Source organism: Pedobacter caeni (assembly GCF_900129215.1).
Taxonomy (GTDB): domain Bacteria; phylum Bacteroidota; class Bacteroidia; order Sphingobacteriales; family Sphingobacteriaceae; genus Pedobacter; species Pedobacter caeni.
The window spans coordinates 204,101-319,443 of record NZ_FQUQ01000003.1 but is presented as its reverse complement, the minus strand read 5'-3'; the positions used below and the strand labels follow the sequence as shown (position 1 = coordinate 319,443).

93 protein-coding genes and 1 pseudogene (1 of these 94 cut by a window edge) are annotated in these 115,343 nt (G+C 41.7%); 23 read left to right on the top strand and 71 right to left on the bottom strand.

Going from position 1 to position 115,343, the window contains the following annotated elements:
* The 3 genes from BUC20_RS15960 to BUC20_RS15950 all read right to left on the bottom strand — a co-directional run.
* On the bottom strand, positions 1-1,234 hold the 5' end (the start) of the coding sequence (locus BUC20_RS15960) for a SusC/RagA family TonB-linked outer membrane protein (RefSeq protein ID WP_159441115.1). It extends 2,069 nt beyond the left edge of the window; 1,234 of the gene's 3,303 nt are visible here — the first part of the coding sequence; its start codon is at positions 1,232-1,234; its stop codon lies beyond the left edge, outside the window.
* A gap of 223 nt (positions 1,235-1,457) precedes the next feature.
* The gene (locus BUC20_RS15955) at positions 1,458-2,582 is read right to left on the bottom strand and encodes a FecR family protein (protein WP_073232091.1); all 1,125 of its coding nucleotides are present in this window, start codon (positions 2,580-2,582) and stop codon (positions 1,458-1,460) included.
* Between the two features lie 90 nt (positions 2,583-2,672).
* Positions 2,673-3,212, bottom strand: a complete 540-nt coding sequence (locus BUC20_RS15950; protein ID WP_317042792.1) for an RNA polymerase sigma-70 factor — start codon at positions 3,210-3,212, stop codon at positions 2,673-2,675.
* Positions 3,213-3,436: 224 nt separating this feature from the next.
* On the opposite strand from BUC20_RS15950, the gene BUC20_RS15945 reads away from it, so the two are divergent.
* From BUC20_RS15945 to BUC20_RS15930, 4 genes are read left to right on the top strand one after another with little or no spacing between them, the layout of a single operon-like run.
* The gene (locus BUC20_RS15945; RefSeq protein WP_073232089.1) at positions 3,437-4,555 is read left to right on the top strand and encodes an aminotransferase class V-fold PLP-dependent enzyme; all 1,119 of its coding nucleotides are present in this window, start codon (positions 3,437-3,439) and stop codon (positions 4,553-4,555) included.
* A complete protein-coding gene (locus tag BUC20_RS15940; protein ID WP_073232088.1) occupies positions 4,542-5,165 on the top strand; it encodes a class I SAM-dependent methyltransferase in 624 nt (207 codons plus the stop codon). The genes BUC20_RS15945 and BUC20_RS15940 overlap by 14 nt, the downstream gene beginning before the upstream one ends.
* 19 nt (positions 5,166-5,184) lie before the next feature.
* Positions 5,185-6,327, top strand: coding sequence for a radical SAM family heme chaperone HemW (gene hemW, locus BUC20_RS15935; protein ID WP_073232087.1), 1,143 nt, complete (start codon positions 5,185-5,187; stop codon positions 6,325-6,327).
* A 10-nt stretch (positions 6,328-6,337) separates the two neighbouring features.
* Positions 6,338-7,123 (top strand): SDR family oxidoreductase, encoded by a 786-nt coding sequence (locus BUC20_RS15930; RefSeq protein WP_073232086.1) that lies wholly within the window; start codon positions 6,338-6,340, stop codon positions 7,121-7,123.
* On the opposite strand, the gene BUC20_RS15925 is transcribed toward BUC20_RS15930, so the two are convergent.
* Entirely contained in the window at positions 7,116-7,655 is a 540-nt protein-coding gene (locus tag BUC20_RS15925) for a hypothetical protein (RefSeq protein WP_143166825.1), read from the bottom strand. The genes BUC20_RS15930 and BUC20_RS15925 overlap by 8 nt on opposite strands.
* Before the next feature lie 149 nt (positions 7,656-7,804).
* Between BUC20_RS15925 and BUC20_RS15920 the strand changes: the two genes are divergently transcribed.
* Positions 7,805-8,128, top strand: a complete 324-nt coding sequence (locus BUC20_RS15920; protein WP_073232084.1) for a phage holin family protein — start codon at positions 7,805-7,807, stop codon at positions 8,126-8,128.
* A 162-nt stretch (positions 8,129-8,290) separates the two neighbouring features.
* On the opposite strand, the gene BUC20_RS15915 is transcribed toward BUC20_RS15920, so the two are convergent.
* Positions 8,291-11,449 (bottom strand): beta-galactosidase, LacZ type, encoded by a 3,159-nt coding sequence (locus BUC20_RS15915; protein ID WP_073232083.1) that lies wholly within the window; start codon positions 11,447-11,449, stop codon positions 8,291-8,293.
* Positions 11,450-11,598: 149 nt separating this feature from the next.
* On the opposite strand from BUC20_RS15915, the gene BUC20_RS15910 reads away from it, so the two are divergent.
* Complete coding sequence (locus BUC20_RS15910; RefSeq protein WP_084528952.1) at positions 11,599-12,915, top strand: DUF3472 domain-containing protein; 1,317 nt, start codon at positions 11,599-11,601, stop codon at positions 12,913-12,915.
* A 31-nt stretch (positions 12,916-12,946) separates the two neighbouring features.
* On the opposite strand, the gene BUC20_RS15905 is transcribed toward BUC20_RS15910, so the two are convergent.
* From BUC20_RS15905 to BUC20_RS15895, 3 genes are all read right to left on the bottom strand, one after another.
* The gene (locus tag BUC20_RS15905; protein ID WP_073232082.1) at positions 12,947-14,098 is read right to left on the bottom strand and encodes a formylglycine-generating enzyme family protein; all 1,152 of its coding nucleotides are present in this window, start codon (positions 14,096-14,098) and stop codon (positions 12,947-12,949) included.
* Positions 14,099-14,196: 98 nt separating this feature from the next.
* On the bottom strand, positions 14,197-15,462 hold the full coding sequence (locus BUC20_RS15900; RefSeq protein WP_073232081.1) for a DUF1501 domain-containing protein: 1,266 nt from the start codon (positions 15,460-15,462) through the stop codon (positions 14,197-14,199).
* Between the two features lie 10 nt (positions 15,463-15,472).
* Complete coding sequence (locus tag BUC20_RS15895) at positions 15,473-17,377, bottom strand: DUF1800 domain-containing protein (protein WP_073232080.1); 1,905 nt, start codon at positions 17,375-17,377, stop codon at positions 15,473-15,475.
* 133 nt (positions 17,378-17,510) lie between these two features.
* Here BUC20_RS15895 and BUC20_RS15890 point away from each other — a divergent pair, with 133 nt between their 5' ends.
* The 3 genes from BUC20_RS15890 to BUC20_RS15880 all read left to right on the top strand — a co-directional run bounded on the left by BUC20_RS15890 (position 17,511) and on the right by BUC20_RS15880 (position 20,401).
* Positions 17,511-18,056 (top strand): fasciclin domain-containing protein, encoded by a 546-nt coding sequence (locus BUC20_RS15890; RefSeq protein WP_200800967.1) that lies wholly within the window; start codon positions 17,511-17,513, stop codon positions 18,054-18,056.
* 482 nt (positions 18,057-18,538) lie between these two features.
* A complete protein-coding gene (locus BUC20_RS15885; RefSeq protein WP_073232078.1) occupies positions 18,539-19,420 on the top strand; it encodes a cupin-like domain-containing protein in 882 nt (293 codons plus the stop codon).
* Between the two features lie 99 nt (positions 19,421-19,519).
* Complete coding sequence (locus BUC20_RS15880) at positions 19,520-20,401, top strand: cupin-like domain-containing protein (RefSeq protein ID WP_073232077.1); 882 nt, start codon at positions 19,520-19,522, stop codon at positions 20,399-20,401.
* A gap of 1 nt (position 20,402) precedes the next feature.
* Here BUC20_RS15880 and BUC20_RS15875 read toward each other — a convergent pair whose 3' ends face one another.
* A complete protein-coding gene (locus BUC20_RS15875) occupies positions 20,403-20,828 on the bottom strand; it encodes a YybH family protein (RefSeq protein WP_073232076.1) in 426 nt (141 codons plus the stop codon).
* A gap of 144 nt (positions 20,829-20,972) precedes the next feature.
* Between BUC20_RS15875 and BUC20_RS15870 the strand changes: the two genes are divergently transcribed.
* Genes BUC20_RS15870 through BUC20_RS15855 form a run of 4 tightly spaced genes read left to right on the top strand, consistent with a single transcriptional unit; the run spans position 20,973 to position 25,817 of the window.
* Positions 20,973-22,070: a vWA domain-containing protein gene (locus tag BUC20_RS15870; RefSeq protein ID WP_073232075.1), complete on the top strand. Its 1,098-nt coding sequence runs from the start codon at positions 20,973-20,975 to the stop codon at positions 22,068-22,070.
* Positions 22,071-22,094: 24 nt separating this feature from the next.
* On the top strand, positions 22,095-23,591 hold the full coding sequence (locus BUC20_RS15865) for a sigma 54-interacting transcriptional regulator (RefSeq protein WP_073232074.1): 1,497 nt from the start codon (positions 22,095-22,097) through the stop codon (positions 23,589-23,591).
* 46 nt (positions 23,592-23,637) lie between these two features.
* Positions 23,638-24,918 (top strand): metallophosphoesterase, encoded by a 1,281-nt coding sequence (locus BUC20_RS15860; RefSeq protein WP_073232073.1) that lies wholly within the window; start codon positions 23,638-23,640, stop codon positions 24,916-24,918.
* A gap of 17 nt (positions 24,919-24,935) precedes the next feature.
* Positions 24,936-25,817, top strand: coding sequence for a UbiA prenyltransferase family protein (locus tag BUC20_RS15855; protein WP_073232072.1), 882 nt, complete (start codon positions 24,936-24,938; stop codon positions 25,815-25,817).
* Here BUC20_RS15855 and BUC20_RS15850 read toward each other — a convergent pair.
* From BUC20_RS15850 to BUC20_RS15840, 3 genes are read right to left on the bottom strand one after another with little or no spacing between them, the layout of a single operon-like run.
* Positions 25,814-26,503, bottom strand: a complete 690-nt coding sequence (locus BUC20_RS15850) for a response regulator transcription factor (protein WP_073232071.1) — start codon at positions 26,501-26,503, stop codon at positions 25,814-25,816. The genes BUC20_RS15855 and BUC20_RS15850 overlap by 4 nt on opposite strands.
* A 5-nt stretch (positions 26,504-26,508) precedes the next feature.
* Positions 26,509-28,176 (bottom strand): sensor histidine kinase, encoded by a 1,668-nt coding sequence (locus BUC20_RS15845; protein ID WP_073232070.1) that lies wholly within the window; start codon positions 28,174-28,176, stop codon positions 26,509-26,511.
* Positions 28,177-28,187: 11 nt separating this feature from the next.
* On the bottom strand, positions 28,188-30,083 hold the full coding sequence (locus BUC20_RS15840; RefSeq protein WP_073232069.1) for a S9 family peptidase: 1,896 nt from the start codon (positions 30,081-30,083) through the stop codon (positions 28,188-28,190).
* Between the two features lie 237 nt (positions 30,084-30,320).
* Here BUC20_RS15840 and BUC20_RS15835 point away from each other — a divergent pair, with 237 nt between their 5' ends.
* From BUC20_RS15835 to rfbC, 3 genes are read left to right on the top strand one after another with little or no spacing between them, the layout of a single operon-like run.
* On the top strand, positions 30,321-32,129 hold the full coding sequence (locus BUC20_RS15835) for a tetratricopeptide repeat protein (protein ID WP_073232068.1): 1,809 nt from the start codon (positions 30,321-30,323) through the stop codon (positions 32,127-32,129).
* Between the two features lie 16 nt (positions 32,130-32,145).
* Positions 32,146-32,448, top strand: coding sequence for a DUF4286 family protein (locus BUC20_RS15830; protein ID WP_073232067.1), 303 nt, complete (start codon positions 32,146-32,148; stop codon positions 32,446-32,448).
* Positions 32,449-32,456: 8 nt separating this feature from the next.
* The gene (gene rfbC / locus BUC20_RS15825) at positions 32,457-33,011 is read left to right on the top strand and encodes a dTDP-4-dehydrorhamnose 3,5-epimerase (protein ID WP_073232066.1); all 555 of its coding nucleotides are present in this window, start codon (positions 32,457-32,459) and stop codon (positions 33,009-33,011) included.
* An 86-nt stretch (positions 33,012-33,097) separates the two neighbouring features.
* Here the strand turns inward: rfbC and BUC20_RS15820 are convergent, their stop codons facing one another.
* The 27 genes from BUC20_RS15820 to BUC20_RS15690 form a co-directional block, all read right to left on the bottom strand.
* Positions 33,098-33,943, bottom strand: coding sequence for a hypothetical protein (locus BUC20_RS15820; protein ID WP_073232065.1), 846 nt, complete (start codon positions 33,941-33,943; stop codon positions 33,098-33,100).
* Between the two features lie 366 nt (positions 33,944-34,309).
* Complete coding sequence (locus tag BUC20_RS15815; RefSeq protein WP_073232064.1) at positions 34,310-35,152, bottom strand: OmpA/MotB family protein; 843 nt, start codon at positions 35,150-35,152, stop codon at positions 34,310-34,312.
* A gap of 5 nt (positions 35,153-35,157) precedes the next feature.
* Positions 35,158-35,820, bottom strand: a complete 663-nt coding sequence (locus BUC20_RS15810) for a DUF2461 domain-containing protein (RefSeq protein WP_073232063.1) — start codon at positions 35,818-35,820, stop codon at positions 35,158-35,160.
* Positions 35,817-36,215: a DUF983 domain-containing protein gene (locus BUC20_RS15805; RefSeq protein ID WP_073232062.1), complete on the bottom strand. Its 399-nt coding sequence runs from the start codon at positions 36,213-36,215 to the stop codon at positions 35,817-35,819. Before BUC20_RS15805 ends, BUC20_RS15810 begins: the two co-directional genes overlap by 4 nt.
* A 43-nt stretch (positions 36,216-36,258) precedes the next feature.
* Positions 36,259-36,519 (bottom strand): hypothetical protein, encoded by a 261-nt coding sequence (locus BUC20_RS15800; RefSeq protein ID WP_073232061.1) that lies wholly within the window; start codon positions 36,517-36,519, stop codon positions 36,259-36,261.
* Between the two features lie 135 nt (positions 36,520-36,654).
* The gene (locus BUC20_RS15795; RefSeq protein ID WP_073232060.1) at positions 36,655-37,944 is read right to left on the bottom strand and encodes a DUF4302 domain-containing protein; all 1,290 of its coding nucleotides are present in this window, start codon (positions 37,942-37,944) and stop codon (positions 36,655-36,657) included.
* 21 nt (positions 37,945-37,965) lie between these two features.
* Positions 37,966-39,312, bottom strand: a complete 1,347-nt coding sequence (locus tag BUC20_RS15790; RefSeq protein ID WP_084528950.1) for a zinc-binding metallopeptidase — start codon at positions 39,310-39,312, stop codon at positions 37,966-37,968.
* A gap of 26 nt (positions 39,313-39,338) precedes the next feature.
* Positions 39,339-40,805, bottom strand: coding sequence for a RagB/SusD family nutrient uptake outer membrane protein (locus BUC20_RS15785; protein WP_073232058.1), 1,467 nt, complete (start codon positions 40,803-40,805; stop codon positions 39,339-39,341).
* A 17-nt stretch (positions 40,806-40,822) separates the two neighbouring features.
* Positions 40,823-44,440, bottom strand: coding sequence for a SusC/RagA family TonB-linked outer membrane protein (locus BUC20_RS15780; protein ID WP_073232057.1), 3,618 nt, complete (start codon positions 44,438-44,440; stop codon positions 40,823-40,825).
* 30 nt (positions 44,441-44,470) lie between these two features.
* Positions 44,471-45,409, bottom strand: a complete 939-nt coding sequence (locus BUC20_RS15775) for a FecR family protein (protein WP_073232056.1) — start codon at positions 45,407-45,409, stop codon at positions 44,471-44,473.
* A gap of 129 nt (positions 45,410-45,538) precedes the next feature.
* The gene (locus BUC20_RS15770; RefSeq protein ID WP_073232055.1) at positions 45,539-46,156 is read right to left on the bottom strand and encodes an RNA polymerase sigma-70 factor; all 618 of its coding nucleotides are present in this window, start codon (positions 46,154-46,156) and stop codon (positions 45,539-45,541) included.
* Between the two features lie 185 nt (positions 46,157-46,341).
* Positions 46,342-46,908 carry a DUF420 domain-containing protein gene (locus BUC20_RS15765; RefSeq protein WP_073232054.1) on the bottom strand — a complete coding sequence of 189 codons (567 nt, stop codon included), beginning with the start codon at positions 46,906-46,908 and terminating at the stop codon, positions 46,342-46,344.
* A 23-nt stretch (positions 46,909-46,931) separates the two neighbouring features.
* Positions 46,932-47,639 carry an SCO family protein gene (locus BUC20_RS15760; RefSeq protein ID WP_073232053.1) on the bottom strand — a complete coding sequence of 236 codons (708 nt, stop codon included), beginning with the start codon at positions 47,637-47,639 and terminating at the stop codon, positions 46,932-46,934.
* On the bottom strand, positions 47,639-47,989 hold the full coding sequence (locus tag BUC20_RS15755; protein ID WP_083252017.1) for a cytochrome C oxidase subunit IV family protein: 351 nt from the start codon (positions 47,987-47,989) through the stop codon (positions 47,639-47,641). Before BUC20_RS15755 ends, BUC20_RS15760 begins: the two co-directional genes overlap by 1 nt.
* A gap of 19 nt (positions 47,990-48,008) precedes the next feature.
* A complete protein-coding gene (locus BUC20_RS15750) occupies positions 48,009-48,716 on the bottom strand; it encodes a cytochrome c oxidase subunit 3 (protein ID WP_073232052.1) in 708 nt (235 codons plus the stop codon).
* A 30-nt stretch (positions 48,717-48,746) separates the two neighbouring features.
* Positions 48,747-49,337 carry a cytochrome c oxidase subunit 3 gene (locus BUC20_RS15745; protein WP_073232051.1) on the bottom strand — a complete coding sequence of 197 codons (591 nt, stop codon included), beginning with the start codon at positions 49,335-49,337 and terminating at the stop codon, positions 48,747-48,749.
* Positions 49,338-49,347: 10 nt separating this feature from the next.
* Positions 49,348-50,223 (bottom strand): heme o synthase, encoded by an 876-nt coding sequence (cyoE, locus tag BUC20_RS15740; protein WP_073232050.1) that lies wholly within the window; start codon positions 50,221-50,223, stop codon positions 49,348-49,350.
* Positions 50,224-50,240: 17 nt separating this feature from the next.
* Positions 50,241-51,299 carry a COX15/CtaA family protein gene (locus BUC20_RS15735; RefSeq protein WP_073232049.1) on the bottom strand — a complete coding sequence of 353 codons (1,059 nt, stop codon included), beginning with the start codon at positions 51,297-51,299 and terminating at the stop codon, positions 50,241-50,243.
* Between the two features lie 85 nt (positions 51,300-51,384).
* The gene (locus BUC20_RS15730) at positions 51,385-53,271 is read right to left on the bottom strand and encodes a cytochrome c oxidase subunit I (RefSeq protein WP_200800966.1); all 1,887 of its coding nucleotides are present in this window, start codon (positions 53,269-53,271) and stop codon (positions 51,385-51,387) included.
* 20 nt (positions 53,272-53,291) lie between these two features.
* Entirely contained in the window at positions 53,292-54,536 is a 1,245-nt protein-coding gene (locus BUC20_RS15725) for a cytochrome c oxidase subunit II (RefSeq protein WP_073232047.1), read from the bottom strand.
* Positions 54,537-54,604: 68 nt separating this feature from the next.
* Complete coding sequence (locus BUC20_RS15720; RefSeq protein WP_073232046.1) at positions 54,605-55,819, bottom strand: quinol:cytochrome C oxidoreductase; 1,215 nt, start codon at positions 55,817-55,819, stop codon at positions 54,605-54,607.
* A gap of 14 nt (positions 55,820-55,833) precedes the next feature.
* A complete protein-coding gene (locus BUC20_RS15715) occupies positions 55,834-56,418 on the bottom strand; it encodes a c-type cytochrome (RefSeq protein WP_234994529.1) in 585 nt (194 codons plus the stop codon).
* Positions 56,411-56,947, bottom strand: coding sequence for a DUF3341 domain-containing protein (locus BUC20_RS15710; RefSeq protein ID WP_073232044.1), 537 nt, complete (start codon positions 56,945-56,947; stop codon positions 56,411-56,413). The genes BUC20_RS15715 and BUC20_RS15710 overlap by 8 nt, the downstream gene beginning before the upstream one ends.
* Before the next feature lie 2 nt (positions 56,948-56,949).
* A complete protein-coding gene (nrfD, locus tag BUC20_RS15705) occupies positions 56,950-58,422 on the bottom strand; it encodes an NrfD/PsrC family molybdoenzyme membrane anchor subunit (RefSeq protein ID WP_073232043.1) in 1,473 nt (490 codons plus the stop codon).
* 23 nt (positions 58,423-58,445) lie between these two features.
* The gene (locus BUC20_RS15700) at positions 58,446-61,523 is read right to left on the bottom strand and encodes a TAT-variant-translocated molybdopterin oxidoreductase (protein WP_073232042.1); all 3,078 of its coding nucleotides are present in this window, start codon (positions 61,521-61,523) and stop codon (positions 58,446-58,448) included.
* Between the two features lie 49 nt (positions 61,524-61,572).
* Positions 61,573-62,871: a c-type cytochrome gene (locus tag BUC20_RS15695; protein ID WP_073232041.1), complete on the bottom strand. Its 1,299-nt coding sequence runs from the start codon at positions 62,869-62,871 to the stop codon at positions 61,573-61,575.
* Between the two features lie 252 nt (positions 62,872-63,123).
* Complete coding sequence (locus tag BUC20_RS15690) at positions 63,124-64,104, bottom strand: deoxyhypusine synthase family protein (protein WP_069379415.1); 981 nt, start codon at positions 64,102-64,104, stop codon at positions 63,124-63,126.
* Positions 64,105-64,305: 201 nt separating this feature from the next.
* Between BUC20_RS15690 and BUC20_RS15685 the strand changes: the two genes are divergently transcribed.
* Positions 64,306-65,439: a BamA/TamA family outer membrane protein gene (locus BUC20_RS15685; RefSeq protein WP_073232040.1), complete on the top strand. Its 1,134-nt coding sequence runs from the start codon at positions 64,306-64,308 to the stop codon at positions 65,437-65,439.
* On the opposite strand, the gene BUC20_RS15680 is transcribed toward BUC20_RS15685, so the two are convergent.
* From BUC20_RS15680 to BUC20_RS15670, 3 genes are all read right to left on the bottom strand, one after another.
* Complete coding sequence (locus BUC20_RS15680; protein WP_073232039.1) at positions 65,436-67,406, bottom strand: M56 family metallopeptidase; 1,971 nt, start codon at positions 67,404-67,406, stop codon at positions 65,436-65,438. The genes BUC20_RS15685 and BUC20_RS15680 overlap by 4 nt on opposite strands.
* A complete protein-coding gene (locus BUC20_RS15675) occupies positions 67,406-67,771 on the bottom strand; it encodes a BlaI/MecI/CopY family transcriptional regulator (protein WP_073232038.1) in 366 nt (121 codons plus the stop codon). The genes BUC20_RS15680 and BUC20_RS15675 overlap by 1 nt, the downstream gene beginning before the upstream one ends.
* Before the next feature lie 96 nt (positions 67,772-67,867).
* Positions 67,868-68,650 carry an O-methyltransferase gene (locus BUC20_RS15670; RefSeq protein WP_073232037.1) on the bottom strand — a complete coding sequence of 261 codons (783 nt, stop codon included), beginning with the start codon at positions 68,648-68,650 and terminating at the stop codon, positions 67,868-67,870.
* Positions 68,651-68,694: 44 nt separating this feature from the next.
* Between BUC20_RS15670 and BUC20_RS15665 the strand changes: the two genes are divergently transcribed.
* Positions 68,695-69,564, top strand: coding sequence for a transglutaminase-like domain-containing protein (locus BUC20_RS15665; protein WP_073232036.1), 870 nt, complete (start codon positions 68,695-68,697; stop codon positions 69,562-69,564).
* On the opposite strand, the gene BUC20_RS15660 is transcribed toward BUC20_RS15665, so the two are convergent.
* The 4 genes from BUC20_RS15660 to BUC20_RS15645 form a co-directional block, all read right to left on the bottom strand.
* Positions 69,561-70,478 carry an alpha/beta hydrolase gene (locus BUC20_RS15660; protein ID WP_073232035.1) on the bottom strand — a complete coding sequence of 306 codons (918 nt, stop codon included), beginning with the start codon at positions 70,476-70,478 and terminating at the stop codon, positions 69,561-69,563. The two genes, BUC20_RS15665 and BUC20_RS15660, sit on opposite strands and share 4 nt — an antisense overlap.
* A gap of 2 nt (positions 70,479-70,480) precedes the next feature.
* Positions 70,481-71,558 (bottom strand): peptide chain release factor 2 gene (gene prfB, locus BUC20_RS15655; RefSeq protein WP_143166824.1). Its coding sequence is split into 2 segments (ribosomal slippage): positions 70,481-71,497 and positions 71,499-71,558, totalling 1,077 coding nucleotides; the frame shifts between segments, so codons are not numbered across the junction.
* A gap of 73 nt (positions 71,559-71,631) precedes the next feature.
* Positions 71,632-72,135, bottom strand: coding sequence for a hypothetical protein (locus BUC20_RS15650; protein ID WP_073232034.1), 504 nt, complete (start codon positions 72,133-72,135; stop codon positions 71,632-71,634).
* An 83-nt stretch (positions 72,136-72,218) separates the two neighbouring features.
* Positions 72,219-73,523: an amidohydrolase gene (locus tag BUC20_RS15645; protein WP_073232033.1), complete on the bottom strand. Its 1,305-nt coding sequence runs from the start codon at positions 73,521-73,523 to the stop codon at positions 72,219-72,221.
* Positions 73,524-73,643: 120 nt separating this feature from the next.
* On the opposite strand from BUC20_RS15645, the gene pgi reads away from it, so the two are divergent.
* Positions 73,644-75,290 carry a glucose-6-phosphate isomerase gene (gene pgi / locus BUC20_RS15640; protein WP_073232692.1) on the top strand — a complete coding sequence of 549 codons (1,647 nt, stop codon included), beginning with the start codon at positions 73,644-73,646 and terminating at the stop codon, positions 75,288-75,290.
* A gap of 75 nt (positions 75,291-75,365) precedes the next feature.
* A complete protein-coding gene (locus BUC20_RS15635; protein WP_073232032.1) occupies positions 75,366-75,896 on the top strand; it encodes a DUF4251 domain-containing protein in 531 nt (176 codons plus the stop codon).
* A 60-nt stretch (positions 75,897-75,956) separates the two neighbouring features.
* Here BUC20_RS15635 and BUC20_RS15630 read toward each other — a convergent pair whose 3' ends face one another.
* The 23 genes from BUC20_RS15630 to BUC20_RS15515 form a co-directional block, all read right to left on the bottom strand.
* Positions 75,957-77,060, bottom strand: a complete 1,104-nt coding sequence (locus tag BUC20_RS15630; protein ID WP_073232031.1) for a glutaminyl-peptide cyclotransferase — start codon at positions 77,058-77,060, stop codon at positions 75,957-75,959.
* Positions 77,041-77,403, bottom strand: coding sequence for a YraN family protein (locus BUC20_RS15625; protein ID WP_073232030.1), 363 nt, complete (start codon positions 77,401-77,403; stop codon positions 77,041-77,043). The genes BUC20_RS15630 and BUC20_RS15625 overlap by 20 nt, the downstream gene beginning before the upstream one ends.
* Positions 77,404-79,401 carry a DNA primase gene (gene dnaG / locus BUC20_RS15620; protein ID WP_073232029.1) on the bottom strand — a complete coding sequence of 666 codons (1,998 nt, stop codon included), beginning with the start codon at positions 79,399-79,401 and terminating at the stop codon, positions 77,404-77,406. It abuts the gene before it with no gap.
* 143 nt (positions 79,402-79,544) lie between these two features.
* The gene (locus BUC20_RS15615; protein ID WP_073232028.1) at positions 79,545-80,210 is read right to left on the bottom strand and encodes an SGNH/GDSL hydrolase family protein; all 666 of its coding nucleotides are present in this window, start codon (positions 80,208-80,210) and stop codon (positions 79,545-79,547) included.
* 5 nt (positions 80,211-80,215) lie between these two features.
* On the bottom strand, positions 80,216-81,769 hold the full coding sequence (locus BUC20_RS15610) for a serine hydrolase (RefSeq protein ID WP_073232027.1): 1,554 nt from the start codon (positions 81,767-81,769) through the stop codon (positions 80,216-80,218).
* A gap of 10 nt (positions 81,770-81,779) precedes the next feature.
* Positions 81,780-82,724, bottom strand: coding sequence for a hypothetical protein (locus BUC20_RS15605; RefSeq protein WP_073232026.1), 945 nt, complete (start codon positions 82,722-82,724; stop codon positions 81,780-81,782).
* A gap of 10 nt (positions 82,725-82,734) precedes the next feature.
* On the bottom strand, positions 82,735-83,922 hold the full coding sequence (locus BUC20_RS15600) for a M20 metallopeptidase family protein (RefSeq protein WP_073232025.1): 1,188 nt from the start codon (positions 83,920-83,922) through the stop codon (positions 82,735-82,737).
* Positions 83,912-84,361: an SPOR domain-containing protein gene (locus BUC20_RS15595; protein WP_073232024.1), complete on the bottom strand. Its 450-nt coding sequence runs from the start codon at positions 84,359-84,361 to the stop codon at positions 83,912-83,914. Before BUC20_RS15595 ends, BUC20_RS15600 begins: the two co-directional genes overlap by 11 nt.
* A 68-nt stretch (positions 84,362-84,429) precedes the next feature.
* Entirely contained in the window at positions 84,430-87,744 is a 3,315-nt protein-coding gene (secA, locus tag BUC20_RS15590; protein ID WP_073232023.1) for a preprotein translocase subunit SecA, read from the bottom strand.
* 230 nt (positions 87,745-87,974) lie between these two features.
* A complete protein-coding gene (locus BUC20_RS15585) occupies positions 87,975-88,730 on the bottom strand; it encodes a hypothetical protein (RefSeq protein WP_073232022.1) in 756 nt (251 codons plus the stop codon).
* A gap of 76 nt (positions 88,731-88,806) precedes the next feature.
* Positions 88,807-89,460 carry a hypothetical protein gene (locus BUC20_RS15580; protein WP_073232021.1) on the bottom strand — a complete coding sequence of 218 codons (654 nt, stop codon included), beginning with the start codon at positions 89,458-89,460 and terminating at the stop codon, positions 88,807-88,809.
* Positions 89,447-89,947 carry an RNA polymerase sigma factor gene (locus BUC20_RS15575; RefSeq protein WP_073232020.1) on the bottom strand — a complete coding sequence of 167 codons (501 nt, stop codon included), beginning with the start codon at positions 89,945-89,947 and terminating at the stop codon, positions 89,447-89,449. Before BUC20_RS15575 ends, BUC20_RS15580 begins: the two co-directional genes overlap by 14 nt.
* Before the next feature lie 134 nt (positions 89,948-90,081).
* A complete protein-coding gene (locus BUC20_RS15570) occupies positions 90,082-92,397 on the bottom strand; it encodes a TonB-dependent receptor (protein ID WP_159441114.1) in 2,316 nt (771 codons plus the stop codon).
* A 252-nt stretch (positions 92,398-92,649) separates the two neighbouring features.
* Positions 92,650-94,941, bottom strand: coding sequence for a Gldg family protein (locus BUC20_RS15565; protein WP_073232019.1), 2,292 nt, complete (start codon positions 94,939-94,941; stop codon positions 92,650-92,652).
* A 10-nt stretch (positions 94,942-94,951) separates the two neighbouring features.
* Positions 94,952-97,735 (bottom strand): M16 family metallopeptidase, encoded by a 2,784-nt coding sequence (locus BUC20_RS15560; protein WP_073232018.1) that lies wholly within the window; start codon positions 97,733-97,735, stop codon positions 94,952-94,954.
* Between the two features lies 1 nt (position 97,736).
* A complete protein-coding gene (locus BUC20_RS34195; protein ID WP_234994528.1) occupies positions 97,737-100,409 on the bottom strand; it encodes a MutS-related protein in 2,673 nt (890 codons plus the stop codon).
* A 2-nt stretch (positions 100,410-100,411) separates the two neighbouring features.
* Positions 100,412-102,721: a Gldg family protein gene (locus BUC20_RS15545; protein ID WP_073232017.1), complete on the bottom strand. Its 2,310-nt coding sequence runs from the start codon at positions 102,719-102,721 to the stop codon at positions 100,412-100,414.
* Between the two features lie 15 nt (positions 102,722-102,736).
* Positions 102,737-103,660 carry an ABC transporter ATP-binding protein gene (locus tag BUC20_RS15540; RefSeq protein ID WP_073232016.1) on the bottom strand — a complete coding sequence of 308 codons (924 nt, stop codon included), beginning with the start codon at positions 103,658-103,660 and terminating at the stop codon, positions 102,737-102,739.
* A gap of 61 nt (positions 103,661-103,721) precedes the next feature.
* Positions 103,722-104,480 (bottom strand): DUF4397 domain-containing protein, encoded by a 759-nt coding sequence (locus BUC20_RS15535; RefSeq protein ID WP_073232015.1) that lies wholly within the window; start codon positions 104,478-104,480, stop codon positions 103,722-103,724.
* A 30-nt stretch (positions 104,481-104,510) separates the two neighbouring features.
* Complete coding sequence (locus tag BUC20_RS15530; RefSeq protein WP_159441113.1) at positions 104,511-105,818, bottom strand: RagB/SusD family nutrient uptake outer membrane protein; 1,308 nt, start codon at positions 105,816-105,818, stop codon at positions 104,511-104,513.
* A 163-nt stretch (positions 105,819-105,981) separates the two neighbouring features.
* Entirely contained in the window at positions 105,982-109,281 is a 3,300-nt protein-coding gene (locus BUC20_RS15525) for a SusC/RagA family TonB-linked outer membrane protein (protein WP_159441112.1), read from the bottom strand.
* Positions 109,282-109,589: 308 nt separating this feature from the next.
* A complete protein-coding gene (locus tag BUC20_RS15520; protein ID WP_073232012.1) occupies positions 109,590-110,717 on the bottom strand; it encodes a FecR family protein in 1,128 nt (375 codons plus the stop codon).
* A gap of 74 nt (positions 110,718-110,791) precedes the next feature.
* Positions 110,792-111,376 (bottom strand): RNA polymerase sigma factor, encoded by a 585-nt coding sequence (locus BUC20_RS15515; RefSeq protein WP_073232689.1) that lies wholly within the window; start codon positions 111,374-111,376, stop codon positions 110,792-110,794.
* Positions 111,377-111,665: 289 nt separating this feature from the next.
* On the opposite strand from BUC20_RS15515, the gene purD reads away from it, so the two are divergent.
* The 3 genes from purD to BUC20_RS15500 all read left to right on the top strand — a co-directional run bounded on the left by purD (position 111,666) and on the right by BUC20_RS15500 (position 113,767).
* Positions 111,666-112,937: a phosphoribosylamine--glycine ligase gene (purD, locus tag BUC20_RS15510; RefSeq protein WP_073232011.1), complete on the top strand. Its 1,272-nt coding sequence runs from the start codon at positions 111,666-111,668 to the stop codon at positions 112,935-112,937.
* Between the two features lie 142 nt (positions 112,938-113,079).
* Positions 113,080-113,316 carry a UPF0175 family protein gene (locus BUC20_RS15505; protein WP_073232010.1) on the top strand — a complete coding sequence of 79 codons (237 nt, stop codon included), beginning with the start codon at positions 113,080-113,082 and terminating at the stop codon, positions 113,314-113,316.
* Entirely contained in the window at positions 113,285-113,767 is a 483-nt protein-coding gene (locus tag BUC20_RS15500) for a PIN domain-containing protein (RefSeq protein ID WP_200800965.1), read from the top strand. The genes BUC20_RS15505 and BUC20_RS15500 overlap by 32 nt, the downstream gene beginning before the upstream one ends.
* A gap of 104 nt (positions 113,768-113,871) precedes the next feature.
* Here BUC20_RS15500 and BUC20_RS15495 read toward each other — a convergent pair whose 3' ends face one another.
* The gene (locus tag BUC20_RS15495) at positions 113,872-114,882 is read right to left on the bottom strand and encodes a hypothetical protein (RefSeq protein ID WP_073232008.1); all 1,011 of its coding nucleotides are present in this window, start codon (positions 114,880-114,882) and stop codon (positions 113,872-113,874) included.
* A gap of 110 nt (positions 114,883-114,992) precedes the next feature.
* Positions 114,993-115,343: pseudogene (locus tag BUC20_RS15490) on the bottom strand (DUF6266 family protein); the annotation flags it as partial.

Sequence of the window (115,343 nt, the reverse complement as noted above, 5' to 3'; positions counted from 1 at the left end):
GAGAAAATCCGGTCTGTATAGGTTTATTTAACCAATAGGTATTCACCCCTTTTTCCACTTCCTGCAAACGGGCACTATACAAGCTATCCAATCTGATTTGCTGATCTACACTGGAATTTCTTTCCTTATACCTTCCTGCAAGTTTTTCAAATCTTAACTTTTCAGCAGCATTCATCATGTTGTAGGAAGAAAGGTCGGGCATTTCCACACGAAGGTCAGAAGTATAACTGAACCTGATTTTCCCAGGTTCAGGTTTTTTAGTTTCGATAACAATTACCCCATTGGATGCTCTGGAACCATAAATTGCAGTAGAAGAGGCGTCTTTTAAAATGGTAATGGAAGCAACTGTATTCATATCAAGATCGATGATTGTCCTCAGCGAGCTTTCAAATCCATCCAGAATAAACAAAGGCTGATTGGGGTCTGAAGAAAACTGATCCCTTAAACCCTCGGTAGAAATACTGGTTTGTCCACGCAATTCAATGGTTGGTAAAACATTAGGATTAGAACCCAGGGCATTATTCTCGATCTGGATAAAAGAAGGATCCAGGGTCTTGAGGCTTTGTATGATGTTCTGATTGCCCAGCATTTTCAGTTCATCCCCGCTAAAAGAGGCTGTTGCCCCGGTAAATGAAGTTTTCTTACGGGTCATCATCCCTGTAATCACCACATCTTTCATCGCAGTTTCAGAAACTTCCATCCTAACCAGGATCTGCGATTGGTTTCCTTTTAGCCGTATTTCCTGAGTTTTATAACCGATATAAGAAATCAATAACACATCCTTTTCCGGATCTGCAACAATTCTGAACTGTCCCTCACTGTTGGTTGCTACAGCTTTTGTATTTGCCCCTTTAACTCTGACAGACGCTCCTGGGATGGGTTTCCCTGTTTCATCCAGAACTTTTCCTGTGATCATCAGCATCCTGTTGACCAGCATACGGAACTCCGCAGATTGTAAAACAATCGTTTTCTGTTCTATCCTGTAGCTGAGTGGCTGATCTCTAAAACAAAGCTCAAGCACCTCCTCTACAGAAGCATTTTGCACGTCAAGTGTAACAGGCATTGCTCTGGCCAGAATTCCGGCGTTATAGAAGAAGTCATAACCGCTCTGCTTCCGTATTTTTTGTATGATCTGCTCCAGGGGAGCTTCTTTTTCTTTGAGCGTAATCTGGGCATAGCCCGTTGCGCTAACCTGCAGAATCACAGTGGTCAATATGATAAATGTCAGTTTCAATTTTAATAATATCCTGGCATAAACATGGCTGGATATGCCATGTTTAGATGTCCTGTAAAAATTCATACATTTGTTTAGTTTGGGTTTAGGTTCCTAAGTTTATGATTCGATTTATTTAACAGCCTTTCCCGAACTTTACTCCAAAAGAGTATACAGGCCAGGGGCGTTGCAACCGCTCCTGGTTCTAATGAAGTTCCGGAAAATGCTGGGAGAAAGTAGAAGTTTATGGCATCACCGTAATCCTCCTTCCCTCGATCTTAAAGTGAACACTTTCTGTTAATTCCATGATTCTGAGCGTTTGCTGAATGCTTCGGTTTCTTGATCCTGAACCTGCAAAAACCATCTCTGCCAGGTCTGGCGGACAAATCACTTCGACGTCATACCATCTGGCTATTTTACGCATGATGCTACCCAGCTTTTCGTTGTTAAAAACGAAAGAGTTGTTCTTCCAGGCCACCACATCTTCAGTCATTACTTCTGCCACCTTTAAGGAATGGTTTACCAATACTGCCTGCTCCCCGGGCTTAAGTATTTCAGATGAACCGGTTTTCTCTGTTTTCACCCGTACTTTACCCTTCAGCAAGGTCGTTTTCACCTCTTTATCATCATCATAAGCGCTGATGTTAAAATGAGTTCCCAGCACCTCTACTGTCTGGTCATTTGATTCCACTTTGAATGGTTTGTTCTGATCATGCGCCACTTCAAAGTAACCCTCTCCTTCAAGGCTTACTTTTCGCTCCTGACCGGCAAATGTTGTTGGATATTTTAAAGAAGACCCCGCATTTAACCAGACCCTGGTTCCATCAGGCAGGATCACCTGATATTGGCCGCCGGCAGGCGTACTGATCGTATTAAAGGATTCCTTCCCGCTTCCGGCTCCCGGAGCAATATGATATTCCAGTTGTCCGTCTTTATTTTTGGTAATGGTCATTCCCGGCTGACTTGCCAGGGTTCCATTGGCCACATCATTCAGAGAAATTTCCGAACCATCTGCAAGCGTCAGCATTGCTTTGTTTCCTCCAGGCAATATTTTAGCGACCTCTCCCTTGCCGGATGCAGGATTTACGACACTCTTGTTATTAAAAAACCACCACCCAATTGCCAGGCAAAGCACAATGGAAGCTACCGCAGCTATTCGTGGCCATAGCCGGACGACTTGTGGCCGGTTTTGATGGACTGGCAGCTTTGCCCAGACCTTAGCCCTGGCCTCCAGCAATTCTTCAGGGCCTAAATCGGATGCTTCGTCCTGATAATCCAGGTACCAGCTTTCCAATTGGGCCAGTTCCTCTTCCGTACAGTTTCTCTGCCTGTATTTACTCAGTAATTCTTTCGCTTCTTTATTTTGCATACGCTGGAAAGGAATAACTTCCTTTTAATGATAGACGGCAAGGCCAGGGGGCATGGGGTAGAAAAAAATAATATATTTTTAACGATAAGGTCACAAACTCAGAAAAAGCATCATTCCAAGCTTCAAACGCAATATTTTCAATGCGTTTTTTACCTGTGTCCTTACGGTTTGCTCCGATAGATTTAATTGTTCCGCGATCTCCTTATGGCTCATCGCCTGCTTTCTGCTCAGCTCAAATATCTCCCTCATCTTAGGTGGCAAATCGGAAATGCCCTTGTCAATAAGCGCAGCGAGTTGCCGCTCCCGGACCTGATGATCCGTAACGCAATATCCTTCCTGCAGAAAATGCTGTAAAGAACTGACGTACCTGGATTCCACCTGCTGATGAGCGATCACATCCAGGATTTTGTTGCGTACAGCAGTGTAGAGATAGGCAGGCAGACTGGATTTAAAGATCAGTTCAGCCCTTTTGTTCCAGAGCGTAGCAAACAACTCATGAACCACATCCTGTGCTTCTTCTTTATCCCTCAATCTGCTGTAAGCATGAACATAGAGTTCATTAAAATAACGGTTATAAATTATGGTGTAGGCCGCAGCATCCCCCTCTTTCAGGAGTACTGTTAATTCCAAATCTGAAAGTAAACTGTAAGTCAACATTGTCGCCCCCGCTGTAAATTGAACTTTAAAAACCAGATTTTGTTACCTACACAAAAAACGATCAATTATCTGTATGACAATTGATTTATCTGCCTAACCGAATAAAATTTTGTGAATTTCAAAAGTAGTATTAAATAGATAAAAACCAAATGCTTATTCGCCTAAAACCTACCTTTGTCTATATAAACTGATTAAGGATGACCAACTGGAACAGCATACGCGAAGAATATCCGATTTTTAAAGAACGTATTTATTTACAAACCCATAGTGGTGGGCCAGTGACTACCGGATTAATCGCTGAAACCAATCGCTTATTGACCGAACTCAGTCTTTGGGGTGGTGATATTTGCGGGCAATGGGATGAGGAGGTCGGCGCTGCAAGAACAGAGCTGGCAGCGTATTTAGGCATTAGCCCTGAGGAAACAGCCTTTATTCCGAGTACTTCTATGGCAATGAATATCATGGCCTATACTTTTCCAAACAACCAGAGGCTGCTTACATTTAAGGATGATTTTCCCAATAGCTACCTTCCCTGGCTACATCAGGGCTTTGAAGTAGATTACGTAGACTCTGATGAACAGGGAATGATTCATTTGTCAGAGATAGAAGCGGCCATAACACCAGATACAAAAATCCTGATCAGCAGTGATGTCATGTACCGTACTGGATTCAGACAGGACCTGCAAAAGCTTGGGGCTATCTGTAAAGCCAGGGGAATCTTATTTATTGTCGATGCTACCCAATCTTTTGGCGTACTCCCGATTGACATTCAAGCTTGCCAGATTGACATCCTCATGTTTCATGCCTACAAATGGCTGTCTGCAGGTTTTGGTGTAGGTGGAATGTATGTCCGCAAAGAACTCCTTTCTTCCCTGAGAAAACCTTTTATTGGCTTTTTTAATGCTGAACATGGTGCTGATGTTTCGTCAGTTTCAATCAAAGAAGCCGCAAGTGCTTATGAATTGGGAAAAACACCATACCTCAACATCCTTATGTTCCGTTATATGCTGAAGCACTTTTCAGAAATTGGAATGGAGGCTATTAGTGAAAGAATGAAGTATCTGGCAAATTACCTGGTGAATAAATGCAGGCAGCATCAGCTTAACCTGATTTCAGATTTTGCGCCGGAGCACCGTTCAGGGATTTTTAATATAAAGGCAGATGGAGTGACCAAAGCAGAACTAAATGAGCAAGGGATCGCTGTTCGTGCGTCTCAGGGTATAATTAGTTTGGGGATTAGTTTTTATAACAATGAAGCCGACATTGATACACTGGTACATTACCTGACAAAAAGAAAAAACAATGAAAAAGGGTAACAGTAAAAATGTCTTCGAGGTGTATAATAAAATAGCAGATTGTTTTGCAGAAAACCGGTATCAGGGTTTAATGGAAAAAAAGTATCTTGATGAGCTGATTACACATTTAGATGCCCGTTCCGAAGTCCTGGACCTGGGTTGTGGAACGGGAATTCCTATTTTAGGTTATCTCCGGAATCAGAATTTAAACGTCACTGGTGTTGATGCCAGCGATAAAATACTGGCACTGGCAAAGAAGAATTTCCCCTCCACCTTATTTATCCAGTCTGATATGCGCCATCTTTCCCTAAACAAAAAATTTGATGCAATTATTGCCTGGCATAGCTTTTTTCATCTGCCTGCTGAAGACCAACCCGCCATGTTTGCCACTTTCGAAGCACACCTCAATCCCAATGGCATTTTACTTTTCACTTCTGGTACTACACATGGTGAGGCCTGGGGCTCCATTGGAGGTGAAGATCTGTTTCATGGATCACTAAGTACCCGGGAATATCAGGACCTTTTAACAGCCCACGATTTCAGCGTATTAAAACATCAGATCAATGATCCTGACTGCGGAAATGCCAACGTTTGGATGGCAAAATATACGCCCGTATTCAAAACTGTATAATTGCGCTTATCTTTGCAACATGTCCGGTATCTACATCCACATTCCATTCTGCAAAAAAGCCTGCACTTATTGTGATTTTCATTTCAGCACTTCCTTAAAGTATGTGGATGAAATGACAGCAGCCATTTGTACAGAAATCATCAGGAAAAAAGACAGAATTGCAGACCAGCAGGTGGGCAGCATTTATTTTGGTGGCGGAACCCCTTCCGTATTGCCCTCCGCAGCATTTGAAAAGATCTTTAACACCATCACAAAGCACTTTTCCGTCTCCTCAGACGCAGAGATCACGATTGAAGCCAATCCCGATGATCTGGATGCGAAAAAGATCAAAGAATTAAGGCAATTGCCTGTGAACCGCTTCAGCATCGGCATCCAGTCTTTTTATGATGAAGATCTGATCTGGATGAACCGGGCACACAATTCAGGGGAAGCAGAAAACTGTATCAAAAGAAGTCAGGATGCCGGATTTGAGAACTTAAGTATCGATCTGATTTATGGATACCCGATGCTGACAGACCAGAAATGGCTCAGCAATATCAATAAAGCCATTGAATTTGAAACCCCACATATTTCTGCCTATTCCCTGACAGTAGAACCCCGTACTGCACTCGCCAGTGCCATCAAGAGAGGGAAGCAGGTTCCTGTGAATGATGAACAAAGCGCTGATCAGTTCATTTCTTTAATCGCGCAGCTTGGAAAAGCAGGTTTTGAGCATTATGAGATTTCCAACTATAGCAAACCAGGGAAATATGCTGTCCATAATACCAATTACTGGCGTGGCATCCCCTATATTGGAATTGGCCCTTCGGCTCATGGCTTTGACGGAGAAACACGCTACCTGAACATTGCCAATAATGCCGCTTACCTGAGTGACATCAGGGAAGGCCGTTTACCGGAAACCATAGAAACACTGGATCAATATGACCGTTTCAATGAGTATATGATGACCTCTCTGAGAACCATGTGGGGCAGCAGTTTAAACAAGATAGAGGCCGACTTTGGCAAGGCATTTCTCAACGACACCCTCAAAAGCATCAAACCATTTATAGAACGGAAATGGCTGATGAATGAAAAGGAACACCTAACTTTGACCCTGGATGGGAAACTCTTTGCAGACCATATTGCTTCTGAATTGTTTCTGATCCCGGAAGATCACCATTAATGAGCATCACATGAAAGATAAAGTTGTTTGGATTACCGGAGCATCATCCGGCATCGGAGAAGCATTGGTATACGCTTATAGTCAGCTGGGTGCCAGGCTGATCATTTCTTCCCGTAACCGTGATGAACTGTTTAGGGTAAAGAACGGGTGTAAAAACAAAATCAATGTTCATGTCCTTTCTTTAGACCTGGAAAACACCCCAATATTAGCAGATAAAGCCGAAGAAGCCATCCGCATCTTCGGAAAAGTTGACCTCCTGATCAATAGCGGAGGTATCAGTCAGCGGAGCCTGGCTTTGGATACTGACCTGGCAGTAGAGCAACGCCTGATGAATGTCAATTTCTGGGGAACTGTGGTATTGAGCAAAGCGGTATTGCCCCTGATGATCGCCAATGGAGGTGGACAAATCGTTTGCATCAGCAGTCTGGTTGGGAAGTTCGGTACAAAGCTCCGCTCTGCTTACGCAGCTTCTAAACATGCCCTTCACGGATATTTTGATTCTTTACGTTCTGAGCTGTTTGACCAGGGTATTCACATCACGATGATTTGTCCGGGTTTCATTAAAACGAGCGTAACCCTAAACGCATTGACTTCCAATGGAGCGCCACAGGGAACGATGGATGCAGCGCAGGAAAACGGGATGCCCGCTGATGAATGTGCGAAACTCATTGTAGATGCCATCAGGCTCCGCAAAGAGGAAGTCTATATCGGAGGAAAAGAAGTGAAAGGGGTATGGTTAAAAAGATTTTTCCCCTTACGCTTCTCTAAATATTTAAGGACAGCAAAGGTTACTTAATCACCTTGCCGTCAATCTTAATACTTTTCCAGTCTTCGTCCAGTCCTGAACCTTTAATATAGCTCACTTTGTGTGTGCTTCCTTTCAGGTTTGGATGGTAGACCATATCGAACTCAAAAGTCATCTTCTTATCGGTTTTTTCCACCACTTTGACTTTATAATCGTTCTGCGATTTGTCGCCAATGGTATAAAACTCGTCGTTTACTTTCGCATTGAATTTGGCATGTGTGTAAATCAGTTTAGGCTGGTCCGGATAAGCTTCCAATAAATCATTATTTTCATCTATTCTCATGTATTTAACATCAGTAGCGTCTCCGCCTACTAAAGAATAGAATTTATAATACAACTTATTGTCGATCCTCATGGTATCCTGAATTTCCGTATAGCTGTGGTCTCCCATTCTCCAGGAGTTTCCAATCTGCATCGGCATAAAGGAGTCGGCGGCAGCAATTTCTTTTGTAGTCACTACTTTCTGTTGACATGAAGCAAAAAGTATCATTATTAAAAATGATAACAATTGAGCGTTTTTCATAGGGTTAATTTTTAAGTTAGTATAACATACTAAACGTAAGATAAATAAGATTCGCTACAAACAGGGTGTAATTCTTTTATTTTTTCTATTTTCAGGAAAATCAATTTCTGGATTGATTTTTGAACCCCACAAAACTTAAAAAAAAAGACATGAAGTTTATCATCACCCTGCTTATCAATGCCGGAATCCTTTTAGGGATGACCTTTGTATTGCCAAGTGTTAGAATTAAAAACTACAGAACAGCTATTTTGGTAGCCCTGGTTATCGGTTTATTAAATGCAACGCTGGGTATGTTTCTCAGATTCCCGATGAACGTAGTTACTCTTGGGTTAATCTCATTTATCGTCCATTTGTTGGTAACAGCAATCATGATCAAACTGGCGGATAAATTTTTCGACGATTTTGAAATTAAGGGTTTTACTCCAGCCCTGATCATTGCTTTGGTAATGGCTGTTGCAGGCGCTATTATTTAAACCTTCAGGAAGAGTCGAAGGTTATGCGGGAATTCCGGGCGCAAACGTTTGCGCAGTGATTTTCAACCCACTATAAAACAAACGGTTAAAACCCAAAAACAGCGATAAAAAGCAGGGCTCCGGATGATGATCCGAAGCCCTGCTTTTTATATTGATCGTGTCTTACTTAATTGGTTTTATCCAGTAAGAATACTGATGTGCAGCAAAAGGCACCCTATACTCTTTCAATGGCATAGAACCCCAACTGTCTATTCCCTGCAAACCACTCTGAATCAAATCCAGGTGCATATAGATCTGATCTCTTTTAACCAGCTCGCCGGAGTGGTATTGCTTTTTCTCCACTTCAGGATCAAGATCATCAACACTGTATGGAAGCGCAGAGAAGTTCAGTAAACTATCGGCCATTCCAAAGCTCAATCCTTTGCCTTTTTTGTCGGTGAAATTTACCCAGCGAACATCGGTTTTGTTTCCACTTTCCTGAGGACGCGCATAAGGAAAATATTGCTCATCGATGGTTTGGTTATATAACCCTACAAAAGATGCAGTTTTACGGTCCCAATAATTTTCACCTGGTCCGCGGCCATAGAAACTGATTTTACTTAATGAAGCATTCAGCTGTAAGTCATTCCCGATACGTTGCATCAGCGGGTATTTTCCTTTATTGGCTGTAAAACGGTTGTCGACCTTTACAATACCATCAGGTCTGATGGTAAAAGTTTGCTCTACTGTTGCTTCTCCTCCAATCAGTTCCTTTTTAAAAGTAGCAACGACCTCCCCAGAACCACCTGTCTGTACATCAGCAGCTATCAGCTTACCTTCTGAATATGCATTTCTCCATTTCCTCAGACTGCTGTTAAATCCTGCACCAATGTCATTGTCTGTAGAAGCGCGCCAGAATCCTGGTTGCGGTCCTTCAGTTAACAACTCGCTTCCTTTTAGGGTATAACCGGTCATCAGTCCTTTTTCCATATCAAAGGCTACAGAAAAATCTGATCCCTTAACTATGGCTTTTCCTGAAGGTTTTTCCAGACTCAATTTTCCATTTCCCGCAGCAAATGTAAATGGTTTTGGAGCGCCATTCCATGCAAATTGCTCAGTAGAAATGGTGTATCCGGCAGGAAGGAAAGGTTCTGCGACTTTCAGGTCGTAATATACGTTCAGAAAATATTCTGCTCCGGCTTTCGCTTTTGTTTTGATCGGAAGGCTCAGGTCTTTTTCTGTCCTGGGTTCAATTACCGGAAGGTTCTGTGTTCCTTTTTCTACCACTTTACCGTTTTCCAAAAGCTCCCAGTTCAATTTCACATTGTCCAGGTTTCTAAAGAAATAAGAATTGTTCACCTTGATGGTATTGTTTCCTTCGTATTTCGTTTTGATGTACTGATAGATTTTTTTTACTTCTACGGCCATCGGAGTCATGCCACGATGGTTGGTTACTACACCTTTTACGCTAAAGTTATTGTCGCTGAAATCTTCATTCACCGGTCCGCTTAAAGGGAAATCCCCTCCATAAGCATTGATACGCTTACCATTTTTTACGGTATCAATGGCCTGATCTATCCATTCCCAGATGTAACCACCCTGCAGGTTAGGCTGGCTCTCGATCACATCCCAGTATTCTTTAAAGTTACCAAGACTGTTGCCCATGATGTGCGCAAACTCACTCATGATCAAAGGACGACCCGGGTTGCTGTTCGCATATTTCTTCAACCAGTTTGGATCAGGATACTGCGGAACGATCATATCGGTATTGTAGTCGAACTCTGCACGCTCATATTGTACCGGACGGATGTCATTTGCTTTTAACCAGTCGTAACCTTCATAAAAGTTCCTTCCATTACCCGCCTCATTTCCTAAAGACCAGGTGATCACTGAAGAATGGTTTTTATCACGCTCATACATCCGCTGAATGCGCTCCAAATGGGGAACTCTCCATTGTTTATCATTTCCAAAAGAATAAGAAAGGTCGTAATAACGGCCATGAGATTCGATATTTGCCTCATCAATGACGTATAAACCATATTCATCACAAAGCTCCATCCAGTAAGGATCAGGAGGATAATGAGAATGTCTGACCGAATTCACATTCAGCTTCTTCATCATTTCCATATCCTTGCGCATGTCCTCTTTCGTTAAAGTATGCCCCTGAGTGGCATTGTGCTCATGACGGTTTACCCCTTTAAAGAACACTCTTTTCCCATTCACCAGGAAGTTATTATTGACCAGCTCTACAGTACGGAAGCCGATCTTTTGAGGAATTACTTCCAGCACTTCTCCTTTTTTGTTTTTCAAAGTGATAAAAAGGGTATATAGATTCGGGGTTTCTGCAGTCCATGCGGCCACATCCCCTACCTCGGTATTGAACTTCACATTGCTTTTATAATTACCAAGCACGGTCTTTATCCCTTTCGTTTCGTCCTTATAAACAGACTTTCCCTTAGGATCGATCAGTTCCAGTGCAAGGGCAAAAGTATCCGGTTTACTATGGTTGGTTTTTCGGTCTATTTTGTAGCTGTTGATTTCCGCATCCAATGACAGCAATCCATTCTTATAGGATTTATCCAGGGTAGCGACCGCCTTGAAATCCCTCAGGTCCAGCTTTGGAGTGGAATACAGGTAAACATCACGTTCAATTCCTGAGATCCTCCACATGTCCTGACACTCGAGATAACTGCCGTCACTCCAACGGTATACCTGCAAAGCAATGAGGTTCTCCCCGGCTTTTACATATTTGGTGATGTCGAATTCTGCAGCAAGCTTGCTGTCTTCACTATAACCTACTTTCTTCCCGTTTACCCAGATGTAAAAAGCAGATTTCACTGCACCTAGATGAATAAACACCTGTCTGCCGTCCCAGTTCTGAGGAATGTTGATCTTCTTACGGTAAGAGCCTACAGGGTTGTTATCTTCAGGAATATCAAAAGGAGGGTCCATCCTTGCCCCGGTATTTTTACGTCCTGCAAATTCGTATGGCTGATTGACATAAATCGGCAAACCGTATCCATTGGTTTCCCAGTTGGCAGGAACCTTAAAATTGTCCCATTTGGTATCGTCGAAAGTTGTTTTATAGAATTCTTCAGGACGTTTACGGGGATCCTGAACCCAGTTGAATTTCCATTGCCCATTGAGGGTTAAGAAGTATGCAGATTTTTCTTTTTCGCGCTTAGCGGCCAGCTCCCTGCTTTCAAAAGCAAATGCTGAAGCCCTCATCGGCATCCGGTTCACAGAAACCACCTCGGGAGTCTGTAGTTCAGCCGGTAACTGCTGACTCATTACTGCTGATGAGGCCAATAATAATGATAATGATGTAAAAAGTTTTTTCATTCGTGTGTTTGTGGGTTGTATTGCGATATCTAACGTAATTATATTTTGCTCAAATCATTAACGCAAACGTTTGACTGAATTTTGATCCTTCTTTTAGTCCCTGTTTTCCTAATTTCATCAAACAATCAACACACAAACCAAACACACAAATGAAAATGAAAAAATTAACCTTATTCCTTCTTGCTTTTCAGCTGCTGCTCCTTCCGGCATTATTTGCCGGAAGCAGGGCTGAAACCGGGCCGGAACCTATCACCATCCCACTTGGAGGCAATGGGTATGTAGAAAAGAACGGACAGGCAAGGATAAAAAACGATGGCCTGAGCAATTGGAACAATGCTTCAGATGTGATTGCCATTTACTTCCGCACCGAAGCTGCCGGAGACGCAGAACTCTCTCTTCGATTGAGTGTTCCTGAAGGAAGCAGCAAAATCAGCCTAACCGTCGATGGAACTACACTGGAGAAGGAAGTAAACAATCTCGGTGCTGCAGTTGTTAAGCTGGGTACCGTAAAAATCAAAGCCGCCGGATATGTAAAAGTTGAACTGAGGGGCTTAAGTAAAACCGGACAGGTATTTGCCGATGTTTCCGATCTTCTGGTGAGCGGCAGCGCACTGGACAATGGCGTTGTTTATGTAAAAAACAATGAAGGAAGTTATTTTCACTGGGGCAGAAGGGGTCCTTCTGTGCATCTAAACTATACCATCCCTGCAGCTGCAGAAAATAAAGTAGAATGGTTTTACAATGAGATCATGGTTCCTGAGGGAGAAGATAAACTAGGCACCTATTATATGGCCAATGGATTTAGTGGTGGATATTTTGGGATGCAGGCCAACTCCCCTACAGAACGCAGGGTACTTTTTTCTATCTGGAGTCCTTTTTCTACAGATGACCCGAAATCCATTCCCGATAGCATGAAGGTGATTCTGTTAAAAAAAGGAAGTAAAACAAAAACAGGGGAATTTGGGAACGAAGGTTCCGGCGGACAAAGCTATATGATTTACCCTTGGAAAGCAGGTAAAAGCTATGCTTTTTTAACTCATGCCAAACCCAATACGGCTAAAAAAACCACGGTCTATACTGCTTATTTCAAAGACCTGGAAAAGGGCGAATGGCAATTGGTGGCCAGTTTTGAGCGCCCACAGTCTGCAGTGTATCTGAAAGGCATCTATTCTTTCCTGGAAAACTTTTCGCCACCAACGGGTGATCAATCCCGTCGTGGAGATTATAAAAACCAATGGGCGGTAGATGCAGATGGAAAATGGCATGAGGTCACCTCGGCCACATTTACTGCCGATGCCACTGCCAGAATCAATTATAGAAAAGATTATACCGGAGGTTCTGACAACACGTCTTTCTACTTAAAAAATTGCGGTTTCTTTAATGATTTCACACCCATTAAGACTCCATTTCACAGGAAATCAACAGGAAAAACACATCCTGCAATAGATTTCAGCAAGCTGCCGTAGGTAGGCAGCCATCAGGACTGGATAAAGAATATCATTTGGAAACACACCGGAAGCCGGTATTCTCCAGTCCTGTATCCATTGAAGACTTCATTTTGGAAGTTACCCGATACCCTTTGCAATAAGAAGAATGACACATAAATGAGCCTCCTCTGATGATTTTCTTAGGAATCCCAGGCTCTGCAGCATCATAACTGTCCTTTGGCCCTTTAGGATTAACCGTTTGTCCTTTCAGGCCCTGATAATAATCCTCACGGTACCAGTCGGCAGTCCACTCCCACACGTTTCCGGCCATATCATATAAGCCATAGCCATTCGCAGGAAATGATTTTACAGGTGCCACAGTACCATACCCATCAGTTTTTTTATCCGAATAAGGAAATTCTCCCTGCCAGGTATTCGCTTTCACTTTACCTGCAGCCAGGTCTTCATCCCCCCATGGATACTTCTTTTCCCTAAGACCACCTCTGGCTGCATATTCCCATTCCGCTTCTGTAGGCAGTCGCTTCCCGGCCCATTTCGCATAAGCCGCAGCATCGATCCAGGAAACCTGGGTTACCGGAAGGTTTCCTTTCCCGTTAATATTACTTTCAGGTCCTTGAGGATGCTTCCAGCTCGCTCCAGGAGTCCAGCTCCACCATTGCGAAACATCGTTGATATCCACTCTCCCTTTTGGCGGACTAAAAGTCAACGACGCAGGTTGCAACTGCTCTTCTGCAGGTTTTGGAGTTCCCGGAGGCAATTGTTTTTTTATTTCTTCCCAGTCCGGTTTCTGCTCTGCCTGGGTCAGGTAACCTGTAGCCTTCACAAAGGCTGCAAACTCTGCATTGGTCACTTCAGTTTCATCGATCCAGAAACCATCCATTTTCACCTCATGTGCAGGATATTCGTCTCTTCGTCCTTCTTTATCCGCAGCTCCCATTCTGAAAGAACCTGCAGGGATAAATTTCATTCCCTGATGAGAGGTAAGTCCGGCTTTCTCTTCTCCTGACAGCGTTTCTATTCCCGTCACCGCTCCGTATCGTTTAGGCAGGTTGGAATTACAACAAGCAGAATCAGTATGGGTTGAATGGTCCACACCGGCGACAGTATCTGCAGTAACACCTGCTGATCCTTTTTTATCGCTTTTCTGATTGCAGGCTGTTATTGCCAACATTAAAAACAAATACAAAAGTTCTCTTTTCATAAAAAAATAAGATCATATTCAGGAATCATCACCAGCAATTAAGCCTGATCCTGAACGCGGAATAATGAAGGGCAAAATAATGATAAAAACTTAAACTCTTATCTCATTACGCCTATTTTACTTCCATCCCAATCCGGAAACAGCACTTTATCGTTATGCAGATTTAAGTGTTTGTCTGCCACCTCACTAAATACGCTTCTAAAATCTGTGGTCACGGCGAGATCCCTGCCATCTTCCAGATTTTCGACCGCCATTGGCTGCACATTCCCATGAACTAAGCCTCCGCTTACGCCATTGCCCAGAATGAAATTACAGGAAGCCCTTCCATGGTCTGTTCCACCCGTTCCGTTCTGCTTCACTGTACGTCCAAATTCGGTCATGGTCATCACCGTAACATCATCTTGTAAAGTGCCCATGTCTGTCCAGAAAGCCATGATGCTATTGCTGAGGTCATTTACATTCCTTGCAAAAATCCCCGTATCCGTGCCCTGATTAAAATGGGTATCCCAACCTCCGGATTCTGCAAACGCAACTTCCATTCCCACATTCATCTTGATCAGCTGTGCGATTTGTTTCAGGGAATTTCCCAGTGCTGTATTTGGATATACCGCGTTATTTGCGGGCTTATAATTCTTAGTATCGGTTTTCTGCAACATTTTGATCGCTTCAAAGCTCTCCTTTCCGGTATCTTTCAACAATCCGGAAGAAGTCTGGTCATAAAGATCTTCGAAACTCTTAGCCGCCATATTTGCCCCTTTGACATTTCCCCTCATCTGAATATTAAAATCCTGCAGGTTGCTGATGGCTACTGCCGGATTTTCTCCATAGAATGACCGTGGCAGAGAAGAGGTTAAGCTCACCCCCTGAAATGGCGTTGCGCCATCATGTCCTAATAATCCGACGGCCCTGTTGAGCCAGCCACTATCTGTTCCTTTTTTAAAAGGGGTTCCTGATTCCATATAATCCTGTGCATCAAAATGGGAACGGGTATTATTAGGTGATCCAATGCCATGTACAATCCCCATTCTCTTTTCCCTGAACATAGGCTCAAAGGCAGACATAGAGGGGTGTAGTCCAAAACGGCCATCCAAATCAATCAATGGTACATTCTTTCCACCTTTAGCGGCAGACATGAATAAGTTTGGTCTGGCTGCTTTCAGGTACTCATCAGTAAAAGGCGTTACTGCCATTAAGCCGTCCATGGCACCCCGCTGGAAAATGCATACCAATATTTTCTTCCTGTTAAACAGACCTAAAGGTTTTGTACCTGCCACTGCTTCTGCCAGAAAGGAGGGAATTCCGCCCATTCCTATTCCAAATAATGCCAGGCCACCTGCTTTGATAAATCCTCTTCTTGAAGTCATGATTTAAGTTTTATTTACGTTGAAATTCCGGGGAACCGATGATCACTCCGACTACCTGTGCCAGCATTGCGTTGTTATTTACCGGGGCTTTTACCGCAGGTTTTACCGGAGCAGCCTGCTCTCCCATCATGCTTTGCTCCTGCTGCGGTGCAGTCTTCTCCGCAGCATTGGCCACTTTCGTGGATAATGAAGGGTCATTTAACATTGGTTTCAACCGCTTTACCGTTTCCGTCAGGTTTCTTTCCGGCATAATAATCTTACTGTAGGTCAGCAGGGCTGCTTCCGCACTTTCGGGTTCATGATGGTTGTTCAGTGCAGAAAGGTTGATCTTCACTCCCGGAATACGTTGTGCTGCAAGTGCCAGTCCGAAGTTCATTCTATTGAGCAATGCTCCTGTATTGATCCAGTATTGTCCTCTATCAGGAAATCCTGTAGGTGCCTGATAATAATACATTTTTTGTCCCATTCTATTGATCCAGTTGAACAGCTGATAAGGCTGATTAATGTCTGCATCCAGTCCACGTACCGCACTGATGGCCAGCTCAAAAGGAGATTTTGTTTTCTCCCTTAGAGATGCGGGACTCCAAAATTCGGGAGAAGAAACCATTGTCATCAATACCTCCCTGATATTGCCATCTGTTTTGGTAAAGGTCTTTGCCATTTTATCAACCAGACTTTGGGGAGGACTATCATTGACGAACCTTGTAGCTATCTTTTTAGCAATAAATTTAGCCGTAGACGGATGTTGCGCAAGCATATTCAATAAAGCAAGACCTTCCTCGTATCCACCACCTGCAGCAAAATGTTTACCCATAACTGTTTTCTCCTCATTATCGTGTCTGTTTGGAACGAACAGAAAATCTCCATCTTTCACAAAGCCACGTTTCTTCAGGTTCTCTTCTCCGACATTATCGATGATCTTTTGCATTGCCGCGCCATATCCATCTTCTCCCATCGGGGCCAGCGTCCATCCGGTGAGCACTCTTGCAGCCTGGGTCACATCTGATTGGGTATATCCCCCATCTACCCCTAAAGTATGCAACTCCATCACTTCCCTTGCATAATTTTCATTTAGTCCGCCTTGCTTCCGTTTTGGTGGCACTCTTTTCTTTACAGGTTTCCCCGCCTTGTTCACCTGCTCATCCTCCCCAGGCAAAGCAACCGGTTGTCCGGTACTCGTAAAATTATCCAGGTAAATCAGCATTGCCGGAGATTTGGCTGTTGCCAGTAGCAGGTCTGAAAATTTCCCTGTCACATTAGGTCTGATGATATCCCGTTCATAGGCAGGAACGAAGGACGCGCATTGGTTTTTAGTTAGGGAAACGTTGAAATGGTTAAACCAGAAATCGGTAAGCAATTCCCTCAACTGGTTATGTGTATACGCTGCCCTTAATATTTTTTGATTGATAAATTGTCTCAACAGCTCCTGTTCCGGTTTAAATCCTTTCTTTTCCATATAGGCCCGGATTTGCTCCCGATAAGCTTTCTGATCTCCTTTATTCACAGAATCTTTATTGATGGAGCCATCCTGGATCGCCATCCTCAACACCCTTGGTTGTCTGGGGTATTTATTTTCCACCTCGGTATTGCTGAGGTTAATGTCTTCAAACTTACTCAACATCAGGTTTAAAGAATCATCTTCCTGCTTCCCATCCAATTGCTGGCGGAACCATTTTTCCAGTCCTGTTTTAACCATTGCATCCACATCCCCTTCTTTACTGCCATAGGTAAACCTGCTGAGTAAATGTGCCGCAGCCTGACGCTCGGTAAGTCCGGCCTTCCGATAAGGAAAAGAAGGCTTAGCTGCAGCTAAAGATCCAGACTCCTCCAATCCCTGCTCCCTGAAAGAAGAGAAGAAAACGGTAACGAGGAAAACCAATACAAATGAACAGATAACCTTTACTGGTGTTTTCATAAGAATGATGCTTGATTAATAACCTTATGACCATTAAAACGTCAAAAAGATTAATAACATATAAATTATTTTTACGCCCCCTCAAATCCGTCCCAAAGATTTCCCCGTATCTGATCATATGAAAACTACCACTATGAAAAGAACTCTTTTATCAGTAATTGCCTTAGTAGCTTTGGCATTCACGACACAGGCTCAAAAAAATCCAATGGTTGGCGGTGCAGCGATGTATGCCAATAAAGACATTGTCGATAATGCCGTAAATTCAAAAGACCATACCACCCTCGTGGCGGCTGTGAAAGCAGCAGGACTCGTAGAAACCTTAAAATCAGCAGGTCCATTTACTGTTTTCGCCCCAACCAACGAAGCCTTTGGCAAACTCCCTGAAGGAACAGTAGAAACCGTACTAAAACCAGAAAACAAAGCCCTCCTTACCAAAATCCTGACCTACCATGTAGTTGCAGGAAAAATGACCAGTAAAGAAATTGCAGCGGCCATTAAAGCAGGTAAAGGAAAAGCAGAGTTGACCACGGTAAGCGGTGGCAAACTATGGGTCTGGATGGAAGGCGACAAACTCGTATTAAAAGATGAAAAAGGTGGCATGGCCACCGTAACCATTGCCAACGTGCATCAAAAAAACGGGGTCATCCATGTTATCGATTCCGTACTCATGCCAAACTAACATCAGTCATTCACAATAGGGGCGGGGAAATATCCCGGAGGGCATCTCAAACGAGGTGCCCTTTTTTTATGCGCCAGATCAGTATATTACCCTGCTCATATGAATCATGCTGTGCATTTTGCTATACATCTTGCTAACAACCCTGCTATACGCGCCATACCCCGTACACCATACCCTGTACACCATGCCCTGTAACTCCTGCCTTGTACACCCTGCAATATGCATCATGCTACAGAAAAAGTTGTTCCTTTTCGAAGGCCTGCAAATGTTTCCCTTCAAACATTTGAGCCTGAGAACAGGAACAACTTTTTCCATTTGTCAGAAAATTTCCATTTTTCCCCCACCTCAATCACCGATTTTACATTTTTGTTAATTTTGCTTTTAACAATAAATTAACATGTAACCTGAGCATGTTTCATGATCCATCAAAGGGGGATTGATTTCGATCGTGCGTGCCCATCTGAACAATAAAATATAAACAGATGAACTTTGAATTAACTCCAATTGATGTCGTCAACGACATTTCCAAAGAAGATTTTGAGAAAAACTACCTGAATACCCGCCGCCCGCTGATCATTAAAAACATGTCAAAAAACTGGCCTGCATACGAGAAGTGGAACCTTGACTATATGAAGACTGTGGTTGGAGACCGGACTGTTCCTTTGTATGACAGTTCCAAGGCAGACCCTTCGAAGCCCATCAATGCATCGGCTGCGGAGATGAAATTTGCCGACTACATTGAGCTCATAAAAAACACGCCTACTGACCTGCGGATTTTCCTTTTCGACCCTATTAAACAGGCTCCAAAATTACTGGAGGATTACCGTGCACCCAAGGAATTGATGGGAGGTTTTCTGGACAGCTATCCGAATATGTTTTTCGGTGGTAAGGGCTCAGTAACCTTTCTACATTACGACATTGATCTTGCCCATATTTTCCATACCCATTTTGGAGGAAGAAAACATGTGATCTTGTTTGAAAACAAATGGAAAGAGCGTTTATATCAGATTCCCTATGCCACTTATGCATTGGAAGACTACGATGTTGAGAAGCCGGATTTCAATAAATTCCCTGCATTGCAAGGCGTTAAAGGGATTGAAGCTTTTCTGGAACATGGTGATACGCTATTCATGCCTACCGGATACTGGCATTGGATGAAATACCTGGACGGCTCTTTCTCGATCAGTTTACGGGCATGGGATAAATCACTGCTGGTAAAGGCACATAGCTTATACAACCTGACTATTCAGCGTAAATTCGATGATTTCATGAAGGCAAACTTCAGGGAAAAGTACATGGCATGGAAGGAAAGACTGGCAATAAAAAGGGCAAATAAGGCGCTTGCGAATCAGGAACCCAGATAAATTGGGGTAATCAGGCTCCCGAAATGGTAAAAAATAATCAATGTCAGATGAACAAGTTTAAATTTTAATTTACACTTTTGTTCTTTAACCTTGATAATTATGAGCTTTATACTGAAGCCGGTAGATACCGTTGAGAACATTAGTCCTGAAGATTTCAAAAAGAATTATTTAGATCCCAGACGTCCTTTAATTATTAAGGGGCTGACTAAGTCGTGGCCTGCCAGAGAAAAATGGACAACTGAATATTTAAAAGAAATTGGTGGCGACATCAATGTAAGCCTGATGGACAACTCAAAAGCTGACCCATCAAAGCCGATTAATTCCTCTGTTGCCACCATGCGTTTTGGTGATTACCTGGACCTGATCAAAAGAGAGCCTACAGAACTTCGTATCTTTTTCTTCAACCTGTTCAAGCACGTTCCTGATTTGATTAAGGACATCACTTTACCTAAAGACCTGATGGGCGGCTTTATTGAAAGCATGCCAGCCATGTTCTTCGGGGGATCAAACTCTGTTACCTTTTTACACTACGATATAGATTTGCCTCACCTTTTCCATACGCATTTTGGAGGAAGAAAGCACATCATCCTGTTCGACAATAAATGGAAGAAAAGGCTCTATTGTATCCCTAATGCCACTTATGCTTTAGAGGATTATGATGTAGCAAATCCTGATTTCGAAAAGTTCCCTGCTTTAAAAGGCGTGGAAGGATATGAAGTATTCTTAGAACATGGAGATACTTTGTTCATGCCTACAGGGATGTGGCACTGGATGAAATACCTGGATGGTTCTTTCTCCCTAAGCTTAAGGGCATGGGATGCTTCTATCACCAGGAAAGCACAAAGTGTATTTAACCTGGCGATAAAAGGTGGTCTGGACAGCGTGTTAAAAATGGCATTTAAAGCTCCTTACGCAAAGTACAGAGAGCGTTTAGCAATAAAAAGAGCAGAGAGAGCCCTGGCAAACGGCTCCCCTAAATAATTTAGCTGCTGTGATCAGATACGACCTGCCATACTCCTTTGATTTTTCTCAGGATTAAGGTAAAGTATCCCTGCGGCTCATCCTTTTCTCTTTTCAGATGCCAGCCACCCAATACAAATGCGGTGTCTTTTGATAAGAGCTCTACTTTCTTGATATTAAAAGTCAGGGTACCCATTGCACTTTTGTCGGGGTACCCTTTCTTGTAATTGTCCATTGTTTGCTGCCATCCATAGGTAGGTCCGCTTTTGCCGACAAACAACAGGCTGTCATTTTTCCAGTACCCTTCCATAAAATTTTCCAGGTTTCCTTCATTCCATGCAGAACGTTGTTTCTCTAATAAGGACAGAATCGATTGCTGATCTGCTCCCTTTTGTGCCTTTACGCTAAGGCCCAATCCTATAAACAGGATTAAAATTAATTTCTTCATATTGACTGGTCTGATTTCAAATGTCAAAAAATACAGATAAAATGTACTTCTCGCAGAGCTAAATATAGCAAGGTATTTTTACAACTGGATAACATTACTAATACCTCAAACTTTTACCTTCGATATTCCGTTTATACTAAACACATGAGAGGTTTCCATTTTTCTAATTTTCAACCAGATGACTTGCCAAAAGGCGGTTTTGAGGAATTGCTTAAGCTCTTCACTCAACTGCTCAATTATACTGCCGGTGACGCGGGAGAAACCTTGTCATGGATGAACGAATTAGACAAGCAATACAAGTTCACCAATAACGATTATGGGATGGGGGATTTTATCGAGGACCTTAAAGATAAAGGCTACCTGAAAGAAAATCCTGCCAATGGCGATATGAGCATCACCGCCAAGACAGAACAGACCATCCGGAAATCTGCACTGGAAGAGATCTTCGGTAAGCTAAAGAAAGCAGGAAAGGGAAACCATAACAGTAATATTTCCGGTATCGGAGAAGAAAAGAATGCCGACAGGAGAGAATATACGTTCGGGGATAGCCTCGACCAGATCGACATGACCGCCTCCATTCATAATGCACAAATCAATCATGGGATAGGAAATTTCACCCTTACAGAAAGAGATCTTGAAGTAGAAGAAAAAGATTATAAAACCCTGACCTCTACTGTGCTCATGATCGACATCTCCCATTCTATGATCCTTTACGGGGAAGACCGGATCACTCCGGCTAAAAAGGTAGCGATGGCCCTCGCGGAGCTGATCAAAACACGCTACCCGAAAGATACACTGGATATTGTGGTGTTTGGAAACGATGCCTGGCCGATTACCGTTAAAGACCTTCCTTATCTGCAGGTTGGCCCTTACCATACCAATACTTTTGCCGGACTGGAGCTGGCAGCAGACCTCCTGCGCCGCCGGAAAACACACAACAAACAGATTTTTATGATTACTGATGGCAAGCCTACCTGCCTGAAAGAAAACGGCCGCTATTATAAAAACAGCATGGGGCTCGACAGAAAAGTGATCAACAAAACACTCAACATGGCGGCACAATGTAAGCGCCTGAACATTCCGATCACCACATTTATGATCGCACAGGATCCTTATCTGCAGCAATTTGTACGGGAGTTTACCCAGATTAATGGCGGAAGGGCTTTCTATAGCTCCTTAACCGGCCTGGGAGAATATATTTTTGAAGATTACATTAAGAACAGAAGAAAAACGGTTCGATAGAACAGCTCAACACGACGATACAACATGGATCACATCACTATAAAAACACTCGGACAGCTAAAAGCGTCCAACTATAAATCACTGGCCGTAAAGGACGAACTCCGCAAAAACCTGATCACCCAACTTCAAAGTAATGAGGCTGGTTTCGAAGGGATTCTAGGATATGATGAAACGGTGATCCCGGAGCTGCAAACTGCCATCCTTTCCAGACACAATATTCTGCTCCTTGGGTTAAGAGGTCAGGCAAAAACCCGGATTGCACGCCTGATGGTAAACTTATTGGATGAATACATTCCCTATGTTGCCGGAAGTGAGATCTTTGATGATCCATTGAACCCCATCTCCTGGTATGCAAAACACGAGATTTTAATTCATGGTGATGAGACGCCAATCAGCTGGCAGCACCGCAGCGAACGCTACACAGAAAAACTGGCCACGCCTGACGTAACGGTTGCCGATTTAATTGGTGATGTAGATCCGATCAAAGCAGCCACCCTGAAATTAACGTATAATGATGAAAGGGTAATTCACTTCGGACTGATTCCAAGGGCACACCGCAGCATCTTCGTAATCAATGAACTTCCCGATCTGCAGGCCCGTATCCAGGTCGCCTTATTCAATATGCTACAGGAAAAGGACATTCAGATCAGAGGATTTAAACTCCGCCTGCCATTGGATGTGCAATTTGTATTTACCGCAAATCCTGAAGATTATACCAACAGGGGTTCTATTGTTACTCCTTTAAAGGACAGAATAGAAAGCCAGATCCTGACACACTACCCTAAAACAATTGCAATTTCCAGAAAAATCACTTTCCAGGAAGCGAAAATCAGTGAAGAGCAAAATGCCTGTATCGAATCTGATGGATTGGTTAAAGACCTGGTAGAACAAGTGGCATTCGAAGCCCGCCAGAGTGAATTTATAGATCAGAAATCCGGAGTATCAGCAAGGCTGACGATCTCAGCCTATGAAAACCTGATCAGCTCCGCAGAACGGAGAATGCTGGTGAATAGGGAGAAAAAAACCTTTGTCAGGTTGTCAGACCTGGTGGGCATTGTACCTGCAATTACCGGTAAAATCGAACTGGTTTACGAAGGAGAGCTGGAAGGCCCGGCAAAAGTAGCACATACCTTGATCGGAAAAGCGATCAAGTCTTTATTTAACCGCTATTTCCCGGATCCTGAAAAGGCGAAGAAAAGCAAATCTGCAAACCCATACCTCAGCATCACGGAATGGTTTACAGAAGGAAATACACTGGACCTTTCCGACCGCCTTACCCTTGCCAATTACAAAAAAGAATTGATGCAGGTAGAAGGTTTGAATGCCCTTGTAAAACAGTTTCACCCTAAACTGAGTGAGAATCAGACTTTATTAATGATGGAATTTGTATTGCATGGACTGGCAGAATATTCACAGTTAAACAAGAAATACCTGGAAAGTGGCTTCGGCTTCTCGGATATGTTCGACAGCCTGTTCAGCACCGGACCAGATGAAGAAGAAGATGACCTTGATTTCAGATAGATCATATAAAAGTACTTTAATAATAACCTACAAATAAAACCTGCGAATGGGCCGATTACCCGTCTTTATATTTTTATCTGTTCTGCTGCTAGCATTCGACTATTATTGCTACCGTGCCGTCCTTAGTGTTTTCAAAAAATGGAAGCCCGGAACAAAAAAGCTGTTTACCATAATCTGGTGGGGCTATACCACCTTACTGGTGATTGGTGTCTTTACCTCTTTTTATGCGAACCTGTTTCTAAGCATGAAATCCGTCATTCTGGTGGCGTACTTTTTAACGGTTGCCTGTAAACTGGTGATGCTTCCTTTTTTAGTTGTCGATGATTTGAGAAGGTTCATCATTCACCTTTCCCGTTCCGCAAAAAAAACTTCAACAACGCAATTAGCAGACCCCACTTTACCAGAAACCATCACCCAGCCCCTGCGGGGTGAGCCCATCAGCCGTTCTTCTTTCCTGGTCAAAGCAGGATTGATTACGGCAGCCATCCCCCTTACTTCCTTAACATGGGGTATTGCAAGAGGAGCCTATGATTATAAGGTAAAACGCAAAACACTGGTACTCCCTAATCTGCCTGCATCATTTGAAGGAATGAAACTGGGACAGATCTCAGACATCCATTCCGGAAGTTTCTATAACCCCAGAGCAGTGCTTGGCGGGGTAGAAATGCTGCTTGCCGAAAAACCTGACCTCATCTTTTTTACCGGCGACATTGTAAATGACAAGGCGACTGAAATGCGGGACTATCAGGACATTTTCAGCAAGATAAAGGCACCATTAGGGGTCTATTCCGTACTTGGAAACCATGACTATGGAGAGTATTTCTTCGGTAAAACCCCCTCTGCTGCCAAGACTAAAAACCTGCAGGATGTAATCAAAACCCATGAGCGAATGGGCTGGGACCTGTTGATGAACGAAAATCGCCGCATCAAAATAAATGGGGAAGAGATTGGAATCCTTGGAATAGAAAACTGGGGAACCGGACGCTTTCCAAAATATGGAAGAATGGACCTGGCAGTTAAAGATACGGATGACCTTCCTGTAAAACTATTGCTGTCTCACGATCCTTCACACTGGAGGGCCGAAATATTGCCTAAATATCCCCAGATAGATGCCATGTTTAGCGGGCATACCCATGGAATGCAGTTTGGGGTAAGAACGGAAGATTTTCAATGGAGCCCGGTGCAATATATTTATAAGGAATGGGCTGGTTTATACCAGGAGAAAAATCAACAACTGTATGTAAATGTTGGATATGGCTTTCTGGGATACCCCGGACGGGTTGGAATTTTACCGGAAATAACGATATTTGAATTGAAACGCGCTTAGCTAATCTTTCTCCGGACATGGTAAAAAAAGTACTGTTTTCTACCCTTGATTTTCTACTGTTCAGCAATTTATTCATTGCCATCTGTGCGGTTGCCCAGGGCCTGCTCACTTACCATTTATTACAGGTACCTCCGGATAAGTATATTCTTGCCATTGTGTTTTTCGGAACGCTGGCGCTATACAATTTCAGCATGCTGATGTCTAAGCCAAAAGATCCTGCCAACTCTCCCTATATCAGGGTTCGCTGGATCTTTTCACATCACCGTCTGATCATTTCGATTACGCTGATTTCCGCACTCTGTCTGATTCCTCTGGGATTGTTATACCTGAGCATAGAAGGGAAGCTGTTGATGATCTTTACAGGCGCAATGGCCGTTAGTTATAATATCCCTTTTCTGACCCTAAACCACCAAAAGATCGGACTAAGGAATATTCCCGGCATCAAACTCTTTCTGGTTGCCATCGTATGGGCCATCAGTTGTGTTTTATTACCTATAGTGGAGGTAGAACACAACTACCCGATCAACATCTCTACAGGCGCCACTTTACTGCTGGTGGGTAAACGGTTTTTATTCATCGCTGCACTCACCATTCCCTTTGACATCCGGGACCTCTTTCAGGACAAACTATATGAACTAAAAACGATCCCGGTGATGTTCGGAGAAAAAAAGGCTTATATTTTTTGCCAGTTCCTCCTTTTGGGTTACCTGGTATTGTTGCTATTGTTCCGTCAAACCATCAATATGGAGGTTATCGCCCTAACGATGACCATCCTGATCACAGGATGGCTTATATTTAAGTCGGGCATCAGAAAGAATGAATATTACTATTTTTTCTTCTTAGACGGCATTATGATCTTACAATACCTTGTTGTAATCTTATTCAGTATCAGGCTTTAAGCCGGATTAAAACGATATCCAACCCCTCTTACCGTTTGCAACAGCTGAGGATTATCCGGGTTTAGCTCTATTTTTTTACGTAAACGCACAATGTGCATATCCAGCGTCCTTGTATTTACATCGGAGTTATATCCCCATACTTCCAGCATTAAGGCGTCTCTGTTGATCACCTTGTTCGGGTTTCTCAGGAAATAAAGTAAAATCCTGTTCTCCAGAATGGTCAGCTCTATTTTCTTTTCGTTCCTGAATAAAGTGTGGATATTGGGATGATGTTCCATATTTCCAAACCTGTGGATCTCAGAACGGTCGTTGTTTAACAGGAATTTCACCTTGTTATCCAGCATGGCAACGAGTACATCCATATTAAAAGGCTTGGTCACATAATCAGAAACACCAAAATTATAGGCATCAATCTTGTCTATATCCTGAGCTTTTGCAGTCATCATGATGATCAGGTTTTCAAATCCCTGTTTTCTCACTTCCTCACAAACCTCTGAACCTTGTTTACCAGGTAACATCCAATCCAGCAAAACGATATCCGGTTTTTCGCTGAGGATCATTTTTTCCGCAGCATCTCCGTCCCCGGCTTCAATAATCTCGTATCCTTCTGCTTTTAAGCGATGTACTACTAGAAACCTTAAGTTCTCATCGTCTTCAACTATTAATATTTTAATTTCCTTAGACATACTTTCTAATCATTATATGGTAGTACAATTTTAAATTCTGTTCCTTTATTCACCTTGCTTTTAACGGTAATTTCGCCCTTCATAAAGTTAACGAGTTCCTTACAGAAAGCCAAACCCAGTCCAACGCTTCCATTCTGGTTGTATTGGTTCTGAATGCGGAAAAACTTCTTAAAGATATTATTAATTTCGGAGGATGGGATTCCAATGCCATGATCCGTAAATCTAAACACAACTCTTCCTTTGATTAAGCGCGCACTGATGTGTAGTTTCTTCCGCTCCGGCGGAGAATATTTATAGGCATTCTCGGCCAGGTTATCAAAGAGACTACCCAGAAGGACCGGATCAGTCACGAAAGTACTGAACCCGCTGACTTCAAAGGTAAAGTCAAAATCAGGATGTTTCAGCCGATGTGACTCCACCGTACTCTCGATAAAGTCTTCTATGTAAATTTCATCTCTGTTTAACTGAATCGCTTTATTTTCTATCTGTGTAAAAGCAAGTAACTTGTTCATTAAGCCATTCAGCTTATCGGCCTCTTCATCCAGTATCTTTCCGTAGAGCTTCAGCTCCCTGTCGGTAAGAACGGTTGCACTTTTTATATTGTTCCCTGCAATCTTTATCACGCTGACCGGAGTTTTAAATTCATGGGTCAGGTTATTCACAAAATCGTATTGTAACTTAAACATCCGTTGATTGATGTTCAGGTTCCTGTAAATGAGAAAAGCAACCAGCACCACAATTCCATAAAACACAAGAATCGCCATGGCAATGGGTAAAAAATAGCTGCGGATCTCTTTATCGACAAAAGATTTTGAAGAGATGAAATACAACTTATAATCGGAAAAAGCTCCTGGCAAGGTAATTTCCGTACTCAGATAAGCCTGTGAGGTATCTAAAGGATCATAAGTTGAAGGCTGGATCTTGATAAACTGATAAAGCAATGGCCTGGAGTTAATGATCTTGATCTTATATGGGTCCAGATGGAAACACATCATATCCTGCTGATACACCGGCTGCGGGTCGAGCACGTTTCGTAACATCTGTTTATATACTTTAAGTTCCTCCATTCTCGGAATATTGAGATAGGTGATCTTATTGGAGCGGACATTACTGAAATTGCTGAACAACTCATCCTGATCAGGTACTTTCGTCGTATCCAGGCTTTCAATATAAGAGGCCAGCTTCAGTGCTAAAGTGTTAAAGTCATCTCCTACAATAAAATTCCGGGTATTTTCCCTCGAAAATAACAACACAGAATCTTGTGGGATCAGGCTTCCAAACTGATAAATATCTTTTGGTCCGAAAGAGAACTTTCCGGTATTCAATCCGTCACTTACAGGGGTATTCTTTACCTCAGAATCATAAAACACGACCTTGGAAACAAAAGGATATTCCAGCAATACCGTGTCGACGAAGCTGGCTGCGGTGGCAGAGTCCAGGTAACCGTTGTAATAAGACACTTCAGGCAGTTTCTTTTGAAAGAAATCATTATAAGGCTTGATGCTCTGCTCCAGCACATTGACTTTCTCGGATACAAACTCGTTTTCGATGTATTTTTTGCTGAAATTATAAGCCAGGTATAAAGACAGGCAGAACAATACAGACATCAGTACGATGAAAGTAAGGATTAAAGAAAAATTCTTACGATAGCCCGTTTTTTTTTCTGAGATCATGAGATCTGAATTTACCTGTTTTTAAGATTAGTCTCTAAAAATTGCTCGAGGGCAGTATAGAACTGATGTCTGCTTTCCTGATTTTTGGCAAGGAATAGAATGCCTTCATTTTCGAGATAGGTCACCTTCACATTTCTCTTTTTAAGATTCTTAACGAACTGCAGGGTTTCGCCGGCATTCGTATTCTGATCCTTTACATTCTGACAGACAAATAAAGGGATGTTAATTTTTTCGGTCTGAAATAAAGGCGAAGATTTCCGCATCTGATCAGCATCTGTTAAGGGATTACCAACAATGCCATAGTAAAACTGAAGACTGGTTTTAAGGTATGGAGGAATGGATTTCAAATAGGCAAATAAGTTAATTACACCAGAATTTGATGCTGCACAAGCATAAATCCCCGGGTTCAGATAGGAACTGTTTAAAGCGATATTCCCCCCAAACCCGGTCCCATAGATTCCTATTCTCTTTGGATCAGCAATCTTTTTTTCAATTAGCCAGGCTACCCCATCGTTAATGTCATTCTGAATCTTTCCTCCCCATTCTTTAAATCCCGCCGACATGAAGTTCTTACCATATCCTGAGGAACCCCGGTAATTGATCTGGAACACCACGTATCCCCTGTTGGCCAGAAATTGAACCTCTGCATTATAACCCCATAAATCCCGGCTGGCAGTACCATCATGAGGCAAAACCACAACCGGCAAATGAGTTGCCCTAACGTGCAGGGGAAGTGTCAGGTAACCATTAATTTTAAGTCCGTCCCGGGAAGTAAAGCTCACGGCTTTCATTTCACTCATCTCCCCTTCACGGATAGCGGAATTAAAGTCACTTAATTTCCTTAGTTTTCTTTTATCAGCAAAGTAAAGATAATAGGAACCCGGATTCCGGTCGGTAAAGGTTCTGATGACAAATACATTTTCTGCTTTATCACGGGATAAAATCTGCGTCTCCGTTTTAGGCAGCAAACGGTCCAGGTCATCATATATAATTTTTATAGAATCGTCCAGGTAATGCTTCTCTTTCTTCCAGGTTTCGTAGGTCAGAAAAGACATCTTTTGTTTTTTTCTTGAATATTGAGCTTCCGTAATGTTTAAAGTATCATTGCCAAAAAGCACTTTTAACTCTTTTCCTGTATTACAATCCACTTCTACCAATGCACTTTTATCCCTGTTTACACTGGAAATGGCATAAATGATATTAGGACGATCGTGTTTAAAGGCAACGGGCTTGAAGGTAGTGATGAGGTTATTGGTCATAATTGGTTTAAACACCTGCCCTTCCTGTGCCCGGTAGAGCATAGTAGTCGTTCCTCCATCTGTACTCACTGCAAGTCTCAGCTTTCCTTCAGAATCGGTTTTCCAATCTATAATATTGCCGGGGTTTTTAGCAGCCATATCCATAGCACCATTCCTTACATTCAGCCGGTAGACATCAAACACAGTAGAATCTCTTTTATTAGACGATACCAGCAGGAATTTATCATCGATTAACTGGTCTTCCAACACCCTCATCTTTCCTTGCTCATTCCTGCTCAGCTGCCGTTCATTTGCTCCCTCCTTATTAATGATGAAGGCATCGGAACGACGTTTTGCAGGATCAATCTCCTTATAATAAATCAGGTCGTTATTACTCACCCAGAAATAAAAAAACACATTTTTGTCTTTCAGGTTCGTAAGCTTCCTTGTCTTTCCGCTGGCAATATCCTCAACATAAAGATTCAAAGCGGAATCTTCCTGTTTAAGGTAAGAGATATTCAATCCGTCAGGAGAGACACGGTAGGTAATCTTCTCCTGAGATTTAAAAAAATCGTCCAGAGGGATCAAACGTGCTCCACCCTCCTTCTGCTGACAAGCAAAAGAAAGAGATATTAAAAACAGGAAAAAGTATTTTTTATATACAATCATATTATTTAATAGCCTGCAAAGCTACACAACGCTGCCTTTCTAAAAAGGCTATACACCAATATTGTTACTTTTATACTCCTTTACCTCTGGCGTATGATGTTGAATATAAATACTTTTTTGTGGTATGGGAATATAAATGAGTAACATTTAAAATACCGGTATGTATTAATCTTGTGCAGTTACCGCATAAATTAACCTTTAAATCGTTAATTTTAGATTCCTGTACACCTTATCTTAATGAAAAAATTAATTTTAATCGTCACTTTTAGTCTCTCTGTTTTCTATTCTTCGGCCCAGGAGCGTATAGATGATGCACTTGCTTATCAATATTATCAGCAAGGTCAGTTTCAGGAAGCTTCCATTTTGTTGGAAAAGCTATTTAACAAGACGAACAACGACACTTACTTTGAGCTCTATTTCAACTCATTGCTAAAGATCAAAAAATTTGATGAGGCAGAGAAGCTGGTCAGGAAGCTGATTAAACAGAGTCCTAAAAAACCGGGCTATAGCATCGCTCTTGGCCGTTTTTATCAGGAAAAAGGGCAGATTCAGGAAGCCAATAAGCAATACCTTCAGGCCATTAACAATCTTCCCGCAGAGGAATATAAAATCAGGGAACTGGCCAACAATTTCTATAATTTCCAGGCTTATGACCTGGCCATCACGACCTTTCTGCAGGGAAGAAAGCTCATGAACGACAATAAGCCTTTCACCTTTGAATTGCTCAGCATTTACCGCTATAAAAAGGATAAAAACATGCTGATCCAGGAGTACCTGAATGCACTTCCTGAAATGCCACAACTGCTTCCACAGGCGGAAAGTGTATTGTCTACCGTCTTTGAAGACAATGCAGATTATCAACTGCTTCAGACGGCCTTGTTAAAGAAGATCCAGAAGGAACCACAGACGGAGATCTATACCAAATTATTGATCTGGCAATACCTGCAACAACAGGAGTATGAAATGGCCCTGAGACAACTGATCGCACAAGATAAACGAATTAAGGACGACGGCGCGATTTTATATCAGACTGCAAATACGTTCCTCAGTAATCAGGCTTTTCCTGTGGCCATAAAAGCTTATGAATACCTGTTGTTAAAAGGAAAAGAAAGTGAATATTACCTCCCCGCAAAAGTAGAACTGGTGAATGCCAAATATCAATTGCTGATTGAAGGAAAGTTTGAAAAAACAGCCATCGCTGAACTTGCAAGTGCCTACCAGTCCATCCTGGATGAATATGGCAAAACACCACAAACCGTCTTTGCTTTAAAAAAATGGGTGAACCTTCAGGCCTATTACCTCAATGACCTCGAAAAAGCCGAAAAAGGCCTCGAAGAGGCGCTTAAAATCCCTGGCCTTCCAGGTCCTGAAACCGGACAGCTGAAGCTCGACCTTGGAGACATTTACATCTTAACCCAACAACCCTGGGAAGCGATCCTGCTCTATGAACAAGTGGCCAAACAGTTCGAAAATCAGGCCATCGGAAATGAAGCAAGATACCGCTCTGCAAGGTTGTCCTTTTATCAGGGGAATTTTACCTATGCAAAATCACAGGCGGATATACTCAAGGCATCAACATCCCAGCTGATTGCCAATGATGCGCTAAACCTAAGCCTCCTGATCTCCGATAACCTGCAATCCAGTACAGACAGTAGTGCACTAAAGATGTATGCAGATGCCGAAATGCTTCAGTTCAGAAACCTTCCTGCCAAAGCAATGACAAAACTGGACAGCATCGCAATAGCTTTTCCAAACAATAGCCTGCTCGATGATATATTGATGGCAAAATCCAAAATCTTCATCAAGAATAATGACATCAGTAATGCAATAGTAGTATTGAAAGAGCTGACAGAAAAGCAACAGACGAGTATCTGGGCAGATGATGCCTTATTTACACTTGCGGGGCTTTATGAGAACAATCTCAAAGATACTGAGCAGGCAAAAGTATTATACCAGAAGCTGATCAATGATTATCCGGGCAGCATGTATACGACTGAAGCACGTAAACGTTTTAGAAAACTTCGTGGAGATATTATTGGTACATAGTTCCTATCTTTGCCACATGTTATTATATAATGTTACTTCAATAATTGAAGATGCCTCTGCCGACCGTTGGTTGCAGTGGATGCAGGAGTCGCACATTCCGGCAGTAATGTCTACAGGAAAATTTGTTTCTCACCGTTTACTCAGAGTACTGGATTCTCCAAATGAAGGGGTTACTTACTGTGCTCAATATGTAGTGGACAACATGGCCGATTACCTGGATTATCAGGCAAATCATGCCCCGGCCTTCCAGGCTGAATCAGCAGCGAAATTTGAAAATCAGGCGGTCGCCTTTCGTACGCTAATGGAATATGTAATCTAATCCCTAATATGAATATAATAAAAACGCCCATTGAAGGTCTACTGATCATAGAGCCGAAAGTGTGGAAAGACAACCGAGGCTATTTTTACGAAAGTTTCAACGCGAAAACCCTGGCAGAAGCCGGAATCAATGTCAACTTTGTTCAGGACAATCAATCCTTTTCACAGAAAGGAGCGTTACGCGGTTTACATGCACAAAAAGATCCTTTTGCCCAAGGGAAACTGGTAAGAGTAATCCAGGGAAAAGTGATGGATGTAGTAGTAGACATCAGAAAAGATTCAGCGACCTATGGTGCGCATTATGATGTTGAACTTAGCGGAGAAAACCACAGACAACTTTGGATTCCACCAGGCTTTGCACATGGTTTTTTAACCCTGGAAGACGACACGATCTTCACGTATAAAGTAAGTAATTACTATGATAAGAATTCTGAAATCGGCTTGATCTGGAACGATGCAGATCTGAACATCCAATGGAGCAAGACCGTTCCTGAAGAAGAGTTCATCATTTCTGATAAGGATCAGATACTCCCGGCATTTAAAGATTTCAACAGCCCTTTTTAGCCATAAAAAAGAAGGGAGTGTAAAAACAAGATACTCCCTTCTTTTTGAGTGCAATTTAGACTTCTAATTGCTGTTAATATTATTATCTAAAGGATTGATTTGTCATAATTTATCTTCACACCAAAAAAAGGATCATTAGGATTAAAATTACCGGAAAAGATATCTCTTCCCAGAGCTCCCCTAATTTCAAAATACTTGTTATAGATAAAACCCACATACTGAATAATCGCCTCTTTATTATCTTCAAGAAATGGGGAGGTAACCTGCCCTGGAAATAAGCCCAATTTAGGTCTTTCGTCAGTAACTATTGGACTAAACATATATATTTGTTTGCAGTCGTCCACATCAAATTTTTCGGGAAATTGATCAAAATATGATTGTATGGCCACTCTCTGGGCATTTCTATCGGCGGGTACTTTTACAACTTTATTGACATCGCCAAATACATCTAATATTATTTGATTATATCCGCTTAGCCTATCTTTCAACTTAGTCCACGGCTCTAAATATATCCCATTCATGTCATATATAGGCTTATAGGCTCCCAAATAGCTCCAAAAGGCAAACATTAAACTATATTCTTCATGAGCATATAAACAATCCGGACATGGTTTGGGAGGGAAATGGCTAGCTGAGTAGGTCCACCATGGATACGCACCACTTGCAAGAGGGATCTTATTCGTGCCACCTAGTGCACCGTCTATACAACCTTCATATTTTTCCCCATCTTTATCTTTAACGAACTGAATTGTACAGCCAATTGTACCCCCAACTCCAGAATCCCTGTCCTCACCAGTACTGGACATCTCTTTAAGAGAAATTGATTGGTTTTTAGAAGAAACCAAATCACGATTTGTTTCATTTTTTTCACATCCTGTCGTAAACATCAGGAGGGATAGAAAACACAGAGCGGTTAATTTATTTATTCTCATTTTTATATAAAATTACGACTAAAAAATACAACAATAAGGCCCAATAACAACATTTAAAATCACCATTCATAAAATTTAGTTATATAATAATTGAATTTTATTATGACGACAACACAAGATAACAAAAGTATTTAATATACAAAATATTAAAAAATAAAATCACAAAGTGAAATTAAAAAACACTAGTAGAAAATAAACACCATTGTACGCGGACCTTTTGTTTGGATCAAAAAATAATGTCAAAAAACTCTAGTTATCAACATTCATTAGAACGAGACTATCCCTCCAGGCTTCTAGCCAGAGTATACACAAAAAAAGGCGTTCTGAATAATATTCAAAACACCTTTTTTATATAATTGATAAAGTCTATTGCTTGATCAGATTGTACAATTCATCCAGTTTCGGAGAAAGTACAATTTCTATTCTTCTGTTTTTACTTCTGCCATCTGCGCCGGTATTGGGTGCCAGAGGCTGGAATTCTCCTTTACCCGTTGCGGTCATACGGACTCCTTCGACTTTGGTCACTTCGGTCAGGTAACGCACCACAGAAGTAGACCTCAATACACTTAAGTCCCAGTTGTCTTTAATCTGTCCAAGATTGGTGATCTTTTGAGAATCGGTATGTCCTTCTACAGCAATATTGATTTCTGGCTGTTCCTTTAATACTCCTGCCAATTGAGTAAGGGCAAGTTTTCCCTTTTCATCAATAATGATACTACCGGAAGGAAACAGCAGCTTATCCATAAGCGATACATATACTTTTCCGTTTTTAATCTCTACCGTTAAACCGCTCTTGGTGAAACCAAGCAAAGCTTGTTGCAACTTTTCTTTCAGCTGGTTGGTCGCCTCATCACGTTTACGCAGAATCTCCTCTACTTCTTTCAATCGTTGCTCTCTTTTTTTAAGGTCCTGAGAAAGCTTACTGATCTCCGTAGAGCTGTTATTCTTTAGTTTGGCATAGTTACCATCCATTTCGGAATACTTACCTCTAAGATCGTTCAAAGTTGCGCTCAGACCAGTGGTATCCTTTTTCAATCTTGCGATCAGGCCTTCCAGGTATTCACCTTTCAGGTGTGCCTGCTCCAGACCAGAGCTCAATGAATCCTGTTTAGCCAGTAAAGCTTTATACTTTTTAGGAGACAACACGACACAGGCGCTAAAGGCAGTCGCCAGCAACCCGGCAAATAAAAATAAAATGGTTCTTTTCATAATAACTATTGCGCTACGGCATTTCTTAAAAATAAGATAAAGGGATAAACGTTCTCAAAAGCTGTCTTTAACTGATCAACGATTTCCGGTTTCAGAAAATCTTCGTCTTTTAAGGGGTAAACAGCAATAAAGCTTTTCAATTTTAAAAGGTCTATCTGAGGATGGTCTACTTCATATCCCTTTGGGGCATTCTTCAGTTTATCATCCTGACTCAATTTAAACGTGCTTTCAAAGCTTTTAGCATGTATGATCTCCAGAAATTCAGAAGTATTGTAATCAATTTCTTCCCTGATCTTTTTAAGGACAGGAGCTTCGGGCATCCAGAAGCCTGCACCAAAAAAACATTCTCCTGGCTGGATATGAAGATAATAACCAGGATCAGGAATTCCTTTTCCCTTCACGTTAAAAGAAATTCCGTAATTGTTCTTGTAAGGATCTTTGTTTTTACTGAACCGTACATCCCTGTAAATGCGAAGCAGGCATTTTTTTGCAGGGGTATCTATAGAAAATTCAGGGTCAACTGCAGCCAGCATTGGGATCAGCTGATCTACAAATGCCAATACATCATCTTTCGCAGTTTCGTATCTGGCTTTATTTTCCGCAAACCATTCACGGGTATTATTCTGAGCTACATCTGTTATAAAAGCGAGTGTTTCTGGTTTAATCATAGCTTATCGTAATAGGCGTTGTACTTAATTTTTGGTGATAGCCAATGTAATAAAATCACGCGGGAATAGCGATAGTTAAATGGGGCCAAGATCAAACAGCCGGAGAAGATCACAGTGATGTATAACCAGAAAGATTCAAATTCCAGCCAGCCCCCGGATAAGATATAAGCAGCAACCCCAAGGGAGATCATCTCTGCGCAGTTCATCGCATAGCTGACATACATCGCTGCATAAAAATATCCAGGCTCTATCTCAAAGCGAAAATCGCAATGATCACATACCGTATTCGTACGTTGTATATTGAACCCATAGAGACTTCCGGTAAAGATATCGCCTCTGCGACACTGTGGGCATTTACCATGCACAAGTGCATACAACTTTGATGTTCTTTCCATATCTATCAAAAACCCGCGAAGGTGCAGGAAGGCTGTTTGAAACTTATTCTGAAATGTTAAATACCTGATCTGTATTTTTCTTACGAAACTTTACATACCATAAAATCCCCATTCCTGTAATTAACAGGTAAGGAATCGCCAGAAGGTAGATAATTCCGGTGTTCAGGCCCTTTCCTTGTGTATTTCCATTTTTAACACTTTGCTCAGCACTAACGGTACACATGGCGCACTGTGCATTAGCAGATGGAATATTGGAGGTGACCAATAAAACCATAAAAAGGAAGACAAAAGCTATCTTTTTCATCCTGCAAATATAAGGAAAGAAGCTTAGAGAAAAGCGACTTCGTATTGTAAAAAATATCACATAAAAAAGGCCGGAAAACCTAAGTCTGCCGGCCTTAATAAAGGGGGGGGTATTAATACAATAAACTAAATGTTATTATTGAAACTGTATCCATAACCTGGCATCTGCCGCACTCACAAGATCAAAAACTCCGTCTCTTGCCTGAATCACATAGAAGCCCTGCGGGATTTTAAAATTGTTTATAAACGTGGTTACCTTAGTTTTAATCGGTTCAGCATTGTAGGGTGCAGATCCTGCTCCGGCTACTCCTGTAATTTGTACATACTTCATGATGCCATTATTAATTTCCGGTTTAGGCAACGCATACGTAGAATAATAATCAATTTGCGTCCTGACAATACCGAACAGGTCTCTGTTAGGAGCTCCCAATGCTGAGGTATTCATCCAATAAATGATGTTTCTATAACCAGGAATTGACCGAAGGCCCAGGTAGTCAGGAACTCCATCCTTTGTAAATCCACCTGAAGAACGCCATTGTCTATCCACATTTGCAGCAAACCTATCGGCCGCCGTCTTGTCATACTCAAGTGGTGCTATCGCCTCTTTGAAAATCAATGGTTTACCACCAGAAGATCCATTTATTGCACCGGTGGTAGGTTCGTAAACCAGATCCTGTACATTTGTAATTGCAGTATTACCAATCTTTAATGGCTTGAAGAAAATCATTTTAGGACCGTCAATATAGAACAATGACGTTTCCGAAGTCTTCACTCCAGCCGTAATACTCGTTACAGTAAAACTCTTCGCAGCAGCATCAATACTTGCTTCATATTCTGCTCCATTATAACTTAACCTTTTAAAATAGGTTTTAATCTTATTTAGGTTTTCAACCAGGGAGTTGACTGCGGGTAAAACCTGATCAGCCTCTTCCTGTGTTTTTAAACGAACCAATAACAACTCGCTATTGTTAAAAGTACCTTCCATTTTGATGGTGTCCGCAGAGGCAGATTTAAAAATAAACTCAAAGTCTGAAGATCTTCCCTCACCTGCTGTTCCTCCATTAGTTCCCGGATCAGGATCTACCGGAATATGGATATAAGAATAGGTATCAAACAACAGTGTTGGTTGTTGCATAGATTTTAAACGATAGGAGCTTGTCGCAGGAGTTGCGGCTTGGCCCGTCACATCTGAAATCATGGTCACCCGATTCTTTTCATCAAATTTCAGTGTGAAGGTATAAACTTCTTGTCCTTTTGTCGCTAAAAAAGCTTTCCATCCATATTGAGCTCCTGCCAATTGTGTCTGATAAACCTTTGCCTGCTCGCTTAAGCGTTCATCAGGGTTTCCTAATTTCGACTCGAATTCACTTTTACTGCATCCTGCAAAGGATCCCAGAATAAGTAAGCCGTATATATATTTTTTCATATTTTAATTTCTTTATCCTGTTTAATTAACCGGGCCAAATGTAAACGAGTCAGGGTTGGCAATTTTCTTCAATCCACCATATTCCGTCTTTTTATCCGCGCTGTAGAAGTTGCCAGACTGGAATTTGGTATTGGTAAAATAACTTGTCAATGGGGTTACAAAAGGAGCATAGAACTCAGCATTACTTCCAGCTATGGGAGCAACCATTGTTCCAAAATCAATCTGACCCGTTACACTATTAACAGTAACATTATAAATAAAGTCAGAGTTATAGGGGCCACCTGCATTGTCATGAGTAACGAGTCTCAAAATTGCTCTTGTAGCTGTTGTTCCGGTAATCCCACCAAAATACAAGGAGATATCATCCAGTTCATCCACTACCAGGTCCTTAGCAAAGGTGGCTTTTACATCCTCAAAAGCTTTAACAAAATCAGCGGACATTCCTTTAACCTTATCAGGGTTGTTATTGATATTGGTAAATGCTTTATTAAAACCAAGATAGTTGGTTAATGGAGTTGGCGTAGAATAATCGTTAATGGCATATTGTGTCCTATCTCTTAAGCGATAAAAATCAATACCCCAGGCTTGTTTGTAATAATTTACAACGATGGCCTCTTTAGCTCTTAATTGTGCCTGTGCTGCTGCTGATTGCGCTCTTACAATCGCTTCATAGCCTAATTTTCCATTGGTTAACATCACTGCCACCATCTCCACGAAATCTTCACCCGGAGCAGCTCTCGCATAACTGGTAATGAAGCCCAATGGATAAGCGACCTCATCAGTAAAGTTAAACCAGGTCGCAGTATACCCATTAGGGGTTATCCTTTGATAATCAGGACTGAACATGATATTCTGATTCAGAATATGGCCGTATTCATGATGGATCGTTTTTAGCATACGTTTAATTTCGGGTGCGTTGTTTCTGTCAAATTTATTCAACACAAACAAAACAACTTTTCTTCCGCCTTCAGCAGTTCCTAAAGTAATGGTACCATTCGAATTATACTCCGGACTACCTGCCAAAACAAATTGTTTATGAGAATAACTTTTAATAAATGTTTCTCCTGCAATGTCAATATATGGGTCAATCCATATTTTCTTTACCGCATCCATTACCGGAATCACCATTTCCTCCTTAATAGGAACAATGTCCTTAATCATGTTGAATTCAGAACGATCCCATTTATACTTTACCTCGATATTGTATGGTGTAGTGAAGTTATCGGCAATATATTTATCAATGGGACCTTTTGTCCAGGTATCTCCGCCTAGTCCCACTACAGTCTGACTTAAGTCCTCACTCTTCTTACAAGAAGTGATCATTAAGACGATGCCTAAACAATAGGCTATTTGTTTTATAATTTTCATAATAATTTCCGTTTAAATTAAAGCAACTAACGTGGATTTGGAGCCAATCCAACAGAGCCTGTCTCCCTTGGTATCTGAAGTACTCTGCGCGGATCATTGGCGGCATAAGTAACTCTCTTATCTCCTTTAAAGGAAGTATGGGTAACTGGTCTGTTGTGTCTCAGTATATCAAACCACCTCAACCCTTCATGAATATATTCCTGTCTTTTGTAATCAAGAATCGACTCAATCAATGCATCCGTAGCACTCTTTCCGGCATAAAAAGTAGTTGCTTTAGCCAATGTGAAATTATGTTGTATCGGATTATAAGATGCTATACGTTTCGATAGATAAACATTCAAATCAGCAATTGCTGCAGGAAACTGTCCCAACATCACGTTTGCTTCTGCCCTGTTGAATAATACTTCTTCAGTGCTCAACAAGGGGATAACCATAAATGGCTTACCTGTTACTGCGCTAATGCTCTCTTTAATTTCATAGGCCCTGAATTTTGGCACATTGTAGAACTCCGGCTGAGCACCAAACACAACCCTATATAATTCAGCACCCACTGGATTAAGTGAACCTAAAACCTGCCCGTTAAGGGTATTTCCCAATCCATATCTATAACCTGGATATCTGTCACCCCATTTAGAATTAGCCTCTGCAAGCAATAAATTTCCCGGATCTTCTGATTTAGTATAAAGCGCTTGTATATCATAGAAGTTATTTCCAAATGCAAAGTAAGTCGTGTTGGCTGGTCTCAGATAAGTAGAGATTCCACTTGTTGGAAAAGCATCATTGGCAAATTTAACGACATTTGGATAATCCTTCTTGAAGAGATAAAATCTGGTGGCAAAAGCATTTGCCGCAACTTTTGTAAAATGAAATTTTGGAATCCGGTAGGTATTGTCTTTAATTAAAGGTAAACCAGCCAGTAAATCTTTTTCTATCATGTCATAAACATAAGCCACTGTTTTACGCTCGTAAGTTCCTTCAGGGGTTCTTTCGGGTGTAGTCACGTACGGAATACCAGGATCGGACTCTGCTGTAGCTTTATTATAAGTTTTCGAAAATAAAGAAACCAGCATAAAATGACTGTAAGCACGGGCAACCAGGGCCTCCCCTTTACTCGCAGAATAAGCAGCTGGATTTGATGCTTTCTCAATGGTTTCGAGGGCATGGTTAGCTGCTGCAATTGCAGTATAGCAAGCATTCCAATAAAAATTCGGAGTATCTTCAATGATATCCAGCTGATCTTCATAATTCCATGGACGGCTATTTACAAGGTTAATTTCAGTTGTTCCTTTATCCTCCACATTGTCTGACATTGCCTCAATAAACGTGATGTAACTTGCTCTTGGATATGCCGCAACTAAAAGCTCTGCGACTTTCTCAGGTGTATTTAAGGTCGTTCTGTTATCAGGCTGATGTTCTAAGAATTTCTTACATCCTGAAAGGGTGGTAGAAAGAAATAGCGCTGATAAAAGTATATGTATATTATATTTTTTCATTTTGTTTCCTTGTTTAATTAAAAGCCAATTTTTAATGACAGGGTATATTGCTTAGGTATTGGCAATGCAACCCCACCTGAAGAGAAAAACTCAGGATCCTGTCCGTTCAGTTTTTTATCTGAGTAAATCAACCAGAAGTTATTCCCTACCAAGCTGACAGAAGCGTTACTTGCTCCGATTGAAGACAAAATATTCTTAGGCATGTTATAGCTTAAAGATATTTGTTTTAACCTGATAAAACCACCATCTGCTACGCGAACTGAAGAGTAATTATAATTATTATAAGGGAAAGCTGCATCTTGAGCAACCTCATTATAGGCAGCCCGGTCAATTATAGAGGGAACATTTGTGATCAATTCATCTCCAGGCAATGTCCAGCGATCTTTAAATTCAAGAGGCGAAGCATCTAAATCCGAATAATTGGCATTAAACATTGGATTAAGTCTTACCTTATTTCCCGCAGAGAAGGTAACCAATGCAGATAAAGTAAATGCTTTATAACGGAACTGGTTATAAAAACCACCGGTTAGCTTAGGATCAATAGCACCTTCATATTTCAGGTATTGGGTCTGGTCACTAACTAAATCTACCGCTCTGCTCACTTGTCCTTTTTCATTTAAGAATTCAGGCATACCATCTTTGTTTCTCAAACCTTTAAAATCAAGTGAATACAATCCTCTGTAAGGATATCCTTCTTTTGGGCCTCCATCGGCACCCACCAATTCAAAGATATTCGGTTCACTTTTCAGGCTGGTCACTTTATTTTTATTGTAGCCAAAATTGAAACTGGTTCTCCATCCATAATCTTTGGTATTAAAGATCGTAGCTCCTAAAGCAAGTTCTATACCTTGAGATTTCATATCGGCATAATTCACACTCTTTTTAGGCTGTCCACCAATACCTGAAGTACGGATAGGACTGATCAGATCAAAACCATTCCTGTTATATAAATCAAGGGATAAAGTGAACTTTTCATTAAAAAATCCTGCATCTAAACCAATATTTGTTTCATATTGCTTCTCCCAGGTAAGTTCAGAATTTTCCAAAGCTTCAAGGTTCATTACCGACTCGATTTCAGATGAATAAGGACGTAATGTACTTGCATTTCTTAAAATCAAACTCGAGTTTGTTGCTGATCCTAAACTTGCAGTAAGACCATAAGTACCACGAAGTGTCAATCTGTTGATTGCTGTTTGCTTTTTCATGAAATCCTCAGTGTCGATGTTCCATGCACCTGAAACGTTCCAGGTAGGCAGCCATCTTGCTGTTGGAGAGTCCCCCAACTGGTTAGATCCATCATATCGGGCTGTAGCATTAAAGGAATATTTACCTTTATAAGAATAAGCTGCACGCGCCATGAATGCGGCAAAACGATCGAACTCATTAGTTGCAGTGTAATAAGGCAAATTATTTTGTACTGCTTGTTGTATCACACGGGGATCTATAAAAGCAACTCCACCTTTATCATACTGATAACCGTAGCCTATATTTGACTTGTTTTGACGGTTTGCAATCCGCATTTCCTGGAAAGCATAAACGTTGATGAGGTGATCCTCATTGATCGTTTTATTATATTCCAACGCGTTTCTAACCAGATAAGCTTTCAAAAAGTCATCGGTTGTATTATAGAAACCACCATATGGCAATACTACAACAGGCTGAGCGGCTGAATTCAGCGGATCTCTATACAGGAAACGGTTGTTCTCCTGAATATGAGAATCACCCGCAGCACGATAGGCATTGGCCATGTTTGAATTTTCATATACTTTATGCTCCCTGCCGGTTTTTACATAACGAAGTGAACCAAGGACATCATATTTTAAATCCTTTGTGATTTCATACTTCAGGCCTCCCTGTAATTTGAAATCCAACATGCTCAATTCAATACGGTTATTTTCTAACTCCGTAAGGATATTAAAAGGAGCATAGTTTCTTGTGAACGATTCCCTGTTTCCGCTTTCATCGTAAGCAGTCATCGTACGACTGGTATTCAATGCATAACTAAATGGGTTAATGTCAAAGTCCCTGGAGTATTTCCCTTGTTCAGGAGTACTCACACGACCAACGGTTCCCGGAGCAGTCTGATCACGAATTGCCCCTGTGGTAATGATATTGGCAGATAACTTTTCAGAAAACTTAAAATTAGCATTTAAATTAGCCGTGTACCTTTGTACACCATTTCCCTTTGCCCAACCATTGTCATCAAGAAAACTGGTAGAAAAATACATCTGAGATTTTTCTGTTCCGGTAGATATACTGATGGAATGCTCCTGCATCAGGGAATTTTTAAACAATTCGTCAAACCAGTCGGTATTTGCTCTTGCATACTTTGTCAGGAATGCTTCTTTTGCTTCCTGTGTATTCGCCAACCCAAAAGATCCGGTTGTAGCATCATAGGTATTGATCAGTTGATACATTTTTGAAAACACACCTCCATCTGCACTCCGGGAAGTACTTGAGTGATTCAACCAGCCTTTACGATCCAATTCACCGTATATTGACATCTGATCAGCAGAGTTCATGATGTTATAATTGTCGTAAGTAGGTTTCAAGAATGTAGAAAAGTTACCAGTATAATTAATTACCGGACTTCCTACTCTTCCTTTTTTTGTGGTAATAACCACAACCCCGTTCATCGCCCTTGCTCCGTATTGTGCCGTCGCAGCTGCATCTTTCAGAATATTAAAGCTTTCAATATCATCCGCATTAATTCCCGCAACAGAAGATCCGATTAAAGTGGTGGCATCTCCCGTAGACAATTGCTCATTAGAAATGTTCACCACATCTTCTAAAATTACTCCATCTATTACCCAGAGTGGTTTGTTTTCACCAGTAATGGAAGTTGCACCACGAACCCTGATTTTAGGTGCAGCACCAAACGTTCCGGATACATTCTGTACAGAAACCCCCGCAACACGGCCTTCCAACATCCTGCTCACATCAGTGATACCGTCTTGCTTTACATCCGATCCCTTTATGCTGGTCGCAGCACCGGTAAACAATTTCTTATTCAGGTTTTGATACCCTGTAGAAATCGTCACCTCTTTTAGTTGGCTGATATCTTCTTCAAGAACAATATTGATTGCCGTTCTTCCTCCTACAACCGCTTCTTCAGTTTTGTAACCGATAGCAGTAAATACAAGGGTAGCGCCATCCTTAACTTTGATTTGATATTCGCCATTTCCATTCGTAGAGACCCCATTTGAAACCCCTTTTTCACGAACGCTAACACCTGGCAAAAAATCATTGTCTTTCTTGGCACGAACCGTCCCTTTTACCACGATATCTTTGCGTGCAATAACAGCAACCACTACCTTTTTCAAGATAACTTGCTTACCTACAATATTGTAGTTAATACCTTTTACCTTTAAGGGTTCAAGATCTGATTTGATGGAGATCAATTTAACTGGAACATCAATACTCATTTCTTTATTAATCTGAGTAGCGTCATAAACAAAACTTACTTTGTAAGCATCCTCTATTGTTCTTAGATAGTTTTCTAATCTCTCTGTCTTAATTGCGCTCTTTTGCACTTCATCAGCCTTAGCAAATGAAAAACAGAAGAAACTGAAGAACAATAAAGCCCTGAGGCCGTACTTCAATTTCCGCAATTTTCTTTGGTAGTTTTTCTCCATAAATTATTAGTTGATTGGTTTATTAGTTGATTATAAGCTCTTGATGATAATTTTCTGATCTGCTAGTTTTATGTTTATAGAATAAGTCTCTTTCAGCGCGGTTAATGCTTCCTCCAGACTTGTATTTTTAAAATTGGCATTGAATTTCTTTGCCGTAAGCTTCTGGTCATGTAGTTCAATACGTACATTATAGTATTCGCTCAATTGCCTGCATACCTCATCAAGTGGGGTATCTACGAAGCGCAACTCCTTTGTAAACCAGGCTGCAGCATTGTCATCCTTATTCATCTGTAAAGTATTTTCCACATACCGGTAATTAAGTCCCTGCCCTGCTTCTAAAATGGAAGGTTTACTTTTTTCATTAGGAGTAAACATTACTTTTCCCGTTTTCACAGATAAGTCAATACTGCTTTCAGAATAATTGATATTAAATGAAGTTCCTAGAACTTTTACGGTAGAATTACCAATGGCGACTTCAAAAGGCCGTTTTGAATCCTTGGCAACCAGGAAAAAGGCTTTCCCTTTCAATAAGTCTAATGGCCTGAGATCATCAGTAAACTTTTCAGGATAGCGAATTGTACTGTTTGCTGCCAGGATCACTTTTGAGCCATCATTCAGTAATACTGAATCAATAGCTGAGCTCGTATTCTTAACGATATAATTTACCGCTGTCTCTTTACTGTATATCCAGATTCCTACTGCAATAACTACCACTGCAGCAGCTGCAACCTTAGTCCAGCTAAAAAGTCTTCTAGGTTCAATATAAGTAGCCTCATCAAGGCGTGCCCTGAAAGAACTTACAGATTTTCGTACATCAATCCCTTCCAACCGTTTTGTTTCGGCGGATGTCTCCCATATTCTCTTGGTCTGCTGAAAATAAATCTCATTTTCTTCAGAAAGGATTCTCAATTGATTGACCTCTGCCGCTAAAATCTGATTCTCTGGTTCATTGAAGTGCTTCAGGATCATATCCTGAAAGGTTAGTTTGTCTTGCAATTCGGTTAGGTTTGTATATAAGACAAACGGGTGACTAAAAACCCCTAGTCATTATATGAATAAAAAATAATATTTGCTTAATATCCCCAACGGGAGGGAGCCTTAGTATAAATACACGGCTAAAAGATAGAAATATTTAAATTTCTTTTTCACAGGACTCTGCTCTGCGGCTTTAGAAACACGACTTCTCAGGATTTTAAGTGCATTTCCCATGTGATTTTCTACTGTTTTTTCAGAAATATTCAATTGCAGGGCAATGTCCCGGTATTTCAACCCTTCCAGCCTGCTTAGCTTGAAAACTTTCTGGCATTTTTCCGGCAAGAGCTCAATTTCATCATAAAGAAGTGTAATCAGCTCATTCTCCTCATCATGTCGTTCGGTATCATCAGTAATAACATGATCTGCAATTTTAAGATGATGCTTTTCAATATTCTTTTGACGATTTACAAAATTTATTGAGGCATTCACTACGCTCCTGTATAAATATGCTTTGATGGATTTGATCTCCGATAACAATTCCTTTTCCTCCCATATCTTCAGAAAAACATCCTGCACGATTTCTTCTGCAGCAGGAACCCCCTGAACATACTTATCAGATACAAGAATTAATTTTCTAAAATTATGAGAATAAAAGTCAGTGAATGCATCCTTATTGTTATCCTCAATAAGTAAAAGCAGATCATTCCCTGAAATTACATCTATCGATTTTCTAGCACTCATCACACTCCTAACCAATTAGAATAATTTGAATAAAATCGAAATTATTACGTTAATAGCTCTAAAATATGATTTAAGAAGGAATTATTGATGATAAAATAAAATTATTATTGCCTCCAATAGATTTTATCAGAAATACTGTCGAAAAATTTAAAGAATAAGGCTAAATAAAATAACCCTTGTGATAATTAAAAGTTATAGTAAGGAGAAATCATTAAGTAGACTATAACCCCCGTAACGGCCACATACAACCAAACAGGATAAGACCAGCGAACGATTTTTTTATGAAGCGCGACCTGCATATTTAAGCCTCTGTAGAAGCTCACCAGGATTAACGGCAATACCACCACAGCAAGAATAATGTGTGTGGCCAGAATGAAGAAATAGATATATCTCGTACTCCCCACAGCGGCAAGCTCTGCCACAGATAAAACTCCATTATGATCTATATCGCCAAACTTAGTATCCTTCTCATATAAATGGAACAGGATATAAAAAACTAAAAATATAGCCGATAAGATAAAGGTGATGATATTTGTGATTTTATGCGCTTTAATATTCCCCTTGCGGATAAAGATCAGGGAGATGATCAGTAACACAGAACAAGTGGCATTAATTCCCCCAATAATATGAGGCAACAGATAAATGAAAGAAGGTTTAGTGGTTGGCGGTGGAACAAGCTTTAACGCAATAACAACAGTCAGCACTACAGCTGTAACAATCCACACTAAGCGTAAAAAAAACTTATCATTCATCTTATCAGGTATTATGGGAGGACCTACCTCCCGTCTTTATTATTTCTTAATTCTTCAGTGATCAGAACTTTGATCTCATCGTCCAGTTTAGATAATGCTTCCTGACTGGTTGCTTCATAATATCCACGAATGCGACGCTGAGGATCCAGCAATACAAACATATTGCTATATACAAACTTCTGCTCACCATTCTGTAACTCCCGGTGTGCATCAATAAACAACCCTTTATTGATCAGGTTATAAACTGAAGCGCTATCGCCAGTCAGCAAGTCCCATTTACCAGGTTTAGCTCCAAGGCCGGCCGCATAATCAGACAACACTTTAGGCGTATCCCTGGATGGATCTATGCTTAAACCCACGAAATTAACAGTCTTATTATTCGCATAGGTGGCTTCAAAAGCCTTCATGGCCTTATTAGCGAAATTTACAGAATAGGTATTCCCTGTGGTATAAAACAGGTTCAGGATTAATATCTTTCCTTCGTAGCTTTTCCAGTTGACCGTATCTGCCTGCTGGTTGACTAGTTTAAAATCAGGTACCAGGTGATAAATCGTATCCGGAATTTGTTTTCCACGAACCGAATGAAAGGTTTTTGCTACTTCTTTAGGACCGAAAAAAGGCAATGGCTTATAACGGTTTTTACCTTTGTCCTGTAGCAAATAATATAAAAATCCTGGTACCGCTAAAATGGTGACCAGGATTAATATTTTTTTTATTTGGGAACTCTTCATTAAACAAGGGGCATGTGAAGATGCAGGTAACCGCCTTCAATCAGCATTAATGTTATAAAATAGAGAATAAAAATAAATGATACGGTTAATGACAATTGTAAACCCAGCTTCTCATACTTTAAGTGCATGAAATAAGCCACAATATAAAATGCTTTTAATAAAGTAAGTGCGATGTATAAGAAATTACCAACACCATGGCTCATTAAGCCTTTTGGCAATATCACAAGGGCGATGATAAACTCAATTACTGTGATCAGTAAAAGGATACCAAATACCTGCCATATTTTTTTCTTGGTTAAGCCGGCATGTTCGCCGTGTCCATGCTCTTCTGTATGTGCGTGCTCTGACATAATATTTTTTTTTGAATGATTAAACTAAATAGAAGAATGTAAATACGAATACCCATACAAGGTCTACGAAGTGCCAGTATAAACCAACTTTTTCTACCATCAGGTAATGTCCACGTTTTTCGAACGTACCATTAATGGTCATACACAGGATGATGATATTGATAATTACCCCACTAAATACGTGAAATCCGTGAAATCCGGTAATGGTAAAGAACAGGTTTGAAAACTGCTGTGCAGATACGGTCGAAACCTCACCTGTAAACAAATGTTTTAAGGTCTCCATTGGAGGAATTTTTCCCCATCCGAATCCTTCATGGAATAAGTGTGTCCACTCTAAAGCCTGACAACCAAGGAACATGAATCCACCGATGATCGTTGCAACCATCCACCAGATTACTTCCTTCTTAGAACGTCTGTGTCCTGCTTCTACAGCTAATACCATTGTCACAGAGCTCATGATCAAAATAAAAGTCATGATACCCACAAACACTAATGGCGCACCGTGGTCCATTATTCCAGGAATAGATTGAAAAACCAAATCCGGATCTGGCCAGGTTAATTTAGTGAAACGCTGAGCTCCATAATAAACCAATAATGAAGAGAATGTGAATGCATCAGAAAGCAAGAAAAACCACATCATTATTTTACCGTACTCTACCGACCACGGTGAGCGACCGCCGCTCCAAGGAGTAGTTTTTACCTGATCTAATTGTGATAATGAATTCATTTTATAAATTGTAATAGTTTGTTAACAAATCTAACTGTTCAAAAGTAAAAAAACATACAGATATATCCATAATATATCTATAAAATGCCAAAATATAGAAGCAATTTCCATCCTGTATTTAGCCTTTGCCGTTGGTATTTTACCATAAGCGCCAAATAAACAATTCAAGATAAAACAAAGTCCTCCAAAAATGTGCAATAAGTGAAATCCAGAAACAATATAAATTAAAGATATTGCTGCGTTATTGTTCACTAAGGTTGCCCCTGTCTGGAATAAAGCACTCCAGGCATCTACCTGAAGATAACCAAAAACAAGCGCAAGAACCATAGTTCCCCACAACAGGACTTTCTGAGATCCGATATTTCCTGCTTTCAGTGCCTTTGCGGCCAGAAAAAGACAGATGCTGCTGCCAATCAGGATTAATGTACTGTACATAAAGGCGTCCGGAAGTACCAATCCATGACCTTTACCTTTTGATGCTGCGAATACGATGTAAAAGCTCGTAAAGCCCCCAAACATGATCGTCGAAGATACCACAAACAACCAAAGAATAAACTTCTTCGGCTTTGTGTTTAACTCCTCACCATATTTTACATCCTGCTCTTTTAACGTATGTACCATATTTAAATTATTAAGCTATAAAATCAAACAATAAAACCAACTGAACAATAGGCAGGTAAAAGAAAGAGCAAAACATCACCTTTCTTGCACTCGCAACCTCCAGATCCATCCACATTTTAAACGCCAGCCACGCAAACACGAGCCCGGCAAGGAGGGACACCCCTGCAATATAATATCCGCCAAAACCATAAAAGGTTGGCATTAAACTAACCGGAATCAATACCAGCGTACTCAGAAAAGTAATAAATCCACTGATCTTATCTCTTTTTGTTGTCGGTAAAAGACGGAATCCCGCTTTTTTATAATCATCATCCAGCACCCAGGCAATCGCCCAGAAATGTGGCAGCTGCCATACAAACTGAATCAGAAAAAGAATGACTGCAATCTGGTCTATCTTTCCGTGTGCAGCTACATAACCGATCAGCGGAGGTAAAGCCCCTGGAATCGCGCCAACAATCACCGCTATCGGCGACTTCCTTTTCAATGGAGTATAGGCAAATGCGTATAAAAAGATAGAGAATACAGAAAGTAATCCCGTTTCGATATTTAATTTTCCAAGTAACCAGGTTCCAAGCAATCCCATAACCAGTCCTGAAACCAAACCTTGTCCGGTTGTCATATGACCTGAAGGCATTGGACGGTCCTTAGTTCTGGTCATTAATTTATCCAGATCCACTTCAATCACCTCATTAAAGCAATTCGCTGCAGAAGTTACCAGGAAACCACCAATAATTAAGATCAGCCAGTTCATCCAGTTTATATCCGGGCTTACCCCATTGATTGGTACTTTGGAGCCTATTAAAAACGTAACTGATGCAGAAAATACAACCAGAAATGTTAATCTGAATTTAATGAGCTTAGAGAAATCTGCTAAAAACTGTTTCAATTTATATATAATTAATACTACTGATTGTAAGTGTCTGTTCTGTACACCAACAGGTACAGGTAATACTGTAAGGTAAATAATACCGTAGAGAACAATATGTGTAATGCCTGTGCATATGGAGGCAGTGCAAAGTTAGATAATAATAAGCCTGTTAAGAGCTGAATGATCAAAACTATGGCAATTGCATTACCAACTCTTAAAGCTGTTGCTTTTCCATTGAACTTGTCTTTTACGATCTTATAAATTACCAGGTTGATGATCAGTACCAATACGGCTACATCCCGGTGATAAGAAAAGGTTGCACCTACTTTACTCACCCAACTGCCCCTGTCATTATACATCATTCCTTTTGCAATCGCATCTATAGCTTCCCTTACTTCTGTACCCAACACAATCTGAAGCGTACTGAATGCTACAGAAACCAATGCCAATACCTTCAGCCAGACAATATTCGACATGATCACAGTCGTCTCTTTCTGCATCTGTATGGCATAGTTATAAGTATACACCAGAATAGCCAGAATTACGAGTGCCAGCAACATGTGTACCGTTACAATCCAGGGCATCAGGTTTGTGGAGACCACAATAGAACCCAACCAGGCCTGGAAACCAACAATGATCACATTCAGGATACTCAACACCAAAATTCTTTTTGCGGCCTTACGATAAGCAAAAGCATAAACAACCAGACCCAATAACAAAAACCCTGTGATTGCTCCCATTAAACGGTTCAAATACTCCGTCCATGTTTTCGCCACATTAAAAGGTTCATGTGTTAAGATCGATTCATCATGTCTGATGCTGTCTGCAAGGTGTGCCTTTCCCATTTTTTCCAGCGTCTTTGCAAAACGTTCATTTTTCGCAAGTCGTTCCGCGACATACTTTTCTTTATAGTCTGCGGGCAACTGTGATGCTGACGTTGGTGGAATATACTGATCGAAACATTTCGGCCAATCCGGACAGCCCATGCCTGAACCAGTACTACGTACGATTCCCCCTGCCAGAATCAGCAATAAGGTGACAATGATGGTGATGAGGTTTAGCCTGATAAATCTCTTTTCAGATTTAGGAACCATGGTGTGTGTTTAAGAAAAATGGGGCATCTGTTGTAAGTATTTACCTACTGCAGATACCCCATTGTGTATTTTAGAATACGATGTATTAGTCTAACTTTTCTGTTGCAGGAACGTTTTTAGCTTCCCACTCTCTTTGTATACGCTCAGATTCAGTGTTACCTTCAAAATCATGAGGCATGTTTGAAGACATGGTCTGAGAGAAAGGTACCGTCTGAGGAATGAAATCCGCTTCCGAACCTGGTTTGCTATAATCATATGGCCAACGGTATACTGTTGGGATTTCTCCCGGCCAGTTACCATGTAAATGTTCTACTGGTGTAGTCCACTCTAAAGTATTGGCTTCCCAAGGATTCTGAGGAGCTTTTTTACCTTTAAAGATGTTATAGAAGAAGTTCCATAAGAAAGCTACCTGTGCCAATGCACCGATAATTGCTGCCCAGGTAACAAATACGTTCACTGTTAACCATTTCTGCATAAACTCAAACTCAGTGAATGCATAGTAACGACGAGGTACACCATCTAAACCTAAGAAGTGAAGCGGGAAGAATACCAGGTAAGCAGAGATAAAGGTCAACCAGAAGTGAAGGTATCCCAGTTTGCTGTTCATCATTCTACCGAACATTTTAGGGTACCAGTGATATACACCTGCAAGCATACCAAAGATCGCAGCAGAACCCATTACTAAGTGGAAGTGGGCAACAACGAAATAAGTATCATGTAAGTTGATATCCAGGGAAGCATTACCTAAGAAGATACCGGTCAAACCACCAGAGATGAAGAAAGATACCAAACCGATTGCGAATAACATCGCAGGCGTAAATTTGATATTACCTCTCCATAAAGTAGCCAGATAGTTGAAAGTCTTAACCGCTGAAGGAACAGCAATAATCAATGTGGTGATCATAAATACCCCACCCAATAACGGGTTCATACCCGTCACAAACATGTGGTGACCCCAAACGATAAATGACAATACGGTAATACCGATCAATGAATAAATCATCGCATGGTAACCAAAGATCGGTTTTCTTGAGTTTACTGAAATGACCTCAGAAGAGATACCCAAAGCCGGCATAATTACAATATATACCTCCGGGTGACCAAGGAACCAGAATAAATGTTGCCACAGGATTGGGGAACCACCTTCGTTAGGCAATACCTGAGTACCCATAACAATATCAGAAAGGTAGAAACTTGTTCCGAAACTACGGTCAAAGATTAAGAGTACCACCCCCGCAACAAGTACAGGGAAAGATAAGATACCTAAGATGGCGGTTAAGAAGAACGCCCAGATCGTCAATGGCATTTTCCAAAGATCCATTCCTTTAGTACGCATGTTCAATACTGTACTCACATAGTTGATACCACCCATTAAAGAGGAAGCAACAAACATGATCATACTGATCAACCATAAAGTCATACCTAATGCAGAACCTTTAATCGCAGTTGGTAAAGCAGATAACGGAGGATATACTGTCCATCCCGCACTTGCCGGACCTGTCTGGATAAAGAAAGAGCTCATCATAATCACACAGGCTCCAAAGAAGAACCAGTAAGATAACATGTTCAGGAATGGCGACGCCATATCCCTTGCTCCGATCTGAAGAGGAATTAATAAGTTACTGAAAGTACCACTCAGACCAGCTGTCAATACAAAGAATACCATGATGGTACCATGTATCGTTACCAGTGCCAGATAGAAATCAGGTTTGATTCTTCCGCCTTCTGCCCATGTTCCAAGGAATGTTTCCAGGATAGGGAAGTTTGTATCCGGCCAGGCCAGTTGCAAACGAAATAGGATAGACAAGCCCATCGCAATAACAGCCATAATAATACCTGTTATCAGGAACTGCTTAGCGATCATTTTGTGATCCTGACTAAAGACATACTTCGTTAAGAAGGTCTCTTTGTGATGCCCATGATCATCATGGCTATCGTGGTTATGTGTATCGTGTAATGATATAGTTGACATAATGTGCTATTCCAGTATTATTATTTTTTTAAAGCTAATTGATTTGTTTTAACTGCAGAAGTATCTTTTGCTACGCTATCTGCTGGTTTAGCTGCAGCTGGTGCCGGTGCTGCAGTTACAGGCAGGTTAAATTCTTTTCTCAAATCGTCAGTTAAATAAGTTCCTTGCTTTTTAACCCAAGCCTCATACTCTGCTTGTGAAACAACCCTTACTTCTTTCTGCATCTTGTAGTGACCTTCACCACAAATCTTAGCACATAAGAATAAGTAAGCAAACTTAGGATCATTGGTTTTCGCTTTCATCTCTTCAGTAGTGATGGTTGGCGTAAACTCAAAGTACGAAGTCATACCTGGTACCGTATTCAATTGAATCCTGAAGTGTGGCATGTAGAAACTATGTAATACATCTTTACTTGTCAAAATCAAACGAACCGGTTTGTTCACAGGAATTACCATCTCATCAGCAGTCTGGTCATCTAAAGTGTTTTTGTCTTTAAAATCAATACCCAACTGGTTAACTCCATTGATCAGCTTGTAATTCTTTACCCCTACAATACCATCAGCTCCCGGATAACGGATCGCCCATGAAAACTGAGATGAAGTGATCTCAATACTTAAAGGCTTGTTATTAGGATCTTCGATCTTGTAGAAAATTGATCTCCAGGTAAGGAAACCCATTAATACCAATACGGTTAGAACCAATGCCGGAACAATTGTCCAGATACGCTCTAAAGCATTATTATGTGGATAGTAATACGCTTTTCTTTTTCCGGTGTTTTTATAGAAATAAGCAAAAGCAAAAAGGATGATATGCGTCGCGATAAACACGATAGTCGTAATGATCAACGTGATGTTAAACATCTGGTCAATTTTCTTACCATGCTCTGATGCTGCTTCCGGAAGGATCATCTTTCCATGAACCGTATATTCCCAATATACTCCGTATAAACCTACAATAAGGAATAATGCGAACAATACGCCGTTTACCGTATTCCAGTTGATGCCTTTCGGTTTGTCTTGAGCCTCACGGGTCAATTCATATACCTTTAATGCTTTTCCAATGATTGCTATGAATAAGCAAAGCAGTAGAAATGCCATGGTATAAAATATAACCGTTTTATAAACCGGACCCATATCAACAGGTTTGGCGACGGTTTCAGCGGCAGCGCCGGCAGCCTGTGCAAATGCGCTATTGCTTGCAAATGCAGTTAGAATCACTGCTAGTGCCGCTATTGTTTTGTTACTTATAAATTTTCTTAAACTCATTTCCTTAAAAGTAGTAACGCTGTACTTCTATTATACTATTATTTTATTTACTGTATTAAGATCACCTATTACAAGTGATGATTCAAACTTTCCTGTAAGAACGGGTGGTTCTTGGCGATCAAAGGTTGTTTACTTAATGCTCTTAAAACGGTAAAGGTAAACAATCCTACAAAACCTACGGCTGTTCCGATCTCAATAATACCAAATGCATGGTGTTCTTCGACCGTTCCAGGCATAATCATTTGGTAATAATCAACCCAGTGACCACACAATACGATGATACACACCGTCAGCATGATGTTTTCCTGTCTTTTATTGTCTCTGTCCATTAATAACAATACCGGAGCTAAGAAATTCAGGATTAAGTTAAGGTAGAACCAAAATTCGTAATGATCGAACCTTTTGTAGAAGTATACAGTCTCTTCCGGCATGTTTGCATAGTAGATCAGCATAAACTGAGCGAACCATACATAAGTCCAGAAAATAGAGAAACCGAAGATAAACTGTCCAAGGTTGTGTAAGTGACTATTGTTCACCCAGCTCATGTAACCTGCTTTTCTCAACAGGATGATGATGATGGCAATCGTTGCTAAACTGCTTACCCACATGGCGGCGAAGTTATACCAGCCGAACATGGTAGAGAACCAGTGTGCCTCTAACGACATGATCGTATCAAAAGCAAAGATTGGTGTAGTGAAACCATAGATAACTAAAAATATACAAGAGTATTTAAAGCTTTTTCTGTAAGAGTTTAATCCTCCTGTCAAATCCTCATTTGTCGATAACTTCGCAAGAAGAACGGCAAAAATACAATAAACACCTAAGAAGATCACCTGACGTGCCATAAAGAAAGGTACGTTCAAAAAGGCTGACTTTCCGTCGATTAATTTATCATAGTTAGGACTGTTTACATCCGTTAAACCCGGAGCATTCCAGTGATGATATAAGTTGTGTGTATACAAACCTAAAGCCATTACCGCGATCAGAATAACCACCGCAATAGGTAATGTTTTGGCCATAGCCTGAGGTACACGTAGTATAGAAGCAGACCATCCTGCCTGTGCTACAAATTGAACAGCAAGAAAGAATGCACCTGACATGCAAACACATGCGAAGTAATAAGCCATCAGTAACAGGTTGGCAAAAGTACGCTCATGAAGCTCCTTAGCCGTAAAGCCATAACCTATAGCTAATACCCCAATGGCAATAGCAACAATGCTTAAGGTCTTTGCTTTACCTGTAAACTCAAACTGCTCAGTTAAATTATAATTGTGAGTTCCCATTTATTTGTGCTTTTCTATTGTATTTTTTGTAATTGTTGAACATACATCACTACTTTCCATCTCTCTTCAGGAGACAGTTGTGAAGCATGTGAACCCATGTTGTTTAGACCATACATAATGGTATGGTAAATTTTTCCTGCGCTCAGGTCTTTCATGTTACCACCACGTGATGAAGTTGCATCGCCATGGTAAGAAGGAATACCACTCACCTTTTCGATTTTTACAAGGTGACCTTGTCCGTCGCCTTTTTCTCCATGACATGGAGCACAAAATACAGTGAAGTAATGCTTTCCTGAAATCAGGTTCTGCTCATTCGCAGCAAGCGGATTTACTAAAGCTGCACCTGCTGCTTCATAACCTTCCTTAGTATTCGGATAATCATATTTATCGAATCCTACCGGAGCGGTATGAGCCGGTGGCGTTTGTGCCGTTGCTCCGTTCTTAAAGTTCTTGTTTGGCTGATCCGGGTTATAAGCAATCGGATCATACATGTTCCTTGCATATTCTAAACCTGTACTCTGCTTATCCTTACATGCTGAAAATATTACAGCACTGGCAAGAATACAAAATGAGGCTAAAACTACTTTATTCTTATTCATAGCTAATGTACTTCCTTTCATTGTGCTTAATTTCTAGAGCACCTGCATCTTTTAATAAACCATCTATCTTACTATGTTCTGCATTTTCTTTTGCATCAATAGCGATAATAAACCTGTCGTCTGTTGCCCTTAAGTCCATCACTCTTGGTGCTCTTCCAGGGAATAAATGTGTAGAAGCATAATAGGCACCTACCAAACTGAATGCACAGAAAAGGATCGTCACCTCAAACATAATCGGAATAAAATCCGGAAGTGCTAAAGCTGGTTTACCACCAATATTATGTTTCCAATCTACTACCGAAGTAAGGTAGATCAGTGCAAATGCAGACATGGTTCCTGTAATCCCGCAAAAGAAAGCGAGAATATCTAACCTGGATCTTTTGACCCCTAATTTAGCTTCGATGCCGTGAATAGGCATTGGTGTATAAACATCATGTATCTTAATGTTATTTTCCTGTAACTTTTCGATGCCGTGCATCATTTCGTCAGGATCACCAAAACTGCCTAAAATATATTTGATATTACTCATTGTTATATTTTTGCGTATTCTTCTTGTTTAACACTATCAAATTTCTCCAGAGACTCTACGTATTCCGCAACTTGCTCCTTATCTAAATGACCTTCTTTAATCTGCTCCATTTTAGATTGCTCACTCGCACTCTTCAGTAATAGTTTCACCTCAGCAATCGCGATTGAAGGTAATACCCTTAAGAATAAAAGGAACAAAGTAAAGAACACTCCGATAGATCCTACAAAGACACCTACGTCTACCCATGTCGGATAGAACATCGCCCAGCTTGAAGGAATATAATCACGGTGTAATGAAGTCACGATAATTACGAAACGCTCGAACCACATACCAATGTTCACAACGATAGACAGAATCCAGGTTGCAGGAATGTTCGTACGGATCTTTTTGAACCAAAGTAACTGAGGAGAGATTACGTTACACGTCATCATCATCCAGTATGCCCACCAGTATGGACCGGTTGAACGGTTAATGAAAGCGTATTGTTCGTATTCTGAACCTGAGTACCAGGCAATGAAAAACTCAGTGATATAAGCCACACCTACAATAGATCCCGTTAGAATGATAATTTTATTCATCGATTCAATGTGGAACATGGTGATGTAGTTTTCAAGACCTAATACTTTACGTGCTACCAGTAATAAGGTTAACACCATCGCAAATCCTGAGAAGATCGCCCCTGCTACGAAGTATGGAGGGAAGATCGTGGTATGCCATCCCGGAATTACCGAGGTTGCAAAGTCCATCGATACAATCGTGTGTACCGAAAGTACCAGTGGTGTAGAGATACCTGCAAGAATTAAGGACACTGCCTCAAAACGTTGCCAGGTCTTTACGTTACCAGACCATCCGAAAGAGAAGATAGAGTAAATCTTACGTCTTAAACCTGTTGCACGGTCACGGATTGTCGCGATATCAGGTAGTAAACCTGTATACCAGAACAATAGTGATACCGAGAAGTAAGTAGAGATCGCAAACATATCCCAAACTAAGGGAGAGTTAAAGTTCACCCATAATGATCCGAATTGATTCGGTAATGGAAGTACCCAGTAAGCCAGCCATGGTCTACCCATGTGGGATACTACATACGTAGCCGCACAGATTACCGCGAAGATCGTCATCGCCTCTGCTGAACGGTTAATTGAATTCCTCCAGTTCTGACGGAAGAGTAACAGTACCGCAGAGATTAGTGTTCCAGCGTGACCGATACCTACCCACCAAACGAATCCGGTGATGTCCCATGCCCATCCTACTGTTTTATTTAATCCCCAGGCACCTATACCAAACCAGAAGGTATACCCTACAGAAACCAACCAAAGTGTGGCTCCGCAAAGTGCTAGTATAAATCCTATCCACCATGCCTTATTAGGCTTGTTCTCAACTGGCATTAAAATATCATCCGTAATTTTTGCATACGTGATATCATTGCCGGTGATTAATGGTTCTCTTAATATTGATTCCTTATGTCCTGACATAATTTATTTTCTTTAATATCAGCTTACGCTTGTACTGTTGTATCTGTGTTTCTAATTTTTGTCATATAACCTATACCCGGTTGTACGTTGATCTCTTCCAAAACATAGTAAATACGCTCACTACGTAATGCTTTAGATACTTCCGATTCAGGATCATTAGCGTCACCAAAAATGATGGCATTTGCAGAACATGCTTCCTGACAAGCCATTTTGATATCTCCGTCTTTTAATGGACGTTTCTCAATTTTAGCTTTTAATTTACCGCCCTGGATACGTTGGATACACATCGAACATTTCTCCATTACCCCTCTTGAACGTGTAGTTACATCAGGGTTAAGTACCAGCTGAGTAAATTCGTTGTTCAGGTAGTTATCGAAACGGGAATCATTCCAGTAGTTAAACCAGTTGAAACGACGCACTTTATACGGACAGTTATTCGCGCAGTAACGGGTACCTACACAACGGTTATAAGCCATATGGTTCAAACCATCAGATGAGTGTACTGTTGCCAATACCGGACAAACGGTTTCACAAGGAGCGTGATCGCAATGTTGACAAAGCATCGGCTGGTGAACAACAGATACGTTATCAAGGTTGTCTAAATGAGCAATTTCTTTCTCTTTAGTCACCGCATTGATGCCGGTACCATGTGCGCCATGAGCTGCTTTCTCACCATGAGCTTCACCCTCTACATTAAAGCTGTAGTAACGGTCGATACGGATCCAGTGCATCTCTCTGCGCTTACGAACCTCGTCCTTACCTACAACAGGAATGTTATTCTCTACGTTACAGGCAACAATACAAGAACCACAACCAGTACAAGCGTTCAGATCGATCGCCATTACCCAGTTGTTACCTGGTTTCTCATATTTATCCCACATATCGTAGGTTTTATGCTTAGCATGGTCATTACCTGAACCAGCTGCAGGATTCTTTTTGTATTCCGCAAAAGTAGCTTCACGAATGATGTTTCTACCTTCGAAAGAGTGGTGCGTTTGTGTTTGCGCCAGTTCTTCTCTGCGACCAGTTCCTGTTAACTGAACCGTTGTAGCATATTTAGAAGTACCATTGCTAAAGCTGACAAAAGGGAAAGCGTTTTGACCAACGTTATTTCCGGCTTTACCAACTTTAGTACGTCCATATCCTAAAGCGATCGAAGCAGTTCCCTGAGCTTGTCCCGGTTGAATCAACACAGGTAAGTCAACAGTATAGCCGTTTGCCGCTTTCACAGATACGATATCGAATTCTTTATAACCTAATTTCTCAGCGAATTTAGGCGCGATAGCGATGTAATTGTCCCAGGTTACTTTCGAAACCGGATCAGGCAATTCCTGTAAAAATGCGTTGTTTGCATGTTTACCATCACGCATCGGTACACTTTCGTAAACCTGTAACTCGATGTCTTTCGCTAAAGATTTGCTGTTATTTAAAATGGTAGGAATTACCGCTGCCAATGACAAGCTGAAGTTATACGCTCCTGCTGGTTTCTCTGCTACCGTAAACACACCTGTTTGCAACACTTCTTTCCAGTTCTTTCCAAATAATGGAAGGATACTTTTTTCCCAGTTGTTGCGTACATACTGATAGTAATCTTTAACCGCGTTATCAGACCAGATCAATAAACTCTCTTCTGCCTGACGGGTATTGAATACCGGGTTGATGGTTGGCTGTACGATAGAGTAAGAACCTTCGTAAGCATTGGCATCACCCCATGACTCTAAGTAGTTATGGTTAACCGCAATCACATCACACAAAGTAGAAGTCTCATCCTTACGGTCAGAGAAAGATACTTTTAATGGAACTTTTGCCAAACCATCAGCGAATGCTTTTGCATTTGCCACATCATAACCAGGGTTGGTATCCAAGAAGAATACTGCTGCAACTTCTCCCCTGCTCATTTCATTGATGAACTCAGCAAATTCTGCATCATTACCTGCGTAACGTTTGCATGGATTGTCTAAGTCAATCGTTGTGCCGTAGCTGCCAATTGCAGAGTTGATCGCATTTACCAGAATCTGAGTAGATACATCATTTGATCCTGAAACAACTACTGCTTTTCCTTTATTCTGAGCCAGCTCTTTCGCTACCAGCTTAATTGCTTTATCAGCAGTTACGTTATTAGGTAAAGCGCCACCAGCTAAGTTATTTCCGGTAATGGTATTATATAAGGTAATTAATGCAGGTCCCTCTTCTGATAATTTTACAGGAACACGCGTATCTGCGTTAGTACCTGTTAAACTCATCCCAGCTTCGAACTGGAAGTGACGTGACATTTTACCAGCCTTTAATGACTTGTGATTTCTGTTCGCAATGTACTGGGCAGTAAATTCTTCACCGCTGATCCAGGTACCTAAAAAGTCTGCACCGAAACTTACGATCAGGTCAGCTTTATCAAATCTGTATTTAGGAACTACTGCTTTACCAAAACTATTTTCATTCGCCTTGATAATCCCAGTATAAGAAACTGCATCATATTGTACATGCTTGGTATTAGGATAAGCAGTAGCGAAGTCAGCAATTACATTTTTTGTAGAAGGACTGTTTACAGTAGAGGAAACCACACGGATTTTCTTTCCTGAAGCCTGAGCCTTGTTTAGCTCTCCTTTTACAAACTCATCAATCTTAGCCCATGTTGCTTTCTCATCATCCTTTAATACAGGACCCTGTAATTTAGAAACATCATAAAGATCTAAAACCGAAGCTTGTGCCTGTGAATCTGTACCGCAGTTGAATTCTCCTGCATTAGGATTCGCATCAATTTTAATAGGACGTCCCTCTCTGGTTTTCACCAAAATACTCTGACCATTAAAACTTGAAACATAGTAGTTAGGGATACCCGGAACTACATCCTCAGGTTTAATGACATAAGGAATTGATTTATGAACCGGAGCTGTCTGACAAGCTGCAAGCGTTACCGCTCCCAGGCCGAAGCCTAAAGCTTTTAAAAAGTCACGGCGCGGGGTTACCGTACTCAACCCTGCTTCATTTAAAACATCTTCTATTGGAAGGGGCTCAGCAAATTCGTTTTTGTTGTTTTCAACAAAATCGGGAGTGTTTTTATACTCCTCTAAGCCTTTCCAGTATTTTTTATTGCTTTCCATTTAAGCTATATTACTGTTTATCGAACGTTCTTTTATTAAACTCTACTAATTAATAGTGGCACTTACCACACTCTAAACCACCCAATAATGCTGGTGTGATTTTCTCACCTTTTTTGATCTTCTCGTGAGCTGCAATGACTTTAGCATAGAATGCATTGTCTTTACCTGAAACCTCAGCGTCTTTATGGCAATTGATACACCATTTCATCGTTAGCGGAGAGAACTGATAGATTTCTTCCATCGTATCAACCGGACCATGACATGCGAAACATACCGGCTCGTTAGGTTTTAAACCTTTTTCTTTTCTGATCGCCTGCTCACCTACGACTACGTGTTGAGAGTGGTTGAAGTAAGCAAAGTCAGGAAGGTTGTGTACACGTACCCACTCTACTGGTTTCTCTTTGGTCTTGTCATAAGTCAAGGTTGCAGGATCATAACCAATTGCAGTGTAGATTTTCTGAATCTCAGGAGAGATCTCGCCATTGTATTTTTCAGTCGCCTGTACCGATTTGTGACAGTTCATACAAACGTTCACAGATGGGATCGTTGAATTTTTAGACTTGAATGCACCAGCATGACAATACTGACAGTCAATTTTATTTGTACCAGCGTGCAACTCGTGAGAGAATTTAATCGGCTGTACCGGTTGGTAACCAGTGTGTACACCTGTATTCCACATGCCCATCCATCCGAATGAACCTAAGCTCACTACTAAACATAGAATGAAGAAGAATACAAATTTCTTGTTTTTGAATAATCTGCGAACGCCTGTTGCAAGAGAAACGTTTTCTTCTTCCGCAAGGACAACACCTTGTTTCTGTAGAATCAGACGCTCTAACATTTTAATGGCACGTCCCAGTATAACCAATACCGCAATCGATATTAATATAATAGCAACGATACCGGCGATAGAAAAATCAGACACACCTGTTGAAGCAGCTTCTCCAGTACCTTCACCAGCTACAGCTTCTTTTTTAGGCTCGCCTGCTTTTGCATACGCGATTACATTTTTAATCTGATCGTCCGTCAACTGAGGGAACGTAGTCATCTCCGATGGAGAAAACTTTGCAGCTTCGATCGCCTGCTTGTCGCCGGCATCTACTAAAGCTTTCCAGTTCCTAACCCATTTGATGGTAAATGCTTCATCCAGCTCGTTAACTTTAGCAGTTAAAGCCGGACCCGTACTGTTACGGTCTAATTGGTGACAAGAAGAACATTTATCTTTAAATATTTTTCTTCCCTCCACTACATCTTGCGCTTGTGTTGCAGAAACGATTAAAACAGATAGGGCCGTTAACATGACTGTTGACTTCCAAACTCTTCTAATGATCAATGAGATATCCCTCATAATGAGTATTTTATGCTATTTTTTAAAAAACTTGTAAACCGCATTTGATGTTCGAACTTAGGTTCTTCACCAAAACGTCCACAAAAGTAAAATTTATTAACTTACCAATGACAAATAAATGACAGTAAATACAATTTATAATCAATCTAAATAGTTCGTTTTTGGGGCTTTAAACGAGGAAAATCAGCAATTTTTAAAAAATTGCTGATTCCCGATAGCCAAGCTCACATTGGCAATATTTGTAAATTCAATTTACATTTTTAATATCCATGAAAAGATCAGTGGAGCAACGATTGTCGCATCTGATTCCACGATGAACTTAGGCGTGTTGATATCCAGTTTACCCCAGGTGATTTTTTCATTAGGCACTGCTCCGGAATAAGAACCGTAAGAAGTAGTAGAATCGGAGATCTGGCAGAAATAGCTCCAGAATGGAATATTCTCCATTTCCATATCCTGATAAAGCATTGGAACCACACAGATCGGGAAGTCACCGGCAATACCTCCACCAATCTGGAAGAATCCGATTCCTTTGCCTGAACTGTTCTTAATGTACCAGTCTGCTAAATAACCCATATACTCAATTCCACCTTTCATTGTGGTTGCAGTCAATTCAGACTTCATCACATAAGATGCGAAAATATTACCCATCGTAGAGTCTTCCCATCCTGGTACTACAATCGGAAGATTTTTCTCTGCCGCTGCAAGCATCCATGAATTTTTAGGATCAATCTCATAGTATTGCTCTAAATCTCCACTCAATAACATCTTATACATAAACTCATGCGGAAAATAACGCTCACCAGCTTTTTCTGCATCTGTCCAGATTTTATGAATGTGTTTTTGCAATCTGCGGAAAGCCTCTTCTTCGGGAATACAAGTATCGGTAACCCTGTTATAATGGTTCTCCAAAAGATCCCACTCGTCCTGAGGACTCAGGTCACGGTAGTTAGGTACTCTTTTATAGTGTGAATGCGCAACAAGGTTCATGATATCTTCCTCCAGGTTGGCACCGGTACAGGAAATGATCGAAACTTTATCCTGACGGATCATTTCGGCTAAGGAGATTCCCAGCTCTGCAGTACTCATCGCACCTGCAAGGGTAATCATCATCTTACCACCTTCATCTAAATGTGTTTCATATCCTTTAGCCGCATCCATCATAGCTGCCGCATTAAAATGGAGATAATGTTTCTCCATGAATTGCGAGATAGGTCCTCTTGTTGTACTCATCTTTGATTAAATTTTGTTGTTGCCGCAAAAATAGGCAAATAATCGTAAAGGACTAATCATAACAGCCGAACTGTTACCAAAAAGAATCTTTGCGCTAAAAACAATTCTTTAAAAATAAATCCGTTAGGAATAACTGGCCTCAATCTTGCTAATGGATCGCGGATATCAGAATAATTTAAATCTTTATACTATTTTAGGCCAATGAAGAAAATTTCGCTTTGCATCACTATACTTATTATTACTGCCGCAGACGTATCAGCGCAAAAGAAATTTATCAAAAGATACTTATCAGATAAAACAGACAGTTCCCGCAGGGCGAGTTTCATGCCTGTTCCTATATTTCGCTACTCTCAGGAAATCGGTGCCGAGTTTGGGCTGGGTGCACTCTATTCTACTTATGTAGACAGAAAAGACAGTACCAACCGCAGCTCTAACTTTTCCGGAGTAGCCACCATATCTACCAAAGGCCAATACAACTTCTCTTTAAAGAGCGACATCTGGACTAAAGGAAATGAATATCACCTGATCTCTGAGTTCAGGTTCAAAAGAATGCCCTTCAACTTTTATGGCCTGGGCAACGAAACCCTCGAAGCCAATTCCGATCGTTTGATCCAACGTCAGTCGAGGATCATGTTTGAAGCAGAAAAAAGATTATTACCACATGCCTATACAGGTTTATCCATCGGTTACGAAAACTATAACTATAAAGATGAAGTTGCAGGAGGAATATTCACAACGGATCAGACACTGATCCATAAAGGCGGTGGCAATGTCGCTTATATTGGAATTTCTCAAAGTTACGATACCAGAAACTCCAACAACTACCCTACTAAAGGATTCCTGGGCCGCGTCACCTATCAATATGCACCAGACTTCTGGGGAGGCGAAAGTTTTACAGGAAGTGTCATCAAAGCGAATGTCCGGAATTTCTGGCCACTCTCTAAAAAATTCGTGCTTGGTGTAAACGCTTTATTCCATAGCGTACAGGGAAAGAATACCCCATTCTACCTCTTACCTCAAATGGGTAACGATGAAATGATGAGAGGCTATTATACCGGGCGCTACCGCGATAGAAACCTTTTGGCAGGACAGGCAGAATTACGATACCGTTACAACAACCGCTTCGGGGCAGTCGTCTTTGCCGGAACCGGACAGGTTTTTGACAATGGTGATTTCTCTATGAAAAGCTTCAAACCATCTTTCGGAGCAGGGGGAAGATATTTCTTCGATCCCGAAAAAGGACTTAGCGTCCGTATGGATTATGCCGTTGGGGAAAAGAGAACAAATGAAAAACGCCAGAGCGGATTTTACATCACCCTGGCAGAAGCATTTTAAAACATAGCCTTAGCATCTGCAACTTCAAACTGGCCTGTCTTCAGGTCAAAAGACCAATTGCCTCTTTTAGGGCTTGCGCCAACCGACGAACGGATCATTGCATGACTTGCAATACCTGTAGATTCCTTTGCATTGATGAAAATCTTATCTGCCTCAATGTTCATGTTTTCATAACTGAGCTTCGCATTCCCATAAAGATAAACCAACCCTCCCTTCTTATCTACTTTGGTAGAATCCTGGGCGGAATAAGTGATCTTGCCATGGGTTTGAGAAACCGGCTCATAAAACTTTCGGAAGAGCTTTTCATTCTTAACACCATATTCCCTGATGTTTTTGGAAATCGCAACCCAATCATTAATCAAATAAGATTTAGCGCCGGATTTAACTTCATGCACAAATCTTAATCTCACCGCATCCCCATTTGTAAACTTTGCTAAAGCCGCTAAACCAACCTGTGTTTCATCGAAGTTTACCATAAACGTATAACCATTCGCAACAACAGTCAGCACGACCTTGCCTCCTCCTTTTTCTACGATTTTAGTGATATGCCCATCGGTGAACCTAACCCTGTTTGCTTCATATAAAAAAGGATAAACCTCCTCCCCTGCTCTTTTGGTTTGATAAATAACCTTTCCATCCCTTTCAATATCGAAAGCAGTTAAAGACAAGTATGGATCTTTCTTATTCATCCCTACTCCGGAAACCTTAAAGCTGATTACATCATTGACATGAAGCAAGCCCTTCGTTGGCTCCCCACCATAACCAATATCCAACACATAAGTCTCCTTATCAAACTCAAACAAATACCGTTGTCCCCTGAGGCCATTGCCATCTGAATAGACACCCTTTAAAACTCCGCTGACTGACCTTTCCAACAATTTATCTGCCCTGGATCGTCTAAGTTTAAATTCTGCTGTTTTCTGCCAGTCCGTAAATTCCTTCCTGCCTTTAAGCATAGCCTTGCTCATTTTTATTTTTTGTTGGTAGCGGACCGTACTGTCACTCGCCTGCTCTTTCTTTTTAAAAGCCAAAACATTTTCCTTCTGATCCACAACTTTATCAATACGCTTTATGGAAAAACTCCAAAGCAAAACAGCCAGCAGCGGTAGTCCCGCCAAATACATTAACTTTTTCATACGATTTGAGGGTTTAGTGAATATCATTTTAATTCTTTCCTTGACCGGAATCAGGGCGAAACCATGTGTCAGCGCTGGAGTTCTTTTCTTCAGCGCCAGTTTTAACAATAATCCTGCATACAAAGTTGTTCCAAAAGAACCGGAAGAAGCTTCCTCATCAGCTTCATACTCATGAACCAGTTCTATTGCACGCTCATATAAATAAATAACCGGATTGAACCACAACAGAATTTTGCAAACCGAGATCAGCAACTTATCAAGAGAGTGGTATTTTCTGGAATGAAGTTCCTCATGCCTGAGCAATGCCTCCACCTCTTCTCCAGAAAGACCATTGTCATTCACAAAAACACAATTGAAAAAAGAACAATTCGTAAAGCCTTCAGATTTATAGACTAATTTTAAGCGCCCAAAACGTTGGCCTGAGCTTAACATCGCTTTCAGCAGTACGGCCATCCGAACCAGAAAGGTCAACAGCATCAGCAAGGCTACAATGCAATACAAATACCATAGCAACAACTTCCAGTGATCACCGCTGAACAGATCTGGCTTCTCAGATAAGGGCAGAGCAGAAACCACTGCCGGCTTTACTTCAGAGAAACCTCCCTTAGCAACTAAAGGAATGCCCAGGGGAACCGCAACAGACTCCTTTGCAGAAACTACCCGCTCTACTTCAATCTGAATAAGGGGAACAACAAAGCTCAGCAACAAGCCCAAAAGCAGGAAATACCTGTTGCCTTTAAAAAACGTAAGTCTTCGTAAAAAGAAATGATAGCAGCCGTAAAACGCCGTCAGACAAACCGACACTTTGACCATATAAAACAGCCAGTCCATTACTTACTGTTTTTTTCTATGAGTGCTTTCAACTCTGCCACATCTGCATCACTCAGACTCTTCTCCTTCACCATAAAGGACAAAAGCGAAGCTGGCGAGTTATCAAAATAACCAGAAAACAATTTATCAAAAGTTGTCCTGGTGTACACTTCCTTGCTAATGGCAGGAAAATACTCATAAGTTTTGCCGTAGGCTTTATAGCCGAGATAGCCTTTCTTTTCCAAAAGACGGACTATAGAAGAAATCGTATTGTAAGGAGGCTTGGGTTCCTCCTCCATATCTGCAATTACATCCTTAACAAATGCTTTCTCCAGTTTCCATATCACCTGCATGACACGCTCTTCCGCTTTAGTTAATTCTTCCATAAACTAAAGGTATAACTTATTTTTCAGTTATACAACTTAAAAATAAGTTATACACCTTAAAAAACAGTTAAAGAAGCAATGCAGCGATAAAGACCTTTAAAACTTGATTTTAAAATGCTCTTTAGCCTGCCCTTTTTTGAAGTAAACCAATCCGATCCAGAAAAGATCTACTGTCACCGTTACCTCCGGATGGCTCTTGATTTCTTCCCAGGCTTCCTTCATGCCTTCACTCCAGTAAATATCATCAAAGATCAGTAAGGAACCTTCATGCACTTTAGGCAAACACCAGTTAAAGTAATTAATGGTCGCTTCTTTTCTATGGTTTCCGTCAACATACACAAAATCCAGTCTTGGCTCCTGCTCAATCACTCCTGGAAGTAAGGTATCAAAGTTCCCTACCCTCAGTTCTACATTATCCAGTTCCAGTTCCTGAAAATTCCGGTACGCAACTTTCGCCGTTTCCGGACATCCTTCAATGGTAATCACATCCGCCTCCGGACAAGCCTTAGAAAGATAAGCACTGGTAATCCCTAAACAGGTTCCCAGTTCAATGATACTTTTCGGCTGATTGTCTTTTGCCAGACGATAGATCAGCTGCGCCAGCCTTGGGTTCTTTAAGGCATTTTTAGCAATCTGTTTCACCTTTTTGCTTCTGTTCTTATTCAGGTGAGAACCGGCTCCCAGATCAGTTACAGTGATCAATGAATCGTCATTGAAAAGTTTTTTTCTTTGCAGCTCAATGCTTTTATAGTCACTTTTAGCGTTAAAGTCGTAAATTACCTCATCCGTAAGCTTATATACGAAGGGTGAGTGGGTACCATGTCTGCTTTTAGAGGTAAAGCGATGCTTCAGATAGTCACTGATGAAATTGAAAACCATAGCTACAAAAATAAGCAATCATAAGATTCTAAGTTGCATGTTTAATGGAAAATAGTAAAGAAATAAGTGCATTGGTCAAATTGCTTGATGATCCCGATCCGGAGATCTATGAGCATATTGAAAAACGCCTGCTGGAGTATGGTGAAGAAGTAGTCCATTTTTTAGAAAATGCATGGGAACAATCCCTTGATTCCCTGCTTCAGGAAAGAATCGAAAATATCGTTCACAAAATACAATTTGCAAGTGTCAGGGAAGACCTGAACCTCTGGTTCCAGAGTGGAGCCTTTGACCTGCTGCAGGGAGCCCTGGTCATCAACAGATACCAATACCCGGATCTTGATGAACAGAAAGTAATGCTCCAGATTGAAGAAATCAAAAGAGAAATCTGGATGGGGCTTCAATATGAAATGAGTTCAATTGAAAAAATCAAGCTCATCAATCATATCTTTTATAATGTATATGGCTTCAGTGGAAATACAAAAAACCACCATGATCCACAAAACTCTTATATCAATCAGGTCCTGGAAAGTAAAAAAGGAAACCAGATTTCGCTGGCCATCATTTATTCCACCATTGCACAGAAGCTGGACATCCCGGTATATGGCGTAAATCTTCCGCAGCATTTTATACTGGGCTATATTGATGAGAGTAAAAGAGAAGAACATGAATTTGGGGTACTCTTTTACATCAATGCCTTCAATAAAGGAGCGATATTCGGGAAACACGATGTAGATCAGTTCCTCAGACAACTCAACCTTGATCCGATGCCAGGCTTTTATGCACCCTGCAGCAATGTCGAGATCATCAGAAGAATCATCAGAAACCTGATTTCTGCTTATGAAAACCTGGGCTCAAAGGAAAAAGTAGAAGAATTGAAGGAATTGCAGGATATCCTGACCAATACCGACCTTTAAATAATTTTATTGCCCTTCATCCAGTTGACAAGGCGGTCGAACCACTGATCAGCAGTGGTTTTATTGTTTAAGCCAAAACCATGGCCTCCACCCTGGTAAAGGTGCATTTCAGATTTAACTCCGGCCTTCACCAATGCCCGGTTAAAAACCACACTGTTTTCCACAGGAACAGTCTTGTCATCGTTGGCATGTACCAAAAAAGTAATGGGGGTCTGGGCGTTCACATATTTCTCATTGGAGAAGTAATCCTTCTGCGCTTCGGTTGCATTTGGTCCGGCCAGGTTTTTCGCTGATCCTGTATGCGGAGATTCCCGGAAAGAGATCACCGGATAGATCAAAATTGAAAAGTCAGGACGAAGCCCCAACTTTTCCTTATTCTCTATTTTAGGATCTCCATAATGTACAGTCAGGCTTGCTGCAAGATGTCCACCCGCAGAAAATCCCATGATTCCGATTTTATCCGGATTAATGTTCCATTTCCCGGCATTTCTTCTCAGTTCATAAATCGCCTGCTGCGCATCCTGTAATGGTCCCAATGATTTATCCAGCATAATCGCCTGGTCCGGCAAACGATATTTAAGGACAAAAGCTGCAACACCAATCTCATTAAACTTCTTTGCCACATCATAACCTTCATGGCCTATGGCCAGAATGCCATATCCTCCACCCGGACAAATAATCACAGCCGCTCCGGTAGCTTTTTCCTTTGCAGGCAAAAACACACTCAATGTGGGCTGAGAAACCTTACTGACCCTCAGAATTCCATCTTTTCCATTTTCAACGAGCTCTTTAAAATCAGCAGGTGCTGGTTTTGATCCCGGAATTGCTCCAGGATATAAAAGTACATTTTCCTGCGCCCGAAGGCCGGTTACTGAAATAAGACTGGTCATGAATAGTGCAATAAGGTATTTCATCTTTAGAATTCCATTAAATATGCTTTCAAAAATTCGTTGAGTTCTCCATCCAATACCCCCTGTGCATTGGAGGTCTCAAAATTGGTCCGTAAGTCTTTCACCAGTTTATAAGGATGCAGCACATAATTCCTGATTTGCGATCCCCATTCAATCTTCTTCTTAGAACCTTCAATTACCGCGGTTGCTTCCATACGTTTCCGCATTTCTGCCTCATATAATTGCGACTTCAATAAACGCAATGCGTTTTCCTTGTTCTGTAACTGAGAGCGGGATTCCTGGTTTTTGATGACAATACCTGATGGCTTGTGGTACAGCCTTACTGCCGTCTCCACTTTATTCACATTTTGTCCACCAGCACCACCGGAACGGAAAGTTTCAAACTCAATTTCTGAATCCTTTACTTCAATCTCTATGGTATCATCTACCAAAGGATAAACGTAAACAGAAGCAAAAGAAGTATGCCGGCGCGCATTGGAATCAAATGGTGAAATCCGAACCAAACGGTGAACCCCGTTTTCTCCTTTCAGGTAACCATAAGAAAAGTCGCCCGCAAACTGAAGGGTTACCGACTTAATCCCGGTCACCTCACCTTCCTGAGAATCCTGTTCGGTCACTTTGTATCCGTTCTTTTCCCCCCACATGATGTACATCCGCATCAGCATTGCTGCCCAGTCGCAACTCTCCGTACCTCCTGCACCTGCCGTGATTTGCATCACTGCCTGCAACTGGTCTTCTTTACTGCTCAACATGTTTTTTAACTCCAGCTCTTCGACCATCAGCAAACACTTATCGTATTGCTCCTGCATCTCCTCTGCTGTTGCATCTCCTGCCTGTAAAAAATCGAAAAGGACTTCTGTGTCTTCCAGTTCCGCATTGACCGCCTGCCATGCATCGGTCCAAACCTTTTTAGAATTGATTCCTGCAAGATGTTTCTCCGCTTTTTTGGGATCATCCCAGAAATCAGTTTGCAGGGTAAGTTCCTGCTCTATATAAATTTCATCTAAACGTGTTTCGACGTCAAAGATGCCTCCTCAGCGACGCTACTCTGTCCCTTAAATCCTGTATTTGTTCTTTTGTCATAATCACAAATATATAAAATACAAAAGGCTATTTAAACAATGTTTAAATAGCCTTTCAAAAATAATGATAAGTCTTAATTAAAAAGTCCTTTCAGCTTATCTACAATTCCGCCTTCCCCTTCTTTCGCTTCTCCTTCTTTATTTCCATTGAACAATTCCGTCAGGTCCGATAACTGGAATTTACCATCCTCACCGGAGATCTTGGTCAGTACATCCTGAATATTGAAAGAACTGTCATTAGGATCATTTGTTTTATTGATAAGTTTACCTATAATTCCAGGGATAACAGATGCTGCAATTGCTTTGGCAGAGTCCAGATTAATCCCCATTCCAGCAAGTTTATCCACAAAGCCAGACGAGGCATCCTGTGCCACTGCACTTCCTTCTACGTTTCCACCTTTAAAAGCGTCCACAAGGCCTCCAATATTTCCGGATGATAACTGTTGCTTTAGTGAATCAAAGATCGAACCTGAAGCGGCCTGAATAGCGGCCTCGTTCTGCTCATTAGGGATTGCAGGGTTATTTACAATCGCATCCTGAGTGCTTTCTTTTACCAATTCATTTAAATTTTCTAACATGGTTGTTGTTTTTCTAGGTGACGTATTATTTTCTTTAATTAAATATAATCAAATAAAATGATGCCAAAATCAAAAAGATGTTGTTATTTCTTTAAGTTCATGTAATCAAGTGCCAGGTTACTTAACGCGTTCACACCAAGAGTAAAACCACTTTCATCGATAAAAAAATCGGGTGTATGATGTGAAGGCGCTTTCAACGGGTCTCCTCCTTTTGGCATCCCACCCAGAAAAATAAATAATCCTGGTATTTTCTCCTGATAAAAGGAGAAATCTTCTGCCCCCGTAACCGGAGGTTTCAACCGTACATGATCCTTACCCGCAGTAGCCTGTAAACTTGGCAGCATTTTTTCCGTGAGTGGAATATCATTGAAAGTCACCGGATAATGATTGCTGTACGGAATCTTAACCTCTGCCGTTCCCCCTCCAGCCTCCGCAGTTTTCATCGCTATTGTTTTTACCCTTTCAATAAACATCGCCTCATCTTCCTTCGAAAAGTTGCGGATGGTGCCCAGCATTTCTACCTTCTCCGGGATAATGTTAGACCTTACTCCACCATTAATGGCACCAATGGTTACCACACCTGGATTTTCTGTCACATTCAGGTTCCTGCTCACAATTGTCTGCAGGTTATTCACAATTTGTGCAGAAATCACCACCGGATCAATACTGCTCCATGGATAGGCACCATGTGCCTGCCTTCCGGTCACGATGATCTTCAAATCATTTACTGCGGCCATAATGCCACCAGGACGATAAGTGATGTCGCCAACAGGAGTCTGCGAATTGATGTGCAGCCCAAAAATGGCCTCCACTTTCGGATTTTCTAAAACCCCTTCTTTTACCATCAGCTCTGCTCCCCCTTCCTCTCCATGGGGAGCACCTTCTTCAGCAGGCTGAAATATAAATTTTACCGTTCCCGGAATGTCTTTCTTTATCGAAGCCAGCACTTCCGCTACGCCCATTAAAATGGCCACATGGGTATCATGACCACAGGCATGCATCACCCCTACTTCCTGACCATTATAAGTTGTTTTTACTTTAGAGGCAAAAGGTAAATCCACCCGTTCCGTTACCGGCAAGCCATCCATATCGGCCCGCAAAGCGACAACAGGACCTGGCTTCCCCCCTTTTAAAATCCCTACCACCCCTGTTTTTGCCACTCCGGTCTGCACGGCTATCCCAAGAGATTCCAGATGTTTCGCGATAATACCTGCCGTTCTGATTTCATTATTGCCCAGTTCGGGATGTTCATGGAGGTCTCTGCGCCAGTCAATCACTTTTTTTTCAATGCTTGATGCTTTTTTGGAAACCTCCATTCTTAAGCTCCCTTTCTGAGCAAGAACGTTTGACGAAATCATGACCAACAGGACAAAGTAAAATCTTCTCATAAATATCATTTTTACGTTAAATATATGATTATCAACGGAGATTCATTTCCATTGATAAATATTATTAATGACATTTCAGCAAATAAAATAAACCCCTACATTTACAAAAACACTAATATTATGCTACCAACGATAAATTTCACAGAAACTGAGGCCTATAAGTACCTTGCCGATCATTTTATTGACATCAATGAGAAAAGTCTGAAGGATCTTTTTGCTGAAGATGAAACCCGTTTTGAGAAATTCTCTCTGCTGTTTGAAGACATTCTTGTCGACTATTCGAAAAACAGGATCAACGATACCACAATGGCTTTATTGATTCAGCTGGCGAGGGAATGTAAACTGGATGAAGCGATTAAAGCCATGTTTAATGGAGATCAGATCAATCAGACAGAAGGCAGACAAGTATTACATACCGCTTTACGTAATCAAAGCAACAACCCTGTTCTTGTAGAGGGAAAAAATGTCATGGACGAAGTGAACCGTGTCCTGGCAAAAATGGAAAAATTCAGTACAGAAATCATCTCCGGAGCATGGAAAGGTTATACCGGCAAAGCCATTACTGATGTGGTGAACATCGGCATCGGCGGTTCTGATTTAGGCCCTGTTATGGTTACTGAAGGGTTAAAAGCCTATAAAAATCATTTAAACATGCATTTCGTCTCCAATATCGACGGAACACATATTGCAGAAACATTAAAGAATGTAAACCCGGAAACGACTTTATTCCTGATTGCCTCTAAAACATTTACCACCCAGGAAACCATGACCAATGCCAACAGTGCAAAGGACTGGTTCTTAAATAGTGGTGCAAAACAGGCCGATGTGGCGAAACATTTTGCCGCCCTTTCTACCAATGCGAAAGATGTTGCTGCTTTTGGTATTGATACCGAGAACATGTTCGAATTCTGGGACTGGGTAGGCGGAAGATACTCTTTGTGGAGTGCCATTGGCCTTCCTATTGCCCTGAGCATTGGTTATGACAACTTCAAACAATTACTTGCTGGTGCACATGCCGCTGATGAGCATTTCGAAAATGCAGAATTTGAAATCAACGTTCCTGTAATCCTGGCACTAATCGGGATCTGGTACATCAATTTCTTTGATGCAGAAACTCAGGCCATTTTACCATACGATCAGTATATGCACCGCTTTGCGGCCTATTTCCAGCAGGGAGATATGGAAAGTAACGGAAAACACGTAGACCGCAACGGAAAAGATGTGACCTATGAAACAGGACCGATCATTTGGGGAGAGCCGGGAACAAACGGACAACATGCCTTTTACCAACTGATTCACCAGGGAACACGCCTGATCCCATGCGATTTTATCGCTCCTGCCCAAAGCTTAAATCCTTTAGGAAACCACCATCCCATCCTCTTGTCGAACTTCTTTGCACAAACTGAAGCGTTGATGAACGGAAAAACAAGAGAGCAGGTCACAGAAGAGCTTAAAAAAGAAGGAAAAACGGCAGAAGAAATAGAAAAACTGGCGCCATTCAAAGTTTTTGAAGGAAACAGACCAACCAACTCTATTCTCTTGAAAAAAGTAACCCCTTTCAGCCTGGGTAGCCTGATCGCCATCTATGAACATAAAATATTTGTTCAGGGCATCATCTGGAACATCTTTAGTTTCGACCAATGGGGTGTGGAATTGGGTAAACAACTGGCCAAAAGCATCCTTCCTGAACTGGAGGGCGACAAAGCAGTGTCGAGTCATGACGGATCTACCAATGGTCTGATCAATCAGTATAAGAGCTGGAGATAAAATCTCCCACAAATTAGCGTTTGGAATTAAACCTTTTAAACGCTAATTTGTTCTAATACAGAAAAATACACAAACATGAAAACATTTAAAAAATTATTAGCACTACTTATTGTTTTCAGTACGGTACAGGCATTTGCCCAGACAGATAAAGAAACCACTGCAAAACTGGTGGCAGATCAGCATCTGGTATTCAATGCAACCTCAGCAATGCCCATGGCAAATGCCGAAGTAAATGCAGTATTGAATAAAATGCAAAATGGAAGCGGAGGAGGCATGATTCAGCTTTCAGGCTCCCAATATCAACTGAAGATAAATAAAGACAGTGTAGAGGCTTATTTGCCTTACTATGGACGTGCTTATACCGCCTCCATGAACCCGGATGATTCCGGCATCAAGTTCAAGTCTAAAAAATTCAGTTATAAAACCACAAAAAAGAAAAAAGGTGGCTGGATCATCAACATTGCACCTAAGGACAACAGGGAAGTACAAAACCTTAGCTTAAGCGTCTCTGAAAATGGTTATGCAGTACTGAATGTCAACAGCAACAACAGACAGTCGATTTCTTTTAATGGCACCATCGCTGAGCCCAAAGAAGACAAAAAATAACAAATAAAAAAACCTCATACCTTGCAAAACAAAGTATGAGGTTTTTTTATCAATAAGCCTTTATGATTTAGGGCTGATTTTTACTTCAAACATCTTCGGCCATTTTTTGCCGGTCACAAACAGTCTCTTCCCTGCTTTATCCCAGGCAATGCCATTCAGAACATTGTTCGCCTGATCCACTTCATCCTTATAAAAACCGGCTGGTAAAAGACCTGAAAAATCAATTTCCTGTTCTATTATCCCGGATTTCGGATCAATTACCACAATCACGTTCTTGGTATAAACATTGGCATAAATCTTTCCATCAATGTACTCCAACTCATTCAGGCGGTCAACAGGACCAGTGTTGTTGTATACTTCTATCGAACTTTCTTCTTTATAATTGTCTTTGTTCAGGAACCAGATCTTATTCGTTCCATCAGATTTGATCAGTTGTTTTCCGTCAAAGCATAAGCCCCAGCCTTCCATACTTGCCTGATAAGGGAAAGTAGACAGTTGTTTGAATGATTTTGCATCGAAAACCAAACCCAATCTGTTTTGCCAGGTCAGCATCACCACCTTGTCATCAACCAGACTGGACCCTTCACCAAAATACTGCCCGTCCAGTTTCGTTTGCTGTAATACCTTTCCGGATTTAACATCTACCCATCTTACCGTAGAGTGTTCCTCCTGCCCGGTACTTTCCAGAAATTTACCGCCATGATATTCCAGTCCCTGTGTATAAGCAGAGGTATCATGCGGATAAGTATTCACGATCTTATAGGTGTATTGTACCGGCTTAACGCCCGACCTTAATTCAATATTAGTAGTCAACGTATCTTTCTTCCCATCGGCTTCGATCACCGCGGTGATCAGCTTATAACCCAGGGTCAGGCCGGTCGTACTGATCGCCACCCCTTCTCCGTTATTTTTTGATCCTACGGGCTTACCATCCAGTGTGTAGGTCGCTGAGCTGATGTTTGTTCCCGAAGGCACATCCAGTGCGATTTTAACCTCCTCACCCAAACCAAACGACTGCCCCTGTTCCGGGAACTTAAATCCCACTCCTGCCCCCGAAGAGCCGGTGTCTTTACAGGAAATGATCAGTGAAATGCCCGATAGTACCACTACTGCCAGGACTAATTTAGATAGATTGATGATTTTTTTAACTTGGCCAGAATGCATCTTCAATATGATTAATTTTATAAAGGTCTTTATTTTCGAAAACAATTGCAATAATATCAAAACGAACCTCTCCCTGGTGGTTCTTCATTTCTATGTAGGCAGCAGAAGCAAATTCGAGTTGCTTCTCTTTTTTTCTGTCCACAAATTCTTCAGGATGGCCATAATCTGTAGAAGTCCGTGTTTTCACTTCCACAAAGATCAGCTTTCCTTCCTGTTCAGCTATAACGTCAACTTCCGCCCTGGCGTATTTCCAGTTTACATTTAAAATCCGGTATCCGGCCTGCTCCAGGTATTCCCTGGCAATCTCCTCACCTCGTTTTCCAAGCTCATTGTGTACCGCCATTTATTTTAAAATAACCGTCCCCAGAAACTTGGAGATCTCTTTTTCCACACCTTTGATAAAGACAAACCGCTGCATCAGAATCTCCTGGTTTACCGGATCTGTTTCCGTTTTAAGCTCCTTGGCAATGTCCATTAACATCCTGGCTACCTTCCCTTTTTTCAGGTGAAACAATCCTCCCAGAATGGTCGCTTTTAAATTGATGCTTTCATCACGGACATAAATATTGTGTTTATTGTACCAGTTCTCACTCAGGGAGTAAGGGGAGGTTGAAAGCGTGATCGCCAACTCTGCAATCTTCCGGTTTTCATTGTTGATAAACTGGCTGGCCACAGGCAAATGCCCGTTTTCAATTTCATCCCTATAGGTATCAATAATCGTTTTGCAGAGCTCATCCTGGAAACTGACATCCGCAAGATTTTGCATGATGAAAGAACCGATATACATGTTATCGATCTTATCCCAGCTCACCAGTTCATGTCCGTAAGCCAGTAAAAGCCGCACAATTTCCTGTTCCTGCAGCAAGTCATTGTCTTCTGCAACAGGGGCTTCTACAAATTCCGAATTGGAATCCGGATTTTCAAATAAGTTGTCAGGAGGTCCGTCAGGATAAGGTTGATATTGGTTCTGCCCCTGGTTCTGCTGTTGAAAAGAGGAAGAACCCTGTCCTGAAGAACCACTTCCCGATTTCTTGAATTTAGCAACCCTGATCTTATTGAGCTCAGAAAGCAGGATTCTTTCTTCCACCTGCAATAAACCACTGCACTCCCTGATGAAAATAGACGCTTTAATGTCATCCGGAATTTTAGCAATACTCTCTACGATATCCCTGATGATCCCGGCCCTTTTTATCGGATCGGTACCCGCTTCTTTCAGTAAGATGCTGGCCTTATAAAGGATAAAATCTTTCCGGTTGTTCTCTATGTATTTCTTGAATTCACCAGAGCCCACATGGTGCATGTAAGAATCCGGATCATGTCCGTCCGGAAACAGCACCACCTTCACATTCAATCCTTCTTCCAGGATCATGTCCAGCCCACGCAGGGAGGCCTTGATTCCCGCAGCATCCCCATCGTAAAGGATGGTCACATTCTGAGAGAACCGACCGATCAAACGGATCTGCTCTGTCGTTAATGAAGTACCCGAGGAGGCCACCACATTTTCAATCCCTGCCTGATGTACAGCGAGCACATCCGCATATCCTTCTACCAGATAACAGTTATCGGTATCTCTGATGGCCTTTTTAGCGTGAAACAAACCATAAAGTACATTCGACTTATGATAGATGTCACTTTCAGGAGAGTTAACGTATTTGGGGACGTTTTTATCCGTTTTCAGGGTCCGGCCGCCAAATCCAATCACCCTGCCGGTGAAATTATGAATCGGGAACATTACCCGGCCTCTGAAGCGGTCATATAACTTGCCTTTATCATTCCTGATCGACAAGCCTGTTTTCTCCAGGTATTCTTCTTTATGTCCCGCCGCAACGGCACTCTGTATCAAAGCATCCCAGACATCGGGCGAATAACCCAGCTGGAATTTTTTGACGATATCTTCCCTGAATCCGCGTTCTTTAAAATAGCTTAAACCGATTGCCCTGCCCTGTTCGCCGGTCCACATTTCGTTGGCAAAATAAGTTGCCGCATATTCCGAAACGATATACAGACTTTCCCTGGCATTCTGTGCCTCGATATTCTGGGGCGACTGAGCCGTTTCCTCAACTTCAATATTGTATTTCTGAGCCAGAAACTTTAAAGCCTCCGGATAGGAATACTTTTCGTGGTCCATGATAAAATGGACCGAATCACCACCTTTACCACAACCGAAACACTTGTATATCCCCTTGGCCACAGAAACGTGGAAAGAGGGAGTTTTCTCATTGTGAAAAGGGCAATTCCCAATTAAGCTGGTACCACGTTTTTTTAAGGACACAAAATCACCGACAACCTCCTCAATACGGACGGTTTCCATGATCTTGTTTATGGTATCGTGGTTAATCATTTGTTCTTCTTTTTTCTCTTTCTCTAATCACCCTTATTGGCTTTCTTTCCAGCTTCAGCACAGATCTGACAGCTGTAAATTTGCTGTTATTTAGATTCACATCTGTGAATAATCAAGACACATTGTGTCCAGCATCCAGACTACTATTTCAGTAAAGGCAGTAACGCTTCTGCCAAAGTCTGGTTCCCTTTATCATTCAAATGTACACCATCTGTCGTTAAAATCCCTTTCGCCAGATCTGAGGGATTGTTTTGTGCTCCATAAGCCTTAAACAAGCCTCTAAGGTCACATATCGGCAATTTATTTTTAACAGCAAGTTCCCTGATCGCAGCAGAATACTTATCCAGATCAGCATCCATCTCATTCGCTCCATTCTTCTTCTCACCAATTACTGCTGGTGTACATAAAACAACTTTTGCCCCTCCGGCCTGGATTTTATTGATCAATGCCTGATAAAAAAGAATAAACTTATCATAGTCCGTCCCTGTATGCGCAGATTGTTTATGCCATACATCATTCACACCGATATAGATCACGACCAGGTCCGGCTTTTTAACCAGCACATCCTGTTCCATTCTCAGGTAAAGATCGTATACTTTATTTCCACCGATTCCTGCTCCAATCACCTCGTATTTTGAGGGATCCAGTGCTTTACCAATCAGGTTCACATATCCACCAGGAGCAACCCCCATTTGCGTGATAGAGTCACCGAAAAAAATGATCTTTTTAGGTTTAACAATCATGGAAGTAAATAAAATAAGTAACGCAAATGGTGCCAGTAAAAGGCTTAATTTCTGAATGGATCTCATGGGCTTTATTTTTTAACAGACCTTGTAAAATCAAGGTCCTGAAAATCGTAACTAAAATCGGTTGCAGGAGAAACAGCTTCCATTTTCATGCCGGAAGCCTTTCCGTCTCTACCCAGAGAAAAGATCACAAAAGCATCTGCATGCATGCTCCGGTCAGTCCATTTTGCCACAAAGGTATTCCCTTTATAAAAGGCCATTTCTCCACCTAACTTTGGAGAGTTTACAGACTGGAAGAAAAGTTTATTTCCCTGGTTTTTAATCGTCACTTCACCAAACCATGGATCTGTAAACGAACCTTCATAAACACTCAGATTGATCTTCTGCGTATTTTTTTTCACCTCAGCAGCAACATCTGCCCAGATCTTATCTGTTAGTTTTTTATCTTCTGCCTCATTCGCCAGGACATTGGCTTTATAAGCAGCAATTCTATCTTTTCCTTTAATGTCAAAATACCCGTCTTTTATGGAGTTCGAAATTGCGGTAAATGCAGCCCCACTCTCCTGATTGGTCAGCACAATAATTCCAAGTTTCAATTCCGGAATTAAGGTCACCTGAGTAACAATCCCACTTAAACCACCTGTATGTGAAACCTGAAGTTTCCCGTTTACTGAGCTTAAAAACCAGCCCAGGCCATAACTGTTAAAAGAAGAACCTGCGATTATGGTTTGAGGGCTCCACATCTCCTGATGAACTTCGGTACTGAATAATTTTTTACTTAAATCCGGTCCATACTTACCACCATTCATCTGCATGATGGCCCATTTGCTCATCTCCGTTACATTAGACCAGATGCCACCTGCAGCATTTGAAATCACCGGAAAACCTTTACTGATCACGGTTAATTTGCCATCAATGGAGGTATGTGCATCAATAGAATTATTTTTATCTTTTAGTCTTGGATAATCAGCGGAACTTTCTGTCATCCCTATCGGACGCATGATTTTAGTTTCCACAAAGTCTTCCCAACTCATTCCCGAAACTTTTGCCAGTACTTCACCAGCCACAATATACAACAGGTTATCGTAATCAAATTTCGTTCTAAAACCGGAAACAGGTTTCAGGTAACGCATATTGTGGATCAGCTCCGCTTTGGTTACCCGGTTGGAATCCGGGAAAATCATCAGGTCACCTGCCCCCAGTCCCAGACCACTCCGGTGTGTCAACAAATCTCTTACCGTAAATTCCTGGGTCACATAAGGATTATACAACTTGAAACCAGGAATGATGTCCACGACCTTGTCATCCCATTTCAACTTCCCTTCGTCTACCAGTATTCCCAATCCGGCAGCCGTAAAGGCCTTACTATTGGATGCAATTCCAAAAAAAGTATGTTCATTTACAGGCTCCTTTGTGCGCAGAGAACGCAGGCCATATCCTTTGGAATGGATTACTTTTCCATCCTTTACAATCGCTACCGCAATTCCGGGCACGTTAAAAGTAGTCAGTGTTTTTTCCACCAGGCTATCCACCTGTTTACTGCTGAGAACCTGTGCATATACAGGAACGATCCCTGCCACTAAAAGTAAACATAACGGAATCAGGAGTCGGAGTCTATTCATAAAAATAAAGTTAACGTTTTTCGCTATGATAGTCTTTATGAACGATTAAAAAACTCGCCCGTTCTTCTTTCTTAAAGGGATAATCCCAGTTCCCCTGATAAGAGATCTTAGTCGGCAATTTCTCTCCTTCAAAATAGCTCATTTCAATGTTCATCTGTACATTAAAATCGAACAGCATATTGCTGTATTTCATGTCCACATAACGGCCCAGGATCTCAAAATTTCGCTTGTCAAAAATGGTGGTCAGCTCTTTAATCATCAGGCCATCCTTCGTTCCATTACTGAGATCGGGCTTTACCGTCACCTTAAAACGGTAAACGGGAATAGAGTCCAGGTACATTCCGCTATGGTAGCTATAATCATAATACTGGCGCATATTGGCTGTAAAGATCTGGGTTTTACTTCCGATAAAAGGCAAACCCTTAATCGGTCTTCCCGGAGCAAAAATCAGCGTTTTCAGCTTATCCTTATAACTTTGATTGCTTTCTCCGCCCTTACCGGCGGTCATAGGTCCCTCCGCAACAAACTCCGAATTATAGGCATTCATAAAGATGTAATCGAACATCTCTATCGTATACAACTGGTATTTTCCGTTTTTCTTATACACCTTCCCTGTATCCTGTTTAACGAGGTATTCCATTTTAACCGGACCCGAAGGATGATGTTTGATTTTCCGGTAAATTTTACCGTCTACTTTATTCTTTTTGTCGTAAGTAAAGATCCTGTTTTCTGCAATGAAGCCATATTTCTTCATATTCCGGAAAGCCTGATAAAAGCTGTTATCCGTAATAATGGCGTTTATAAAGGTTTCCACACCAAATTTCTGGGTAGTGATGTTCACTACCGAATCCAGCTGAATGGTCTTGATAGTATCCGGATTAAACCGTACAATTTCCTGACCTGAGTTCTTTAAATAACAACAAACGAAAACAATTAATAACCCCAGTTTCTTCATACAGATGAGACTAGTTCCCCAATTGTTTTAATGCGATATAAGCCATTAAACCAGTAGACAACTTTAATGCATCTTCATCAATATCAAAGTTCGGTGTATGTACCGAGAAGCTCGTTCCTTTTTCCTTATTTCCTGTCCCTAACCTATAGAAACAGGCATCCGTAACCTGAGAATAGTAAGCAAAATCTTCTGCGGCCATCCAGATGTCCAGATCCAGTACATTTTCTTTACCCAGATAATCCTCGGCATATAAACGTGCATTGTCGCTCAGCTTCTCTTCATTGATCAGGTAAGGGTACCCGTTCATGATGTTGAAATCACAACTTCCGCCCATACTTTCAGCGATTCCTTCCGCCATTTTTTTCATCAGTTTCTTTGCTTCCTGACGCCATTCCTCATTCAATGTCCTGAAAGTACCTTCCATTTTCACTTCATTGGGAATGATGTTCGTTGCCCCGTTGGCCTGCACCTTTCCAAAAGAAAGGACCGAAGGTAAACGCGGATCGGCATTCCTGCTGACGATCTGTTGCAAGGCAACCACGATATGCGCAGCAATCAATACCGGATCAATATTCTGATGAGGTTGTGCCCCATGTCCACCTTTACCATGAACAGTCACATATAACTCATCCGTAGAAGCCATATAAATGCCCGAGCGGAAGCCAACCTTCCCGGCATCGATCAATGGCATCACATGCTGTCCGATGATCGCCTGTGGCTTAGGATTCTCTAATACCCCCTCTTTAATCATGATGCTTGCTCCACCGGGCAATACTTCTTCCCCAGGCTGGAAAATCAGCTTAACCTTTCCTGCGAAATCTGCTTTCATGCTATTCAGGATATAGGCTGTCCCCAGTAAAGAAGAACTGTGTACATCATGTCCGCAGGCATGCATTACTCCCTGGTTTTTCGAGGCATAAGGTTTGTCATTTGCTTCAATGATAGGAAGTGCGTCCATATCGGCACGCAGTGCGATAATCTGATCTGAAGGAATCCCGCCTTCGATCAATCCAACCACACCTGTATTTGCCATTTCCGTATAGGGAATGCCCCATTCTTCCAAATGTTTTTTGATGTAAGCAGAAGTTTCAAACTCTTTAAAGGAAAGCTCAGGATTGGCATGAATGTGCTGGCGGTAACCAACTACCTGATCAAATATATCTGCGGAAAGGCTTTGGATCTTATCTTTAATTGTCATTGCTGTAATCTAAATTAGGTGCATTGATTTTTTCCCTGAAAATAAACAGGGTTGGGAACATTGGTTTCAGTTCATTTAACAAACGCTGGGCTTCCAGTCTTGTTCTAAAATCACCAACCCGTAAATAATAATTCGGTTCCTTATAGGTAATATAGGTATTCAGTGAAGAATAACTGGACCTGAAGCGTGCCTGTTCAGCAAATACTTTGCGCCGGTCGGAGCCATAGAACACCTGTACCCGAAATCCCATCTGGGAAACGATAGCAGTAGATGGTTTCCCCGTAGCAACTGCCGGGGTGGCAGATCTCGTATTTAAAGCAATACGTTTGGCAATCAGGCTGTCAATCATGGGATCTTTAACAATCCTCACCTGACCTTTGTCCTGAGCAAGCAGGGCAATGGAAAAACAACAAAATATACCTGTAAATAATATTTTCATGAAATGGCTAAAAAAAAGAATGCCGAATTTTTGTTACAAAAATCGGCATTCTATATGTGTATTACAAATTACAATCCCGCACCATGGCAGTTTTTGAATTTCTTACCACTTCCACAAGGGCATGGTTCGTTTCTTCCTGTTGTAACTTCTTTACGAATCGGTTGCTGTGGAGCAAGCTCGCGGGTATCTTCCATTGGCATTCCGTCAACATCAGCACCGGCACCGGCAAACTCTGGTTTCGACATGGTTAATCTGCTCGGAGCAGGCCTGGGAGCCTGAGCTTCCCTCACATCATTCGGATCAGTCTGAACAGGGATTCCTCCTTTATACAGGAAGCTCACCACTTCTTTGTTAACTGCGTTCAACATGTTTTTAAACAAATTGAAGGCCTCCATTTTATAAATGATCAATGGATCTTTCTGCTCATAAACCGCATTCTGAACCGATTGTTTCAACTCATCCATTTCACGTAAATGCTCTTTCCATGATTCATCGATCAAGGCAAGTACGATCGTTTTTTCAAAAGATTTAGTCACCTCACGGCCACCATTATCTATTGCTTTTTTCAGTCCTACCGGAACCTGAATGCTACGAAGACCATCTGTAAAAGGAACGATAATCTGCTCGATGTGCTCTCCGCGTTCTTCATATACCTGGTGCAATACCGGCATGGCCTGTGCAATGATCGCATCTGATTTCCTTGCATAGAAAGCAGTTACTTCTTCGAACAATTTATCAGTCAGGTGATGAATGTTTCTGGAACTGAATTCCGACTCATCAATTGAAGTATCAGCAGAGAAGTTTTTGATCACTTCCAGTTTGAATCCTTCATAGTTTCCTTCTTCTTTGTATTCTGTAACGATATCCTCAGCAACATCAAACGTCATGTTGTTCATGTCTACATCCAGACGTTCGCCAAATAAGGCATTTCTACGTTTAGCATAGATCACGGTACGTTGTGAGTTCATCACATCATCATACTCCAGTAAACGCTTACGGATACCAAAGTTGTTTTCTTCTACTTTCTTCTGTGCACGCTCAATAGATTTGGTGATCATAGAATGCTGAATCACTTCACCATCTTCGATACCCATTTTCACCATGATGTTAGAGATTCTTTCAGAACCGAACAACCTCATTAAGTTATCTTCAAGAGACACAAAGAACTGAGATGAACCCGGATCTCCCTGACGACCTGCACGACCACGTAACTGTCTGTCCACACGACGAGACTCATGACGCTCTGTACCTACAATCGCCAAACCTCCTGCTTCTTTAACACCTGCACCAAGTTTAATATCCGTACCACGACCAGCCATGTTGGTTGCAATCGTTACCTGACCCGGTTGCCCGGCTTCCGCAACAATATCCGCCTCTTTCTGGTGCATCTTCGCGTTCAACACATTGTGTTTAATTCCACGAAGTTTTAGCATACGGCTCAATAGCTCCGAAATCTCTACCGAAGTAGTACCTACCAATACTGGTCGGCCTGCCTCCGTTAGTTTTACGATCTCTTCTGCTACCGCATTATATTTCTCACGAACTGTACGGTATACATAATCCTGATGATCTTTTCTCGAAATTACTCTGTTTGTAGGGATTTCCACTACATCCAGTTTATAGATCGACCAGAACTCACCCGCTTCAGTAGTCGCCGTACCCGTCATACCGCAAAGTTTGTGGTACATACGGAAGAAGTTTTGTAAAGTTACCGTCGCATAAGTTTGTGAAGCATCTTCTACTTTCACATTCTCTTTTGCTTCAATCGCCTGGTGTAAACCGTCAGAATAACGACGGCCATCCATGATACGACCAGTCTGCTCATCTACAATTTTGATCTTTCCTTCATCGATGATGTATTCCACATCAATCTCAAACAAGGTATATGCTTTCAACAACTGGTTTACCGAGTGGATTCTTTCTGCTTTGATCGAATAATCACGCATCAGGGCATCCTTCTGTGCAATTTTCTCTTCGCTGCTCAAAGCAGACTTTTCGATATCAGCAATCTCAGTTCCAACATCAGGCAATACGAAGAAATGCGCATCTTCACCAGATTTGGTGATCAGCTCAATTCCTTTTTCTGTAAGTTCTACCTGGTTGTTTTTCTCATCGATATAGAAGAACAATTCCGAATCTACTTTCGGCATGTTCTTCGACTGATCCGCCATATAATGGTTCTCCGTTTTCAATAAGGTTTGTTTCACACTACCCTCACTTAAAAACTTGATCAGCGCTTTATTTTTAGGCAAACCACGGTGAGCACGTAATAGTGCTAAACCACCTTCTCCCTCTTCGGTTCCGGCTTTACCATCATTAATTAATTTCTTAGCTTCATTTAAAGCTCTGGTTACATATTCTCTCTGTGCAGCAACCAGTCTTTCGATTCTTGGTTTCAGCTCATGAAACTCATGCTGATCCCCAAAAGGAACCGGACCGGAAATGATCAAAGGTGTACGGGCATCATCAATCAAAACTGAATCGACCTCATCCACCATCGCAAAATGTAATTTACGTTGCACCAACTGGTCAGGTGTTTGCGACATATTGTCACGCAGGTAATCAAAACCGAACTCATTGTTCGTACCATAAGTGATGTCAGCAAGGTAAGCATCCCTGCGCTCCTGAGAATTTGGCTCATGCTTATCAATACAATCTACCTTAATTCCATGGAATTCAAATAAAGGACCATTCCACTCCGAGTCACGTCGTGCAAGGTAATCATTCACCGTTACGATATGTACCCCTTGTCCGGCTAAAGCATTTAAGTAAGCAGGTAATGTACTTACCAAAGTCTTACCCTCACCCGTTGCCATCTCAGCGATTTTACCACTGTGTAACACCATACCACCGATCAACTGTACATCGTAATGTACCATGTTCCACTTCACTTCAGTACCGGCAGCATCCCATGTATTTGCCCAGAAGGCTTTATCTCCCTGGATTTTAACATTGCTTTTACGCGCAGCATAATCTCTGTCATGCTGGGTAGCAGTAACCTCCAGATTTTCATTTTCAGAGAAACGTCTTGAAGTTTCCTTTACCACTGCAAAAGCCTGTGGAAGGATATCCAGTAATACAACTTCTAATTCTTTATCACGATCTTTGATCAACTCATCGATCTGATCATATAGTGCAGTTTTTGCAGCCAATGACAATTCCTGACTTTCAGCATCAGTTTTTAAACCGCTGATTTTTCCGTCAATCTCCGTTAAGGCTTGTGCAATAACATCTTTAAAGTAAACTGTTTTATTACGCAATTCATCATTGCTCAGTACAGAAAGCTTCGAATATTCTTCGTTTATCTTGATAACTATAGGCTGTAATGCCTTAATATCTCTTTCCGATTTGCTTCCAAATACCTTGGTTAAAAATCCTAACATCTTTTATGTTTGTGTTTGTTATTTATTACTTATTGAAAAATGACTAAATTACAACAACCAAGCCATATCAAACAATAAGTCAGAATGGCAGTTGTCGGGCGCTAAAATTACAAAATATCCTGTACTTTGCTTTAGTATGCCAACTTTATTTGAAAATCTTTATCATTTTATCAAAAGTATCTGCAGCCTGCGGTAAAGCGCTTAAACCCAACCGCTCTTACCTGCAATGTCTATTGATCGTACGATTTCAGATATTTGCTGAAATTCTTTTCCAGGAGTTCTGTCATTGTTTTCGATAAAGCAATGATTTTGGGTGGGCTGTACTCATGTGCATAAGAAAAACAATTTCCTGTTGTCAGGTCGTATAAAAGCAAATCGCCATCACCATAAAGCCAAAACTCTCCCAGGACCAAAAACTGCTTTTTATCAAACGTTTCCGCGTATATATCGTCAAAATCTATAGTGATCCCCTCAAGGATCAGCTTTGAAATATTTGAGAAAAATGTATTCAGCTCTGCAGAGAAAGTTAAAGACAGGGCTTGTTCCTTTCGGGAAATTTCAGGTGCAAGTTTACCTTTTTCAATCGTGTTGGCAGTATCGAAACTCTTTTGCAGCTGTTTGAAGAATTTAGGGTACAGATTTTCCAGATAACCGAAATCAACTTTTACTTTTTTCTGCCTTTCTTTATCCTTTTCCTGCTCATGTTTACAAAATTCTGAAAACTCATGCTGATATGCTTTCTGGTAAGTGTCACCAACAACAACAGCTACATTTTTCTTCTTTAACCAATCAACCGCAGCAACCTGTCCACTATAGGCATTTCCAATGTCACTTAAATTGTCTTTGGGTTTAATCCTTAAAAATGTGGTTCTTCCACAAATTTCCCCGACTAATTCTTTATTATTATTAAACCAGGTCAGCCAGTCAGTCGCAGTAAGCCGGCATTCCGCCAAATTTATAAAGGTATCGATCAGATTTTTATTCATTATTTAAAGTTTTTCAGGGAGATCGCGGCCAGGCGGTTTTACCCAAAAAATAAATATAGGAGTTTTTTTGAGCTGATCAGCTGTTCTTCAACTCCGATGCCATCGCTTTCAGTTCCTCCAATTCTTTGATGATGACACTGAAGCTGTACCAGGAACGTTTAACACCTCCCTTTTTCCTCGCAATGACATAAGTAACCACATTTGAAACTACGATAAAGATCAACAAGCTAAAGCTACTGAACAGGGCAGGCCATAGTCCTAATCTGGCAATGCTTCTTGACAGGAAGCTTAGCGGGAACAAGATACAAGTGGAGAAGAGTATAAAATAAATGACAACATCCAGGATTTTCCAGGTTTTACAGTACTCCTTAATAACGTTCTCCAGATAGTTCAATAACGATTGTTCAGGAAATTCCAGCTCCTTTATGGAAGCCCTCGCTTTTAGCAGCACAAACAGAATAAGCAGCAAGGCTACGAACATGATCTGCAAAGGAATCTGTTCATAGTCATGGGTATAGTCGAAAGGGTTCCCCAGATTAAGGGCACCAATCGCCAGGAGGTAGAAACAACAGGCAAATATACCATACAGATAGCTTTTCCTGATGTTCGCAACAGCAGAAACAGATCTTTTTCTGATCATACCAGCGATAACCTGATCATCGATGTCCTTTGTTGATTTAAGTTGATCATCATATGCTGACCAGGCTCCTTTTAGTTCATCTAAGTTCATAACGATCTGATTTAATAGTTTTTTCCAGTTTGATTTTTATCCGGTTGATTTTCACGCCGACATTCGTTTTGCTGATCCCAATGATCTCACTGATTTCTTCATAACTTTTCTCTTCCAGATACAATAAAATGATCGCCTTCTCAATCTGTGTCAGGGTATTTATGGCCTGTTTCAACAAGCCCATCTGTTCCTGCTGATCTGTAAATGTATCCATATCAGGAATTTCAAATTCAGCATCCGAAATACTTCTCCGCTCAGGAGCTCTGCTTTCTTTTCTGAAAATGGTAATGGCAGTATTTAAAGCGACCCGATACATCCAGGTACTTCGCTGTGATTCATTTCTGAATGAAGGAAATGATTTCCAGAGCTGTAACACGATTTCCTGGAAAAGATCTTTTTTATACTCCTTTTCCAGACAGTACAGATTACAGACTTTATAGATTATTCCCCGATGTTCGTTTATCATTTTGATAAATGCTTTCTCCATCTTCTTTTATTTGTGGGGTAAGTCGTAAAGGTTGGGAAAAAATTACAGGTTCCTGAAATATTATGGTGGCACAAACAAAAAAAGAGAAGAAGCCAATGGCCCTTCTCTTTTTCAACAACCCGGTTGTTTGCCTTTTATATTTTAATCGCCAGATTTGCACTGAACCTGCTTGGCATCATCTGGTTCACATAACTTCCCCAATACACTTTATTGGTCAGGTTATCCAGTTTAACACTCAAACGAAACCTTTTGGCATCATATCCTGCTACCGCATTTAAGACGGTATAAGAAGGAATATAAAATTCTCCTGAGCTACGGGACTGACTGATATAGGTCTTGCTGTTATAATTGCCTCCGATTCCCATCGACAACCCTTTTAAGGTCTTGTCCTGAAAAGCATAATTAACCCATAAATTGGCCGTTTCGCCCGGACCTGTCCACTGCCTTAGCCCATCGATATCCGCATTTGTATTGATGGTATAAGCTTTATTGTGGGAATAACCGGCAATCACATCTAATCCTTTTGCAAAATGAGCAATCAGCTCTCCTTCAAACCCTTTACTGGCCTGACCTCCGTCCTGAACACTAAATCCATCGGTATTGGAACGGACGATATCCTTCACTTTGATATCATAATAACTGAAAGTCGAATTCAGTTTACCATCAAGGAGGTTGATTTTGAAACCCAACTCCCATTGGTTTGCATTACTAGGCTTAAAAACAGTATTCTCTCCATTTGGCTGCAGCACAGGACCGTTATTTGCAAAACCGTTCATGTAATTTCCAAACAGGGAAATCTTTTCCGGAAGAACCTGATAAACGAGTCCTAATTTTGGAGATAAATTGGTTTGGTTAAATTTTCCTGTAGTGGCATCAGCGTCAGGATCATAAGAGCCACCAGACCGGAAGTTATCAATCCTGAGACTTGCCATTACCATAAAATCTCTTGTGATGTTAAACACATCTGAAAAATAGGCACTGTAAGTACTTTGCGTATCCTTATTTCTCGACGGACTTACCTGATCAAACAAAGCGTCTACAGAAGTTCTTGTAATCCTGAAATACCCCGGATCCTCGCCGGTCAATCGTACCCTGTCAAATGGCAAGGCGAACTTTGAATTCTGATTAGACCGCTTTGTAAAATAATCCAACCCGATGACCAATCTGTTTCTATGACCGGCGATCTCGAAATCACCGGTAAAATTCTGCTGAACTTCAATCGTATTGTAAGTCGAATTCGCGTATCGGATATTTCTGTTCACAGAATCTCCATCCATCACATTCCAAATCCGATAACCTTTACTCGTATGCCAGGTTTGAGAGAAAACAGTCTGCGACTTCCAGCTTTCTGATAATTTGTAGTTTACTTCAGCGAGCAAACTTCGGGATGGTTTTGACTCCGTCAGATCATTACCATGATAATATCTTTTCCAATTTAATCCCAGGCTTTCAGTACTCGGTTTGGTAAATGAATTTTGCGGGAACAGGCGATGAAAGTCATTCGCTTTTTGCTGATAAATTTCTGCATCAACCAACACCGACAAACGGTCATTCACCTTATACAATAGCGAGGGGGCTATAAATAAACGTTTTGTAAATCCGGCATCCATATAACTGCCTTCATAATGGTAAGCAAGATTAGTCCGCAACAACAAGCCATTTTTTTTATCCAGAGGCGTATTCAGATCAGCTGTAACTCTGTTTAAACCATAACCACCAACCGTATAAGCTACTTCCCCTTTAAAGACATCAAATGGTTTTTTTGTTACTCTATTGATCAAACCTCCATATGAGGTTAAACTGTTTCCATACAATGTGGCAGATGGTCCTTTTAACACCTCAATATGCTCAATATTGGCTACTTCAATGCTATTGTCCTTATTGTCCTGAATGCCGTTTCTGAGAAAACTTCCATTCTCAAAGCCCCTCATGTAAAATGAATTGCTCCCGTTAACCAATCCCTGACTCACCCCAGTCACATTTTTCAACACATCATTATAGGTCACGATCACCTGCTCCTGCAAAATTTCTTTAGGTACAATGTTATAAACCTGTGGGTTTTCCAGATTCTTTAAAGGCAGTTTTGCCACCTGTTCGGATTCCTTTTTACCAAACCTTTTGTAGCTCGAAGATATTTCCACACCACTGAGCAGGTTATCCACATCTGTAAGTATAAAATCCAAAACCGAAACCTGTCCTTCATTAACCACAATGGATCTGGTCTGAGCATTCATCCCTACAAACCTTGCGGTGATTTTATAAGTCCCCCTCTTCACATTATTTATTTCATATATACCCTGCTCATTGCTCAGTACTTTTGTTTTGTTGTCAGTTAAAGAAATAGTAACTGAAGGAAGTAAAATCCCCTCTTTTGATTGTACCTTCCCTTTAATAGTCCCGGTCTGGGACATCGCTGCAGGGAGCCCCAGAACAGTAAACAGTAAAAACATAAACCCTAAAGGTTTATAGCGCAGTAAACGTCTTAACATCATTTTTGATTTTTAGTATATCCTTGGTTTGTTGATCTAACTTGCTGCGAAAGTAAGCGTTAGCCTTCATTAGCTATTTAGATTAATTAAAAACAATGACAAACAAAAGACAAAATGACTCAATAATGACACTCCGTTACACCTCCCTCCAGCCCGCTTTGAATGATATTTCGCAGCAGGCTTTTTGGAAGGCAAAGTAAAAAAACTAAAAATTTATTTCCGCTTTCTGCGGATCAGCAAGATCATCCCCATCAGGAATATCGATCCCGGGATAACCCCATAATACAACACCTGTATTGTTTTCACACTAGCTTTGGTCAACCTTGTAGTATTGTCCTTAGGGAACGGACGGCTCGCATCGATTGGAAACTCACCGTAAGAAAACCATTTAAAAATGCTTCCGACAAAGCCCGAATTGATGGTCCGTATGTTACTCCTCGCCAGTTCCGTATTGCTGAAAAAGTCAGCATCACCAGCCACAATAATCCGCTGCTCTTTATTGTTCAGCTTACGGGTCAGCATCAATGCCGTTGGAAAAGCCCCCTTCTGGTCACCTGCCTTTGCATCAAAAGTCAAGGCTGCAGAATCCAGCACAAATTTCTCATTTTTAATCCAGCTCGTTTCCGCATCTGTTAATAAAAGAGGATGGATGTCAAAGGGTCCGTTTTCAGCATAACTTAAAGCCGCTGCATCAGGCATAGAAACTACCCAGCGCTGCATATAAAAAGGCTGTAATCCAGGAGCCATTGCCACCGCTCCGGAAGCAAGCCCCGGCGTAACCAATCCATAGGAATAATCTCTGCTGCGCTGAACAAGGGTGCCGTTCATCATTTGAACACCAAGGGAGTCTAACAAAGGATTGACCACACTTTGTTTACCAGGTTCTCCGGCAATCATCAGATTTCCCCCCTCCCGGATGTAACGTTGAAGCTTCGCCAATGCTGCCGGACTATAGGCTACTTTTGGATCAGCAATGACCAGTGCAGAAATATCGGCTGGAATCTGATCCTTTTCCAGGGATATACTGTCGACATCAAAGCCCTGATTGATCATCGACTGTCGGCCAGACTTGGTATTGATCAGCTTTTTATAATCGCGGTCCCCTATTTTATCCATACTGCGCTGATAGCCATCTGTAGCAAAAACCAGCTTCGGTGGCGTCATCATCAAACGCTTCAAGGCAGCACCCGTCTCCTCTTCCTTAGGCCAGAAATCATTGTCAGGAGCTGGAAACGTCCGTAAAGAAGTTTCTTTTCCTTTATACTTTAAACGCATGAATACACGTGATTCTTCAGACTGCGGTTTAAGCTGCTTATTGATCTCAGCAGGGCTCAGAAAGTCACGAAGATCGAGTTGCTCGATGTTTGACATGAACAGCACATATTGACTAAAACTCGTCTTATTTTCGACAAGTCCTGCAGTCAGACCAGGAATGCTGTCGTAGTAATAAACCCATTTCAGATTGATATTGGGCTTAAAGCGCAAATAAGGTTCCCAACGGGCAATGTCAGCAATTCGCTCACTGGGTTTTGCCCGGAAATAACTATCTTCAATTCCGTTGACATACTCCGTCATCTCAATAGGCTCATCCCCCATCTTTTTAAGTAAATCCTGACTCGTCTTAGTGATGGTATTTACCTTCGTAGCCGTCGCATCATAATAACCAATCATTGGCTGACGGGAGCTGGTATAAGCAATCCCCAACCCGATCAATACAATCAGGCTATACCGGCCAACCTGCTGCAAAACCGGCTTCGACAACCGTTCCATTTCCAGTTTGGTAATCGTAAAAGCCAGAAACATCCCTGAAATGACCAGGTAATAAATCACATCCCTGGTATTGAGCAATCCCGCCATCATACGCCCTGCCCGACTTGGCATCGAAAGGCTATGTGTCAGATCGCGCACAAAATCCAGACTTTGTCCAACCGTCCCGATATAATTCATAAAGGCCAGCACCACAAAGGTACTGATCGCCGCTACCGGCTGATAAGTCGTTAAACTGGACACAAAAATACCGATGGCCGAATAAGCACTTAATAAAAGATAAGCAGCAAATAACGCCACCGCAATATGTGGATAATCAAAATTTGGAATAAATAAAACGCCGATCAGTACAAACAAACTCATGATCCCCATAATGACCAGATTATAAACGAGCATGGACGCAAACTTACCATAGACAACATGGCTCAGTTTAACCGGAGAAGAGTAGAGTAACTTTATACTCCCGCTACTGGTTTCCCGGCTGATGATCCCCATCGTAATCAATGGGATGTACAGATACAAACTATCCAGAATGCGACTAAGGAGCCCGATTTTTTTGTAATCGGTAAACAGATGACTGGTTAAAAAAGACATCCCTTGTGTCCGTTCTATTTCTGGCATTGCCACGATAAAAGTGAGACTCATCTGTACAAACAGCACAATCATGAGGATCCAGGCAATCGGGGAGTAAAATAGCAGGCTGAGCTCCAGCCTGGCTATCTGTATGATTTTCTTCATATGTTTATCTTCAATGTTTAGTTTTTTCCGGCATCAGAATGAGCTTAACCAGGTTTTTATCGGAAATATACTTTGCTGCCGCTGCCTGAACAGACTTTACAGTGATGCCATTCAATGCCGCATCATAATCATAAAACTGAGTCAAAGGCTCTTTATTCATCACCTGAGAAACCAGATAGCCCAACCAGAATTCATTATTTTTAGCACCCGTTTCCAGACCGACTTTACGTGCAGCTTTAAATTTCTGCAGGTTCTCAACAGATGGTCCGGACTGCTTCATTTTATCCACTTCTTCCTGTACCAGGGCAACCAGTTTGTCCACATTTTGTGGTGCACAATCAAAAGTAACGGACAGTACAAACCTGTTTTTAGGATACTTAGACAGGGTCATCTGTGCATTTGCGACATAAGTTGCTCCTTCTTTATCACGAAGTAAATCCGTCAGGCTGATTTTCAGCACATCAGCAATGGCATTCATTTTAATCGTATTTTCAAAATTATAATCCAAAGCACCGGAATAAGCCAGAATCACACTCGACTTTTGTTCGGTTCCTTTACAGACCGTTTTAGAAATGCGGCCGGGAGGAACGTTAATTCCAAGATCACGGACGGTTTCATGGAGATGCCTGGAAGGCAATGATCCAAGATATTTTTCCAGTAAAGGCTTAACCCGCTCTACATCCAGATTTCCTACAAAGAGGAAAGTAAAAGCAGAAGCATCAGAAAAGCGTTCTTTATAAATCTCAAAAGCCCTGTCCAGTCTGATCGCATTGAGCCGCTCCGCAGTTTGAGGCCGCTTACGGACATGATTATTCCCCAATACCAGGTTTGCCGTATCCATGAATGTTCTGCTCCTGTCGTTCCCCAGACTTGCCAGTTCCTCCTTAGAGCGCTCTACGAGGATGGTATAAGCCTCTTGATCTTTACGGGGCTCAGCAAAACAGGCATGCAGCAATTCCAGCATTACAGGAAGATCTTCCGTAGTTGTATTGCCATCAAAGCCATGATACTGGTCCAGAATAAAGGGATTAACCTGAACCTTTTTACCTACCATAAATTTACCCAATTGCAATGCATTGTAATTGCCTGCACCTGCTGCTCCGATTACACTTGCAGCATTAATCGCGCTTTCATAATCGGCATCCGGATATAAAGAAGCTCCACCACTTGCCAGCCCTTTGAACAAGATCTGGTCATTTTGAAAATCTGTTTTTTTCAGCAATACGGTCATCCCGTTACTGAGCGTAATTTTTTGGATCCCTGCAACTTTCAACTCTTCCACCGCACTGATCTTTCCGGGAACGGGTTCCTTTTTAAGCAGGGAAAGGTCTTGCAGGTCATCTTCAAAATCAGTCAGGTTTTGCGCATAGACATTTTCTATCCAGCCTTGTACTGTGCCCTCATCCGGAAGAAATGCTTTATTATGCTCAGATGCCTTTACGATAAGGTCACGATCTTTACTTTTCAGGCAAACATCCATCAGCTTGTTGATTTCATCCAAAGAAATGTCCGGAATCAGTTCCCTGCTCAGTTGATATTCCCCGGCAATTCCAATTGCAGTATTTCCTTTCAGAAAATGCTGGAGATAAGGTTTGATCAGCACTTCTGAAGCTGTTTTATTCTTTTCTTTCATCGCATCAGCCATCTTCTGCTGATAAGCCTTCTTAACCCGGTCCAGTTCCCCTTGTGTAAAACCCTGTTCCTGCATCCGCCGAAGCTCCAGCCATACACTTTTCAGGGCATGCTCTGTTTCGGCAGGCTTGGTGGTCACATTAACAGAGAAAGCCGTTAAACCACCCTCTAATGTGATGAAACTGGCAAGTGGCAAACCTCTGAACCTGCTGCTGATCATTTGCCCGAGCAGGTTTTTCAAAAGACTAGCCCGATAGTCTGCTGTTGTAGTGATCATTGGGGCCTGCTCTTTCAGGAGAATCTCTACACTAACCCCACCCAAATCAGGATCAATAAATTGCATGTACTGATTTTTACCGCTCAGTTCTGAACGGTAAACCGTCCGTTCCTTCTCTTTATCTGGATTACGAAGGTCCGAGAATTTAGCCTTAATTTCTTTCTCCATCTGGTCAACATCAATGTCTCCGACCACGAGTAAAGCCTGCAGGTTTGGACGATACCAGTCCTTATAAAACTGACGGATTTCTTCAGGTGTCACCTTCCGCAATACCTCTTCGGTGCCAATTGGCAAACGGGTTCCATAGCGCGATTTATTGGTATAAAAAGGAATGCTTTGTTCCTGGTAACGCTGTGACATTCCCTGACGGTAACGCTTCTCTTCCAGAATGACATGGCGTTCTCTTTCCACATCCTCCGCCTGCAGATTGGCATCCTGTGCCCAATCCCGCATGATCTGCAGGCCATTTGCCAGTAATAAAGGTTGGTCAGAAGGCAATGGAAGCTGATAAACGGTTTCATCAAATCCGGTACTGGCATTGATGTCTGCACCAAAACGCACTCCTGATTTCTCCAGGTAATTCGACAGCTCCTTTTTAGGGAAATGTCTGGTCCCGTTAAAGCTCATGTGTTCTATAAAATGTGCGATACCTCTTTGCTGATCTGTTTCCAGGATAGAACCGGCTTTACTGGCCAGATACATCGTCACCCGTTTTTCAGGTGTTTTATTTTTACGGATGTAATAGGTAAACCCATTGGGCAATTTTCCCATCCGCAATTCCGGATCCGCCAACAAGGGTTGTGTATCCAGCTGTGTTTTACAGGCTAAGGAAATGCAAAGTGCAACCAGGCCGAAAAAACTTAAAAATCTATATTTAAATAACATGTTACAGTTGTAAATGAGGTTTGGTAATTGAAGTCTCGTTTGCATGGATCAGCGCTACGATCTTTTCGTTTTCAATGATGATCATCCCCTGTCTGTCGGTTGTGATCCCGCTTGCAAGTGTATATGGATAAGTGGGCAGCCCTTCTTTCATGACCGTTGGCAGGAAGGAGAACTGCAGGTTATCACAAACTTCCCCCAATGCTTCCCCGACTTCAATAATGTGGGTAGAGATGACAAAGAAGCTGTTCCTGTTTTCTGAAAAAGCCTGTGTTACCGCCAGTGTAGCATCATACGCATCCTTCACATTGGTCCCTTTAAACAGCTCATCAAACAATACATACAGGTCCAGAGATTCACTAACTGCTTTAGCAACCGTCTTGGTCCGTAGTACTTCTGCGTAAAAATGACTATAGCCCATATCCAGGTTATCAGAAACGTTGATGGAAGAAAATAATCCGTCCTTAACCGAGAACTCCATTCTTTTTGCAGCTATAGGAAAGCCCATATGGGCAAGATAAACGGCAATCCCCATCGATTTCATGAAAGTAGATTTACCTGCCATATTTGCCCCGGTTAAAAACAGCACGTTTCGTTCCTTCGTTAAATGCAGGTCGTTACGAACCCCATTTCTAAGTCCGGGATGGCGGAAACCACTGATGTCCAATAACATTTGTTCCGAAGGCAAGGCCTTTGCATACACAAAGTCCTGATCTGCTGCAACGGCAGCCACACCAATAAATACATCTAGTTCATAGATCAGCTTCAACAGCACTTCCATCTGGTTCATCATCGCATGACGAATGACAAAATCATTGCGGATCAGTTGTAAGAGTGAAGGCTGCCCTTCTTCTGCCTTCAGTATGACCTGAAGCCTGGAATCCTGCAAAATCTTTTCTGCAATTTCCAGATCCTTTTGATACACCAAAATCCCATCTTTTCCTTTCAACTCTGAAAAGAAATCAGAGAAAGCCTGCAGGACCTCTATCGTCACCGACTGTCCCGCCTGCAACTGCAACAGCTCTGCATTATGAAAAAGAACCTGTTTGAATTTCTTGGTAAATATGCCCCATGCTACTCTCGGCAAAGCGGCACCAGCTCCACCAGAAAGGTAATCCTCCATAGATTCCACCTGCGAACGGATCACCGGAAAAATCACCCTGTGCTCCTGAAAAAAAGCAAACAAAGAACTTCTCCTGTTGATCTGTTCCGGTTGGTTTAAAGGCTCAGAAAACATTCCTTCGAGCAGCTTCTCTCCTCCACGGGTCTGCAGGTGATTGAACAAACTATAGACAGATTGCTGTTTAAACTTACCCTGCAGGTTCAGATCTTCTACCGTTTGCTTATCCGCTAAAAAGTGCTGATGTGCCTGTTTCGCCTGCTTTTTATCTTTGATGAGTTCCAGCACACCTTCATTGTTCACAATGATCATCCCATGGCGGTCGTCGGTGATCCCTTCCGTCAGGGTGTAGGTATATACCGGTTTCCCTTCTTTCATTCCGGTTGGCAAATACCTAAAGATCATGTTGTCACATTTTTCTTTCAATACCGCTCCTGCTTCCATGATATGGGTAGAGACCACAAATAAAGAATGTGGCTTCTTCGCAAAAGCACCCATAATGGCAATTGTACCTTCGTAAGCATCTTTGACATTCGTCCCGCGGAACAGCTCGTCAAAAATGACAAACAGGTTTTTACCTGCCCCAAGTTCAACCGCAACCTTTTTTACCCGCAGCACTTCCGCATAAAAATGACTGGCACCCATGGCCAGATTATCCGGAAGGTTAATGGTGGTATACATCCCGTCGCACACTGAAAACTCCATTTCCTCAGCAGCAATCGGAAAGCCGAGGTGTGCCAGATACATCGCGATCCCCAATGATTTCATAAAGGTCGATTTACCCGCCATATTGGCACCGGTGAGGAACACAATATTACCCTTCGGGTCCATCTCCAGGCTATTGGCTACCGCATTGTTCAGCAATGGGTGCGCAACACCCTTCAACCGGAGCCGGTTCTCATCCCGTTTTAACGCTGTTGCAAAAACATACCCCCGCTCCGTGGCCACTCTGGCAATGGAAAGGTACACATCCAGGTCATAAATATGCTGCAGGATCTTATCCATCAGGCCGCGTTGCTGAAAACGCAGGATGTTATCATATTCAACGATCTTACCTGAAGAGATTTTTCCCTTGCCATGATCGGTAAAAATCAGTTCCAGCTCTTTAGTATTCAATAGAGCCAGGATAGTTTCCACCCGCTGCCCATAGGGATTTCCGGATACTTTCGCCTGAATATCCAGCATAAACCCTTTCAATCCCTGCAGAATCTCCATCAGCGCGGTTACACTCTCCGCAGCGGCTTTAAAGTCGGCCATACTAAAACCTTGATTAGACAGCCGGCTCCTCGGATCGGTATTCGACAAATACCGTTCGGCTTCTTCAAATCTGTTCCCTTGTAAAGGAAAAGCCGTTTTACTTTCCTGAAAATACCGCAGAATGGCAACCCGCTCATTGATGGCCTTTTCGTCCGAAAGCGGAGCCCTGAATAACTCTTCCAGCAGGATGGCACCACCCTGTGTAAACGTTTTATTAAAAATATAATAGATCGAATCGCTCCCTGATCTGGAGAAAATATTCAAATCATCGATCGTTTGTTTATCGGTTATAAAGCTCATAATTATTTACGTTTTCTACGGATCAACAGAATAGCTCCTAACAGAAGTATAGTTCCTGGGATCATTAAATAATAACTTATTTGTAAGGTCTTCACTCCAGCTTTGCTCAGCTTCAGTGTGGTATCTTTTGACTCCGGACGGACCATATCTACCGGAAACTCATCATTGGAAAACCAACTGAACAGGTTTACCGCAAAAAAACCATTCACGGTTTCCATGTTCGTCCTTCCCAGTTCTTTATTGCTGAAAAAATCAGCATCTCCGGAAACAATGATCCTTTGTTGTTTATGGTTTACTTTCCTGCTCAACAGCAATACTGCTGGAAATGCCCCCGGCTGATCACCCTTATTCTTTTCCACCACCAGGGCAGCTGAATCCAATACGAATGCTCCTTTTTTAATCCAGCTTGTTTTCGCATTTGTCATTAAAAGTGGCTGAACATCAAAAGCACCACTATTCAGTTCAGCTAAAGCAGCCGTACCGGGCATGGAAACTGTTTTTTTCTCCATAAAAGCACTTTTTAATAAGGGAGCCATCTTCACTGCTGCTGCAGTTAAATTCGGAGTAACCAAGCCATAAGAAAAATCCCTGCTGTGCTGAACCAGGGTTCCATCGAGCATTTTAACGCCTAAAGAATCCAGCAAAGGGTTTAGGACCACTTGTTTTCCCGGCTCTCCTGCAATCATCAGGTTTCCACCCTCAGCAATATATTGATGAAGTTTTGCCAGCGCGGCCGGACTAAAAGCAACCTTCGGATCAGCAATAACCAACGTCGCAATACCAGCCGGAATCTGACCATGCTCCAGGGACACACTGTCTATATCAAATCCGGTATTGATCAGCGAATTCCTGGACAGTTTTGTATTAAACAACTGCTTATAGTCTCTGTCGCCAATTTTATCCACACTACGCTGATAGCCATCTGTTGAAAAAACTATTTTTGGCGGAGTAACAATCAGGCGCTTTAATGCCGCAGCAACTTCTTCCTCTTTAGGCCAGATATTTCCTCCATCAAATGTTCTTAGGAAAGTGGTTTTCCCTTTGTATTTCAACTGGATCACTACACGGTCGTTTTCTCCACGCAGATCGATTTGTTTACGGATCTGCGCCGGGCTTAAAAATCCGGCCGTATCGATGTCTGATGATTTTGCCTTTTCGGCAAACATCGTTTTCAAACTTTTCCCAGGATTTACAGCATACAGCTGTGGATCAAAACTATCATAATAATATACCCAGTGCAGGTTGATATTCGGTTTAAACCGCAGGTAGGGTTCCCATTGGGCAATAGAAAAAATCCGGTTAACAGGTGCAGCATTTTCGTAAGTGTAATGCAGCCCATTGATGTAGGCAGTCATTTCAACCGGCTCATCTCCCATTTTCCGGAGGATTTCCTGCGTAGCTTTAACAATCGTATTGGCTTTGGTTGCCGTGGCATCATAATACACAATCACCCTTTGGCGCGAACTGAGATAAGCTACCGCTAATCCAACAACCAACACCGCTGTATAACGCCCCGTTTGATAAACAAAGGATCTAGACACCCTACCCAACTCCAGTTTTGCAATGGTAAAGCCCAGAAAAATTCCCGAAACCGCTATATAGTAAATGACATCGCGGCTACTGAGCAAACCTCCAACCATACGTTCCGCCCGACTGGGCATAGAAAGACTATGGGTCAGGTCCCTTACAAAATCTAATCCCTGTCCAAAATTCCCAACATAGTTCATAAAAGCCAGGACTGCAAAAGTACAGATCGCCGCTACCACCTGATAAGTGGTCAGACTGGACATAAATATCCCAATGGCAGAATAAGCACTCAATAGTAAAAAGGAGGCCAATATCGCAACCAGCACATACGGATAATCGAAATGGTCTACAGATAGGGAGCCTGCGATAAAAAACAAACCCATTAAACCTGCAATAACCAGGTTAAACACCAGCATGGCCGCAAACTTTCCATACACAATATGGCTGAGCTTTACCGGGGATGAAAACAGTAGTTTAATGCTTCCGCTACTGTTTTCCCGGCTAATGATTCCCATGGTAATCAATGGGGTATACAAGTACAATTTTCCCAGAATGGAGAAAAATACCCCTTGCGAAATGTTGCCCGAGGATGAACTGCTGGTGAAGAGCCTTTCTGTCAGAAAGGAAAAGCCAGGGATAAATTCCTGAAGATGTCGTATCTGAGCTATCCCAGGGATCAGAGCATGGCTCATGTGCACGAACAAGACCATGATGAGCAACCATGCAATGGGCGAATAAAATAGCAGGCAAAGTTCCAGCCTTGCTATTTGTACAATTTTTTTCATGTAGGTCTGGTCTTCTTAATTAGAGATTCTGGACAATTGAGCGAAAGTTTCATCTAGAGAGTTCTTTTCCATATTCAGCTCCCGCAGTCGCCAACCCTGCCTTGCACTTTCCAATACAATGGCTTCAGAGATATTCCTGTCGCCGTTGAAATAGATCCGCAGCTGTTTTTCAGTTAAAAAATCTACCCTGGTAATCCCTTCTATGGCTTGTAAGACATCGACAGTCGGGGCATTCTCCATGATCACCAGCATGCTGTGCGGAGCGATGTAGTTGTCAAACGCCTCCATGGTATCGGCAAAGACAATCCGTCCGCTTTCAATCATAACAATATCCTTACAGAGGTACTGCACTTCCGTCAGAATATGTGTAGAAAGAATCACTGCTTTGTCGGTTGCGATGTCCTTAATGAGTGCCCTCACCTCAAGGATCTGGTTAGGATCGAGTCCATTGGTTGGCTCATCAAATACCACCAGTTTTGGTTTGTGAATGATGGCCTGGGCAATCCCTACCCGCTGCTTGTAACCACCAGATAAATTCTTGATCAGCCTTTTACTGATGTGAGTCAAAGCACAGCGTTCTTTTACCTCATCCATCGCGGCTTTCAATTGGGATTTTTCAACCGAGCGTAGAATCGCACAGTGTTTCAGGTATTCATCTACCGTCAAATCCAGGTATAAAGGTGGGGTCTGCGGCAAAAAACCGATTTCCTGCTTGGCTTTTTCCGGCGCTTTGCTCAAATCAATGCCATTGATGATCACTTCTCCGGTAGTTGGGGTAAGTACCCCGCAAAGGATATTCATGGTGGTTGATTTACCTGCACCATTAGAGCCCAGCAGGCCTAAGATGCCGGTTCTTGGGATCTCTATATTGATATCACGTATAGCCCAACTGGTACTATAACGATGTGAGAGTCCCTTAATACGGACGATTGGTTCCATAGTTTAATTGAATTAAATGTTATTTTCGGGAAGAAGCCTCTTAGCGGCTTTTGTTTAATGGCTAATAATCGTTGATCAGTGTGACGAACTGTGCAGCCCCTGGATGTTTGGCACCAGGCCCTTTAATCAGGGCAAGGGTATAGTTGCGATAACGCCATCGGTTATTTGTAATCAGGCTACCAACCCCATCGAGCTTATAAGCTGCCAGCAAAGTACCAGATGTCTGATCATAAAACTCAACGAGCAGATCAGCAACTTTTGAAGTCGCCGGTACAGAAATATAATCAGTGATTCCTTTATAGGTCAGACTGGTACTTTCCATATTTACACCTTGTCCGGTAATTTTGACCCGTACAGGGGCGGTGCCCGGAGAAAGGTTAGCAAGACGTAAACCAACCAGACTGTCTTTGCTCGAGTAATACGGGGGTGTTTTCGTCACCAGCATCGTTTCAGGCTGAGCAAATGTCCCCATCAGAAACAAGGTACTGATGTCGCCTGCAACCAGAGGTATAGTCATCTTATGAACTGGTTTATCGCTTACCGTGGTATCCGGATACCTATAGAATTGCAATGGTTGTTCCCCGGCAGGTAGAGACAAATGATCCGCAGGATCATATTGGTCAAAGTCCACAAAAAGGACCTCAGCCCACCTCTTAGGTTGTCCCCAGCTAAGATGGGCCAGCATTCTGGGACAATCCGGAATGGCATTAACAATGGTGAGTCCCGCAGTACCCCCGGATTTGACATCTTTCTTACAAGAAACAGCGGCTGATAATACCAGGGCTACAGAAAGGTATAATAAAATGAAATGTTTCATCATGACGTTCAATCGTTTAGAATGGAATGGTTTCTAATAATTTGGATTCTGAACCAGAAATGCACCTCTCAGGATTTCTGATTTTGGGATTGGATACAGGAGCTGATAATTTCCTCTCCAGGGTTGTTTCACAGGAAGCGCAGAAAGAACTTCCTGTGCTTTACCTGTTCTTTTCAGGTCAAACCAACGGTGTCCCCACTCTGTAAAGAGCTCTGTTTGCCGTTCCTTAGCAACAGCAGCCAGCACCTCTTCTTTTGTAAGTGAGACCGGCAATTCTCCAAGACCTGCACGGTTCCTCAGGATATTGAGGTCAGCCAGGGCAGCTCCAGTCTGTCCGTTGAGCGCATTAGCTTCTGCACGGATTAAGTATTGTTCTGCAAGTCTTAATACCATATAGTACTCCGTAGATACCCCACCCAGCACCCGGTTATGTTTGCCTGACTTATACTTAAAAGGAAATATAGTCCGGGTAGTAATTCCCATATTGGTATAGTCTGCGCTATCCACCCAGAGTGATCCTCTAAGGTCTCCGGCCTCAAAAGTTTTAAGTAATGCCCGGGAGAGCGTAAAGCTCAGAGTCCCACTATGCAGCGGATTGGGCAAATGTACATCTCCTTCCGGAGTAGAGGTTCCGGGGCCTGCATTGGTATTTTGCTGCAGCTGCCAGATCGATTCGGAACTGTTCTTTAAAAAAATTTTATCCAGCTCTTCCAACCGGTAAAGACCTGTCTGCGCAATCACCTCATTCGCTTCGGTCAGCGCCTGGGTATATGCTCCGGTAAAAAGATAAACCCTCGCAAGCAGTGCCTTTGCCGCCCATTTATTTGCCCTGATCCGTTCTCCTCCTCCTGCACTGTAATCTGCCGGCAATCCATTGACGGCGTCATTGAGGTCATTGATGATTTGCTGATAAACCACAGAAACCGCGGCTCTTGGTAAATTTTTCGTCTTATTAAAGTCGGTGGTCATCGCAAGTGGTACGTCACCGAATAAATTCAACAGGTAGAAGTAACTGAAAGCCCTGATAAATTTGGCTTCTGCGGCCAGTTCAGTTCTTACCTTTTGGTGAAGGGTGGGAGACTTGGAAGCCTCTATCCCTTCCAGAATTGCATTGGCACCATACACAGCCTGGTAGGCACTCTCCCATAACTCCCCCATGAAACTAACGTTAATATTGAGGTTGTTACTGTTAAACTGATAATAAGTGACTGTTGGACCGCTGATCTGAGAATCGAACTCATCTGCAGAAAGCCCCCCCAATAATGTGGTTAATCCATTGCTAAATGTCCTGGTTCCAAGTGTGCCGGTACCATTGATCATCTGAGTAAGTATGCCAGCCATGACACTCTGTGCCTGCGCGTCATTTGTGAACACTTTAACGGTCGTGACTGTATTTTTTGGTTGCGGTATTTCTACCAGCTTATTACATGAAAAGCATAAAAGAGCTGAGAGAGACAGCAGTATTCTTTTGGTATGAAAATGATAAATAAACATAATCCTGAATTTATAATGTCAATGAAAGACCACCCGTAATCACTTTGGCGGAAGGCATACCTCCGAAACTCTGCATGTCCGGATCAATTCCCGGATATCCTGAAATCAGCCATAAATTTTGGGCGTTCATAAAAAACCTAAGTTGTGTGTTCCCCTTGATGATACTTTTTGGCAAGGTATAGGACAAAGAAACATTGTTCAGCCGTAGATAAGACCCATCTGTATAAGCGCGGTCAGAGGTATTTACATTCCCATCAGCGGCTGACTGTGCAGTTGTGAAGCGCGCATATTCCGCTTGCTGACCAGGCGTAGTCCAACGGTTTTTAAACATTTCTACAGATATGTTAGTCATCCCTCCAGCGATGAATCCACCGTAAAGTGGGTTCCTGGCCATCTGATTTCTATATTGGAAGAAAAAACTGAACTGCCAGTCTTTGTATTGAAATTCCGACCCGATTCCGCCGCTAAATTTAGGATCTAAACTGAGGGCAATGTTCCGGTCACTGTACCCTGTTCCCGGCAGGCCATCATTACCAATCTGTCCATCATGATTGTAATCTTCGAAAACGTACTGTCCGGTTAGCGGGTCAACACCTATATAATGCAAAAGGTAGTTCATATTAATTGACTGGCCTACCAGATATTGCTTTGCATAGGGCGACTGCAATATATTCGGGTAGCTTAACAGCACATTTTTGTTGCTCCCTCCATTCAGGTTCAGGGACCATGTGAAGTTTTTATTGCTGATCAGCCTGGCTGTCGCCGAAAACTCCCATCCACTATTCTGAACACTTGCCTCCCAGTTGGCGGTTACATCTCCAAAGCCAGTAAACATTGGCGTCGGAATCAGGGTAAGCTGATTGTCACAACGGTTCTGATAATAGGCAGCTTCCAGATTGATCCTGTCATCCAGGAAACTAACATTGATTCCCCCCTCGAGCTTTTTATTTACCTGCCATTGATAGTTCGGGTTCACCGCATGCTGGCTTACCAGTGGAGTAATGCCACCATAAGAATAAATCGGCACATATCCGGGTGCCATATTTGTCCATTCCGTGAGGTATCGGTAATCCCCTACATTGTCACTTCCTGTAATTCCATAACTCCCTCTTAATTTTATAAAACTGACATAAGAGGGCAGCACGCTTTTGATCCAGTTTTCCTGAGATGCAATCCAGGCCAGGCCAATGGCGCCAAAATTTCCGTATTGATTTCCGGGTCCAAAACGGGAAGAGCCATCTCTCCTTCCACTGAAGTTCACAATGTACTTGTCATCCCAGGTATAATTAAGTCTTCCAAAGATGGCTGCATATTTATACTGACCCAATTTGTCAGTTGTCATCAGCGTAGGGGCAAGCTGAATACTTCCCAGGAAGCTGTCATCGGTATAGCCCAGGCCAGAAATGGTTTGTCCGGCAGTGCTGGTTGATTGCAGACTCGCGCCGAGTAATGCGGTAAAACGGCCTTTTCCAATTGTGGTCTGGTAATTTAACTGTGGTTCAATGATCCAGTTCTGATTGTCATTGGTCCCAACTCCCAAAACCCCTGTAGGATTGCTTTTCGGGTCTTGTGAGGAGATGGGTATGGTGGTTTCCATCGAATTGTGGCTATTGTTGTAACCAAAATTACTGCTAATGTCAAAGCCTTTAAACAATTCATAAGAGATGTTCAGGTTACTCGTTACAAGGGTAGTTTTTGAACTCGCGGGTTGCTTTAGCGATGAAAAGGGATAAATGCTTTGTGTGGTTCCGTTACTCCAGCCTTCAAAATTAAGTTCCCCTTCATTGTTATAGATTGCCGGGGCATTGGGCGCCAATGTTACTGAACCAGGTACCGCAATTGTATTCACATCTGTATAAGAATAGTTGACCGAAAAATTGATTTTAAACTTACTGTTTAAAGATTTATTGATCAGGTTAAAGGCTGCGTTTCCTGATTTGTTTGAGCCACTCGCAGTGAGGATTTCCTTTTGCCTGGTAAAGTTACCAGCGATGCGGAACTGGGTATTGTCGTTCCCTCCAGACAGCGCTATCGAAGATTTGGTCAGCTGTCCTGTACCTCCCCACAACTCTTTTTGCCAATTGGTATACCTTGTGCTGTCCCAAAGCACCAGGTCCGGAGCATTAAGTGCTGTAGGAACGATTCCGTCGTTCTTAAAAGCCTCTCTCCTCATTTGAAGGTAATCCTTTGTACTTAATAAATCCCAATAACGGGTCACCTTATTGATTCCCTGAGAAATATCTGCAGTAACCACTGTTGCACCGGGTTTCCCTTTTTTTGTGGTAATCAGAATTACCCCATTGGCTCCCCGGGATCCATATATCGCAGTAGCATCGGCATCTTTTAACACTTCAATACTGGAAATATCAGCAGGATTCAGGTTAAACAGCGGGCTTTGACCTCCACTGGTACCGAAGGAGCCATTTTGCAGGATACCAGAAGACCCCAGTTCATAACTGGATACGCCTCCGATTTCAAGGTAGGTCAGAGGAACCCCATCAATGATGTACAGGGGCTCAGAGGTAAAACCAGAATTGATTGAACTACGGCCCCGAATCTCCACTTTAACGATTCCACTGGCATAGCCACTTGGCGAAGTGACCACCACCCCCGGGACTCTGCCCGCCAGTGCAAGCAAAGGGTTCATTACCGGTTGTTTTTCAATTTCTTTTGCGGTAACGGTACCAATATTTCCTGTGGCCAGACGGCGGTTGGTAGTTCCATAGGCCATCACCTGAACTTCATCTAATTTGGAGGTGCTTAATTCCATCAAGACCCCCACATAATCGCCGGTCACGATGACATCTCTGGTCACATAGCCCATATAGGAAACCTGTAAAACGGCATCTTTGGGAACATTGGCTAAAGAGAACTCCCCTTTAATATTTGTTGAGGTACTGCGCTGTGTTCCTTTAAGGGTAATTGTGGCGCCTGGCAGGGGCTGCCCCTGTCTGTCCAGCACGGCACCTTTGATGTCTATCCCGGTAAAGGCAGCCACTACTCTATCGATAAAAGTAGTTTCTTTGGGCTGTATCACGATAGAATTCTTTACGACTGCATAAGTATAAGGAAGTCCTTTAAACACTTCTTTTAAGGCTTCTTCCAGAGAAGCATTCTGAAGTTTAACATCGATCTTAATTTTGGTAAGGTCTTCATTTTTCCAGAAGAAGCTATATCCTGTTTGTCGCTCTATGGTAGAGAAAACATTGGTCAGCATGGCTTCTTTTTGTTGAATATTTACATGTTGTGCGTATCCAATAGCCGATACCTGTACACAAGCGATGGTGATTATGAAAAAAATCAATTTCATCACGATAATGATTTTAAGCATCGGTCGCCCTAGACATAAGGGGACTTTAGCATATGAGCATAAATTCATATGTTTGTATTGTTTGGGTTGGATTAATTTTCAAGAATTATTTATCGTTCCGATTTTTTCGGATAGAGGTTAACCCAGGCGCATTCCGGAGAAAAGTGTCGAAGCCTTCTCCGGAATTTTTTTGCTCAGCAAACCTCTTTAGCTGCTAATCGCTCTTCTGTAAAGATTTTTTCATGTTGGTTTGGTTTAGGTTACTTATTCAGTTGATATCCAGGCACCCGGTTCATGGCGCCCTTATGCTATTGCATGACTATAATTTTCTTTCCTTCAATTCTGAAATGAACATTGCCCAGTTCCAGTACTTTCAATACTTCAGACAGGGTATAACTCCTTTCAATTTTACCATAAAACTGCTCTTCCTTTACCATGCCTTCATAGACTACTTCCACATCATACCAGCGTGCAATTTGCCGCATTAAGGTTTTGATGTCGGTATGGTCAAATCTAAACAGGCCATCTTTCCAGGCTACGACTTCATCCACATTCACAGGAAGCACGCGGATCTGCTGGTTGTCCAATAAAATAGACTGCTGGTTAGGCTTCAGGATTCTGCCATTCACATTGACACTGCCTTCCAGCAATGTTGTTTTTACATTCGGCTCATCCGTATAGGAATTGATGTTGAAATGTGTGCCCAGCACCTCTACCGTTTGTCCTCTGCTGATGACTTTAAAAGGCATGGTTTTATTGTGGGCAACTTCAAAATATCCTTCTCCAACAAGCTCTACAGTTCTGTCCTTGCCTTTAAACTGCGTTGGATATTTCAGGGAAGATGCGGCATTTAAAATCACCTTTGTGCCTTCTGATAAGGTTAAAGTATACTGTCCTCCTCTTGGTGTGGCAATGGTATTGTAAGCAGAAGCCGCATCAGCTGATGTGCCCTGATAAAGCAGTTCCCCATCGGCAGTTTTTTTGATGACCGCATTTTGTTCATTGGCCAGCTCACCATTGCTTGCATCTGTTAAAACAATTGTTTTTCCGTTACCGAGGGTCAGTACTGCTTTATTGGAACCCGGTGCGATGTCATCCTGCTGAGCCACATTCAGATGAGTATCCACTGTACCTGGCTCCTGAGTATAATAGAACAAGGCCGCTCCGGCAATCAAAATCACCGCTGCAGCAGCAGCAATACGAGGCCATAGTTTAAAGCCTCTGGCAGGGCTTTCTTCCGGTTCCGGCAGACCTGCCTGACTAAACACCCTCCTCTTCATCTCCTCTTCAATCAGGCTAAAATCTATTTCATCCTCTTCCAGAGAAAGGCTGTCAGATTTTTGCATATACCAGTGTTCCAGCCCGGCTTTTTCTTCAGCCGTGGCCAATCCCTGATTGTATCTTTTAACCAATTCTCTTGCCTGTTGCTTATCCATGCTTTTTGGAATTCATTTACAGGTAAACGGGCGAAAAGGAAACTGGGGGTAGAAGAATTTTAAAATAATTCAGATTACCGCAACAACAATAGAAATGCAACACTGATTCCTAAGTCGTTGAGTTTTGGTTTTATGACCTTTAAAGTATTTTGAACCTGTTTTTTAACCGTTTGTTCGGAGATGTTCAATTTAGCAGCAATCTCTTTATGTGAGAGCTGTTCTTTCCTGCTCAGCTCAAAGATTTCCCTCATTTTAGGAGGCAATTTTTGAATTTCCCTTTCCAGAATTTCCATGATCCGCTTTTCATCAATGGTATCCACCTGATAATTGCGCTGATCAGACAGAAAGCTGGCAATCTCTCCAACGTAATCCGTCCGTACTTTATTTTTTTCGATCAGGTCAAACACCTTATTCCTTGCCGCAGTATACAACAGACCGGAAATGTTGGTATTGTTTTTTATCGATGCTGCCCGGCTCCAGAGGTTACCAAAAACCTCCTGAACAATATCCTTGGCATCATCCTCTTCCCTCAGCATTTTATAGACATGCGCGTAGATGAGTTTCCAATGTCTGCTATAAATTTCCGTGAACGCAGCCTGATCTCCACCCTGCAATAAGGTGGTCAATTCTGCATCGGGAAGTTGGTTGTAGGCAGTCATGATACTGGTCGATTCTTGAAATTTAGCTGAACTTAAAAACAATGTTAACAAATTACAACGGAAATAAAAGCCTTGTAACAAGATAATCTTAAACCCTGATGCCTGACCATCGGGATGAGCAATATTAACTATACCCCGTAGATTTTCAGATTCAAACAGGGGAATAATCATGAGAATTTTGCTTAATATTTAAACTTAACTGTGATAATTTAGCTAAAGCGGTATATTTGCCAATATGAACCGTATGTGGTTCTCCATCAAAACAATTCAAACAACAAACCATACATAGATGAATATCTTACTATTAGGTTCTGGCGGCAGAGAGAGTGCTTTAGCCTGGAAAATGAGCCAATCTTCTGAATGTTCCCAATTATTTATTGCTCCGGGTAATGGCGGAACAGGTGCTTATGGTAAAAACATCAACCTGAATCCAAATGATTTTGAAGCCGTAAAAGCTTTTGCATTAAAAGAAGCCATCGATATGTTGGTGGTGGGACCTGAAGAACCATTGGTAAATGGCATTCATGATTTTTTTGCCAATGATGATGAGTTATCACATATCCCGGTTATCGGTCCTAAAAAAGAAGGTGCAATACTGGAAGGAAGTAAAGATTTCTCTAAGCAATTCATGGCTCGCCATGGCATTCCTACTCCCGGATCTAAGTCATTCACCAATGAAACGCTGGAAGCAGGATTAAAATACCTGGAAACACATGCCCTGCCGATTGTTTTAAAAGCAGATGGCCTTGCAGCAGGTAAAGGGGTATTGATCCTGGATAATATTGCTGAAGCACAAGCAGAGCTAAAGCTGATGCTGGGTGGTAAATTCGGCAATGCCGGAAGCACCGTTGTGGTAGAAGAGTTTTTAAATGGAATAGAACTTTCGGTTTTTGTACTGACCGATGGGGAAAACTATGTGATCCTTCCCGAAGCAAAAGATTACAAAAAAATCGGACAAGCTGATACCGGCCTGAATACAGGTGGTATGGGCTCTGTATCCCCGGTTCCTTTTGCAGACCAGGCTTTCATGAGCAAGGTTGAACAGGAAATCATTATCCCTACGATTGAGGGTCTAAAGAAAGATAAAATTGATTATACAGGGTTTATTTTCTTCGGCTTGTTCAAAGTTGGCGATAAACCACTGATCATTGAGTACAACTGTCGTATGGGTGATCCGGAAACGGAAAGTGTGATCCCACGCATTGAGAATGACCTGGTTGAGCTTTTTGTAGCAAGTTCACAAAAGAAATTAAAAGATTATAAGTTAAAAATCAGTCCTAAGAACGCTGCAACGGTAATGATTGTGGCGGGTGGCTACCCTGGAGATTATGAAAAAGGGAAATCGATTACAGGGATTGACAATGTGCGCAACTCCCTGGTATTCCAGGCAGGAACGGCTTTAGAAGGTGGTGTCGTGAAAACCAATGGCGGAAGGGTATTGGCCGTAACCAGTCTTCAGGACAACCAGTTTGATGCCTTACAATCTGCAACAGGCGATGCTGCACGTATTTATTTTGACGGCAAGTATTTCAGAGAAGATATCGGGTTTGATCTGATGTAACTGTTCCTGAATCAGGATAGAAATAAGGCTCCCTGCTGATGAAGCAGGGAGTCATTTTTATGAGACCAGTTTAGTCCTTTCTCTTTAAATTTAATCCTCAAAAATTGTTAACTTTACTTGAAAATAAAAATATATTCAAGTCATGACAACCATAACATTAGAAGTTCCTGACAGCTTAGGAGAGTATGAAAACGATACTATAAGATTTATCGCAGCTAAATTATATGAGTCTGGAAAACTTTCTCTTGGTCAAGCTGCCGACATGGCGAGATTAACCAAACGTACTTTTGCCGAGTTACTAGGTGATTATGGCGTTTCTTATATCAATTACTCCTCTAATGATTTGAATGATGAGCTTGACAGGATCTCGGGGATATAGCATTATCATCACTGATACCAGTTGTTTTATTACCTTAGATAAGATTGATGCCTTTGAAATATTACATCAGGCTTTTACGAATATCGTTACTACACCTGAAATCCAGCAAGAGTTTGGTTCGGAATTGCCAAAATGGATTGAAATCAGATCTGTTCAGGATACCACTCTGAAAGACGTGTTTAAGGAGACCGTTGACCCGGGTGAAGCGAGTGCAATTGCGCTTGCACTGGAAACTTCAAATGCAATTTTAATTATAGACGATTTAAAAGGACGCAAACTAGCGTCAAAAATGGCATTGAATTTCATGGGTACATTTGGACTGCTGGTAAAGGCTAAAGAGTTTGGAATTATTGCCGCTGTGAAACCTTACATAGAAAAAATTCAGGCAACCAATTTTAGGGTATCATCGGCTTTAGTTGATCTGGTTCTTGAAAGAACCGGTGAAAAATAGCTACCACGAAGATTGTAAAGCAGCAAGCATAGTGCAGGAAACCATATTACTCTATAATCCTTTATACAAAAAAAGCGCTAAAATTTAGCGCTTTCTATTTATTCTTATTTTCTCTTCAGCGACCTGCTTCCAAAAATATTATACCTCAATCCAAAAGCCTGCTGACTATCGATCACCCCATCCACAAAGTGGAAAGATAAAGCCAGTTTTGCTTCCAGGTTCTTATAAATAATAGGTCTCCAGGTCAGGTCTGTCCTGTTATAAGTTTTAGAAGTATAAAACTTATCTCCCATAATCAAATGATGACCTTCTCCTTTATAAAAGAAATTGGTGATCCCAAACTTATGGTACTCCAAACTCAGGTCTACCACAAAACCCTTTGGCGTTTGCCAGCCTCCAATACTACGTGTACGCTCAAAGGAGATCATTCCTCCTGCACTCACTGTTAAAGAATCAAGAAAGGTTTTACCCGAAAGGTCTACTCCCGCTTTAACCATAGCTGCACCATTATCCTGAATATGATCATCAGGGATAGGAATACCGGGACCTGCATTATGCAGCATCATGGCATAGTGGGAAACAAAAAATGCATCTTTTTTATAACGTCCTGAGAACCCGAAAATAAAGTTTTCTCTGGCTGTTGCTGTTTGTCTGCTGGTCCAGTCGATAAAGATCACCTGTCTCCAGTTTTCATTTTCATACTTTACCAACATCCCTTCCACATTCGGACGGTAATAATTGAGCGTATCATTCATGATTGCTCTTGGAAAATCAGAAATCAGTCCTTCTCTTGGAAAAGCTCCCAGATAGAAATTCCAATTCTTCTTCATGTACTGATAGTAAGCAAGGATATCCGCTTTATTGCTGAATTTTGGAGATCCAAATTCATGCATGACATTCACACCAAGTCTGATTCTATGGGTACTATCCATCAACAGACCCACTGATGGCGTTACCCTCAGTCCGAAAATGGTTTCAGAAAACCGATCTGACCTTGCATACTCCCTATTGTCTGCGAAACCGTGAAAATTCAGGTTTCCTTCCAGTTCCTGGGCATAAAGGTGATTAAAGGCTGTACATAATACAGCAAAAGTTAATAGTAACCGAATCCGCATATATTCTTTTTATGGTTCAAGCCGTTTTGATAAACGACAGCCAAAAATAATAATATAATCCTTTTGCAGGTCAATTAAATCATCATCCTATTGTAGCCTTTTTTTGCAGGTCAACCCGGCTTCCCCGGTAGGTGTTCCAGCTTATTTTTAAGCACCTGATACTCCTTTTCGAGGCTTCGGAAAGCCTTGCTATCCACTGGATTCCCCCTGTTGTTCTTCATTTGATGTAAATAATCAGCTTCTACTACATCAAACCGCTGTTTTACTTCAGCATATTTCTTTTTCTCGCTGATCTGTTCCTCAGTTTCTGCTTCTCCGTTCAGGTTTCCTAAATACGCACTGTCGGAAATTTCCTTGCCATCGGCTGCTCTGAAGCAGATATAGGCTTCTATCGGCTCATCGAGGAATCCATCGTGATGCAATTCAATAAAGCAGGTTCCTGCATCTCTCCGGCTGGCATT

Bases quoted from the DNA above. Each gene is read 5' to 3' on its own strand.
- BUC20_RS15940 (WP_073232088.1), top strand. From the start codon at position 4,542: ATGAAAAAGGGTAACAGTAAAAATGTCTTCGAGGTGTATAATAAAATA.
- BUC20_RS15855 (WP_073232072.1), top strand. From the start codon at position 24,936: ATGGTAAAAAAAGTACTGTTTTCTACCCTTGATTTTCTACTGTTCAGC.
- BUC20_RS15870 (WP_073232075.1), top strand. From the start codon at position 20,973: ATGAGAGGTTTCCATTTTTCTAATTTTCAACCAGATGACTTGCCAAAA.
- BUC20_RS15790 (WP_084528950.1), bottom strand. From the start codon at position 39,312: ATGAAAATTATAAAACAAATAGCCTATTGTTTAGGCATCGTCTTAATG.
- BUC20_RS15730 (WP_200800966.1), bottom strand. From the start codon at position 53,271: ATGTCAACTATATCATTACACGATACACATAACCACGATAGCCATGAT.
- BUC20_RS15810 (WP_073232063.1), bottom strand. From the start codon at position 35,820: ATGATTAAACCAGAAACACTCGCTTTTATAACAGATGTAGCTCAGAAT.
- BUC20_RS15795 (WP_073232060.1), bottom strand. From the start codon at position 37,944: ATGAAAAAATATATATACGGCTTACTTATTCTGGGATCCTTTGCAGGA.
- BUC20_RS15565 (WP_073232019.1), bottom strand. From the start codon at position 94,941: ATGAAGAAAATCATACAGATAGCCAGGCTGGAGCTCAGCCTGCTATTT.
- BUC20_RS15665 (WP_073232036.1), top strand. From the start codon at position 68,695: ATGGAAAATAGTAAAGAAATAAGTGCATTGGTCAAATTGCTTGATGAT.
- BUC20_RS15515 (WP_073232689.1), bottom strand. From the start codon at position 111,376: ATGACTGCCTACAACCAACTTCCCGATGCAGAATTGACCACCTTATTG.
- BUC20_RS15690 (WP_069379415.1), bottom strand. From the start codon at position 64,104: ATGAGTACAACAAGAGGACCTATCTCGCAATTCATGGAGAAACATTAT.
- dnaG (WP_073232029.1), bottom strand. From the start codon at position 79,401: ATGATTAACCACGATACCATAAACAAGATCATGGAAACCGTCCGTATT.
- BUC20_RS15815 (WP_073232064.1), bottom strand. From the start codon at position 35,152: ATGAAAAGAACCATTTTATTTTTATTTGCCGGGTTGCTGGCGACTGCC.
- BUC20_RS15905 (WP_073232082.1), bottom strand. From the start codon at position 14,098: ATGAAAAGAGAACTTTTGTATTTGTTTTTAATGTTGGCAATAACAGCC.
- BUC20_RS15800 (WP_073232061.1), bottom strand. From the start codon at position 36,519: ATGAAAAAGATAGCTTTTGTCTTCCTTTTTATGGTTTTATTGGTCACC.
- purD (WP_073232011.1), top strand. From the start codon at position 111,666: ATGAATATCTTACTATTAGGTTCTGGCGGCAGAGAGAGTGCTTTAGCC.
- BUC20_RS15595 (WP_073232024.1), bottom strand. From the start codon at position 84,361: ATGAAAATATTATTTACAGGTATATTTTGTTGTTTTTCCATTGCCCTG.
- BUC20_RS15890 (WP_200800967.1), top strand. From the start codon at position 17,511: ATGAAAAGAACTCTTTTATCAGTAATTGCCTTAGTAGCTTTGGCATTC.
- BUC20_RS15840 (WP_073232069.1), bottom strand. From the start codon at position 30,083: ATGATTGTATATAAAAAATACTTTTTCCTGTTTTTAATATCTCTTTCT.
- BUC20_RS15615 (WP_073232028.1), bottom strand. From the start codon at position 80,210: ATGAGATCCATTCAGAAATTAAGCCTTTTACTGGCACCATTTGCGTTA.
- BUC20_RS15675 (WP_073232038.1), bottom strand. From the start codon at position 67,771: ATGGAAGAATTAACTAAAGCGGAAGAGCGTGTCATGCAGGTGATATGG.
- BUC20_RS15650 (WP_073232034.1), bottom strand. From the start codon at position 72,135: ATGTTAGAAAATTTAAATGAATTGGTAAAAGAAAGCACTCAGGATGCG.
- BUC20_RS15765 (WP_073232054.1), bottom strand. From the start codon at position 46,908: ATGAATGATAAGTTTTTTTTACGCTTAGTGTGGATTGTTACAGCTGTA.
- BUC20_RS15880 (WP_073232077.1), top strand. From the start codon at position 19,520: ATGAGCTTTATACTGAAGCCGGTAGATACCGTTGAGAACATTAGTCCT.
- BUC20_RS15865 (WP_073232074.1), top strand. From the start codon at position 22,095: ATGGATCACATCACTATAAAAACACTCGGACAGCTAAAAGCGTCCAAC.
- BUC20_RS15775 (WP_073232056.1), bottom strand. From the start codon at position 45,409: ATGATCCTGAAGCACTTCAATGAACCAGAGAATCAGATTTTAGCGGCA.
- BUC20_RS15945 (WP_073232089.1), top strand. From the start codon at position 3,437: ATGACCAACTGGAACAGCATACGCGAAGAATATCCGATTTTTAAAGAA.
- BUC20_RS15760 (WP_073232053.1), bottom strand. From the start codon at position 47,639: ATGAAGAGTTCCCAAATAAAAAAAATATTAATCCTGGTCACCATTTTA.
- BUC20_RS15695 (WP_073232041.1), bottom strand. From the start codon at position 62,871: ATGAGGGATATCTCATTGATCATTAGAAGAGTTTGGAAGTCAACAGTC.
- secA (WP_073232023.1), bottom strand. From the start codon at position 87,744: ATGTTAGGATTTTTAACCAAGGTATTTGGAAGCAAATCGGAAAGAGAT.
- BUC20_RS15830 (WP_073232067.1), top strand. From the start codon at position 32,146: ATGTTATTATATAATGTTACTTCAATAATTGAAGATGCCTCTGCCGAC.
- BUC20_RS15850 (WP_073232071.1), bottom strand. From the start codon at position 26,503: ATGTCTAAGGAAATTAAAATATTAATAGTTGAAGACGATGAGAACTTA.
- BUC20_RS15845 (WP_073232070.1), bottom strand. From the start codon at position 28,176: ATGATCTCAGAAAAAAAAACGGGCTATCGTAAGAATTTTTCTTTAATC.
- BUC20_RS34195 (WP_234994528.1), bottom strand. From the start codon at position 100,409: ATGAGCTTTATAACCGATAAACAAACGATCGATGATTTGAATATTTTC.
- BUC20_RS15585 (WP_073232022.1), bottom strand. From the start codon at position 88,730: ATGAATAAAAATCTGATCGATACCTTTATAAATTTGGCGGAATGCCGG.
- BUC20_RS15660 (WP_073232035.1), bottom strand. From the start codon at position 70,478: ATGAAATACCTTATTGCACTATTCATGACCAGTCTTATTTCAGTAACC.
- BUC20_RS15735 (WP_073232049.1), bottom strand. From the start codon at position 51,299: ATGGTTCCTAAATCTGAAAAGAGATTTATCAGGCTAAACCTCATCACC.
- BUC20_RS15785 (WP_073232058.1), bottom strand. From the start codon at position 40,805: ATGAAAAAATATAATATACATATACTTTTATCAGCGCTATTTCTTTCT.
- BUC20_RS15895 (WP_073232080.1), bottom strand. From the start codon at position 17,377: ATGAAAACACCAGTAAAGGTTATCTGTTCATTTGTATTGGTTTTCCTC.
- BUC20_RS15835 (WP_073232068.1), top strand. From the start codon at position 30,321: ATGAAAAAATTAATTTTAATCGTCACTTTTAGTCTCTCTGTTTTCTAT.
- pgi (WP_073232692.1), top strand. From the start codon at position 73,644: ATGCTACCAACGATAAATTTCACAGAAACTGAGGCCTATAAGTACCTT.
- BUC20_RS15710 (WP_073232044.1), bottom strand. From the start codon at position 56,947: ATGAGTAATATCAAATATATTTTAGGCAGTTTTGGTGATCCTGACGAA.
- BUC20_RS15520 (WP_073232012.1), bottom strand. From the start codon at position 110,717: ATGGATAAGCAACAGGCAAGAGAATTGGTTAAAAGATACAATCAGGGA.
- BUC20_RS15770 (WP_073232055.1), bottom strand. From the start codon at position 46,156: ATGAGTGCTAGAAAATCGATAGATGTAATTTCAGGGAATGATCTGCTT.
- BUC20_RS15670 (WP_073232037.1), bottom strand. From the start codon at position 68,650: ATGGTTTTCAATTTCATCAGTGACTATCTGAAGCATCGCTTTACCTCT.
- BUC20_RS15930 (WP_073232086.1), top strand. From the start codon at position 6,338: ATGAAAGATAAAGTTGTTTGGATTACCGGAGCATCATCCGGCATCGGA.
- BUC20_RS15540 (WP_073232016.1), bottom strand. From the start codon at position 103,660: ATGGAACCAATCGTCCGTATTAAGGGACTCTCACATCGTTATAGTACC.
- BUC20_RS15885 (WP_073232078.1), top strand. From the start codon at position 18,539: ATGAACTTTGAATTAACTCCAATTGATGTCGTCAACGACATTTCCAAA.
- hemW (WP_073232087.1), top strand. From the start codon at position 5,185: ATGTCCGGTATCTACATCCACATTCCATTCTGCAAAAAAGCCTGCACT.
- BUC20_RS15635 (WP_073232032.1), top strand. From the start codon at position 75,366: ATGAAAACATTTAAAAAATTATTAGCACTACTTATTGTTTTCAGTACG.
- BUC20_RS15610 (WP_073232027.1), bottom strand. From the start codon at position 81,769: ATGAATAGACTCCGACTCCTGATTCCGTTATGTTTACTTTTAGTGGCA.
- BUC20_RS15955 (WP_073232091.1), bottom strand. From the start codon at position 2,582: ATGCAAAATAAAGAAGCGAAAGAATTACTGAGTAAATACAGGCAGAGA.
- BUC20_RS15875 (WP_073232076.1), bottom strand. From the start codon at position 20,828: ATGAAGAAATTAATTTTAATCCTGTTTATAGGATTGGGCCTTAGCGTA.
- BUC20_RS15645 (WP_073232033.1), bottom strand. From the start codon at position 73,523: ATGAGAAGATTTTACTTTGTCCTGTTGGTCATGATTTCGTCAAACGTT.
- BUC20_RS15570 (WP_159441114.1), bottom strand. From the start codon at position 92,397: ATGTTTTTACTGTTTACTGTTCTGGGGCTCCCTGCAGCGATGTCCCAG.
- BUC20_RS15600 (WP_073232025.1), bottom strand. From the start codon at position 83,922: ATGACAATTAAAGATAAGATCCAAAGCCTTTCCGCAGATATATTTGAT.
- BUC20_RS15910 (WP_084528952.1), top strand. From the start codon at position 11,599: ATGAAAATGAAAAAATTAACCTTATTCCTTCTTGCTTTTCAGCTGCTG.
- BUC20_RS15535 (WP_073232015.1), bottom strand. From the start codon at position 104,480: ATGATGAAACATTTCATTTTATTATACCTTTCTGTAGCCCTGGTATTA.
- BUC20_RS15630 (WP_073232031.1), bottom strand. From the start codon at position 77,060: ATGCATTCTGGCCAAGTTAAAAAAATCATCAATCTATCTAAATTAGTC.
- BUC20_RS15720 (WP_073232046.1), bottom strand. From the start codon at position 55,819: ATGGGAACTCACAATTATAATTTAACTGAGCAGTTTGAGTTTACAGGT.
- BUC20_RS15700 (WP_073232042.1), bottom strand. From the start codon at position 61,523: ATGGAAAGCAATAAAAAATACTGGAAAGGCTTAGAGGAGTATAAAAAC.
- BUC20_RS15545 (WP_073232017.1), bottom strand. From the start codon at position 102,721: ATGAAAAAAATTGTACAAATAGCAAGGCTGGAACTTTGCCTGCTATTT.
- BUC20_RS15860 (WP_073232073.1), top strand. From the start codon at position 23,638: ATGGGCCGATTACCCGTCTTTATATTTTTATCTGTTCTGCTGCTAGCA.
- BUC20_RS15820 (WP_073232065.1), bottom strand. From the start codon at position 33,943: ATGAGAATAAATAAATTAACCGCTCTGTGTTTTCTATCCCTCCTGATG.
- BUC20_RS15575 (WP_073232020.1), bottom strand. From the start codon at position 89,947: ATGGAGAAAGCATTTATCAAAATGATAAACGAACATCGGGGAATAATC.
- BUC20_RS15920 (WP_073232084.1), top strand. From the start codon at position 7,805: ATGAAGTTTATCATCACCCTGCTTATCAATGCCGGAATCCTTTTAGGG.
- BUC20_RS15685 (WP_073232040.1), top strand. From the start codon at position 64,306: ATGAAGAAAATTTCGCTTTGCATCACTATACTTATTATTACTGCCGCA.
- BUC20_RS15805 (WP_073232062.1), bottom strand. From the start codon at position 36,215: ATGGAAAGAACATCAAAGTTGTATGCACTTGTGCATGGTAAATGCCCA.
- BUC20_RS15725 (WP_073232047.1), bottom strand. From the start codon at position 54,536: ATGAGTTTAAGAAAATTTATAAGTAACAAAACAATAGCGGCACTAGCA.
- BUC20_RS15755 (WP_083252017.1), bottom strand. From the start codon at position 47,989: ATGTCAGAGCACGCACATACAGAAGAGCATGGACACGGCGAACATGCC.
- BUC20_RS15525 (WP_159441112.1), bottom strand. From the start codon at position 109,281: ATGAAATTGATTTTTTTCATAATCACCATCGCTTGTGTACAGGTATCG.
- BUC20_RS15625 (WP_073232030.1), bottom strand. From the start codon at position 77,403: ATGGCGGTACACAATGAGCTTGGAAAACGAGGTGAGGAGATTGCCAGG.
- BUC20_RS15530 (WP_159441113.1), bottom strand. From the start codon at position 105,818: ATGGCTGGCATACTTACTCAGATGATCAATGGTACCGGCACACTTGGA.
- nrfD (WP_073232043.1), bottom strand. From the start codon at position 58,422: ATGTCAGGACATAAGGAATCAATATTAAGAGAACCATTAATCACCGGC.
- BUC20_RS15925 (WP_143166825.1), bottom strand. From the start codon at position 7,655: ATGAAAAACGCTCAATTGTTATCATTTTTAATAATGATACTTTTTGCT.
- rfbC (WP_073232066.1), top strand. From the start codon at position 32,457: ATGAATATAATAAAAACGCCCATTGAAGGTCTACTGATCATAGAGCCG.
- BUC20_RS15505 (WP_073232010.1), top strand. From the start codon at position 113,080: ATGACAACCATAACATTAGAAGTTCCTGACAGCTTAGGAGAGTATGAA.
- BUC20_RS15900 (WP_073232081.1), bottom strand. From the start codon at position 15,462: ATGACTTCAAGAAGAGGATTTATCAAAGCAGGTGGCCTGGCATTATTT.
- BUC20_RS15915 (WP_073232083.1), bottom strand. From the start codon at position 11,449: ATGAAAAAACTTTTTACATCATTATCATTATTATTGGCCTCATCAGCA.
- BUC20_RS15495 (WP_073232008.1), bottom strand. From the start codon at position 114,882: ATGCGGATTCGGTTACTATTAACTTTTGCTGTATTATGTACAGCCTTT.
- BUC20_RS15745 (WP_073232051.1), bottom strand. From the start codon at position 49,337: ATGGTACATACGTTAAAAGAGCAGGATGTAAAATATGGTGAGGAGTTA.
- BUC20_RS15715 (WP_234994529.1), bottom strand. From the start codon at position 56,418: ATGAATAAGAATAAAGTAGTTTTAGCCTCATTTTGTATTCTTGCCAGT.
- BUC20_RS15500 (WP_200800965.1), top strand. From the start codon at position 113,285: ATGATGAGCTTGACAGGATCTCGGGGATATAGCATTATCATCACTGAT.
- BUC20_RS15580 (WP_073232021.1), bottom strand. From the start codon at position 89,460: ATGAACTTAGATGAACTAAAAGGAGCCTGGTCAGCATATGATGATCAA.
- BUC20_RS15750 (WP_073232052.1), bottom strand. From the start codon at position 48,716: ATGAATTCATTATCACAATTAGATCAGGTAAAAACTACTCCTTGGAGC.
- BUC20_RS15780 (WP_073232057.1), bottom strand. From the start codon at position 44,440: ATGGAGAAAAACTACCAAAGAAAATTGCGGAAATTGAAGTACGGCCTC.
- BUC20_RS15680 (WP_073232039.1), bottom strand. From the start codon at position 67,406: ATGGACTGGCTGTTTTATATGGTCAAAGTGTCGGTTTGTCTGACGGCG.
- BUC20_RS15560 (WP_073232018.1), bottom strand. From the start codon at position 97,735: ATGTTATTTAAATATAGATTTTTAAGTTTTTTCGGCCTGGTTGCACTT.
- BUC20_RS15605 (WP_073232026.1), bottom strand. From the start codon at position 82,724: ATGAAGAAACTGGGGTTATTAATTGTTTTCGTTTGTTGTTATTTAAAG.